The organism is Streptomyces sp. AgN23, assembly GCF_001598115.1.
GTDB classification, from domain to species: Bacteria; Actinomycetota; Actinomycetes; order Streptomycetales; family Streptomycetaceae; genus Streptomyces; species Streptomyces antimycoticus.
On record NZ_CP007153.1, the window covers coordinates 5790716 to 5906058 of the forward strand.

102 protein-coding genes, 5 tRNA genes, 3 rRNA genes, 3 pseudogenes and 1 riboswitch (2 of these 114 running past the window's edge) are annotated in these 115343 nt (G+C 69.3%); of the genes and pseudogenes, 51 read left to right on the plus strand and 62 right to left on the minus strand.

Annotated features, from left to right (window positions below; all coding sequences use genetic code 11):
* Positions 1–2847: the 5' portion of an ATP-dependent RNA helicase HrpA gene (gene hrpA / locus AS97_RS24985; protein ID WP_210565691.1), read on the minus strand. The gene continues 1113 nt to the left of window position 1, outside the view; 2847 of the gene's 3960 nt are visible here — the first part of the coding sequence; its start codon is at positions 2845–2847; its stop codon lies off the left edge, out of view.
* A gap of 110 nt (positions 2848–2957) precedes the next feature.
* On the opposite strand from hrpA, the gene AS97_RS24990 reads away from it, so the two are divergent.
* Positions 2958–4157, plus strand: a complete 1200-nt coding sequence (locus AS97_RS24990) for an ABC transporter permease (RefSeq protein WP_210565692.1) — start codon at positions 2958–2960, stop codon at positions 4155–4157.
* A 224-nt stretch (positions 4158–4381) separates the two neighbouring features.
* On the opposite strand, the gene AS97_RS24995 is transcribed toward AS97_RS24990, so the two are convergent.
* Both AS97_RS24995 and AS97_RS25000 read right to left on the minus strand, forming a co-directional pair.
* Positions 4382–5473: a DUF1152 domain-containing protein gene (locus AS97_RS24995; protein ID WP_210565693.1), complete on the minus strand. Its 1092-nt coding sequence runs from the start codon at positions 5471–5473 to the stop codon at positions 4382–4384.
* 136 nt (positions 5474–5609) lie between these two features.
* The gene (locus tag AS97_RS25000; RefSeq protein ID WP_247204483.1) at positions 5610–6917 is read right to left on the minus strand and encodes an MFS transporter; all 1308 of its coding nucleotides are present in this window, start codon (positions 6915–6917) and stop codon (positions 5610–5612) included.
* 342 nt (positions 6918–7259) lie between these two features.
* Here AS97_RS25000 and AS97_RS25005 point away from each other — a divergent pair, with 342 nt between their 5' ends.
* Complete coding sequence (locus tag AS97_RS25005; RefSeq protein ID WP_059147595.1) at positions 7260–7652, plus strand: hypothetical protein; 393 nt, start codon at positions 7260–7262, stop codon at positions 7650–7652.
* Positions 7653–7756: 104 nt separating this feature from the next.
* Here AS97_RS25005 and AS97_RS25010 read toward each other — a convergent pair.
* Positions 7757–7817 (minus strand) — tRNA-Phe (locus tag AS97_RS25010).
* Positions 7818–8321: 504 nt separating this feature from the next.
* The gene (locus AS97_RS25015; protein WP_210565695.1) at positions 8322–9041 is read right to left on the minus strand and encodes a TIGR02391 family protein; all 720 of its coding nucleotides are present in this window, start codon (positions 9039–9041) and stop codon (positions 8322–8324) included.
* A 202-nt stretch (positions 9042–9243) separates the two neighbouring features.
* Here AS97_RS25015 and AS97_RS25020 point away from each other — a divergent pair.
* Together AS97_RS25020 and AS97_RS25025 are read left to right on the plus strand one after the other, a co-directional pair.
* A pseudogene (locus AS97_RS25020) lies at positions 9244–9342 on the plus strand (IS5/IS1182 family transposase); the annotation flags it as partial.
* Between the two features lie 386 nt (positions 9343–9728).
* The gene (locus tag AS97_RS25025) at positions 9729–10850 is read left to right on the plus strand and encodes a hypothetical protein (RefSeq protein WP_210565696.1); all 1122 of its coding nucleotides are present in this window, start codon (positions 9729–9731) and stop codon (positions 10848–10850) included.
* 920 nt (positions 10851–11770) lie between these two features.
* Here the strand turns inward: AS97_RS25025 and AS97_RS25030 are convergent.
* From AS97_RS25030 to AS97_RS25040, 3 genes are read right to left on the minus strand one after another with little or no spacing between them, the layout of a single operon-like run.
* On the minus strand, positions 11771–12184 hold the full coding sequence (locus AS97_RS25030; protein ID WP_210565698.1) for a hypothetical protein: 414 nt from the start codon (positions 12182–12184) through the stop codon (positions 11771–11773).
* Positions 12178–12606 carry an ATP-binding protein gene (locus tag AS97_RS25035; RefSeq protein ID WP_210565700.1) on the minus strand — a complete coding sequence of 143 codons (429 nt, stop codon included), beginning with the start codon at positions 12604–12606 and terminating at the stop codon, positions 12178–12180. The genes AS97_RS25030 and AS97_RS25035 overlap by 7 nt, the downstream gene beginning before the upstream one ends.
* Positions 12607–12651: 45 nt before the next feature.
* Positions 12652–13059, minus strand: a complete 408-nt coding sequence (locus AS97_RS25040) for an NUDIX domain-containing protein (protein WP_210567278.1) — start codon at positions 13057–13059, stop codon at positions 12652–12654.
* A 111-nt stretch (positions 13060–13170) separates the two neighbouring features.
* Between AS97_RS25040 and AS97_RS25045 the strand changes: the two genes are divergently transcribed.
* The 11 genes from AS97_RS25045 to AS97_RS25095 all read left to right on the plus strand — a co-directional run bounded on the left by AS97_RS25045 (position 13171) and on the right by AS97_RS25095 (position 20536).
* A complete protein-coding gene (locus AS97_RS25045; protein WP_210565701.1) occupies positions 13171–13956 on the plus strand; it encodes a GntR family transcriptional regulator in 786 nt (261 codons plus the stop codon).
* Between the two features lie 184 nt (positions 13957–14140).
* Positions 14141–14491, plus strand: coding sequence for a hypothetical protein (locus AS97_RS25050; RefSeq protein ID WP_069872659.1), 351 nt, complete (start codon positions 14141–14143; stop codon positions 14489–14491).
* Between the two features lie 5 nt (positions 14492–14496).
* The gene (locus AS97_RS25055; protein WP_210565702.1) at positions 14497–15873 is read left to right on the plus strand and encodes an FtsK/SpoIIIE domain-containing protein; all 1377 of its coding nucleotides are present in this window, start codon (positions 14497–14499) and stop codon (positions 15871–15873) included.
* Positions 15874–15954: 81 nt separating this feature from the next.
* Positions 15955–16164: a hypothetical protein gene (locus AS97_RS25060; RefSeq protein WP_210565704.1), complete on the plus strand. Its 210-nt coding sequence runs from the start codon at positions 15955–15957 to the stop codon at positions 16162–16164.
* Positions 16165–16188: 24 nt separating this feature from the next.
* Positions 16189–16962: a DUF2637 domain-containing protein gene (locus tag AS97_RS25065; RefSeq protein ID WP_210565705.1), complete on the plus strand. Its 774-nt coding sequence runs from the start codon at positions 16189–16191 to the stop codon at positions 16960–16962.
* Between the two features lie 11 nt (positions 16963–16973).
* Complete coding sequence (locus AS97_RS25070; protein WP_100806672.1) at positions 16974–17159, plus strand: mobile element transfer protein; 186 nt, start codon at positions 16974–16976, stop codon at positions 17157–17159.
* Between the two features lie 13 nt (positions 17160–17172).
* Entirely contained in the window at positions 17173–17367 is a 195-nt protein-coding gene (locus AS97_RS25075) for a hypothetical protein (RefSeq protein ID WP_020869652.1), read from the plus strand.
* A 24-nt stretch (positions 17368–17391) separates the two neighbouring features.
* Positions 17392–17688, plus strand: coding sequence for a hypothetical protein (locus AS97_RS25080; protein WP_210565707.1), 297 nt, complete (start codon positions 17392–17394; stop codon positions 17686–17688).
* Positions 17689–17854: 166 nt separating this feature from the next.
* Positions 17855–19150 carry a replication initiator gene (locus AS97_RS25085; protein WP_210565708.1) on the plus strand — a complete coding sequence of 432 codons (1296 nt, stop codon included), beginning with the start codon at positions 17855–17857 and terminating at the stop codon, positions 19148–19150.
* Positions 19143–19322, plus strand: a complete 180-nt coding sequence (locus AS97_RS25090) for a helix-turn-helix domain-containing protein (protein WP_210565710.1) — start codon at positions 19143–19145, stop codon at positions 19320–19322. The genes AS97_RS25085 and AS97_RS25090 overlap by 8 nt, the downstream gene beginning before the upstream one ends.
* A complete protein-coding gene (locus tag AS97_RS25095) occupies positions 19322–20536 on the plus strand; it encodes a site-specific integrase (RefSeq protein ID WP_210565711.1) in 1215 nt (404 codons plus the stop codon). The genes AS97_RS25090 and AS97_RS25095 overlap by 1 nt, the downstream gene beginning before the upstream one ends.
* Positions 20537–20642: 106 nt before the next feature.
* Here the strand turns inward: AS97_RS25095 and AS97_RS25100 are convergent.
* The 5 genes from AS97_RS25100 to AS97_RS25120 all read right to left on the minus strand — a co-directional run bounded on the left by AS97_RS25100 (position 20643) and on the right by AS97_RS25120 (position 23755).
* Positions 20643–20716: transfer RNA gene (locus AS97_RS25100), tRNA-Phe, on the minus strand.
* A gap of 4 nt (positions 20717–20720) precedes the next feature.
* Positions 20721–20795 (minus strand) — tRNA-Asp (locus AS97_RS25105).
* A 202-nt stretch (positions 20796–20997) separates the two neighbouring features.
* Positions 20998–21819: a DUF1684 domain-containing protein gene (locus AS97_RS25110; protein ID WP_210565712.1), complete on the minus strand. Its 822-nt coding sequence runs from the start codon at positions 21817–21819 to the stop codon at positions 20998–21000.
* 174 nt (positions 21820–21993) lie between these two features.
* Positions 21994–22069, minus strand: a tRNA-Glu gene (locus tag AS97_RS25115).
* Positions 22070–22150: 81 nt separating this feature from the next.
* The gene (locus tag AS97_RS25120; protein WP_059147597.1) at positions 22151–23755 is read right to left on the minus strand and encodes a metallophosphoesterase; all 1605 of its coding nucleotides are present in this window, start codon (positions 23753–23755) and stop codon (positions 22151–22153) included.
* 177 nt (positions 23756–23932) lie between these two features.
* Between AS97_RS25120 and AS97_RS25125 the strand changes: the two genes are divergently transcribed.
* From AS97_RS25125 to AS97_RS25145, 5 genes are all read left to right on the plus strand, one after another.
* The gene (locus AS97_RS25125; protein ID WP_059147598.1) at positions 23933–24283 is read left to right on the plus strand and encodes a metallopeptidase family protein; all 351 of its coding nucleotides are present in this window, start codon (positions 23933–23935) and stop codon (positions 24281–24283) included.
* A gap of 232 nt (positions 24284–24515) precedes the next feature.
* The gene (locus tag AS97_RS25130) at positions 24516–25094 is read left to right on the plus strand and encodes a hypothetical protein (protein ID WP_059147599.1); all 579 of its coding nucleotides are present in this window, start codon (positions 24516–24518) and stop codon (positions 25092–25094) included.
* Between the two features lie 276 nt (positions 25095–25370).
* Positions 25371–27659 (plus strand): DEAD/DEAH box helicase, encoded by a 2289-nt coding sequence (locus tag AS97_RS25135; RefSeq protein WP_210565713.1) that lies wholly within the window; start codon positions 25371–25373, stop codon positions 27657–27659.
* Positions 27660–27767: 108 nt separating this feature from the next.
* Positions 27768–27840: transfer RNA gene (locus AS97_RS25140), tRNA-Lys, on the plus strand.
* Positions 27841–28061: 221 nt separating this feature from the next.
* The gene (locus AS97_RS25145; RefSeq protein WP_210565714.1) at positions 28062–29156 is read left to right on the plus strand and encodes a right-handed parallel beta-helix repeat-containing protein; all 1095 of its coding nucleotides are present in this window, start codon (positions 28062–28064) and stop codon (positions 29154–29156) included.
* 103 nt (positions 29157–29259) lie between these two features.
* Here the strand turns inward: AS97_RS25145 and AS97_RS25150 are convergent, their stop codons facing one another.
* The 3 genes from AS97_RS25150 to AS97_RS25160 all read right to left on the minus strand — a co-directional run bounded on the left by AS97_RS25150 (position 29260) and on the right by AS97_RS25160 (position 31106).
* Positions 29260–29769 carry a hypothetical protein gene (locus AS97_RS25150; protein ID WP_210565715.1) on the minus strand — a complete coding sequence of 170 codons (510 nt, stop codon included), beginning with the start codon at positions 29767–29769 and terminating at the stop codon, positions 29260–29262.
* A 261-nt stretch (positions 29770–30030) separates the two neighbouring features.
* Positions 30031–30576 carry a hypothetical protein gene (locus AS97_RS25155; protein ID WP_125760270.1) on the minus strand — a complete coding sequence of 182 codons (546 nt, stop codon included), beginning with the start codon at positions 30574–30576 and terminating at the stop codon, positions 30031–30033.
* A gap of 167 nt (positions 30577–30743) precedes the next feature.
* Positions 30744–31106, minus strand: coding sequence for a hypothetical protein (locus tag AS97_RS25160; RefSeq protein WP_125760269.1), 363 nt, complete (start codon positions 31104–31106; stop codon positions 30744–30746).
* A gap of 532 nt (positions 31107–31638) precedes the next feature.
* On the opposite strand from AS97_RS25160, the gene AS97_RS25165 reads away from it, so the two are divergent.
* The 4 genes from AS97_RS25165 (at position 31639) to AS97_RS25180 (ending at position 37030) form a co-directional block, all read left to right on the plus strand.
* Entirely contained in the window at positions 31639–32409 is a 771-nt protein-coding gene (locus AS97_RS25165) for a DUF6227 family protein (protein WP_210565716.1), read from the plus strand.
* 721 nt (positions 32410–33130) lie between these two features.
* On the plus strand, positions 33131–34282 hold the full coding sequence (locus AS97_RS25170; RefSeq protein ID WP_247204827.1) for a PP2C family protein-serine/threonine phosphatase: 1152 nt from the start codon (positions 33131–33133) through the stop codon (positions 34280–34282).
* 247 nt (positions 34283–34529) lie between these two features.
* Positions 34530–34699, plus strand: a riboswitch (cyclic di-AMP (ydaO/yuaA leader).
* An 11-nt stretch (positions 34700–34710) separates the two neighbouring features.
* Positions 34711–35904: a M23 family metallopeptidase gene (locus tag AS97_RS25175; RefSeq protein WP_210565718.1), complete on the plus strand. Its 1194-nt coding sequence runs from the start codon at positions 34711–34713 to the stop codon at positions 35902–35904.
* Between the two features lie 181 nt (positions 35905–36085).
* On the plus strand, positions 36086–37030 hold the full coding sequence (locus AS97_RS25180) for an aldo/keto reductase (RefSeq protein ID WP_210565719.1): 945 nt from the start codon (positions 36086–36088) through the stop codon (positions 37028–37030).
* Positions 37031–37113: 83 nt separating this feature from the next.
* Here AS97_RS25180 and AS97_RS25185 read toward each other — a convergent pair whose 3' ends face one another.
* The 4 genes from AS97_RS25185 to AS97_RS25200 all read right to left on the minus strand — a co-directional run bounded on the left by AS97_RS25185 (position 37114) and on the right by AS97_RS25200 (position 38590).
* Positions 37114–37413 carry a hypothetical protein gene (locus AS97_RS25185; protein ID WP_210565720.1) on the minus strand — a complete coding sequence of 100 codons (300 nt, stop codon included), beginning with the start codon at positions 37411–37413 and terminating at the stop codon, positions 37114–37116.
* Between the two features lie 75 nt (positions 37414–37488).
* On the minus strand, positions 37489–37821 hold the full coding sequence (locus AS97_RS25190; protein ID WP_247204484.1) for a hypothetical protein: 333 nt from the start codon (positions 37819–37821) through the stop codon (positions 37489–37491).
* A 77-nt stretch (positions 37822–37898) separates the two neighbouring features.
* Positions 37899–38099, minus strand: a complete 201-nt coding sequence (locus tag AS97_RS25195) for a DUF397 domain-containing protein (protein ID WP_210565721.1) — start codon at positions 38097–38099, stop codon at positions 37899–37901.
* A complete protein-coding gene (locus tag AS97_RS25200; RefSeq protein WP_282615689.1) occupies positions 38099–38590 on the minus strand; it encodes a DUF5753 domain-containing protein in 492 nt (163 codons plus the stop codon). The genes AS97_RS25195 and AS97_RS25200 overlap by 1 nt, the downstream gene beginning before the upstream one ends.
* Before the next feature lie 188 nt (positions 38591–38778).
* On the opposite strand from AS97_RS25200, the gene AS97_RS25205 reads away from it, so the two are divergent.
* Complete coding sequence (locus tag AS97_RS25205; RefSeq protein WP_349017601.1) at positions 38779–39225, plus strand: ATP-binding protein; 447 nt, start codon at positions 38779–38781, stop codon at positions 39223–39225.
* A gap of 1 nt (position 39226) precedes the next feature.
* On the opposite strand, the gene AS97_RS25210 is transcribed toward AS97_RS25205, so the two are convergent.
* The 9 genes from AS97_RS25210 to AS97_RS25250 form a co-directional block, all read right to left on the minus strand.
* Complete coding sequence (locus AS97_RS25210) at positions 39227–42367, minus strand: DEAD/DEAH box helicase (RefSeq protein ID WP_210565722.1); 3141 nt, start codon at positions 42365–42367, stop codon at positions 39227–39229.
* A 115-nt stretch (positions 42368–42482) separates the two neighbouring features.
* Entirely contained in the window at positions 42483–43232 is a 750-nt protein-coding gene (locus AS97_RS25215; protein WP_236670235.1) for a restriction endonuclease, read from the minus strand.
* A gap of 260 nt (positions 43233–43492) precedes the next feature.
* Positions 43493–44695: an Ig-like domain-containing protein gene (locus AS97_RS25220; RefSeq protein WP_059147612.1), complete on the minus strand. Its 1203-nt coding sequence runs from the start codon at positions 44693–44695 to the stop codon at positions 43493–43495.
* 50 nt (positions 44696–44745) lie between these two features.
* Entirely contained in the window at positions 44746–45588 is an 843-nt protein-coding gene (locus AS97_RS25225; RefSeq protein WP_210565723.1) for a hypothetical protein, read from the minus strand.
* Complete coding sequence (locus AS97_RS25230; RefSeq protein ID WP_210565724.1) at positions 45581–46180, minus strand: SigE family RNA polymerase sigma factor; 600 nt, start codon at positions 46178–46180, stop codon at positions 45581–45583. The genes AS97_RS25225 and AS97_RS25230 overlap by 8 nt, the downstream gene beginning before the upstream one ends.
* A gap of 65 nt (positions 46181–46245) precedes the next feature.
* Complete coding sequence (locus AS97_RS25235; protein ID WP_210567280.1) at positions 46246–47757, minus strand: PrsW family intramembrane metalloprotease; 1512 nt, start codon at positions 47755–47757, stop codon at positions 46246–46248.
* A 404-nt stretch (positions 47758–48161) separates the two neighbouring features.
* Positions 48162–48902, minus strand: a complete 741-nt coding sequence (gene trmB / locus AS97_RS25240; protein WP_244321412.1) for a tRNA (guanosine(46)-N7)-methyltransferase TrmB — start codon at positions 48900–48902, stop codon at positions 48162–48164.
* A gap of 429 nt (positions 48903–49331) precedes the next feature.
* Positions 49332–50546: an L-2-hydroxyglutarate oxidase gene (gene lhgO, locus AS97_RS25245; protein ID WP_125759844.1), complete on the minus strand. Its 1215-nt coding sequence runs from the start codon at positions 50544–50546 to the stop codon at positions 49332–49334.
* A 273-nt stretch (positions 50547–50819) separates the two neighbouring features.
* Positions 50820–52283, minus strand: coding sequence for a hypothetical protein (locus tag AS97_RS25250; protein ID WP_059147617.1), 1464 nt, complete (start codon positions 52281–52283; stop codon positions 50820–50822).
* 947 nt (positions 52284–53230) lie between these two features.
* Here AS97_RS25250 and AS97_RS25255 point away from each other — a divergent pair.
* Positions 53231–55318 carry an asparagine synthase-related protein gene (locus AS97_RS25255; RefSeq protein WP_086708695.1) on the plus strand — a complete coding sequence of 696 codons (2088 nt, stop codon included), beginning with the start codon at positions 53231–53233 and terminating at the stop codon, positions 55316–55318.
* A 254-nt stretch (positions 55319–55572) separates the two neighbouring features.
* Entirely contained in the window at positions 55573–59658 is a 4086-nt protein-coding gene (locus AS97_RS25260; protein ID WP_210567281.1) for a BTAD domain-containing putative transcriptional regulator, read from the plus strand.
* A 270-nt stretch (positions 59659–59928) separates the two neighbouring features.
* Here AS97_RS25260 and AS97_RS25265 read toward each other — a convergent pair whose 3' ends face one another.
* On the minus strand, positions 59929–60654 hold the full coding sequence (locus AS97_RS25265) for a TetR/AcrR family transcriptional regulator (protein WP_059147619.1): 726 nt from the start codon (positions 60652–60654) through the stop codon (positions 59929–59931).
* Between the two features lie 321 nt (positions 60655–60975).
* Here AS97_RS25265 and AS97_RS25270 point away from each other — a divergent pair, with 321 nt between their 5' ends.
* Both AS97_RS25270 and AS97_RS25275 read left to right on the plus strand, forming a co-directional pair.
* The gene (locus AS97_RS25270) at positions 60976–62331 is read left to right on the plus strand and encodes an NAD(P)/FAD-dependent oxidoreductase (protein ID WP_086710799.1); all 1356 of its coding nucleotides are present in this window, start codon (positions 60976–60978) and stop codon (positions 62329–62331) included.
* Positions 62332–62566: 235 nt separating this feature from the next.
* Positions 62567–64507 carry an ATP-binding SpoIIE family protein phosphatase gene (locus AS97_RS25275; RefSeq protein WP_210565725.1) on the plus strand — a complete coding sequence of 647 codons (1941 nt, stop codon included), beginning with the start codon at positions 62567–62569 and terminating at the stop codon, positions 64505–64507.
* Between the two features lie 130 nt (positions 64508–64637).
* Here AS97_RS25275 and AS97_RS25280 read toward each other — a convergent pair whose 3' ends face one another.
* Positions 64638–65951 carry an MFS transporter gene (locus tag AS97_RS25280; RefSeq protein WP_086710798.1) on the minus strand — a complete coding sequence of 438 codons (1314 nt, stop codon included), beginning with the start codon at positions 65949–65951 and terminating at the stop codon, positions 64638–64640.
* Between the two features lie 160 nt (positions 65952–66111).
* Here AS97_RS25280 and AS97_RS25285 point away from each other — a divergent pair, with 160 nt between their 5' ends.
* The 4 genes from AS97_RS25285 (at position 66112) to rrf (ending at position 72354) form a co-directional block, all read left to right on the plus strand.
* Positions 66112–66663, plus strand: coding sequence for a MarR family transcriptional regulator (locus tag AS97_RS25285; protein ID WP_059147626.1), 552 nt, complete (start codon positions 66112–66114; stop codon positions 66661–66663).
* 540 nt (positions 66664–67203) lie between these two features.
* Positions 67204–68730, plus strand: a 16S ribosomal RNA gene (locus AS97_RS25290).
* Between the two features lie 290 nt (positions 68731–69020).
* Positions 69021–72141: ribosomal RNA gene (locus AS97_RS25295) — 23S ribosomal RNA — on the plus strand.
* Between the two features lie 96 nt (positions 72142–72237).
* Positions 72238–72354: ribosomal RNA gene (gene rrf, locus AS97_RS25300) — 5S ribosomal RNA — on the plus strand.
* The 16S, 23S and 5S rRNA genes sit together here, the layout of an rRNA operon.
* A 218-nt stretch (positions 72355–72572) precedes the next feature.
* On the opposite strand, the gene AS97_RS25305 is transcribed toward rrf, so the two are convergent.
* The 7 genes from AS97_RS25305 to AS97_RS25335 form a co-directional block, all read right to left on the minus strand.
* Positions 72573–74435: a type IV secretory system conjugative DNA transfer family protein gene (locus AS97_RS25305; protein WP_086711062.1), complete on the minus strand. Its 1863-nt coding sequence runs from the start codon at positions 74433–74435 to the stop codon at positions 72573–72575.
* Between the two features lies 1 nt (position 74436).
* Complete coding sequence (locus AS97_RS25310) at positions 74437–75843, minus strand: ATP-binding protein (protein ID WP_059145899.1); 1407 nt, start codon at positions 75841–75843, stop codon at positions 74437–74439.
* A gap of 37 nt (positions 75844–75880) precedes the next feature.
* The gene (locus AS97_RS25315) at positions 75881–77437 is read right to left on the minus strand and encodes an SCO6880 family protein (RefSeq protein ID WP_059145969.1); all 1557 of its coding nucleotides are present in this window, start codon (positions 77435–77437) and stop codon (positions 75881–75883) included.
* Between the two features lie 2 nt (positions 77438–77439).
* Entirely contained in the window at positions 77440–78753 is a 1314-nt protein-coding gene (locus AS97_RS25320; RefSeq protein ID WP_059145900.1) for a hypothetical protein, read from the minus strand.
* Complete coding sequence (locus AS97_RS25325; protein WP_210565726.1) at positions 78743–79633, minus strand: hypothetical protein; 891 nt, start codon at positions 79631–79633, stop codon at positions 78743–78745. Before AS97_RS25325 ends, AS97_RS25320 begins: the two co-directional genes overlap by 11 nt.
* Before the next feature lie 319 nt (positions 79634–79952).
* Complete coding sequence (locus AS97_RS25330; RefSeq protein ID WP_009716148.1) at positions 79953–80261, minus strand: hypothetical protein; 309 nt, start codon at positions 80259–80261, stop codon at positions 79953–79955.
* Positions 80262–80602: 341 nt separating this feature from the next.
* Positions 80603–80851, minus strand: coding sequence for a DUF397 domain-containing protein (locus AS97_RS25335; RefSeq protein WP_059145902.1), 249 nt, complete (start codon positions 80849–80851; stop codon positions 80603–80605).
* Positions 80852–81076: 225 nt separating this feature from the next.
* Here AS97_RS25335 and AS97_RS25340 point away from each other — a divergent pair, with 225 nt between their 5' ends.
* Both AS97_RS25340 and AS97_RS25345 read left to right on the plus strand, forming a co-directional pair.
* Entirely contained in the window at positions 81077–82084 is a 1008-nt protein-coding gene (locus tag AS97_RS25340; RefSeq protein WP_059145903.1) for a bifunctional lytic transglycosylase/C40 family peptidase, read from the plus strand.
* A gap of 235 nt (positions 82085–82319) precedes the next feature.
* Entirely contained in the window at positions 82320–83033 is a 714-nt protein-coding gene (locus AS97_RS25345) for a phosphatase PAP2 family protein (protein ID WP_059145904.1), read from the plus strand.
* Between the two features lie 131 nt (positions 83034–83164).
* Here the strand turns inward: AS97_RS25345 and AS97_RS25350 are convergent, their stop codons facing one another.
* A complete protein-coding gene (locus tag AS97_RS25350; protein WP_210565727.1) occupies positions 83165–84781 on the minus strand; it encodes an FAD-binding oxidoreductase in 1617 nt (538 codons plus the stop codon).
* A gap of 144 nt (positions 84782–84925) precedes the next feature.
* Positions 84926–85129: a hypothetical protein gene (locus AS97_RS25355; RefSeq protein ID WP_079059532.1), complete on the minus strand. Its 204-nt coding sequence runs from the start codon at positions 85127–85129 to the stop codon at positions 84926–84928.
* A 96-nt stretch (positions 85130–85225) separates the two neighbouring features.
* On the opposite strand from AS97_RS25355, the gene AS97_RS25360 reads away from it, so the two are divergent.
* Together AS97_RS25360 and AS97_RS25365 are read left to right on the plus strand one after the other, a co-directional pair.
* Positions 85226–86140, plus strand: a complete 915-nt coding sequence (locus tag AS97_RS25360; RefSeq protein WP_210565728.1) for a hypothetical protein — start codon at positions 85226–85228, stop codon at positions 86138–86140.
* 256 nt (positions 86141–86396) lie between these two features.
* Positions 86397–86615: a hypothetical protein gene (locus AS97_RS25365; RefSeq protein ID WP_247204828.1), complete on the plus strand. Its 219-nt coding sequence runs from the start codon at positions 86397–86399 to the stop codon at positions 86613–86615.
* Positions 86616–86766: 151 nt separating this feature from the next.
* Here AS97_RS25365 and AS97_RS25370 read toward each other — a convergent pair whose 3' ends face one another.
* Positions 86767–87171 carry a metal-sensitive transcriptional regulator gene (locus AS97_RS25370; protein ID WP_059145907.1) on the minus strand — a complete coding sequence of 135 codons (405 nt, stop codon included), beginning with the start codon at positions 87169–87171 and terminating at the stop codon, positions 86767–86769.
* A 191-nt stretch (positions 87172–87362) separates the two neighbouring features.
* Here AS97_RS25370 and AS97_RS25375 point away from each other — a divergent pair, with 191 nt between their 5' ends.
* The gene (locus tag AS97_RS25375; protein WP_059145908.1) at positions 87363–87983 is read left to right on the plus strand and encodes a DUF47 family protein; all 621 of its coding nucleotides are present in this window, start codon (positions 87363–87365) and stop codon (positions 87981–87983) included.
* A gap of 8 nt (positions 87984–87991) precedes the next feature.
* A complete protein-coding gene (locus tag AS97_RS25380) occupies positions 87992–88990 on the plus strand; it encodes an inorganic phosphate transporter (RefSeq protein ID WP_059145909.1) in 999 nt (332 codons plus the stop codon).
* 220 nt (positions 88991–89210) lie between these two features.
* Here the strand turns inward: AS97_RS25380 and pstB are convergent, their stop codons facing one another.
* The 4 genes from pstB to pstS all read right to left on the minus strand — a co-directional run bounded on the left by pstB (position 89211) and on the right by pstS (position 93417).
* Entirely contained in the window at positions 89211–89987 is a 777-nt protein-coding gene (pstB, locus tag AS97_RS25385; RefSeq protein ID WP_059145910.1) for a phosphate ABC transporter ATP-binding protein PstB, read from the minus strand.
* Positions 89988–90013: 26 nt separating this feature from the next.
* Entirely contained in the window at positions 90014–91075 is a 1062-nt protein-coding gene (gene pstA / locus AS97_RS25390) for a phosphate ABC transporter permease PstA (protein WP_059145911.1), read from the minus strand.
* Between the two features lie 115 nt (positions 91076–91190).
* A complete protein-coding gene (pstC, locus tag AS97_RS25395; RefSeq protein ID WP_059145912.1) occupies positions 91191–92180 on the minus strand; it encodes a phosphate ABC transporter permease subunit PstC in 990 nt (329 codons plus the stop codon).
* 115 nt (positions 92181–92295) lie between these two features.
* Positions 92296–93417, minus strand: coding sequence for a phosphate ABC transporter substrate-binding protein PstS (gene pstS / locus AS97_RS25400; RefSeq protein WP_059145913.1), 1122 nt, complete (start codon positions 93415–93417; stop codon positions 92296–92298).
* A gap of 472 nt (positions 93418–93889) precedes the next feature.
* Here pstS and AS97_RS25405 point away from each other — a divergent pair, with 472 nt between their 5' ends.
* Positions 93890–94963 carry a C40 family peptidase gene (locus AS97_RS25405; protein ID WP_210565729.1) on the plus strand — a complete coding sequence of 358 codons (1074 nt, stop codon included), beginning with the start codon at positions 93890–93892 and terminating at the stop codon, positions 94961–94963.
* A gap of 48 nt (positions 94964–95011) precedes the next feature.
* Here the strand turns inward: AS97_RS25405 and AS97_RS25410 are convergent, their stop codons facing one another.
* Positions 95012–95533: an O-acetyl-ADP-ribose deacetylase gene (locus AS97_RS25410; RefSeq protein WP_210565730.1), complete on the minus strand. Its 522-nt coding sequence runs from the start codon at positions 95531–95533 to the stop codon at positions 95012–95014.
* Positions 95534–95765: 232 nt separating this feature from the next.
* Between AS97_RS25410 and AS97_RS25415 the strand changes: the two genes are divergently transcribed.
* Positions 95766–96992: a fused response regulator/phosphatase gene (locus AS97_RS25415; protein WP_059145916.1), complete on the plus strand. Its 1227-nt coding sequence runs from the start codon at positions 95766–95768 to the stop codon at positions 96990–96992.
* A gap of 123 nt (positions 96993–97115) precedes the next feature.
* On the opposite strand, the gene AS97_RS25420 is transcribed toward AS97_RS25415, so the two are convergent.
* From AS97_RS25420 to AS97_RS25430, 3 genes are all read right to left on the minus strand, one after another.
* Positions 97116–97433: a DUF2516 family protein gene (locus tag AS97_RS25420; RefSeq protein ID WP_078505653.1), complete on the minus strand. Its 318-nt coding sequence runs from the start codon at positions 97431–97433 to the stop codon at positions 97116–97118.
* 138 nt (positions 97434–97571) lie between these two features.
* Positions 97572–98276, minus strand: a complete 705-nt coding sequence (locus AS97_RS25425; RefSeq protein ID WP_210565731.1) for a hypothetical protein — start codon at positions 98274–98276, stop codon at positions 97572–97574.
* A gap of 18 nt (positions 98277–98294) precedes the next feature.
* A complete protein-coding gene (locus AS97_RS25430) occupies positions 98295–98717 on the minus strand; it encodes a helix-turn-helix transcriptional regulator (RefSeq protein WP_059145918.1) in 423 nt (140 codons plus the stop codon).
* A 213-nt stretch (positions 98718–98930) separates the two neighbouring features.
* Between AS97_RS25430 and AS97_RS25435 the strand changes: the two genes are divergently transcribed.
* The 4 genes from AS97_RS25435 (at position 98931) to AS97_RS25450 (ending at position 102224) form a co-directional block, all read left to right on the plus strand.
* Positions 98931–99287, plus strand: a complete 357-nt coding sequence (locus AS97_RS25435) for a YciI family protein (RefSeq protein ID WP_210565732.1) — start codon at positions 98931–98933, stop codon at positions 99285–99287.
* 116 nt (positions 99288–99403) lie between these two features.
* Positions 99404–100624: an RNA polymerase sigma factor gene (locus tag AS97_RS25440; RefSeq protein ID WP_059145970.1), complete on the plus strand. Its 1221-nt coding sequence runs from the start codon at positions 99404–99406 to the stop codon at positions 100622–100624.
* A gap of 42 nt (positions 100625–100666) precedes the next feature.
* Positions 100667–101548, plus strand: a complete 882-nt coding sequence (locus AS97_RS25445) for an aldo/keto reductase (RefSeq protein WP_059145920.1) — start codon at positions 100667–100669, stop codon at positions 101546–101548.
* A 142-nt stretch (positions 101549–101690) separates the two neighbouring features.
* Complete coding sequence (locus AS97_RS25450) at positions 101691–102224, plus strand: GNAT family N-acetyltransferase (RefSeq protein WP_125757065.1); 534 nt, start codon at positions 101691–101693, stop codon at positions 102222–102224.
* On the opposite strand, the gene AS97_RS25455 is transcribed toward AS97_RS25450, so the two are convergent.
* Both AS97_RS25455 and AS97_RS25460 read right to left on the minus strand, forming a co-directional pair.
* Complete coding sequence (locus AS97_RS25455) at positions 102221–103057, minus strand: NAD(P)H-dependent oxidoreductase (RefSeq protein ID WP_201724713.1); 837 nt, start codon at positions 103055–103057, stop codon at positions 102221–102223. The two genes, AS97_RS25450 and AS97_RS25455, sit on opposite strands and share 4 nt — an antisense overlap.
* 103 nt (positions 103058–103160) lie before the next feature.
* Entirely contained in the window at positions 103161–103379 is a 219-nt protein-coding gene (locus AS97_RS25460) for a TetR/AcrR family transcriptional regulator C-terminal domain-containing protein (protein WP_247204486.1), read from the minus strand.
* Positions 103380–103382: 3 nt separating this feature from the next.
* Here AS97_RS25460 and AS97_RS47620 point away from each other — a divergent pair.
* From AS97_RS47620 to AS97_RS25470, 3 genes and pseudogenes are all read left to right on the plus strand, one after another.
* A pseudogene (locus AS97_RS47620) lies at positions 103383–103463 on the plus strand (ATP-binding cassette domain-containing protein); the annotation flags it as partial.
* 8 nt (positions 103464–103471) lie between these two features.
* Entirely contained in the window at positions 103472–103618 is a 147-nt protein-coding gene (locus AS97_RS25465) for a hypothetical protein (RefSeq protein ID WP_210565733.1), read from the plus strand.
* Positions 103611–104349: pseudogene (locus AS97_RS25470) on the plus strand (ABC transporter permease). The gene AS97_RS25465 and the pseudogene AS97_RS25470 overlap by 8 nt, the downstream one beginning before the upstream one ends.
* A 59-nt stretch (positions 104350–104408) precedes the next feature.
* Here the strand turns inward: AS97_RS25470 and AS97_RS25475 are convergent.
* The gene (locus AS97_RS25475; protein WP_059145924.1) at positions 104409–105035 is read right to left on the minus strand and encodes an NAD(P)H-dependent oxidoreductase; all 627 of its coding nucleotides are present in this window, start codon (positions 105033–105035) and stop codon (positions 104409–104411) included.
* 52 nt (positions 105036–105087) lie between these two features.
* On the opposite strand from AS97_RS25475, the gene soxR reads away from it, so the two are divergent.
* Entirely contained in the window at positions 105088–105549 is a 462-nt protein-coding gene (gene soxR, locus AS97_RS25480; RefSeq protein WP_059145925.1) for a redox-sensitive transcriptional activator SoxR, read from the plus strand.
* Between the two features lie 133 nt (positions 105550–105682).
* On the opposite strand, the gene AS97_RS25485 is transcribed toward soxR, so the two are convergent.
* Together AS97_RS25485 and AS97_RS25490 are read right to left on the minus strand one after the other, a co-directional pair.
* Positions 105683–106930 (minus strand): GNAT family N-acetyltransferase, encoded by a 1248-nt coding sequence (locus tag AS97_RS25485; RefSeq protein WP_059145926.1) that lies wholly within the window; start codon positions 106928–106930, stop codon positions 105683–105685.
* Positions 106931–107152: 222 nt separating this feature from the next.
* The gene (locus tag AS97_RS25490; protein WP_210565734.1) at positions 107153–107791 is read right to left on the minus strand and encodes an ABC transporter substrate-binding protein; all 639 of its coding nucleotides are present in this window, start codon (positions 107789–107791) and stop codon (positions 107153–107155) included.
* Between the two features lie 146 nt (positions 107792–107937).
* Here AS97_RS25490 and dtd point away from each other — a divergent pair, with 146 nt between their 5' ends.
* Complete coding sequence (gene dtd / locus AS97_RS25495) at positions 107938–108363, plus strand: D-aminoacyl-tRNA deacylase (protein ID WP_210565735.1); 426 nt, start codon at positions 107938–107940, stop codon at positions 108361–108363.
* A gap of 57 nt (positions 108364–108420) precedes the next feature.
* On the opposite strand, the gene AS97_RS25500 is transcribed toward dtd, so the two are convergent.
* The 3 genes from AS97_RS25500 to AS97_RS25510 form a co-directional block, all read right to left on the minus strand.
* Positions 108421–109386 carry a glycine cleavage T C-terminal barrel domain-containing protein gene (locus AS97_RS25500; protein ID WP_059145928.1) on the minus strand — a complete coding sequence of 322 codons (966 nt, stop codon included), beginning with the start codon at positions 109384–109386 and terminating at the stop codon, positions 108421–108423.
* Positions 109387–109395: 9 nt separating this feature from the next.
* Positions 109396–109872, minus strand: a complete 477-nt coding sequence (locus AS97_RS25505; protein WP_059145971.1) for a transcriptional repressor — start codon at positions 109870–109872, stop codon at positions 109396–109398.
* A gap of 150 nt (positions 109873–110022) precedes the next feature.
* A complete protein-coding gene (locus AS97_RS25510; protein WP_059145929.1) occupies positions 110023–110586 on the minus strand; it encodes an FABP family protein in 564 nt (187 codons plus the stop codon).
* A 272-nt stretch (positions 110587–110858) separates the two neighbouring features.
* Here AS97_RS25510 and AS97_RS25515 point away from each other — a divergent pair, with 272 nt between their 5' ends.
* A complete protein-coding gene (locus AS97_RS25515; RefSeq protein WP_014053928.1) occupies positions 110859–111224 on the plus strand; it encodes a DsrE family protein in 366 nt (121 codons plus the stop codon).
* A gap of 135 nt (positions 111225–111359) precedes the next feature.
* Here the strand turns inward: AS97_RS25515 and AS97_RS25520 are convergent, their stop codons facing one another.
* The 5 genes from AS97_RS25520 to AS97_RS25540 all read right to left on the minus strand — a co-directional run.
* Positions 111360–111617, minus strand: a complete 258-nt coding sequence (locus AS97_RS25520; RefSeq protein WP_014053929.1) for a DUF3099 domain-containing protein — start codon at positions 111615–111617, stop codon at positions 111360–111362.
* A 147-nt stretch (positions 111618–111764) separates the two neighbouring features.
* Positions 111765–112052, minus strand: coding sequence for a DUF1416 domain-containing protein (locus AS97_RS25525; RefSeq protein WP_028814639.1), 288 nt, complete (start codon positions 112050–112052; stop codon positions 111765–111767).
* A 44-nt stretch (positions 112053–112096) separates the two neighbouring features.
* Positions 112097–112936: a sulfurtransferase gene (locus AS97_RS25530; RefSeq protein WP_059145930.1), complete on the minus strand. Its 840-nt coding sequence runs from the start codon at positions 112934–112936 to the stop codon at positions 112097–112099.
* Between the two features lie 445 nt (positions 112937–113381).
* Entirely contained in the window at positions 113382–114068 is a 687-nt protein-coding gene (locus tag AS97_RS25535) for a DUF2993 domain-containing protein (RefSeq protein ID WP_059145931.1), read from the minus strand.
* Between the two features lie 83 nt (positions 114069–114151).
* On the minus strand, positions 114152–115343 hold the 3' portion of the coding sequence (locus AS97_RS25540; protein WP_210565736.1) for a hypothetical protein. The gene runs 251 nt beyond the window's last position; the window shows 1192 of its 1443 coding nt (coding positions 252–1443); its start codon lies off the right edge, out of view; it ends in the stop codon at positions 114152–114154.

Consider the following 115343-nt stretch of genomic DNA (forward strand, 5'->3'; position numbering starts at 1 on the left):
CTCCTGGAGGGGGACAGCGCTTTCCAGGAAGCGCTTGGCATAGTTCGGCGCCGGGACGTAGTGACGGCGCACCGGTTTGGGCAGCGAGCGGATCAGCTCGGTGACCAGATCCTCCCGCAGCCCCGGAATCTGCCAGTCGAAACCGTCCGCGGTGACCTGGTTGAGCACCTGCAGCGGGACGTGGACGGTCACACCGTCCGCGTCCGCCCCCGGCTCGAATTGATAGGTCACCCTGAACTTGAGCTTCCCCTGGCGCCAGGAGTCCGGATAGGCGTCCTTGGTGATGTCCTGCGCGCGCTCGTTGATGAGCATCGACTTCTCGAAGTTGAGAAGCTCCGGCGCGGCCCCTCCTTCCCGACACTTGTGCTTCCACCAGGAGTCGAAATGGGCGCCGGAGACCACATGCTCGGGGATCCGCTGGTCGTAGAAGTCGAAGAGCGTCTCGTCGTCCACGAGGATGTCGCGGCGCCGGGCCCGGTGCTCCAGCTCCTCGACCTCGCCCAGCAACTTGCGGTTGTCGTGGAAGAACTGGTGGTGGGTGCGCCAGTCGCCCTCCACCAGGGCGTTACGGATGAACAGATCGCGGCTGGTCTCCGGGTCGATCCGGCCGTAGTTGACCTTCCGCTGGGCGACGATCGGCACCCCGTAGAGCGTGACCCGCTCATACGCCATCACCGCGGCCTGCTTCTGCTCCCAGTGCGGCTCGCTGTAGGTGCGTTTGACCAGGTGCTGGGCGAGCGGCTCGATCCACTCCGGCTCGATCTTCGCGTTGACCCGCGCCCACAGCCGGGACGTCTCCACCAGCTCCGCCGACATCACCCAGCGCGGCGGCTTCTTGAACAGCGCCGAGCCGGGGAACACCGCGAACTTGGCGCCGCGCGCGCCCAGATACTCGTTCTTGGCGCCGTCCTTCCCGCCCTCCCCCCCTGCGTTCTTCAGACCCACATGGGACAGCAGCCCCGCCAGCAACGACGTATGGACGTGATCGGGCGCCGCGTCCTGCTCGGACATATGGATGTCCATGGTCTTGGCGACCGTGCGCAGCTGGCTGTAGATGTCCTGCCATTCGCGTATGCGCAGGTAGTTGAGGAACTCATTGCGGCACATCCGGCGGAAGGCGGAGGAGGACAGCTCCTTCTGCCGCTCCCGGATGTACTTCCACAGATTGAGGAAGGCCAGGAAGTCGCTGGACTCGTCCTTGAACCTGGCATGGTGCTGATCCGCCTGCTGCTGCTTGTCCGAGGGGCGCTCGCGCGGGTCCTGGATGGACAGCGCAGCCGCGATCACCATGACCTCGCGGACACAGCCGTTGCGATCCGCCTCCAGCACCATCCGGGCCAGCCGCGGGTCCACCGGCAGCTGGGCCAGCTTCCGGCCGACCTGGGTGAGCCGCTTGCGCGGGTCCTTCTGCTTGCTGTCCAGGGCGTGCAGCTCCTCCAGGAGCTGGACGCCGTCCTTGACGTTGCGGCGGTCCGGCGGGTCGATGAAGGGGAACTTCTCGATATCGCCGAGGCCGGCGGCGGTCATCTGGAGGATGACGGAGGCCAGATTGGTCCGGAGGATCTCGGCGTCGGTGAACTCAGGGCGGGTGAGGAAGTCGTCCTCGGAGTACAGCCGGATGCAGATGCCGTCGCTGGTCCGGCCGCAGCGGCCCTTGCGCTGATTGGCGCTGGCCTGGGAGATCGGCTCGATGGGCAGCCGCTGGACCTTGGTGCGATGGCTGTAGCGGGAGATCCGGGCAGCGCCCGGGTCGATCACATAGCGGATACCGGGGACGGTCAGCGAGGTCTCGGCGACGTTGGTCGCCAGCACGATCCGGCGGCCGGTGTGTCTCTGGAAGACCCGGTGCTGCTCGGCGTGCGACAGCCGGGCGTACAGCGGAAGGACCTCGGTGACCGGGAGCTTCTTCTTGTTCAGCGCGTCGGCGGTGTCGCGGATCTCCCGCTCACCGGAGAGGAAGACCAGGATGTCGCCGGGCCCCTCGGCCTGGAGCTCGTCGACCGCGTCGCAGATCGCGGTGATCTGGTCGCGGTCGCTGTCCTCGCCGCCCTCCTCGAGCAGCGGGCGGTAGCGCACCTCGACCGGATACGTACGCCCGCTGACCTCGACGATCGGCGCGTCGCCGAAATGGCGGGAAAAGCGCTCCGGGTCGATGGTGGCGGAGGTGATCACGACCTTGAGGTCGGGACGGCGGGGCAGTAGCTGGGCCAGATAGCCCAGCAGGAAGTCGATGTTGAGGCTGCGCTCATGGGCCTCGTCGATGATGATCGTGTCGTACTGGCGCAGCTCGCGGTCGGTCTGGATCTCGGCGAGCAGGATGCCGTCGGTCATCAGCTTGACGTGAGTGTCCTGGCCCACCTGATCGGTGAAGCGGACCTTCCAGCCGACGGACTCGCCCAGCGGCGACCGCAGCTCCTCGGCGATGCGCTCGGCCACGGTGCGGGCGGCGATACGGCGCGGCTGCGTATGGCCGATAAGTCCCTTGACGCCGCGCCCCAGCTCCAAACAGATCTTCGGAATCTGGGTGGTCTTCCCGGAGCCGGTCTCACCTGCGACGATCACCACCTGGTGATCCCGGACGGCCTCGAGGATCGCGTCCTTCTTCTGGCTGACCGGCAGCTCTTCCGGATAGGTGATGGCCGGCACGGCGGCGCGGCGGTCCGCGACCCGCAGCTCGGCACGCGTGATCTCCTCGGTGATCTCACCGAGCACGGCCGCTCGGGCCTCGGGTTTACGGATCCGGCGCGCACCGTCGAGTCGGCGTCCCAGCCGCTGCTGGTCGCGCAGCATCAGCTCGGGCAGCCGCTCCAGAAGGGCGGGCAGGGCGGGGGCAGGCGTGGTGGACATACGGATCCCAGGATCTCACCTCGGCAAAACGACTGGCGAACCATTTCCGCCGGGTGTTGTCCGGGCCACGTCGTGCGGTATGCCGGGATTGTCCGTTCTAGCGTGGGCGTATGGCGGACGACGAAAGCGGCGAAGGCGCGGGCGGGGGCGACGCGAGCGAGGGCAGGGGCGGGGGCAAAAGCGACGCGAACGAGGGCAAGGGCGGGGGCAAGGGCGACGCGAGCGAGGGCAGGGGCGCGCCCGACGCGGGGAGGGGCAGGGGCGGGGCGGACGCGGCCAAGGGCGGGGCGGACCGGCTCTCCTCATGGGCCCGTTTCAAGCACACCCCCTTCTTCCCCGCGACCGTCATCGTGCTGCTCATCTCCGCGGGCGCGGGGCTCTTCGCGGGCTCGTACACCTTCGCCTTCGCCAATCCCACCCCCCGGAACATCCCCACCGCCATCGTGACCACCGATGACGGCTCCGCCGTGCGGAACCAGTTCCTCACCGGGATGGAGAAGGCCCTGAACGCGTCCCTCAAGCTGCACCCCTACCCCAGCTATGCGAAGGCCCGCTGGTCCCTGGAGGAGCAGCGGGTCTTCGCGATCCTGCGGGCGCGCGGCCGTGGCGTCGAGCTGGATGTCGCGGGCGCGGCGGGGGCGACCGTGGCCCAAGTGCTCAGCCAGGCCGGTGGCAAGGTGGGCCGGGCCTCCGGGGTGCCCGTCACGGTCAGGGATCTGAAGCCGCTGCAGCCCGGCGATCCGCGCGGACTCGCGGTCTTCTACATCTCCCTGGCCGCCACGATCATCGGCTTCCTCGGCGCCATCCAGCTCAGCGTGAACGCCGCCGGGCTCAACCCGGCCGAGCGGATCGGCTTCAACGTCGCGTACGCCATGCTCGGCGCCTTCTCGATCGCGGCGATCGTCGACTGGGGGCTGGAGGCGCTCCGGCTCCCCTTCGCGGAGTCGTGGGCGATCCTGGCGTTGACGATGATCACCTCGGGTCTGGTGTTCTCCATGTTCAACGTCCTCTTCGGGCGCTGGGCGCTCCTGCCCACCTGGGGCGTGATGGTGATCCTCGGCAACCCGTCCTCCGGCGGCGCCGTCTCCTGGCCCTTGCTCCCCTCGCTCCTGGGCGCCATCGGCCGCTGGCTCCCGCCGGGTGCCTCGGTCAACGCCCAGCACACCGCGATCTACTTCCCTCACCACCAGCACCCCTTCCCCTTCCTGGTGCTGGGGGGCTGGTCTGTGGTGTCCGCCGTGGTCTTCTGGACCTGGCGCCACCGCCACCCGGGCGGGCGGCCGCCGAGGGCGACGCCGACGCGGTGCTGAGAGGGGTGGTGCGGGGGGTGGCGCGGGCGGGGGCGGTGCGGTGCGGGCACACAAAAAAGTCCCTCCCCCGCAGATCAGGGGAGGGACTTCGTCAAAGAGCGCCGAGCAGGCCTTGCACCTACATCCCTCGTTTGGAGACGAGTATCTTTCCTTAGACGACCGACGCATCAACTCCCGCCCCGTTGGGGCGGCGTTGCGAGATCAACTATAGCCCATCCGGGCGATCACAGCCGCCACAGCGGGGCGTCGTACCGCTCCGGCTGAGTCCCGATCAGCAGGGCCCGCAGATCCGCGCGTTGGACACCGCTCAGGCCGAGGGCCTCGGTCAGGCGGCGGAAGGTGGTGTGGCTGACCCCGCGGGCGCGGGCCTCCTCCGCGAAGCGGGCGACCCCGGCCAGTACGGCCCTGGGCCGGAACGGGCCCTCGGGCGCCGCCCCGAACCGCGCGGCCTTCTCCCGCTCGTAGTCGATCTCCGAGCATCCGCAGATGTCCCGGCAGTGCCGCTCGGCCTCGGCGAGACCGGTCGTATCGGCGATGGCCCCGGCGAGCCCATTGCGGCGGAACGCGGCGTCGAGATCCGCCTGATGGACCACGGCCCCGTCGTCCGTCAGGGGAATGGTGAGCCCCGCGTCCCGCACCTCGCACAGCCCGCGCACCCTCCGCGCCGTGGCCGTGAGCATGCCGGTGGCCTCCGACGGATGCCACTCCATGACGGGGCCGATGGGCGCGACGTCCTCGGCGGTGAGCGTATGGACCACCGGCCCCAGCCGTTCGCGCAGCACCTCCACCGGGATCTCCCCGTCCAGCCCCGGCCCGGCGACCAGCAGCCGGATCTCCGCGGCCACCCGCGCGCACGCGGCAAGCGACAGCGCGTCCCCGAGCGGGCTGCGCAGCGTTGGCTCATCGCCTCGCGCGAGGATGTCGCCGCCCACGTCCAGCAGGTCGATCGAGGCCGGGGCCAGGTGCTCGATCAGCTCTTCCAACTGCCGGACCATGCCCTCCACCCCGTGGTGGGGGTCGAGCAGCGCGAAGGTGTGCGGCAGCTCGGCGGCGAGCCGGGGCAGCGTGGACCCGGCCGGCGCCACCGGCCGCGCGTCCTTGGGCACGGCGTACACGCTCGGCGTAAGGGCCCGCAGACCGGTGAAGTCGGCCGCTCCCCGGGGCCCGGGGACGGGATCGACGAGCAGCCGGTCCCAGGCGTAGGTCAGGACCACCGCCCGGTCGTCGGCCGTCCCGGGCCCGTACAGAGCCCGGTCGATCACCGCGGCGGCAACGGCGTCACCGCCACCTCCCCCCGCCACGATCAGCCGTGTCATCAGCCCAGCGTACGGCCGGAACGGCCGATACCGTCGTACTTCGGGCGCGCCCCGCCCAGCCGTCGCCCCGCCCAACCGTCACCCCGCCCCGGCCGCGCTGGCCTCACCGGCGGCGGGCGGGGCAGGGCGAGGCCGGTCAGGAATGAATCGGCGAGGAATCGGACGGCTTGGGTTTCGCTTCCGCCTCGGCCTCCTGCCGGGCTTTGCCGTCGTCCCCGAGGACGTTCGGGTTGGTCTCGGGGGCGGCCGCCACGGCGAAGACGGTGACCAGGCCCATGCCGATGAGGAACAGCGCGATCGGCCAGGACGCGCCCGACCAGGCGAGCAGCGCCGTGGCGACGATGGGGGAGAACCCGCCGACGATCATCGACGCGAGCTCATGCCCCAGGGCGAGCCCGCTGTAGGCCACCCGGCTGGCGAAGAGTTCGGTGAAGAACGCCGGCTGGGTGCCGATCATCGCCCCGTGGCCGAGCACGACCGCCACGAAGATCGCGACGAAGATCAGCACCGGATCGCGCGAGTCGAACAGCGCGAAGAACGGATACGCCCAGACGATCACCGCGATAGCGCCCCCGATATACACCGGTCGGCGTCCGACGCGGTCGGAGAGCGCCCCGAACATGGGCATCGCGAACGACTCGAACAGCATCCCCACCACGAGCGCGGCCAGCACCACGCCCTTGCCCACCCCGATCTCGGACGCGTAGGAGAGGCTGAAGGTGAGGAAGAGGTAACTCGCACCGGTTTCGGCGACCCGCGCGCCGAAGGCGATCAGGATGGACCTGGGGTGGGTGCGGATGACGTCGAGAAGCGGCGGGGTGGACTTCTTCGGCTCCGAGTCCTTCTCCTGGAACGCCGGTGTCTCCATGATCCGGAGCCGGATCAGCAGTCCGACGGCGGTGAGCAGGATGCCGACCACGAACGGAATGCGCCATCCCCAGGCGAGGAAGGACTCCTTGGTGGTCACCTCCTGGGCCAGCGCGTAGGCGGCGGCGGACAGGACGAACCCGAGCCCCACGCCGGTCTGGCTCCAGGCCGAGTAGAAGCCGCGGCGGTGGCTCGGCGCGTGCTCGCTGACGATCAGCACCCCGCCGCCCCACTCGCCGCCGACCGCGATGCCCTGCACGACCCGCAGCGTCACCAGCAGCACCGGCGCCCAGACCCCGACGGTGGCGTAGGTGGGCAGCAGGCCGATCAGACAGGTCGCGACGCCCATGATCACCAGGGTGGTCACCAGCATCGACTTTCGGCCGATCCGGTCCCCGAAGTGCCCGAAGATGACACCGCCCAACGGCCGGGCGAGGAACCCCACCGCGTTGGTACCGAAGGCGGCGATCGTCCCCACCAGCGGATTGAAGGTCGGGAAGAACAGGGTGTTGAACACGAGCGCGGCGGCCGTGCCGTAGAGGAAGAAGTCGTACCACTCCAATGCGCTACCGAACAAACTTGCGATCGCAGCCTTGCGTACTTCGCTCGGGGGGCCCTTCACGTCTGCCATATCGGCTCTCCAATGGCCGCTTCGGATGGGATCAAGACCTGCGGCTCGGTTGTGTTCGGGGATTGTTCGCCGCTGGTTCTCGTGGCGGGAATGGCGACGTTCCGCTCACCGGGACGCGGGCGGGAACCGGCGACCCGCCGCCCTTCAGACGTGCTGCGGCCGTACGCTCCTCACGCTTCCCTCGTTCGTGCGATTTTCGTACTTATCGGTCTTGCGTTCCGCCGTGCCTGGTCACGCTCTTCACGGTGTCGGTCCCGTCCAGGGGCCCCCGACGGAAGGTAGACACACATGCGTGGAAGGCTCGTCATCGCTGCCGCCGCCCTGACCATGGCTCTGACGCCGGGCGCGGCGTGGGCAGCACAGGACGGCGACGACCAGACGACCGGTTCCCACCGCCCCGAGGCGTCAGTCTCCCGTGAAGATCCCCGGACCGACGAGGGGGTGCCCGGATACGAGCTGGTCACCCTGCCCAACAAGAACGTCCCGAACTTCCAGCGGCGCACGGTGTACTGCCCCGAGGGCAAGAAGGCCATCGGCGGCGGCGCCGAGGCCCGCGGCAACGACGCCATCCTCGTCGGCAGCTTCCCCACCGACGACGGCAGGGGCTGGATCGGCCTGGGCCGCCAGACCACCACCGACAACGTGGGCATCAGCGTCTTCGTCATCTGCGCCTACGTCTGATCGACACACGACGCGGCGGGGCCACGGCGACGCAGCGGCCACCGCAACGAAGAAGCCCCCTGCCGGACGGACCGGGAGGGGGCTTTGCCCTGGTAGGGCTGCGGTGGCTGGGGCCGGGGTCGAACCGGCGACCTTCCGCTTTTCAGGCGGGGTGCGGTGGCCGCCAGGGCCCGTCTCGCCTGGCTCGGCGGTCCGCTGACGTCCGCTGCTGGCGTCGGCGTACGCGGCCGTTGGCGTCACGGCTGGCGTCAGACGATCTCTTCGTCCCGAACTACGGGATGGGCGGTCAGTGAGGTCTGCTGCGCTGGTCGGGCAGTCGGCTGGGATTGGTGGTGGTCGGCTGCTGTCGCGATGGTTGCTGTACTTCGCTGCTGTACAGCCGACACGTGCGCACGCGTTCCAAGTCTGCTGGCGGGGTGATGGGGCTTGTGCGGATCTGTTCATCTGAGGTCATGAGTGGCTGGTGACCGAATCGGGGACGGCTCCAGGTCTCGTCTGAACGGCCGTGAACGGGGCTGAATGAGACGGAAACTGCGACGGCGAGGGTCCCAATGGCGGTAATTCGGTGCTGTACCGAAAACAGGCGCCTCGTCCCTGTTGAACCTGGTCGAGGGTCCGAGCGTGGAATCACCGGTCGTTCAGTACCTCCGAGAACTCTTTTTGGTGGCTTTAGGAAAATTTAACGGATGAATTGTCAATCCAGCGGGCCAGAATGCTGAAAGCAGCAAGGTGCTCTAGCGCCTCATGTTCGGGTATATCGCCAAGCATGACTTCATGGCTATTAGGGTTCCGGATTCCCGCGTAGCATCCCTCGGCAAAGGACCGTGCCCCTCTCTGAATACTGCGAAAGGTGTCACTTCCATCATCAGCAGCCAACCGGAGGCGCGGCTGGCCAGGTTTGGGGCCATCAGTAGAGAACGCCGAGTTGAATAGTGCTGTCTCCGATACATCCCGACGGCCTAGCTTATTCTGCGCCTCTGCATTTACTTGCTTCGCTGCCGCGGTAACAGCCTCTCGGAAATGTCCACTCTGCCAGAGTGATCTTGCTCCATCCCAAACCCAAGGATGGAGTGATCCAGCGCTAAGGCGGGGGGAATTGTCGCCCAGCTTCTCCTTGGTGTCTTCCTCCTTGAGGATGCGGGTGCGAATCTGAATAGCCATCTCTCGGTCCGGTTCCCAGCGGCGATCGAGATGAATGCTTCGTTTGCTTTGCCATCTCGGGTCAACGTGACTGAAGATTTTCTCGACGATGTAGTAAAGCTCTAGGATCTCATCCTTGCGCCGCCTTTCTCGAATCCCAAATAACCTGTCCACTCCTCGAAGGGTTGTGAGTTCAATGAATCGGTCGAGCTGACAGATAGCCCACTCGGCGTCTGCAATCCTGGTCATACCTCCATACTGACCTATTGTTGCTGGCAGTGTCAGGGAGTTTCTACTTCGTATGAACCTGTAGGTGGCGGTTCGCGGTCGGTCTGGGGCTGGAGCTTGCAAGCGGATCGGGCAGCTCTTGGCGTACCCGCTAACGAGCCCTTGCAGAATGATCTTCATGTGGCACGGTGGAGGGCCGGTGACCTCGTTCCTCGGGGTGAGGATGGCTCGGCCGAAGCCGTGGGAGATCAGTGACGAGCTGTGAGCGGTGATCGAACCGCTCCTGCCCAGGCACGAACGCCGCTACCGGCATCCGGGCTGGTAGCGGATCGACGACCGCAAGGCGCTGCAAGGGAGCCTGGGGGTTCTTTGTGGAGCGGGTGACGGGAATCGAACTCGCGCTCTGAGCTTGGGAATCACGGGTTGCTTGCGGCCGATCGTTGCGCTGACCTGCGTGAATGGCGCTGGATGCGATCTTGGATTTGGGCTCCTGGTAGCCCGCGTTGACTATGGTTTGCCGCTCGTTCTGGCACGCATCTGGCACGGCCGTCTAACGGTGATCAACGCCTTGCAAGTTCGATCACAGGCCAGGCCGGCCTCAGGTTGGGCTGGGCCTATTTGGCAGTAGTCAAAGCCCGACGCCCTGTGGTCGGTCTCACCTTCGAGTATCCTTTTCCCGCATCAAGGGGAGAGCGTAGAGGGGGATAAATGGCCTGGAATGAGACACCTGCGAAAGATGACCCGAATCTTTCCTTGCAAGCCTATTACGTAAGGCCAAACGTACTACAGAGCATGCTCAAGCCGGTAAGTCGAGCCATTTTCCAAAACATTTGGAATGCAGTCGGCGCCATGGATAGTGGGGGGCTTCGGAAAGCGGATTTTGTAGGCGATGTGGTTGCCGACCTGATTCGCGGACTCGGGCTTGTGGAAATCTCGGAGTCGTCTCTCGGTCCGGGCGACTGGTTTGTTCATTCCGGAGTTACTAGATATCATCCTCGGGATGCCCACTCTGGCAGAGCAGAGATCAAACTCGCTAGTGGGAAAACGGTCGTGGGTGTGGTGCGGCATGACTGCCGGATTACTAATTCTGCTTCCGTTAATATGTCAGGAGACGACGACGTCTCATTTGTTGTAGGGCGACTGCTGACGAGTGAAAAATTCGACCTAGTGGTCGCTGGGTACCGCGATCCGTTTGCGTTCTTCTCGCGGGGGCTTGACGTTCCTAGGATCTTTGACGTGACTCAAGGCGGAGACCTGTCGCAGATGGTTTACAACAAACCATGGGCGTCACGCTTCAAGATGCGTCTCGACATGCCTGACGCAGAAGCGCTTGCTGAAGTCATCGGTGACGTCATGGAGAGCTTCGCAGCTGCGGTGGGTAGGCAGGGAGCCTGGAAGCTCCTCTATGGGCGGGATGGTCGCCCCTTGCATGAGTCGCATCATCAAGGCATGTTCAGGCTTTTCTCGCAGCTTCCATTCGGGGCGCTCGGTATACATGTTGAGCCGAATGCGGACCACGGATCCGGGCCTACTGATTTTACGCTCAGATTGAACGATTCGGTAAATATCATCGAATTCAAGAAAGATGACAAGAAGGAAGAAATAAGGCACGGGCTAGCGGTTCAACTTCCAAATTACATGGAGTCGGCTGGAGCGGGCCGGGGTACTTATGTGGTCATGTGTCATAGTCGAGAAAAGGAAGACGTCTATAGGTTGCTGGCGGAAGTAATAGACTCCGATCCGACTCTGCCAGATATTGACTGCTGTGTAATCGATTGTCGACCCAAAACGTCGGCCTCCAAGGCGAGATCGCGGTACCCGCGCGAATGAGGTGACGGATTGCAGCTGTCGGTGGAGCGGGTTTGGTCGGTGGCCTGCCCGGTTTGGGGTCGGGCATGGTCAGGGGCCGTGCGCTGGTTGCCAGAGGGGGTCTGCTCTGCACGGGCACTTGTCTGTAGTCAAGTAGTGGGTCGCTGTCAAAATCCATCCCTGAATTTGGCGGCTCGATCTGATATCATCTTGTGGTCGCCAGTTGAGACTAGGGGCAGGGGCTTGGGGTTCGATTCCTCTTGCGTCCTTCCTCGTACTCGTTTCGGCCGCTTTGGCAATCAGGTTCATTATTCCTGTCCTAGGAAACACCACGTCAGGGAACCAGGCAGCCTCCGCCGGGCGGAAGGAGAGCGTTATGGGCAAAATTCGAAAGTCAATTAAGGTCGTCTTGAAGGTGGCCGTGGCGGTCGTAGAAGGCTCCGCAGCTGGGCTGCTGCTTCCTGCCTGAGCTGGCGAACCGCATGGCCCCGGACCTTACTGAGTCCGGGGCCATGCGGCATTTGCACTCCTGCACCAGCCCACCACTCTCCCCAGCTCCCATCCCGTCTGCCGTCGACCCACACACCGTGGAGCGGGCGCGGCCCCTGGCGTCCAGGTGGAGCGCGCCACTGTACGAACGACCTGGACGCCAGGGGCCGCGTCTGCTCGGCTCTGCCTGGGTCGACGGCAGACGGGATGGGAGCTCCCCGCGCACGCCACCGTTGGCCCGCACTCGCGAACGGAGCCCCGTCCATCCCGGAGCCTGAGCGCCCCCGCCGGAGGCATCAATCTCTAAGGTCAAGCGGCTGATTGCTGTGTGCGCGGCACGGGCGGCGGCCGGGGTGGAGCGGGGCGGAGACAGGAGCGCAGGCCCGGCCGGGGGCCGGGCCGCGCGCGGGGAGCGGAGCGAGCCGCCTTGAACCTGTAGAGAAGGTTGTAACTCAGTAGCCGTTGGCCTGGTGTCGGGCGATCTTGTGTGTGGTGGGGCAGGTGAACTGTTCGGCGCATGCCGGAAGGCGTCGGGACTCGCGGTGGGCGAGGGGTAGGAAGATGACCGGCCGGAGGATCCATTCGATGTGGGTGTCGTGCTGGGTGAGGGCGAAAGTGGCTGCTTGCCCGTTGGCCAGGGCGTCTTCGGCCTCTTTGTGGCCGTAGGTGACCCAGTCCCATGCCTGGTGGGCTGCTTCCCGGTCGAGTGCTGAGGCGATGGTTCGCACGGTGACGCGGATCCATCGGGTGGCCTCGCTCGGGCTGTTGGTTTCGATGGAGGCGAGCAGGACGGAGCGGGGTCCTGTGGCTGGTGAGCGCGTCCAGCATTCGCACCAGTAGCCGGGTCGTAGCAGGGGCCTCAGCATGTCGTGGCTCCTGCCTGCTCGGGTGCTACGAGCTGGGCGGTGACGGTGCGGCCGTGCTGGCTGCCGGTGATGTCCAGGCGGCGGGCGAGTGCCATGACGATGGTTAATCCGCGGCCGTGGGTGTCGTCTGCGTCGGCCTCCGCGTGGCGGGGTTCTTCGGGGTGGCCTCCCTCGTCGGTCACGGAGATCGCGACGGTGCGGGGTGAGAGGGACAGCGTGAGCTGGAAGGTGCCGTAGGGGGTGCCGCTTGCGGTGTGGGTGAGGGCGTTGCTGCCGAGTTCGCTGACGATCAGCTCGGCGTCGTGCGCGCAGGGGTGGCCGTTGAGGATGTCGCGGGTCCAGCGGCGGGCGCGGGTGACTTCTTCTCGGGATCCTGGGCACATTAGGCCCCAAACTCGCGGAGCACTCATATACTCGTCCATACAAGTTCCTTCGTGCTGGTAGGGGCTATGGGTCGTGGGTGCGTGCTAGATGAGTCGTACGCCGTCGTGGGCGCGGATGGCCGGCGGGCTGGTGTTGTCGAGTGCGTCCAGGACGCGGATCGCGTATGCCTCGTCGGCGAGCCCCGTGACCTCGTCGCGGGTGGCCCAGCGCAGGGCGCGGGTCTCCGCTCCGGTGGTCGGGGTGCCGTCGAGCGCTTCGCAGCGGAAGACCAGGGAGACGATCAGGCCGGTCATGTTCTTGTAGACGCCGGTGAGGGTCGCGGGAAGCGCGATCTTGATGCCGGTCTCTTCGAGGACTTCCCGTTGCAGGGCGTCGGGGATGGTTTCCTCGCGTTCGAGCACGCCGCCGGGCGGTTCCCACTTACCGTTATCGCGTCGCTTGATCAGCAGCGCACGGCCAGCGTCGTCGACGATGACTCCGGCGACGCTCACGGAGTGCGGGCGCTCAGTGCTCACGTTCCTCGGCCCTCCCGGCTGGCTAGGCTCTCCACCGTAGCAATCCGGGTCAGCCGCTCGTCTAGATACCTAAAGGAGTACGTGTACATGCCTTCCCTGACTTCCGTCCTGGGTGTATTGGACCCGACGAGCGACCGGGCGGTGTTCCGGCAGATCGCTGACGCGCTGCGGGAAGCGATCGACAAGGGGCGTTTCCGGGAGGGCGACAAGCTGCCTTCCGAGACGGAGCTGGTCGATCACTTCGGTGTCTCGCGGATGACCGTCCGCAACGCTCTGTCGCTGCTCCAGCAAGAGGGGCTGGCCGTGTCCGAGCATGGCAAGGGCGTCTTCGTGCGGCCCCGGCCGCCTGTGCGGCGGCTGGCCTCGGACCGGTTCGCGCGGCGGCATCGGGATCAGGGGAAGGCTGCCTTCACGGTGGAGGCGGAGGCGGCGGGGAGTCGTCCGGAGGTGGACAACCTGGAGGTGAAGGAGGAGCGGCCGTCTCCGGATATCTCTGCTCGGCTGGGTTCGCCTCGTAAGGTGCTGGCTCGGCGGCGGCGGTATCTGCTGGATGGGCGGCCGGTGGAGTTCGCCACCTCGTATCTGCCGCTGGACCTGGCCCGGAACACTCCGATCGCGCAGCCGAACCCGGGTCCTGGTGGGATCTATGCCCGGCTGGAGGAGATGGGGCACCGCCTGGACCACTTCGATGAGGAGATCCGGGCCCGGATGCCCTCTCCCGCCGAGGTGCGCACGCTCCAGCTCGCCTCCGGGGTGCCGGTGATCCATCTCGTCCGGACTGCCTACGACTCTGAGGGGCGGGTGGTGGAGGTGTGCGACACCGTGATGGCCGCCGACGCGTACGTCCTCGCCTACCAGCTGCCTGCCAACTGACGCATGGCCGGGGCGTGGTGGCCCCGGGCTGCTTCTTCTGACTCGTACACACAAAAACACATACTCGTATAGACGAGTGGGCAAGCTGTGTGGCATGGTGGTTCCCGTTCCCGCTCGTTCGGGTTCGAAGACCGCAACTCATCTACACAACTAGGTGCGTTGTTCGTGAGAGAAGGAGAAGTCGTTGCGTTCCATCCGAGTTGAGACCTCCGGTGCCACTGTCCTGCTGACTGAGGCGCCGGAGCCGAAGGTGAAGGACCGGCAGACCGGCGAGATCGCCAAGGACGCGCAGAGCGGCGAGACGCTGATGCGGCTCGGCGTCGTCTACATCGACGGCGGGGAGTCCTCGCTGCTTCAGGTCACCGTGCCGGAGAGCGGGGTGACGGAGGGGCTGGCGCTCGGTTCGCCGGTCACGCTGATCGGGCTGATCGCCCGGCCGTGGGAGACCGTGTTCAACGGGCAGCAGCGTCACGGCATCGCTTTCCGGGCCGAGGCCATCGCCCCGGCCGCCATATCGGTGGGTGCGGGGGCCTGAACCTGATGGCTGACGTGATGACGCTGATGGAGGTGGGTGGTCCAGTCGCCGCTACGGTCGGCGGGGCCGCCTACCTTTGGGCCCGGCACCCGGCCGCCTACTGGTCCACGATCGGGATGCCTATCTCGACGGCCCGGCTGCTGGGGTCGTACGGGTCCGTGATGGACGCGTGCGGGCTGACCGTTCCGCCGTCGCGGCTGCGGGCCTGGGCGGTGCAGGCGCTCACGCATCGGGAGGTTCGGCCCGTTCCTCCGCGTCGGGGGCTCATCCGTCCGACGTCGACCGGGCTGCGGGTCCGGCTGCGGCTGGCACCGGGGCAGGAACCTGCCGACGTGGCCGCCTCTGCCGAACGGCTGCGGCATGCCTGGGGCGTTCACGGCGCGTACGTGGAGGAGATCAAGCCGGGTGTGGTCGAGCTGCGGCTGATCGGCTTCGACGTGCTGCGGAAGGTGCGGATGCCTCGCAAGACCGGTGGCGGCTTTCTCAAGGTGCCGGTGGCGCTGCGGGAGGACGCGACGCCGTTCGTCCGGGACTACCGGGCCATCCCGCATCAGCTCACCCTGGGTGCCACGCTGTCGGGGAAGTCGATGTTCCTGCGGCACCTCATCGCCGGGCTTGCTCGGCAACCGGTCGCGCTGGTGGGGATCGACTGCAAGCGGGGTGTCGAGCTGGCGCCGTTCGCTCCACGGCTCTCAGCCTTGGCTACTGATCCTGTGCAGGCGGCGGAGCTGTTGCCTGTGCTGGTTGGGCTGATGGAGGACCGGTACGACCTGATCAAGGCTCGGCAGGGCATCGCGCCCAGCACTCCGGACGAGGAGATCACTTCTGACATCTGGGGGCTGCCGGAGGAGGAGCGGCCGGTGCCGGTGGTGCTGGTTGTGGACGAGGTGGCCGAGCTGTTCCTGGTCGCCACGCGGAAGGATGAGGAACGGCGGGATGAGATGGTCACCCAGCTCATCCGGCTCGCCCAACTCGGCCGCGCGGCAGGCATCTACCTCGAGGTGTGCGGGCAGCGCTTCGGCGCCGAGTTGGGCAAGGGGGCGACGATGCTGCGGGCGCAGTTGACCGGGCGGGTCTGCCACCGCGTGAACGATGAAGCCTCCGCCAAAATGGCGCTCGGCGACATCGCCCCCGAAGCGGTCGGCGCGGCCTGCGCCATCGCCCCCGAATGGCCCGGTCTCGCGGTCGCGGGTGATACGTCCGGCGGCTGGTCACGCATCCGTCCGCCCCATCTTTCACTCGCTGACGCTGCGGCCGTCTGCCGCGACCATGCCCATCTCGTCCCGGACATGCCCGCGCTGGAGCCGTTCCGGCCGGACGCGCCGGCCGTTCCGGTGAGCGCTCCGCCGTCCCTGCTCAAGCCGCTTCCGGCTGCCGAGTAACCCACCCCGTCTGACGGCTGGTGCGACCGCATCGTGCCGTGTCCCTACCCCCGCCATGCCTGAAAGCGAAAGGGAGCCCCTGTGTCCCGTCCCACCATCTCCGAGGTCTCCGCGCTCCTGGCCGACCTGGCCGACTTCCGCACACGCGGGGTCGGAAGCAACGCCGAGCTGATGAACCGCAAAGCGGACCTCTTGGAGCGCATCGCCGCTGCCCAGCCCGATGACGCCCAGGCCGCTGAGGTCGCCGCCGCTGCTCGCGCCCATGCCGATGAACTCACCGCAGACGGCTGACTGGACCGGAAGGAGTTGCCACCCATGCGCGCTTACCTGGCGCGGGTTGACGCGGTGTTGGTGCAAGCGGTCATCGCTGCCGCGCTGTCTTTCGCCCACCTGCATGACCTGGCCTCGGCGGCCGGGCAGGACGGGTGGAAGGCGTGGGCATACCCGGTCTCCGTCGACCTGCTGCTCGTCGCGGCCTGGAAGCGGCTCCGGTCGGGGGCGCCCAAGGCGGCGGGCTGGTGCTGGTTCGTCGTGGCTTTGGCCGCGTCGCTCGGGGCGAACGTCGCCACCGCCGGGCTGCTCGACCTGGCCGACGTACCGGACTGGCTGCGCATCCTCGTCGCCGGATGGCCCGCTGTCGCCTTCCTCGGCGGCACGCTCCTCGCCCACACGAGTGCTCCGCTCAGCAACAGAGACGGCAGCACGACACCGCAGGAACGCGACCGGCGACCGCCCGCCATAAGGCGGACCCCCCACACGAGGCGGCAGGCTGGCGCGGTCGCCGATCCACTCGAAACCCGCACCACTCAGCCAGGTACCCAGCCGAGTGCACGAAGCGAAGCCAACGATAGCCGCAGTGGCGAAGTTCCTGCCACGCAACCCGCTGTCGATGAACAAGCTGACCCCATAGACGACTTGGCCGTACCACCGTCGGCAACGGTCAAGTTGCCACCCGCCCTTGTCGCCCACGCGCGCAAGCTCGCCGACGATCACCACGCCCGTACCGGCTCGCCCATCGACCCCGAGACCCTGCGCGCCCGCCTCGGCGTCCCGGCGCCGTTGGCCGACGCCATCGCCTCCCGTCTCTGAAGGAGTCCACGATGCTCCGCCGCTTCCGCAACGTCGCCCGTATCGGGCCGGTCCGCGTCGGCACCGCCAACGACCAGCGGGGTCGGGTGAAGCACACCGCCGTGTGCACCGCTCCCCGGTGTGACTTCTCCGCCGACTACGACACCCGCGCCGCCGCCGAGCTGGCCGCCCGTACACACCGCTGCCCCATCCGCTGAAAGGAGATCGCCAGTGACCGTCAGCCTGCCCTTGGTTCTCGTCCTGGGCGCCGTCGCCTGGATCGCGATCAAGTTCATGGGCGTCCGCCTGTGGGTCGCCGTCGTGATCGCGCTGTTCGGCTTCTGGCTCGCCCACACCGGGCTTGCGCCCTCCGTGGAGTCCGGTACGCGCTCCGGCGTCGACTCCGTCAACGAGCAACACGACTAGACGAGTAGCTGAGAGGAGATCGCAGTGTTCCGACCGAAGTACCCCGAAGCCCCCAAGCCGTCGATCGTCCACGTGCCCACCGCCGTCCCGGCGGCCCAGCACGGTCACGCGACGGCCTGCTCCTGCCAGCACACCACCGCGCCCGCTCCGGCTCGCCCGGCCGGGGTCTTGAGCGGTCTCAACGCCGGAACGGTCGGCGCCGTGGTCACGGTCGGCATCGTCCTGACCGCGCTCCTGGCCGCTGTCGCTGTCACGGCCGTCTCCGTCGCCGTGGCCGCCGTGGTCATGCGCTCGCTGCTGGCCAGCCAGCGCCGCCGCTGATCCCGCTCGAACACGACTGCCGGGGCGGCCTCGATACCGCCAAGCATCCGCCGCCCCGGCAGCCCAACCCCTCCCCGACCCAAGAGCCGAAAGAGGAGACCCCATCATCACCCGCACCACCCCGCCACCGCTGCCCCAACTCCGCACCCTGGCAGCACTGGGCACCATGCCCGCACTGCTCCGCCAGCTCTCCGGCCTTGGCGGCTGCACCAACCCCATCCGCCTCGACGGCCACCGCACCGAACACCACCTCGACCGCGACACCGGCGAGATCGGCCGCATCCTTCATCACCTGGACTCCACCGAACTGCCCGCCGGGCATCTCCTGGTCCGCTGCAACAACCGCCGCGTCACCCGTTGTGCGGCCTGTGCCGAGACCTACCGCCGTGACACCTTCCACCTGATCACCGCCGGACTGCGCGGCGGGAAGGGCACTCCGGAAGACGTGGCCACGCACCCGCGCGTCTTCGCCACCTTCACCGCGCCCAGCTTCGGCCCCGTCCACAACCGGCCTACCGGTCCGGCTGGCACGGTCCGCCGCTGCCGGTGCGGCATCCGCCACGACCAGGAGGACGACGCCCTTGGTACCCCGCTCAACCCGGACAGGTACGACTACGAATCCGCGGTGCTCTGGAACGCTCACGCGGGCCTGCTGTGGCGGCGCTTCTCGATCTACCTGCGGCGGGAAGTCGCCAGGCGGGCCGGGCTCACTCAGCGGGCCTTCCGCGAGCACGCCCGGTTGTCCTTTGCCAAGGTCGCCGAGTACCAGAAGCGCGGCGCCGTCCACTTCCATGCCGTGATCCGCATCGACGGCCCCGATGGCGGCGACACCCCGCCTCCGGCCTGGGCCACGGTCGAGCTGCTGGCCGACGCTATCGAGGCGGCTACACCCAAGGCACAGGTTGCCGGGCCGGTCATCGACGGCCGGGCGTACACCTTTGTCTTCGGTGACGAACTCGACGTACGGCCCATCCGGGGCGCCGACTTCAGCGGCGGCCAGGAGCTGACCGACCGGGCCGTGGCCGCGTACATCGCCAAGTACGCGACCAAGGGTGCCGAGACCGCGACGGGGGCCCTGGACCGGCCGATACGGCTCATCGCCGAAGTCGCCCAGCTCGACATCAGCGAGCACGCCCGCCGTCTCGTCCGCACCGCTTGGGCCCTCGGCGCCCGCAAAGACCTGGAACACCTCCGGCTCCGCGCCTGGGCTCACATGCTCGGCTTCCGGGGCCACTTCTCCACCAAATCCCGCCGCTACTCCACCACCTTCGGTGCCCTCCGTGACGCCCGCGCCGCCTGGCGTCGTGCTCAGGCTGCGGCCGCCGACTCCAGCCCGGCCGAGACCACGCTGGTCCTCGCCCACTGGGCCTACGCCGGAACCGGCCTCACCCCCGCCGAGGAATGGCTGGCGGCCACGATCACCCCCGCCCCCGGAACGGAAGGAGAGCCAACCCATGACTGACGAACTGCTCACCGTGCCGGAGGTGATGGCCCGGCTCAAGATCGGTCGTTCCACGGTCTACGACCTGATCCGGTCCCGGCGCCTGCCCTCCATCACCATCGGCCGCGCCCGCCGCGTCCCGGCCGCCGCACTCCGCGACTTCATCGACCACCAGATTGCCGAGGCCGCCTGATGCCATCCCAGCGCAAGCGCAACCCCAACGGGGCCGGAACGATCATCAAGCGCAAGGACGGCCGCTACGAGGGCCGGGCGTACGTGATCACGGCGTCCGGCATGCGCAAGCGCAAGTCCGTGTACGGCGAGACGTGGGATGAGGTGCACCGCAAGCTGATCGATCTCCAGTCCCAAGATCAGAAGGGAGTGCCCCTGCCCGACACCGATTCGACTATCGGTGACTACCTGGCCTACTGGCTGGCTGAAGAAGTCGCGCCAAACCGGCGACCCAAGACGTACCAGGGCTACGAAAGTGTCGTGCGCGTCCACCTGGTCCCCGGTCTGGGTGGCAGGAAGCTCCGTGACCTGCGTGCCCAAGAGGTCCGGGTCTGGCTCAACCGGGTGCGCGAAGAGTGCCAGTGCTGCAAGCACGGCTGGGACAAGGAACGGGCGAAGCCGCAGTGCTGCGCCGCTCGGCGCTGCTGTGAGCGCAAGCTGTCGGCCCGCATGGTCCAGTCGATCCACGCCGTGCTGCGGAACGCCCTGGAGCACGCCGTCCGCGAGGAGCTGATCATGCGGAACGTCGCCAAGCTCGTGAAGACCCCGGCGCCCTCCTACCGGATCGGCAAGGGGCTCTCACCGGCTCAGGCCAAGCTGGTGCTCAAGGAACTCCGGGATCATCGCCTGCACGCCCTCTACGTCCTGGCGCTGCTCCTCGGCATGCGGCGCGGTGAGCTGCTGGGCCTGCGCTGGTCGGCGGTGGACCTGGAGCGGGGCACCCTCACCGTGCTGACCAACCTCCAGCGCGTCGGGGGAGAGCTGCGGCTTGTCCTCCCCAAGACGCGGTCCTCCGAGCGCACCATCCCTCTCCCGCCCCTCGCTGTCTCCGCGCTCCGCGCCCACCAGGAGCGTCAGGCGCAGGAGCGGGCGGCGGCCGGCATGGCCTGGCAGGAGAACGGGCTGGTCTTCCCATCCCGGATCGGGACGCCGTACGAGCCGGACAACCTGCGCCGGAGCTGGGACCCGGTGCGGAAGCGGCTCGGCCTGGATCTGCGCTTTCATGATCTCCGCCACACCTGCATCACGCTGCTGCTGGATCTTGGCGTCCCCGTGCACGTCGTCCAGCAGATCGCCGGGCACAGCGATCACGGGGTGACCATGCAGGTCTACGCCCATGCCTCGCTCGATGAGCAGCGGAAGGCGCTCGGCCGCCTGGAGGGCCGGCTGGCGTAGATCCGGTGATCCGGCGCCGTTGGCGTCAGCCGTAGGTGTCACAGGCAACGAAGAAGCCCCCTGCCGGACGGACCGGGAGGGGGCTTTGCCCTAGTGAGGGCTGCGGTGGCTGGGGCCGGGGTCGAACCGGCGACCTTCCGCTTTTCAGGCGGACGCTCGTACCAACTGAGCTACCCAGCCGCAGCGGTCCTGACGGGATTTGAACCCGCGGCCTCCACCTTGACAGGGTGGCGAGCACTCCAAACTGCTCCACAGGACCTTGCGTGTACGAGCACGAGTCTCGCACATGTGGGATGCGGTCCCAACGGGATTTCCCGCTGTGGATTCGCACTCCTTGCGATGTCGAACCGGGGCCTTGGTTGTTCTCCGCCGCGTCGTTGTCGCTGGATCAGCGTATCAGACCTCTGACCGTGTCCTGACCGCTCGCCGAGGGGGCAGGACACGGTCGGCGCCGGCCCGGGTCAGGGGCGACCGCCGCGCTCCAGGGGGATGCGCTCGCCCGCCTCGATCGCGACCGGCAGCCGGTTCTCGGCGGGCGGCAGGGGGCAGGTCGCGAGGTCGGTGTAGGCGCAGGGGAGGTTGGTGGCGCGGTTGAAGTCGAGGGTGACCCGGCCGGCGTCGTCGGGGGCGTCGATCTGGAGGGAGCGGTTCGCGGCGTAGGTGGTCACGCCCGAGGTCGCGTCGGTGAGGAGCACCATCAGGCTGCCGGGCCGCTTGCCGTTGAAGGCGGTGAGCCGGAGCGTCTCGCCGGCCAGCTCGAACTCGACCTGGCCGGGCGCGTCGTAGACGTGCTCCAGCCCCTCCACCGCGGCGCCCACGGTGATCGCGCGGGGCTCGTCGAAGGGGAGGTAACGGCCGCCGCGGACCCAGCGGGGGTCGGGGGCGTAGGCGGGGGTGCCGGTGAAGGCGGTGCGGAGGGGGTTGCCGGGGTGGCGGGGGCGGACGATGTCGTGGCCGCCGCGCTTGGCGATCTCGATCACCGCGTCGCCGTACCCCGCGTACAGGCTGTCCCGCTCGGCGATCGTCCCGAAGACGTACCGCCCGTGCACCGCCGTGCCGTCGAGCGTCAGTTCCTCGCCGTCGGCCAGCTCGACGACCACGCCCTCCGGGCCGCTGGACCAGGCCCCGGGGGCGTCCTCGAAGCGGGCCGGCTCCGGGCTCAGCCAGTGCAGGCCGGTGATCGCGAGAAAGCCGTGGGGGTCGGCGAGTGCCTGCTCATGGGCGCGGTGCCAGCGCTCCCACTCCTCGGCGAAGGTGGTCCGGTCGACGTCCTGGACGGTCATCTGCGCTCCCTCGCATGCGTGGGTCTGCGGCGGGTCCGTTGCGTACAACCCGGTGGGGGAGGAAGTCATTCCGGGGGTTCGGGGAGTGCGGCGGATTGTGGGGTTCCGGAGCGCGTGTGCGCATAAAAAAAGTCACCGGCAGGTACGTTCTGACCTGCGGTGACCAAAAGAAGGTGGTGCCCCCAACGGGATTCGAACCCGTGCTACCGCCTTGAAAGGGCGGCGTCCTGGGCCACTAGACGATGAGGGCCGATGGCCCACCTGGGCGCCTTGCGGCGCTTTCGGGGACGCGAGAAGCATATGGGATGCCGGTGAGGTTCGCCAAAACGGTTTACGGAGTGGTGGGCGCCGGCGTCGCCCCCGGGCGGTTCTCGGCGGGCAGATGACGGCTGATCTCGGCCTTCGCCAGACCCAGACCGCCCAGATCGATCTCGTCCCACGCCTGGAGCCGCCGCGTGTCCCGGTCCAGATAGAGGACCGAAGCCTGCACCGTGTCCGGTGTGCCGTCGTCCACCGCGCGCAGCCCGCTGCCGCCCGTCGACCCCTCCGTCATCAGCCGGGTGCCGCCGGGGAGCACCTCCGTACGGCGGTGATGGACATGGCCGGTGAGGGCGAGCGGCACCGTGCCGTCGGTCTCCCGGGCGGCGATCGGGTTGTGGGCGAGGGCGATGTCGACCGGCGCGCCGGTGGCCTTGCGGTCCCGGATCGCCTCGGCCAGCCGCCGCCCGGCGCTGTGCTCGGCCGCGTCACCGGCGGCCGCGCTGGAACGGTCGGGGGTGAACTGCGGATCGCCGATGCCCGTGATCCGCAGCCCGGCGACATTGATCACCTGGCCGTTGTCCACCACATGCGCTCCCTTGCGCTGGGCGAGGTAGCGCTGGGTCGACGGCGAGTCGTGGTTGCCGCGCACCCAGACATAGGGGGCGCCGAGGTCGGAGACGGGGTCCAGGAAGCCGTTCTCGGCGGCGGTGCCGTGGTCCATCGTGTCGCCGGTGTCGATGATCACGCTGACCTTGTACTGCCGCACCAGCGATTGCACGATGTGCCACGCGGCCGGATTGAGATGGACGTCCGAGATGTGCAGCACCCGCATGGTGGTCGGATCGGGCTGATACGCGGGGAGCGTCGAGGTCGCCTCGTAGAGTTGGGTGACATTGGTCACCAGCCGGGCCAACTCCCGCTGATACACGTCGAAATCGCTCACGATGCTGCGCGCGTTGCCGACCACCGAGGGGGCGCTGGAGAGCAGCCCGGAGTAGCGCGGCTCCAGGACGGAATTCGGGTTCCAGGTCGCGTATACGGCGCCCCCGGAGGCGGTCAGCAGCGTGAGCGCGAGCCCCCCGGCGGCCAGCGCCCGGCGCGGGCGGCGGTAGACCGCCAGGCCCAGCGCGGTGGCGCCGAAGACGACGGCGACGCAGGAGCGGACCGCGAGGCCGAGGGTGCCGCGGGTGACATCGCTCGCGACCTCGTCCTGCAGCCCGGAGAGCCGCTCGGGGTGGTCGACGAGGGCCTGGGACCGTATGGGGTCGAGCCGGTCCACATCCACGTCCAGGCGGAGCGGGGCGTGGTGGCTGGTCAGCTCGAGCGCGCCGAGCGGGGCCACGTTGATCTTGGTGCCGCCGGTGAGGGACGGCCGCAGCGCCATCCGGGTGTCCATGGGGCCCACGGAGATATGGACGCTGCCGACCACCAGCAGTCCGATCCAGGCGCCGAGGACGGTCACGGCGGCCAGCCCGGCGGCGCGGACGAGGGGGCGCGGGCGCAGGGTGGGGTCGAGTGCCGAGGGGTCGAACGCCGCGGCATCGGGGGAGGCGGCGGGAGAGGGGGAGCGGGAGGAGGTCTGCGAGGGGCGGCGGAAGCGGCGAATGGGGGAGACGGCCGCGGTACGTGCGCGCTGGGCGGTGGCACGGAGCAGCCGGAGCGGTTCGCGGGCCATTGCTGCCGTATGCCCGGCCGCACGGGGGCGTATGCCTGGACGGCGCGGGAGCGGGTCTTGTGATGGCGCACTGGGTACCGGGCGCTGGCGGCGCGCCAGGCGCCTGTCCCGCGTCCGGCGCGGATGCCTTGGCGCGGACCGCTCCTTTTCCGGGCCCGGCTGCCTGACAATGGCCTCGTGCTGGAGATGACGCGCGAGGAGTTCGAGGAACTGGTCGCCGAGGCGCTGGACCGGATTCCGCCGGAGCTGACACGGCTCATGGACAACGTCGCCGTGTTCGTGGAGGACGAGCCGCCGGCGGAGGATCCCGAGCTGCTCGGGCTCTACGAGGGGACGCCGCTCACCGACCGGGGTGAGTGGTACGCGGGCGTCCTGCCGGACCGGATCACGGTCTACCGGGGTCCGACGCTGCGGATGAGCGAGACGCGGGAGGACGTCGTCCAGGAGACCGAGGTGACCGTGGTCCATGAGATCGCGCACCACTTCGGGATCGACGACGCCCGGCTGCACGCGCTCGGCTACGGCTGATCCTTGACGTCGGCTGATCCTCGTCCTCGGCCGATCCCTGACCTCTGCCGATCGCGGCTTCTGCCGACCCCGGCCCGCTGCCGATATCGGCCTCCGGCCGCCCTCCGTCTACGACCGACGCCGGACGCGCGGTCTACGCGATGGGCCGGGTCCGCGCCGTACGCGTGTCCTGGGCGGGTCGGGGCCAGTTGGGCAGGGCGTCACATCCCTGCCGTCTGGAGGTGTCCCGCGCATGCCTGGATTCCCCGTGCCCGGATCCCCCGCTCCTCGCACCGCCCGTTCCCCCCGGACGTCCCGGCCCTCCCGGCGCGCGCTCCGCCCCGCGGCGCGCGGGGCGGCGCTCGCGGCACTCGTGGCCGTCACGATGACGCTGGGCGGCTGCATGAGCATCGCCGACGACCCCGAGCGGCCGGACAAACACCGCGGCTCCCACCAGAAGGGCGAGGCGGCGGACACGGGCGGCGCCGGGGTGCGGTCGGACGGCAGGGGCCGTGCGTACGAGGACTCCGGCCGGGACAAGAAGGACGGGAAGGGGAAGAAGGGCGAGAAGCGGAAGGACGGCGAGGACCGGTCGGCCTCGGCCTCCGCGACCGACCCCGCGACCGAGCCCTCGGCCCCGCCCGGTAAGCACGGGGCCCCGCACCATGGACCGGACCCCTCCGCCCCACCGCAGCCGGGCGGCGCCACCCCCTCCGACGCGCCGCCCGCGCCCCGGCCGACGAGCCCGCCGCCGAGTGCGCCGGACCCGAAGCCGACCGACGCCGAGCCCCCGACCGCGCCCGCCTCCCCGTCGGCCCAGCCGGCGGGCTGAACCGCGCCGGACGCCGCGGGCCGGCTCCGCGACGACCCAGACCCGGAAGACCCCCACGCCTGGCACCGCTGTCCACCACCGACGGAGCTGATTTGCTCTTGAGGGGTGAAGGTGCGTATGGTGGTAGATCGTTTGATCCCATTTGCCCGGCGCCTCGTAAAAGTGCGCCGTGAGGCGCGTTCCTTGCCATCCCGTGGCTGACCGCATAGAGGCGGTCGTTTGCGACAACACGGAGTTTGGGCGCGTGCCGAGACTCCGGAAGGTTTCGCATTTCGCATGTCCGTTTCCACTGATCACGCCGTCATGCCCGCTGTCGATGAGCCGAACGAGCTGACCGCTCCGGCCGAGCCGTTCGAGCAGGAGCAGCGCGACGAGCAGGCTGAGCAAGCCGCCACGGAAGCCCCCGAGACCCCTAAGGCGCCCGACATCACTTTCGCCGACCTCGGCCTCCCCGAACAGATCGTCCGCAAGCTGGCGCAGAACGGCGTGACCACGCCCTTCCCGATCCAGGCGGCGACCATCCCCGACGCCATGGCCGGGAAGGACATCCTCGGCCGCGGCCGTACCGGCTCCGGCAAGACCCTCTCGTTCGGTCTTCCGCTGCTGACCACGCTGTCCGGCGGACACACCGAGAAGAAGCGGCCCCGGGGCCTTATCCTGACCCCGACCCGCGAGCTGGCGATGCAGGTGAGTGACGCGCTGCAGCCTTACGGCGATGTCCTCGGCCTCAAGCTCAAGGTCGTCTGCGGCGGCACCTCGATGGGCAATCAGATCTACGCGCTGGAGCGCGGTGTCGACATCCTCGTCGCCACCCCGGGCCGACTGCGCGACATCATCGACCGCGGCGCCGCGACCCTCGACAAGGTCCAGGTCGCCGTCCTCGACGAGGCCGACCAGATGGCCGACATGGGCTTCCTGCCCGAGGTCACCGAGATCCTGGACCTGGTGCCGCAGGGCGGCCAGCGGCTGCTGTTCTCCGCGACGCTGGAGAACGAGATCGACAGCCTGGTCAAGCGCTACCTGGTCGACCCGGTCACCCACGAGGTCGACTCGGCACAGGGCGCGGTCACCACGATGACCCACCACGTGCTCGTGGTGAAGCCGAAGGACAAGGCGCCGGTCACCGCCGCCATCGCGGCGCGCAAGGGCCGCACCATCATCTTCGTCCGGACCCAGCTGGGCTGCGACCGCGTCGCCGAGCAGCTGTGCGACGCGGGCGTGCGCGCCGACGCGCTGCACGGCGGCATGACACAGGGCGCCCGTACCCGCACGCTGGCCGACTTCAAGGGCGGGTACGTCAACGTGCTCGTCGCCACCGACGTCGCCGCGCGCGGTATCCACGTCGACGGCATCGACCTGGTGCTGAACGTGGACCCGGCCGGCGACCACAAGGACTATCTGCACCGCTCCGGCCGTACGGCCCGGGCGGGCCAGAGCGGCACCGTGGTCTCGCTGGCCCTGCCGCACCAGCGCCGCCAGATCTTCCGGCTGATGGAGGACGCGGGCGTCGACGCCTCCCGTCACATCGTCGGCGGCGGCGGTGCGTTCGACGAGGACGTGGCCCAGATCACCGGCGCGCGTTCGCTCACCGAGGTGCAGGCGGAGGCGGCCTCGAACGCGGCCAAGCAGGCCGAGCGCGAGGTGCAGGACCTCAGCCGGGAGCTGGAGCGGGTGCAGCGGCGCGCGGTCGAGCTCCGCGAGGAGGCCGACCGGCTGTCCGCGCGGGCGGCGCGGGAGCGCGGCGAGACCGTGGCACCGGCGCAGCCCGCGGCCGAGGCCGGGGCGGAGACGGTGGCCGCGGCCGCTGTGACGCTGCCGGCGCAGCGTACGGCGGAGCCCGCGACCGTGCCCGCGGTGAAGTCCGCGGACGCCGCCGAGGGCGCGGGTGACGACGAGGCGCCGCGCCGCTCCTCGTACGACCGCCGGGACAACGACCGGGGTGGCCGTTCCTTCGACCGCCGGGACAACGACCGCGACCGTGGCTTCAACCGGGACCGGCGTGACGACCGTGGCGGGGACCGCCCGTTCAACCGCGACCGTCGGGACAACGACCGTGGCGGTCGCTCCTTCGACCGCCGGGACAACAACGACCGCGACCGTGGCGGCTTCAACCGCGACCGCCGCGATGACCGTCGTGACGACCGGCGTGACGACCGCGGCGGCTTCAACCGCGACCGTCGGGACAACGACCGTGGCGGCCGTTCCTTCGACCGCCGGGACAACAACGACCGCGACCGTGGCGGCTTCAACCGCGACCGCCGCGACGACCGTGGCAACTTCGGACGGCGGGACGACCGTGGCGGCCGTCCGTACGAGCGTCGTGACGACCGCGGCGGCTTCAGCCGCGACCGCCGGGAGAACGACCGTGGCGGCCGTTCCTTCGAGCGCCGCGACCACAACCACCGCGGCGGGGACCGTCCGTTCAACCGCGACCGTCGCGACGACCGTCCGGCTCGCCGTGACGACCACCGGGGCGGCTCCACCGGCGGCCGTTCGTACGAGCGCTCCGGGGGCTCGTCCTTCGACCGGCGCGCCGACAAGCCGCGCTGGAAGCGCAACGGCTGATCGGGCCGTCGAGAGGGCCGTGCAACACCGCGCTGTTGCACGGCCCTTCGCTCCCGGAGGGTATTGGCTCGGGTGTTGGCCCCCGGCCGAGCTATGCTGCGGGGGTGCGGGTCATTAGCTCAATTGGCAGAGCAGTGGACTTTTAATCCATTGGTTCAGGGTTCGAGCCCCTGATGACCCACCGCTGAAACCGCAGGCGCCATTGGTGACCTGCGGTTTCATCGTTCCTGAGGGTCCCGCCGCACGGTCTGCGGCGACCCGGAGGGGGGTTCCCACCCCCCGTCGTACAGAAGATCGAGTCTCACTCGACCAGCGCTTGAGCGGATGCCGAGCGGTACTCGACCGCAGAGTCTGAACCTGCTGCGTCTGGCCCGCTGCTCGGAAACGCTAAGGAGACTCCTCGTGCGACTCGCGACAACGATCCGGGGTTTGATCCCCGTCATGGCGCTGGCGGTATCCGTATGGGCGGTCTCCGCTCCGGCGTCCGCCGAAGGAAAGGGAAGCGGCGGAAAGGAGGGTGAGAAGGCGGCCCCGGTGCCCTGCGGGGACGTGGCGGCGCTGATCATCGCGGTGAGCGAGGCCAACAGCTCGCCCTCGGGAGGGTCCGTCGTCCTGGCGCCGGGGTGTGTGTACACGCTGGGCTCCGCGGCGTTCACCGGTCCCCATGGAGCCGATGGCCTTCCTCTCATCACTCGTGACGTGTCCATCACCGGCACCCAATCCACCATCAGACGCAGCGCGTCCGCAGGTGACTTCCGGCTCGCGGAGATCGCGCCCGGTGGAAGCCTTACGGTCAACGGCGTGACCTTCTCGGGCGGCCGGGCGACCTCGGGGGCGGGCACCGACGGCGGTGGCATCTTCGACGCGGGCTCACTGAGGCTGATCAACGCCACGGTCACGGGCAACACCGCGAGCAACGTCGGCGGTGGCGTCGAGGTCGCCTCGGGCGGTTCGGCGCTGCTTTCGGCCACGGATGTGACGCACAATTCCGCGGGGGACGGCGGCGGTATCCATATCAATACGTCGGCCACCCTCAGCGTCTCGGGCGGCAACATTTCCGACAACACCGCGTCCAGCTCGGGCGGCGGCGTCAGTAACTTCGGAACGACGCTGCTGGGCGCCGTCACGGTCGCGCGGAACAGAACCACCAACTTCGAGGGCGGCGGTATCGCCACCGCGGTCGGCGATCTCACGATCAACGGCGGCCGGGTCGCCGAGAACACCGCCGGCAGTTTCGGCGGCGGTATCGCCAATATGGGCAGCGCACTGCGTGTGCAGGCCACCACCGTGTCCGGGAGTACCGCCACGCTGAACGGCGGTGGGCTGTTCCAGCACGCGGGCACGACACAAATGATCGGCGACACGGTCACCGGTAATACGGCCAATGGCGGTCAGGGCGGCGGCATCTTCACCGACGGCGGCACGGTCTCGCTCGCCGCGACCACGGTCATCGGGAACAACCCGAACCAGTGTGTACCGGCTCTCACGGGATGCTGAAATCACACCGCTGAACGCCGTCACTGAATTCGGCTGAACGCCGCGGCGCCCCCGGAAGTCGCTTCTTCCCGGGGCGCCGCGTGCTCGATCGCGAGATCGGCCGTCAGTGCTTGCAGTCCTTCTTCTTCGCCTTCACCTTGGCCTTGTGGTGCTTCTTGGCCTTGTGCGGTTCGGCCTTGGCCTTGTGCACCTTCTTGGCCTTGTGCTGCTCCTTGGCCTTGTGCTTCTTCGGCGCCTCCTTGTGCACGACCACGACCTGGTCCGGCTCGTCGAGGGCGATGTTCGCGCAGTTGGAGCCGATGTTGGTGTCGCCCGTCGGGGCGGCGAAGCCGATGACCAGGGTGGTGCCGGTGGCGGTGTCGCAGTCGTTGGACTGGAGGACCGCACCGTCGCGGTTGGCGAAGTTGATGCAGTCCGAGCCGATGTCGAGGTCGTCGGTGGGAGCGGAAACGCCGTTGTTGGTGGTGGGGCCGGTGGCCGTGTCACAGTGGTTTCGCTGAGCACTGCTGGACTGCGGGAAGAGCCCATGAGCACTCGCGCTACCGGCGCCGCCGACCACCATTGTGCCCGCGGCCGCCGCGGCCATGAGAGCTGCCTTCTTGCCGATCTGCATTGTTCTGGTGCCTCCATATCGGGTCTTCTCCGCGAATATTCCGCAGACACCTCTTGAACGAGGTTTCCGCAATCCGGGATCCGGGACCATGCGAAGCATCACCCATCCGCCACAGTAAAGATATATTCAGCCGGTGCGGAAGCTGGTGGACTTCTCTTCGCAAAAAATGAACGCGACCCCGGGGGAATTTCCCCAAGGCCGCGTTCATCTCGAGCGGCTTTTTCCGGAAGCTCGGTGGCGAACTCCGGTGAGCTCGGTGTTTCAGGAGCGCTGACGGTTTCCCAGGCCACCGCTCTTCGTGCCGTTCGAGCTGGTGCCCTGACTTCCGTTCTGCGGGTCGGAGCCGGCGACATTGGCACAGTTGGTCTCGGCGGTGACGTCGGAGCCGGGGCCGATGGTGATCGGACCCAGCACGGAGGTGGTGCGACAGTCATTGGTCTGCTTCGTCACACCACCCGACTTGCTGACGTTGACGCAGTTGGTCCCGTTCTTGATTTCGGATCCGGGAGCCAGCGCGACGGTGATCGGGCCGACGACGGAGTGGGTACGGCAGCGGTTCTTCTGCTCCGACACTCCCGACTCGGCGGTGTTGACGCAGTCGGTCTGATTGCTGAGCTCGGTCGAGCCGGCGGCCACGGTGATGGTGCCGACGACGGAACTGGTGGTGCAGCGATTGCTCTGCGTCCCGCCGTTGGCGCCTGCCGCGCGGCTGGGACCGGAATCGGCGGCGTCGGCTCCGCCCGCACCGCCGATGAGCAGCGCACCCACGGCGGCCATAAGAAGGGCCGACCTTTTGCGCATGTGCATAAAGAGCCTCCAATCGGGCTTTCGGCGCGGTGTGCTCGGCACCGTCACCGAAAACCTTTTTCATGGCAGCGGCCCTGGAAGAGAAGCTTCCAGGGCCGCGATTCCCAACGGGGGGGGATGCCTCATGGTGTTACCGCGGGCGGGAACACCATGAAAGGGTCAGCGACTCAGCGACGGTGACCGCTGTCGTCGTCGTCGACGGCGATGTTCGCGCACTTGGAGCCGATGTTGGTGTCGCCCGTCGGGGCGGCGAAGCCGATGTTCAGGGTGGTGCCGGTGCGGGTGTCGCAGTCGTTGGCCTGGATGACCGAACCATCGCTGTTGGTGAAGTTGACGCAGTCCGAGCCGACGTTGAGGTCGCCGGTGGGAGCGAAAATGGCGTGGTTGACGGTGAGGCCGGTGGCCGTGTCGCACTTGTTGAGCTGCGCGACGAAGTCGTCGTTGTTGTTGGCCAGGGCACCACCCGCGCCACCGATGACCATAGCGCCGGCGGCCGCGGTCAGAAGAACTGCCTTCTTGCCGATGTTCACTTAAATCCTCCGTCTGGGTTGCTCCGCGAATTCACGGACGCATGACACAACGAAGCTCATCAGTTAAGGCTTCGGGCCGCCAGTCAGCTTCACCCGTCCGGCATAATATGGCTCTTCCGGTGCGTGTTATCCGAGAATCCAGCTAAGGGGGACCAATGTGAGCTCCATTTGGCCCAGCGGAATCTGAATCTCCTTTATGAGGAGGGGAGGAGGGCGGCTGCCGGGCCGTTGCGGGGTGGTGACGGGGCGGTGGAGCACCGATGGCCGCGTGGCGGCCGGAAGACGGCCGGAAGACGACCGGGGGCGGCCCCACGCCGAGCGGTCGGGTCGCCCTGCCCCGGCCCCCGCCCTTGTTCGACCGGCCGGACGAGTGATACATCCTGGCCCTACGGCGCAGGAGTGAGTGAGGCACAGTCACACCGACGGCTTCGCGGAACCGCGGCGCGGTGCGTGTTCACACCGCTACGCTAAGTGCGCGAGGTGGTCGCCCGGGGGGCGCGGCGAATCAACGCCGGGAGGCGGGAGGAGAGACATGGGGCACTCACGAGCGGACGGAACCCCGGCCGAGCTGATGGACGGGCTGCTGGCCTGTGCGCAGAACGGCTTCGAGATCGGCGAGGCGGTGCTGGCACAGGCGCGGAGCGCCCTGATGCACCAGTCTGAGCTGCGGTCCTGCCGGCAGTGCAATGAGCGGTGCGGCCGGCTTGGCTACAGCACCTACCGGCATGTCTTCCTGCTCCCCGACGGCAGCAGCCTGTTGCTGTGGGAACTGGAGCACAACACCGGCGAGGACGGTCGCCCGCTGTACGAGCTCTACGCGGACGAGGGCGCCCTGACGCTGGCCGAGCGCCGCGTCCATGATCGCCTCGGCGGCGCCCGTTGGGAGGAGCTCGACGGGTTACCCCTGTGGCTGCCGGACCAGCTGCTGCACACGGCCGAGCCCCTGGAGAGCTCCCGTGCGTATGTGGCCGACAATTCGGCCGACCACGCCCGTCGTGTCCTGCGCCGCGCGGAGAACGCCGACCGCCCGGGCGAGGAGACCGAGCGGCTGCTGACGACCGCGTTCGCCCATGACATCGCACTGGCGCCCAAGCCCCGGCGCCGCTCCGGCGGCCCCGACGCGACCTGGTGCCGGTTCTATGAGCACGCCTTCCTGCTCGCCGGAGGGGACGAGGTCGTGCTGTGGGAGCTGGAGCACAACCTCACCCGGGACGGCCGGCTGGTGTGCGAGGTCTACCTCGACGAGGTCTCGGCGGAGCTCGCGGCGGACCGTCACGCCCGCGCGCTGGGCGTCGACCTCTGACGGCGCATCGGTGCTTCTGACACATCCGCAGGCTCTGGCGAATCCGTAACCTTTGCTGATCCGTAGGCTCTGGTGTGCCCGAGGCGGCGGACGCCTCGTAGCCGCTGACGCTCTCGTAGCCCCTGACGGGGCGGCAGGGCACCCGCCGCGTAACCTCTGACGCCCGTAACGCCTGCGCGGCTCTGACGGGCCCACAGCCTCTGACAGGCCCACAGCCTCTGACGCGCCGCAGGGCGCCCGCCGCGTGCCCGCTGAGTGCCCGTGTGCGGCCTCCACGTGCCCGCAGTGCCCCCTCCCCGTGCCCGCCGCCTGCCCGCAGCGCACGCGCGGGAGATGGGCCCGCTCACGGCGCCCGTCCGGCACCCGCTTGGCCGACACCGATTCGCCTGGCCGCCCGTCAGCCGGAAGCCTGGTGACGAAGGTGGAGAAGGCGACGAGGGTGGCGACGGCGACGCTGTGACGACGGCGACGCCGAGACGCGGCGGGACGCGGACCAGGGAAGCGAGAGAAGCCGGTGCGGGTGCGAGGGAGCAGGGCTCGTACGGGCGCCCGTACCAAGTGGCGTACGGCCTGGCCCCGGCTGAGCCGCCCGCGCACCCACCGCCGCCGCACCCGCCTGCACACGCTCATCGACACCGGCGCTGCGGCCGGTGCTGCCTCCGCCGACGCATTCACCGGCCCCACCGCGGGGCCCGGCCCGGCCGAGGACGCTCACCAGGGGCTGCTGGGCCGGGTGGCCCGTTGGGTTCCCGCCATCCTCATCCTCGGCGGCGTCAGCTTCGACCTGGCCACCCCGTCCGGCTACACCGCCTCGCCCTTCTTCGCCGCCGCCCCTCTGGTCGCCGCGGCGCTCTTCCCGCTGCGGCAGACCGTCATCATGGCCGTCATCGCCGTCCTCACGACCTGTCTGCTGGCGGAGTTTCACGGTGTGACGGACCCGACCCAGGCGGCCACCGAGATCGTCACGGTCACCACCGTGACCGTGCTGGCGGTGGCGATCAACCGTGTCGTACGCCGCAGCTACCACCGGCTCGCCTCGGCGCGCGGCATCGCGGAGGCTGCTCAGCGCGCCGTCCTGCCCGCGCCGCCCGCCCGTCTCGCCGGGCTGGAGATCGCCGCGCGCTACGTCCCGGCGGAGAAGTACGCGGCGATCGGCGGTGACCTGTACGCGGTCCAGGACACCCCGCACGGCGTACGGCTGACCGTCGGCGACGTACGCGGCAAGGGGCTGGGGGCCGTGGAGGTCGTGGCGATCCTGCTGGGCTGCTTCCGGGAGGCGGCGGAGCAGGAGACGACCCTGGAGGCGCTCGTGGGTCGCCTGGAGCGGGCGCTGCAGCGTGAGGGCGCCCGGCGGGCCGACCTGGAGGTGTTCGAGGGGTTCACGACGGCGGTGGTGGCCGAGATTCCGCGTGGCGACTCCACTCTGCGACTGCTCAACCGCGGCCATCCGGCGCCGCTGCTCATGACGGAGGACGGAGCGGTGCGCGCCCTGGAGCCGGAGGCGGCGGCGCTGCCGATGGGGATGGGGGAGTTGGCCGGGTGGCCGGACCGGGTGATGGAGCTGGGGTTCGCGGAGGGGGAGACGCTGCTGCTGTTCACGGACGGGGTGACGGAGGCCCGGGACCGCAATGGCGAGTTCTACGACCCGGCGAAGCAGCTGCGCGGCCGCCGCTTCGCCGATCCGCAGGAGCTGCTGGACGCGTTGGTGGCCGATGTCGAGCGCCATACGGACGGCGGGACGTCGGACGACATGGCGCTGCTGGCGGTCCGCCGGACCCCGGCCCGCGGGAACGGACGGGGGAACGGGCGCGACGACGGTGATGCGCACCGCACCGGCCGTACGAGGGACAGCGACGCTCCCCACCGTCCTTAGCCGACCGGGTCCATACCGTGCGTAGTCGGCCGAGCCCCCTCCGCATAACAATTGCTGCACGATCGACCCGCACGCGTTTTTGCAAACCTTTGGCCAGTGCGCCGACTCGCCCTCATATGCCCCTTCTTGAGGGTTAAGTTCATGCCAAAGGTGCGCGGATTCCTCAGAACAGCTTGGAATCACATCGCGCTCTCTATTAACGTTCGATAACGCAGCGCGGTCGTCACAACCGTCGCAAGGGCGGCACCGTGCGCCGTCGCCGAATCCCGTACGCACACTGGCAGTACCGCACCACCAGCAGCACCAAGGGAACCGGGGAACCAACACCTTGGGGTGAATCGGGTCGAACCTGACCCGTAGGAGACCTTCCTGCTCCGAACCCGTCAGCTAACCCGGTAGGCGAGAAGGAAGGAAAGGAGTGCGCCTCCGTGGCGTCCAACAGGTCTGCCCTGGACGAGGCCCCGTATCGCACACGGGGAGGCGGTTTGGGGACCGCCACCGCCTACGGCCCCGGCTTTGACGCCGGCGTCGGGATGAGTTCCGGGGACGGCTACTTCGCCCCCGACGATCGGTACCCGGATGCGGATGGGGACGCGTTCGAGGGCCCGGGTGCCGGATTCGAGACCGAGCCCTGGGAGGAGTGGAACCCCACCGAGGAGTCCATCGCTCCGGTACGCGGCCGGCACCGCGTGGCCAAGCAGCGCGGCGGGACCATGGCGCGCAGCGGCGCCGTCCTCGGGGTCGGCGTGATCGCGGCGGTCGGTGCGGGCGGCATGGCCAGCGCCAAGGACCGTCCCAAGCCGCCCATTTCTATGCCGGACCTCGGTCATGTCGCCGATGAGGTCAAGGCCAGCCTGCCCGCCGCCAAGGACCTGCCCGGCATCGGCTCCTGGATGTCGGACGACAGCAGCAGCGACCCGCAGACGGCTGCCGCCCCGCTCTCCCAGGCCGGTCTGACCAGCGAGGACGAGCAGCGCGGCACCACCGACGCGGGCGAGGCGCTCCGCGCCCGCATCCTCCAGCAGGCCGAGAACCAGCAGAACGCGGCGGACGAGGACAGCCGCACCGCCGCGGCGAAGGCCGCCGCGGAGAAGGCATCCGACCAGGCCGCGGAGGTGGCCGCCCAGCGGAAGGCCAAGGTCGAGGCCGAGAAGAAGGCCGCCGAGCAGCGGGCGAAGGAGGCGGCCGAGAAGAAGGCCGCGGCCGAGCGCCAGGCCAGGCTCGCCGCCGCGTACACCCTCCCCGTCGGCTCGTACACCCTGACCGCGAGCTTCGGCCAGGCGGGCGACATATGGTCGGCCGACCACACCGGCCAGGACTTCGCCGCCCCGACCGGCACCCCGGCCAAGGCGGTGCACGGCGGCACCATCACCCAGGCCGGCTGGGCCGGTTCGTACGGCTACCGCATCGTGCTGACCCTCAGCGACGGCACCGAGGTCTGGTACTGCCACCTGTCCTCGATGGTCGTCACCTCGGGCAAGGTGACGGCGGGCGACGTCATCGGCCGGGTCGGCGCCACCGGCAATGTGACCGGCCCGCACCTCCACATCGAGGTCCGGCCGGGCGGCGGCTCGCCGATCGACCCGATGCCCTGGCTGCGCCAGCACGGGATGAACCCCTGATACAACCCCTGATACTCCGGCGGCTCTGGCGCTCTCTCCCCCCTTGACGCCAGGGCCGCCGGTTTACGTCCCGACGGGGCTTTACGTCCCGACGGGGCCGCCCCTCAGGAACGCACGCGGGAACAACAGGCCGGAACAACAGGCCGGAACAACCCGGCCCAGCCAACCGTTGTAAAGACGTATGGCTGACCACACACAGAAGATCGGTAATCTGTCCGTTTTCCCGCTCTCCCTCGGCGGGAACGTCTTCGGCTGGACCGCGAACGAGGCCGAGTCCTTCCGGGTGCTCGACGCCTACGTGGCGGCGGGCGGCAACTTCATCGACACCGCCGATGTCTACTCCGTCTGGGTACCGGGCAACGAGGGCGGCGAGTCCGAGACCATCCTCGGCAACTGGTTCGCCTCCCGCGGCAACCGCTCCGACGTCGTCCTCGCCACCAAGGTGGGCGCCGGCTCCCCGGAGCCGCGCGGGCTGACCTCGTCCGCCATCAAAGCGGGCGTCGAGGAGTCCCTCCAGCGGCTGCAGACCGACTACATCGACCTCTACTACACGCATTACGACGACCCGTCGGTGCCGGTGGAGGAGATCATCACCACCCTGGACGAGCTGGTCAGGGAGGGCAAGGTCCGCGAGATCGCCGCGTCCAACGTCGGCGCGGACCGCCTGGAGGCCCAACTGGCCTTCTCCACTCGCGAGCGCCTGGCCCGCTACGTCGCCCTCCAGCCGCACTACAACCTGGTCTCGCGCGACACCTTCGAGGGCGAGCTGGCCGACGTCGCCGCCCGCCACCACCTGGCGACCATCCCGTACTACTCCCTGGCGTCCGGCTTCCTGACCGGCAAGTACCGCCCGGGCACGGCGGTCGACAGCCCCCGCTCCTCGGGCGCGGCCCAGCACCTGGAGACCGAGCGCGGCCAGAAGGTCCTCGCCGCCCTGGACGACGTCGCCGCCAACCACCGCACCGAGCCCGCCACGGTCGCCCTGGCCTGGCTCCTCGCCCAGCCCACAGTCGTGGCCCCCCTGGCCAGCGCCAGCTCCGTCGACCAGCTCCCCGCTCTGCTGGCGTCGGTCGACCTCGAGCTGACGAAGCCGGAGCTGGACCTCCTGACCTCGGCGTCGGACTGAGCGCCGGCCGACCAGACAGGAACCCCACGAGGGCGGGCACCCCGAAGAACCAGACCAGCCCGCCCTCGTACGCTTACGAACCCTTACCGCCGATCGGCAAGAGCCCAGGACGCGAGGGCAACGCCACCGGCGACGGCGAAGACGGACGGCCAGGCCCCGATCTTCTTCGCCAGCGGATGCGACCCGGCGAATGCGGCGACATACGCCCCACCGAGCGCGGCCGCCGTCCCGTTCCCCGCCTTCTCCCGCCACCCCCGAGCGGCCACGACCCCGGCAGCGGCCAACGCGACCCCACCCAAGGGCCGCTTCTTGGTCCACCGAGCCACCGAATACCCCCCGACCAACCCACCCGCAGCCACAACCCCCGCCGGCACTCCAGCCATCCCCATACCTCCCACTCCAAGGATCTCCTGGCCTTTGACCCTACGCAGCAGACACGGAGAACCGTCGTCGGCCCGTCAGTCTCCCTCCACGAGCCCCGCGTTCGCGGCCCGCGTCCAGAGACGGTCGTGCCATTCATTGGCATCCGGCTCGGGCTTGACGGTGAGGACGGGGTTCGGGCCCGTCTCGATGAGGTGCAGCAGAGTCCAGGCGACGCCATGGCAATCGTCCGGACCGAAGCAATCGGCCAGAGCCCCGGCCTCCTGGGCCGTGACCGGCCCGGAGATCGCATCCAGCTGCTCGACGCGCCTGTCGATCTCTTCTCCACTCGCCCCCTCATCGGGAAGCGGCCCATCGGCAACGAATACCCGCACCTCGGCTCTCATCACCGAATGATCGTCCGCAGCCACGGTCCCCAGCAAGGCGTCTGGGCAGGGCGGCCATGTCGACGCACGGACGGAACGGTCAAGACCCACGAAGACGGACCTCAGCCCAACAGCCCGTCCTGCACGGCCCCCACGAAGTCCACCCACGCCCGGTGCGAGACCCCGACCACGGGCCCGCCCGGATCCTTGGAGTCCCGCACGGCGGTCTCCCCGCACTTCAGCTCGGCCATCTCTATGCAGTTGCCTCCGCTGCCATTGCTGTAGCTGCTCTTCCGCCATTGGAGAGGCGATATATCAGTCATCAGTACAGTCCTTGTGCCGCTCGTCTGATCAGGTCACTCGACCGCTGAGGACTCAAGGACAGAGCACGTAGATTGTCAAACGCCTTGGCGTAGAGAGCGATCTCTTCCGGACGCTCCAGATACACCGCGTCTGTCAGGCCGTCGCGGTACACCATGTCGGGGTCCTCCTGGTCCGGAAAACCTAGGATGGTGAATGCCCCGACGGCGGGGTAAGTTCCAGCATCGAACGGCAGCACCTGGATCGTGATGTTCTTCAACTCAGCCATTTTCAACAAGTGTTCGAATTGACTGAGCATGATCTTGGCGTTGCCGATGGTGTGCTGCAGCACGCTCTCATTAAGGATCGCCCACAGGTCGAGAGAGCTGGCGCTCGTCAGGAGAACCTGCCGCTCCATCCGTACGTTGATCATGCGAAGGGCCATTGCGTGATCGCGATGAGTGATTGCGTGGCGTCGCCCAGCGGAAAAGGCTGAGTCGTGGTCATCGAACACTGCATGTCGAGGAAGGCATGGGACCTTCCCTTCCTTGCGGAGCCCGGCGAAGTCGCGGCCCTGCCGGATCGTGCGTACACACTTGACACTATGGGGACTGCCTCACCTGGTTGAGGTGGCACAGATCATGCGTCAGCGAACTCGTCGCCAACGTCATTACCCACGTCGGCACCGGTACTCCGACGACCTTGGTGGTCGCCATGAAGGGCACTCATGTACGCATTGAGGTCCACGACCCCGACGGCAAGACGTTGCCGACGTTGGTCAGCGCAACAAGTGCATCCGAGTCGGGTCGAGGCTTGGCATTGGTCACGGCGATGGCAGACCGTTGGGGGGTGATCCCGACCGAGAAGGGCAAGATCACCTGGTGCGAGATCGCCACTGAGCTCGTGCGGAACGACACTCATGTAGACAGCCCTCAAGTGCATCGCGCAGAGGCCCTGCTCACCCTTTACGGTCCGTCGGTACCTCTGTCGAGCTCTCCGACTCGACTAGGGCCGGCAAGCTGGGAAGAGGCGGCGATCACATTGATTGCCGACTTGCTCCACTGGTTTCGCGCCCATGGGCAGGACCCAGATACAGCCTTGGTTCGGGCCCAAACGCACTTCGAGGCAGATCTGCACGCAGCCGATTGACCTACCCCGCTGCAATGGCCGAGTAGGTCCAGACATCGGCGGGCAGCTCATGCTGGAGTCGCCAGACAATGCCCATGGGCTTGCTGCCCTTGTGGGATTCGTATTCGGCAGGGCCGATCAGCATCCAGGGCTGGGGCCCTCCTATGTCCGTCTTCTTGTAGCGCCGCACGAAGAGCAGCACGTGGGATCCCCGTTTCGTGTGGTGCTGGTAGCGCTGCCCCGTGGGAGAGGAATCAGATGTTTGGTTCTGCGATTCCCAGTGGAAGCGGTCTGGGCCCATAGCGAAGTCCTTGTACCGGGTCTGCGGCGAGAAGTCCTTATCGTCCTTCTCGAGCGTGATGAGCAGCGCATCCGTCTGGATGCCTTCGCACCACTTCACGCCCTCGCGGAAATTCCCCGGCACGAAGCCGCCTACCTCTGCCTGCCCGAGGGCGGGCAGGATCTCCTCCCGACTGTACGAGGAGTGGATGGCCAGTGGTACGCCACTGTGCTCGCCCAAGAGCGGGATGGGGTAGTGGTCGGTGTGCTCCAGGTTGTACGTCAGCACCTGGCGCAGTTCACTCCGAAAGGCGCTCTGCTGGCGCAACGACTGGAAGCCATCGACATAGTTGCTGAACCCACCGCCTAGAGGCCACAAGGAGAAGAAGAGCATCCGTGCGTACGCCTGCCCTGATGCGTCGAGCGAGTCGTACCCGGGGGCGTCATCGTCCAGCATCCGACGGTAGGCATTCACTCGCTGTGGGTCACTGACATGGAGAAATGCGGAGACGCGCTTGAGGAGGGCGGCCTCCCCTTCGGGCGGCTCGCCGGTGAGGAGATTGGCTCGCCTCAGCAGACCCGTCCATGAGTTGTTGGCCCGATAGAGCTCTTTGAGCTCGCGGCGGCTCTCTTGAAGGTAGGCGTCGAGTCGCGGCTCGGCGTATGCCGCCACCTCCTGCGCCAACTGCCTCACGTTGACGTTGATCTGGCTCCTGATGTTATCCAGGATCCGCTCCTTGGACTTGCGGTCCAGGATGATCTGGCAGCCAGAAGGGAGCTGAGGAAAATCCCGCTGCATGTGCTCGGTCAGCCGATGACGGGTGAAGTTCGTCAGCGCACGGAACTGCTCTTCGAATCGGAACTCCTTACGGTGCTGGCCGATGAAGTCGAGCACGGTGAGGACCGGCTTGTCCGGCGTACGCCGAAGCCCTCGGCCAAGCTGCTGGAGGAAGACCGTGGCGCTGGAGGTGGGGCGGAGCAAGAGAAGGGTGTCCACATCCGGAACGTCCAGCCCCTCGTTGAATAGGTCGACGGAAAAGAGAATCTGTACCGTGCCGTCACGGAGATCTCTCAGGGCCTGGGCGCGTTCGGCAGCAGGAGTGGAACCGTCGAGGGCCTTGGCATTGACACCCGCTCGACGGAAGAAGTCAGCCATGAAGTGGGCGTGTGCCACGGTGACGCAGAAGCCGAGCGCTTTCATGGTCCCCGGGTCGGTGACCTTCTCCTGGACGGCCTTGACGATGAGCCGAGCTCGAGCATGGTTGCCGGTGTAGAGCTGGCTGAGCTCACTGGCGACGTAGGAGCCTTGTTTCCAGGTGATCCCTTCGAGATCGGTGTTGTCCGCGATACCGAAGTAGTGGAACGGACTGAGGAGATCGTTCTCCAGCGCTTCCCATAGCCGCATCTCGGCCGCGAAACGGCCATCGAAGAATTCTTCCTGGACGTTCCTGCCATCCATCCGCTCAGGTGTGGCGGTCAGGCCAAGAAGCTCAAGAGGCTTGAAGTGGTCGATGATGCGCCGATAAGTTGGGGAAACGCCATGGTGGAATTCATCGATGACCACCACATCGAAGTGGTCGGGAGCGAGCTCTTCGAGGGCCCGGGCGTTGAGGGATTGAACGCTGGCGAAGACATGCGTCCAGCCCGTTGGTACCTCTCCTCCGACGAGCAGCTCGCCGAAGTTCGCATCGTCGAGCACTTCCTGGTAGGTGCGCAGCGATTGCTTGAGGATCTCCTGCCGATGGGCCACGAAGAGGAGGCTGAGGGCCCGCCCTTGATGGGCGTGCTTCAGCGCCTTGTAGTCGAGTGCTGCCATAACCGTCTTGCCGGTACCGGTCGCTGCGACGAGCAAGTTCCGGTGTCGGCTGTGGATGTCACGCTCGACGCGGAGTCGTTCTAGCATGTCTTGCTGATGGGGGTACGGGCGTACTTCAAGACCGGACAGGCTGATGGCGTGGGTATCGCTCTTCTGCTTACCGCTGGCCAGCGTTAGGGCCTCGTCCAACCGGGAGGCATCGCGCTCGGGATCGTAGGTCTCAAAGGCGGGCTCGGCCCAGTACGAGTCGAATGTCGCCTCGAACTTCCGCAACACCGGTGGCGTCGCTACGGATGACAGCCGCACGTTCCACTCCAAGCCATCGAGAAGCGCCGTCTTGGAGAGGTTGGAACTGCCCACATAGGCGGTGTCATAGCCGCTGTGACGTCGAAACAGCCATGCCTTTGCATGGAGGCGCGTGGACCGTGACTCATAGTTGACCTTGACCTCGGCGTTGAACTCCGTCACGAGGCGGTCCAGCGCGCGTCGCTCCGTAGCGCCGATGTAGGTGGTCGTGATGACGCGGATCGGCACTCCACGATCGCGGGCCGCCTTGAGCGACTCTTCCAGTACGCGCAGACCATGCCACTTCACAAACGCGCAGAGCAGATCGACACGGTCGGCCGTCGCCAGCTCAGCCCTCAACTCGAACCCAAGGTTCGGGTCCTCGGGTGCGTTGGTGATGAGCGCCGTCTCGGACAGCGGCGTGGCTGGTCGAATGCTGTACACGCCCGGCGCTTCCTGCTCGGCAATGGCCGTCAGCTGACGGGGCCCGTCCGCGACGAGGTCCACCCATTGCTTGGCCCCGTCGAGGGTGCTGATCGACTCGAGGATGTGATTCGCCGCAACGACCTGCTCTTCGGTTGTGAGCGAGATGAAGATCTGGCGGACGGTCTCGCCGATGTGACGGGCGAGCACATGAGGCGAGGAGTGCTCGCCCACCTTCGCCCGGATCGTCTTCCACCCACGGGCATCCAGGGCATTGAGCTGCTCCTCAATCCGAGAGGTGATCAGCTGCTCATACAGCCCAGGCACCGGCCCCGTCTGGTCCGCAAGCTGATCGGCCATGGGCAGCTCTCCTCGATGTCGGCTGGGTGGTGTTGCTGTTGTACCAATCGCCTCTGACACCGGACCTGGACTGGATGGGGCGCAGGAGCGTAGGGGTGTTGGGCGAGTAGCCCGATTACCCGACCTCGAACGCTGGGCCGTTGGGCCAGATCACCCTTGCCCCCGACACGTTGCACAGGTCGATCAGGTCCTGTCGTGGGCGCGCGGGCAGCAGTACGGCCAGGGCCGGTGTGGGCGTGATGTAGCGGCGGTAGTCATAGAGCTGCCCTATGGCCATACGGACCGCTTCACGAGCCACGCTGCCCTTGGCCTCGATCAAGATGTGGTCGGTGGTGTCGAAGAGATCGGTGTAGAGGGCTCTGACCTCCCCGGCCGGGATGATCTTCTTGCGCGTGACGGTGTGGCCACGTTCTAGCAAGTAGTCGTGATACGCGGTGACCAACGGTGCCTCGCGCCGCTCCGCCTCGCGCTCCTGTGTCTTCGAGCTGACGAGCATGCGTTCCGTCTGGTGCTTTTCGATCTCGACGTCCTCAACGACGTCATCGCTGCACGGGGTGAAGGCGAGGTCCTCACCGAGCTGCTCCACGGCACCGATCGACTTGAGGCGGAACATGATCACGCTGCGGGTCTCGCCAGCCTTGTCCGGCGCATCCCGGTAGTACCAGGGGGTATCCGTGGCGAGAGTGAACTCCCCCATGTAAGCCACGACTCCCCGGGCCACTGAGTCGAACAGATGCAAGGCGCGCCCGTCCTGCACGTGTTGGAGGATGGCCAAGTTACCCCGGGTCATCCTCTGATCGCCCGTCTGACCTTCTCCGGTGTAGTGGTAACAGCCGTCGGCTCCCCAGCCGTCGAAGTAGCCCACCTGATGGCCTCGACCAGGGTTGGAGAACAAGAGCACGTTAGGGCTCTTGCGCGAGTGCGCGATTCCTCCCTGCCGACTGCCACCGTAGAGGTCTTGTATCGCCGTACGCTTGCGCTGCTCGCCAGGCGCTATGTCCAACGTGGGTCCCCGAAGATCCAAGAATCATGGTCGACCCAGAGGTTAGCCCTATAAGCGTATTAATGCGGGGAGGGCCGCCCCCACGGCATGCCGGGGCGGCCCTCACAGCACGAGGGGCAGACTCAGCGCAGGGCGCTGAGCTTTTGCCAGGACGGGTAGGGGAGGTTCCAGTCGCCGAAGCCGTTGCCCGTGGAGACCGTGGCGCGGGTGGAGCCGGTGATCTCGACGATGTCGCCTCGGGTGGCGCGGTCGTAGAACCACTTGCCGTCGGCGAGGGACATGCCGACGCAGCCGTGGCTCTGGTTGGACTGGCCGAAGTAGCCGAGGCCCTCGTTCCAGGGGGCGGCGTGGGCGTAGGTGCCCGAGGTGGTGAGGTGGACGGCCCAGGGGACGTCTTTGTTGTAGGGGTCGGCTATGCCCACGGACTCGCTGGTCATATTGACCATGGGGGCCTTGTCGAGGACGACCAGGGTGCCGTTCCAGGTGGGGTAGGACGGCTGGCCGGCGGATATGGGGATGGTCTTCTGCTTCTGGCCGTCCTCGTAGACGGTCATCGTGTGCTTCTTGATGTCGACCTTGGAGATCCGGGGCGTGCCGATGGTGAAGGTCGTCGAGACATCGCGGCGGAGGTAGCGGGAGTCGCCGGTGTTCACGCCGCTGAGGTGGGCTCGGAGGGTGACCTTGGTGTCCTTGTGCCAGTAGGTCTTGGGGCGCCAGTCGACGCGCTCGATGCCGGTGAGGGGGTCCTTGGTCCAGCCCCAGGAGCCTTCGGTCTTGGGGCTGGTGGAGACGGAGAGCGTGCGTTCCACCGCTGCCTTGTTCTGCACCGGGTGGTCGAAGGCCAGGGAGACCGGCTGGCCTATGCCGACGGTGGAGCCCTTGGACGGGGTGACCGTGACGCCGTTGGTCTGCTGGGCGGCGCGGGTGCGGAAGGTGGAGTGCTGGACGGCGGACTTGCCTGCGGCGTTGGTGGCCGTGGCCTCGACGGTGTAGGTCGTACCCGGGGTCATGGTGCGGGTGGAGCGCCAGCTGCTCTTGGAGTGGGAGAGGGCGCCGGTCACCGTGGCGGCCTGGGAACCGGCGCCGTCGGGGACGACGCGGACCGTGGTGAGGGTGCCATGGGAGGCGGTCACCTTGACCGTGGCGTCGGGGGCTATCGCCGCCGTGTCACTGCTTGGGGTGATCGTGATCCGGGTGGGCTTGGCGTCCGCCGGGTCCACCGACGCGGTTTTCGACGCCGACTGGCAGCCGGCGAGCAGGGCGACGGCGATGGCGGGCACCGTGAGGGTGCTGAGGGTGCGCAGGGAACGGACGGAGAGCAGCACAGAGGACCTCTTGCGGGAGTCGTGAGGGGCGATGGGAGGGGAGGAGCGGGTCAGCAACGCCTCTTCGCCTCCTCGGGGTTGTTCCGGTACGGGCCGGGGGAGGCGGTGGCGGTGGGATCGAGGCGCCAGAGCGCGACCGATACGCAGTAGGCGGAGGGACCGTCGATGTAGGCGCTGGGTGGGGTGCCGATGCCCTCGGCCTGCAGCACCGCGACCCGAGTGCCCGAGCGCATCAGGACGACCTGGGCGTCATGCGGTGCGCGGGGCGAGTGCCAGCCGTAGGTCATGGTGGTCGGCTGGCCGACCGCGGTCTCGCTCGACGACGGTGCGTCCATCGTCTTGGGGCGGGCACAGTGGTCCTTCAGCGTCTCCTCGAGGGAGGTGAAGACCTTCGCGGCCTCGCCGTCGCTCGCATAGGCGTTGATGGTGTGGCGCGCCTGCTCCGCCGTGCGGCCCTGGTAGTCGCGGGTGCGCTGGGCGAGGGGGCGCGGGCCGTCGAGGCGGCAGCTGGGGGAGAGGTCGAGCAGCGGTGCCCGGCCATCGTCGGCGGAGCCGATGGTGTCGTCGACCGTCTTCCAGCGCATCATCGCGTCGAACGGCAGAGCCGAGGGCCGAAGGAGGGCGCCCGTGGGGATCTGCGCCCCGGGGACACGGTCCGTTTGCGGGGCGGGTGGGGCCGCCGGGAGCGTACGGGAGGAGTCGTCGCCCGGCAGCAGCCGCCAGGAGCCCGCGGTCACGGCGGCCACCGCGAGGACGGCCGCGGCGGTGATCGCCGTGCGCTGCCGGGCGCGGCGCCGACGGCCCCGCGCCCGCACGGCTTCCGGGCCCGCCAGACGTATGGAGGGCTCGACGCCTCGGGCGATATCGCGCAGACGCTCGTCCAGATCAGCCATGGGAGGGCACCCCCTTCGGGTGGCACGTGGGCGGATGGGGCGCCGGCGCCTTGGCGCCAGCGTCAGCGTTGGCGAAGGTGTCGGTGTCGGTGTCGGTGTCGGTGTCGGCGAGATGGGAGCCGAGTGCCTTGCGGGCACGGCTGAGCCGGGTGCGCACGGCGCCGGAGGAGACGCCCGTCTCCCGGGCCACCTGCTCAATGGGCAGATCGAGAAGGTGGTGCAGGACCACGGCCGTACGCTGCTCGGGCTTCAGTCCGCGCAGGGCATGGATCAGCGCTACCCGGTCCGGGGCGAGATCGGGCAGATCGGGGGGCGGGCCATGGCGGAAGTGGGCCCGCATGCGGTTACGGGCGCGGCGCCAGGAGCTGACGGCGAGGCGCAGGGCGACGGTGCGGACCCAGGGGGTGGGATCGCCCTCGGCGGTCAGCCGGTCCCAGCGCTGCCACGCCCGGGCATACGCCTCCTGCACCGCGTCCTCGGCCTCGGCGAGATCGCCCGTCGCCGCATAGACCGCAGCCACGAGCCGCTTCGCCGTAGCCGTATAGAACTGGTCGAAATCGGATGGTGTTGATGAAGCTGATGGTTCTGACATGAATCCCCCGCGCCCCCACGTGCTCCCCGCTTCTATGTAGGAACACGTCCGAAAGGGGCGGGAGGTTACAGACGACTTTCGGGTCCGCCGGGTCCGTAGGGGACGGGGGAGGTGTGGGGCGTCGCCGAGTTCGCGGGCGGCTGTGGGGTGCGCGGCTGCTGCGGGCCCTGCGGCGGAGGGGCGCCCCACGGCGCGTAGGTCGGCTGGGCCCCGTATTGCGGCTGCGCCGCGTAGCCGTACCCGTAACCGGACCCGGGCCCGCCGTAGCCGTAGCTCTGACCGGTTCCGTAGTCATACGCGTACCCGCCGCCGTACGGCCCGGCGGGCCAGAACGGTGCGGGCATCGTGCCCGGGGCCGGCCGGGGTGCCTGGCGGGGCCGGGGGAGCGGCACGGACAGCGCCGCGTGGGCCAGGGCGGGCTGGGCGGTCTCCCGCCGCTCCCACAGACGGTCCAGCAGTTCCCTCTCGCGGGTGGTGAAGTCCGGGCCGGCCGTGCCGCGGTACGCGCGGCGGCGGAGGAAGGCGAGTGAGGTCGCGAAGGCGGTGTACTCGCCGACCGTACGGGCCGCCGCCGCGCCATGGGTGCGGCGGGCGAGGTCGCGGGCGATGCCGCGGGCGCGCATCGAGGACAGGGCGAGGGGCTCGGGCGGGGTGAACCAGCCGGCGGCCTGGTAGGCGGCGAGCTGCTCTCGTATGGTGCGCAGTTCCTTGGTGCGGGACCAGAGCGTCAGCCAGGTCAGCAGCCCGAACATGGGGACCATGAACAGGGCGTAGACGATGAGGAAGCCGTAGCCGCCGAGGGTCGCCGAACCGTTCCACACGCCGTGCAGGACCATCGCGGTCAGCAGCATCACGATCGGTATGAGGACGCGGCGGACGCGCTGGTGCCGTGCCGCCGCGGCGGCTATGCCGAAACCCACCCCCGTCATCGCGGTGAAGAGGGGGTGCGCGAAGGGGGACATCACGGCGCGGATGAAGAAGGTCGCGGCCGTGGTCGACCGGATGCCGGAGTAGCCGAGCGTCTGGTCGCTGACGAAGGCCGAGCCGAGATAGAGGATGTTCTCGGTGAAGGCGAAACCGGTGGCGGTGATTCCGGCGACGACGACCCCGTCGACCAGCCCGTTGAAGTCGCGGCGGCGGAAGAGGAAGAGCAGCAGGACGGCGGCCGCCTTGGCGCTCTCCTCCACGAACGGCGCGATGAAGGTGGCGCCCCAGGTGTCGGCGTCGGCCTGGCCGATGGGGGACGAGGAGTCCACGGTGGTCATGAGCCACTCGGTGGCGAAGCCGTTGGCGATCAGCGCGACCAGTGTCGCGGCGCACGCTCCCCAGGCGAAGGCGAACACAAGGTTTCGCCAGGGCTTGGGGTCGACGCGGTCCAGCCACCGGAAGACCGCGATGATCAGAGGCACGGGGAGCACGGCGAGGCCGAGCCCCACCAGGAAGCCCTTGGTGCCTGTCTGTTCGCGCACCAGCGCCAGGATGATCAGGCCGGAGAGCGAGAGCAGACCGGCGAGCGCGGTGGCCCGCAGCGCCTTGTTGTGCCAGACGCGGGCGAGACGGCCTCCCGGCCCCCACAGGCCCTGGCGGGGCGCATGCGGCCAGCCCGTCGGTGCGGCGCCGGTGCCGAACCACGGGTGCTGGTCACCGTAAGGAGCGCCGTAGGGAGTGCCGTGCGGTGCTGCGCCGTGCGGTGCTGCGTCCTGCGGTGTGCCGCCGTGCGGTGTGCTGTGCGCCGCCTCGTACGGCCCGGCCTGCGGTGCCGCGTTCTGGCCGCCGCCCTGGGGTGCCTCGTACGGCGCTCCGTGCGGAGCCTCGTGCGGTGCGCCACGCGGAGCCTCCGGCAGCGCTCCGTACGGAGCCTCGCGCGGCGGCGTGACCGGTGGTTCGGGCGGCTCTTGCGGGGGCGGGGACTGATGCACTCAACCGACCCTAACGAACGGGGGAAGGGGACTCAGGGCTTATGCCCATCCCCTTGGGGTCGTTATGTGTCGTTGCGGCGGAAGATCAGGTCATGGACGAGGTGTCCCTTGTCCAGCCCCTGGCTCTCGAACTTGGTGAGCGGCCGGAAGTCCGGGCGCGGGGCATAGCCGCCGTCGGGCTGGGAGTTGTCGAACGCGGGGCTCGCGGAGAGGACCTCCAGCATCTGCTCCGCGTACGGCACCCAGTCGGTCGCGCAGTGCAGCAGCGCACCGGGCTTCATCCGGGTGGCGGCGAGCTCGATGAACTCGGGCTGGATGAGGCGGCGCTTGTGGTGCCGCTTCTTGGGCCAGGGGTCGGGGAAGAAGACCCGCAGCCCGGAGAGCGATGCGGGGGCCAGCATCTCGCGGAGCAGGATGATCGCGTCGCCGTTCGCGACCCGGATGGTGTCCAGGCCGTTCCGCTCCGCGAGCGCGAGCAGATTGCCCTGGCCGGGAGTGTGGACGTCGGCGGCGAGGATGCCCGTGCCGGGGTCGGCGGCGGCCATCTGCGCCGTGGCCTCACCCATGCCGAAGCCGATCTCCAGGACGACGGGAAGGCCGGGGCGCGGGCCTGCCTCTGTGGCGAACAACTCACCGAGGTCGATACGGCTCAGCCCGTCGATGTCCAGGCCCCACTGTGGCCACAGGCGGCGCAGCGCCTCGCCTTGGCCCGGGGTCACCCGGCCGCGGCGGGGGCGGAAGGAGCGGATGCGGCGCTCGTGGTGCGAGCCGGCCGGATCGGCCACGGGACCGCCGGGGAACATCGGCTCGCTGCGGTCACGGGGGGCGGGCAGGGCACGCTCCACGTGGGAATCGGGGGCGGTGGGGTTCTCGGACACAGTGCTTCGATTCTACGGGCGGAGCCGGGGAGGGCGGCGGGGCCGGTGCGGCAGGGTGGGGCGCCGGGGCACCGGGGGCTGGTCCGGCGGTCACCGCCCAGCGGGTCGGGGCAGCGGGACGGGCAGCCGGGTCCATGGACAGCCGGATCGATGGACAGCCGGATCGATGGGCAGCCGGGCCCTGGACGGTCAGGTCGTGCGGCCTCGGTGAGGGTGGCCTGAGGGGCTCGGCCCGTGCCTCTCGGCGGGGACTGGACCCGTGCCTCTTGGCGCGAGCTCGGCCCGTACCTCACGCCGAGGCTCGCCCGTATCCCGGCGGCGGGGCCCGCTCGTGCCCCGCCCCCAGCCGCCCCCTCACCCCGCCCGAAGGCTCTCCAGCACTCGGCGGGCGACCTCCCGGCCGATCGGCAGTGAGGCCGTGGCCGCGGGCGACGGGGCGTTGAGCACATGGACGATCCGGGGCGACTGAGAGATCAGGAAGTCGTCCACCAGCGTGCCGTCCGGCAGCACCGCCTGGGCGCGCACGCCCGCCGGGGCCGCTATCAGGTCGTCGGCCGTCACATCGGGCAGCAGACGGCGCACGGCGTCGGTGAAGGCGCGCTTGGACAGGGAGCGCCGCAGCTCACCCGCCCCGTACCGCCAGTGGCGGCGGGCGATCCGCCAGGAGCCCGGATACGCCAGCGTGCCGGCCAGCTCCTGCGGGCGCACCGTATGCCAGGCGTATCCCTCGCGGGCGAGGGCCGGCACCGCGTTGGGCCCGATGTGGACGCCGCCGTCGATGCCGCGGGTCAGATGGACGCCGAGGAACGGGAACGCCGGGTCGGGCACCGGGTACACCAGACCGTTCACCAGCGAGGCGCGGGAAGGCACCAGCTCGTAGTACTCACCGCGGAAGGGCACGATCCGCATGCCCGGGTCGTCGCCCGCCAGCCGGGCGACGCGGTCGCAGTGCAGCCCCGCGCAGTTGACCAGGGCCCGCGCGCGCAGCACCGTGCCGTCCCCCGTGCGCACCGCTACCGCGGAGGGGCGGCGGCCGATGGTGCGCACCTGCGCCCCGTACCGCACCGAGGCGCCCGCGTCCTGGGCGAGCCGGGCCAGCCGGGCCGCCACCGCGCCGAAGTCGCAGACGCCCGTCGTGCCGACGTGGATCGCGGCGAGGCCGCGCACCCATGGTTCGTACTCCGCGATCTGGGCGGGGCCCAGCTCGCGCACCGGAATGCCGTTCTCCCTGCCGCGCTGGACGAGGCCGTGGAGCCTCGGCAGCTCGGAGCGCTCCGTGGCGACGATGAGCTTGCCGGTGACCTCGTGCGGAATGCCGTATTCGGCGCAGAACTTCACCATCTCCGCGGCGCCGCGCACCGCGAACCGCGCCTTGAGCGACCCCGGGCGGTAGTAGATGCCGCTGTGGATCACGCCGCTGTTGCGCCCGGTCTGGTGGCGGGCCGGGCCCGCCTCCTTCTCGAGCACGGTCACGCGGGTGCCGGGCGCGGCGCGGGTGATCGCATACGCCGTCGACATGCCGACGATCCCGCCCCCGATCACCAGCACGTCGCAGTCCAACGCCGTCACGCCATGTCACCTCCCCACGCGCCACACCGTCCAGTCGCCCGACCGTCGATCCCTATCATGACCTGCACCACTGACAACGGCCCGAAACCCATGCCATGACTAGGGTCCGGGCTAGGTCCACCGGTCATATGGATCGATTCATATCGAGTCGCGCATTCCGGGTGACGCATATCCGAATCGCGCATTCCGGGCAGCTCTCGCCTCACCGCTCATCCCCGGCAGACCACGCCTTTCATCCTGGGCCGCCACGTCTCCTCCCACGCCGAGGGCCGCTCACGCCGGGGCCACCAGCAGCGGCCGGGCCTGCTCGCGCAGCTCGGCGACGCGCGGCTCGTCGCGGTACGCCTCCAGGCGGCGCATCAGGTCCCGCACATACTCCGTCGTGCGCGCGGACGAGATCCGGTTGGCCACCTCCACGGCACGGGCGCCCGCCGCACAGGCCGCGTCCAGATTGCCGGACTCCAGTTCGGCGACGGCGGACACCACGAGCCGCAGCCCGTGCGACCGTACGAACTCCTCCGTCGGCCTGGCCAGCGCCTGCTCGGTGAAGCGCCGCACCTGGCGCGGCAGCCGGAGATCGCGATAGCACTCGGCGGCGTCGGCCGCGAACCGCTCATGGCTGTAGAAGTCGAGCCAGGACGGATCGGGGTCGCCCGCCCGCGAGCGCTCCAGCCAGCCCTCGGAGGACTTCAGGGCCGCCCCGCAGGCGGGTCCGTCCCCGGACTTGGCCTGGGCGCGCGCCTCCACGAGCCGGAAGAAACTCATGGTGCGGGCGGTGGCCAGGCCGCGGTTGCGCTCCAGGGCGGCCTGGGCCAGGTCCACGCCCTCGTCGGCGAAGCCCCGGTAGGTGGCCTGCAGGCTCATCGACGCCAGCACATAGCCGCCCAGGGGGACGTCGGCCGCGGCGCGGGCGAGGCGCAGCGCTTGGATGTAGTAGCGCTGTGCGGCCTCCTGTTGGCCGGTGTCGAAGGCCATCCACCCGGCGAGCCGGGTCAGTTCGGCAGTGGCGCCGAAGAGGGAGCGGCCTACCTCGTCGCTGTACGAGCCGAGCAACAGGGGCGCCGCGTCCACCCGGAGGCACTCGGGAACCATGGAGGAACGCCAGTCGCCGCCGCCGTACTTGGAGTCCCAGCGGCGGGCGTCCTCGGCGGCCTCGCGCAGCTTGGTGACGTCACTGTGGCCGACGCGCTGCAGCGGTAAGGCGTCCGGCGCCGCCCCGCCCGTGGTGCTCGCGGCGGTGGTCTCGTCCTCGGCGTCCTTGGGTTCGCGGGCCACCGAGCTGTCGGCGGGAGATATGAGCCAGCGTGAGGCCGGGGTGGCGTACGCGCTTACTGAGAAAGATCCGGCCAGGCTCTGCCAGATGCCGACCCCGCCGCGCCGACCCGCGAGATCCAGCCGGTAGAGCTCGGTCGCGGAGCGGACGGCCTGGCCGATGTCGCGCGGGAAGGCGAGACCGACCTCGGGGGCCGGATCGGCATCGGCCAGACCGATTTCGTGCAGGGGGACGGGGCGGCCGAGTTTGCTGCCGATCGCAGCCGCAATGAGGTGTGGCGCGGCCCCCTGGGGGACCATGCCCTTGGACACCCAGCGCGCGACGGACGTCTTGTCGTAGCGAAGTGTCAGGCCACGCTGGGCGCCGAGGTCGTTGACTCTGCGCGCGAGCCCGGCATTGCTGATCCCAGCGAGGGCGAGAACGGTGCCGAGCTTTTCGTTCGGCCCGCGTGGCTCCCTGGACATGCGCACCCCTCGACAGCACCGACGGCCGCCCCGGCATGAGCGCGGGACATTCGTAAACCCAGCGTAGTTCGCCGCATCCCGACCGTTAAGAGGTGGTGTCCCGGATGGCGAGATTCTTGTACGAACGGGCGTGCGGGGCGTGACGTGTGCTCCCGGTGTGTGTGGCTGTGCGCCCGTGTGTGCGCTCTGTCTCAGTCGCGGCGGGGACGTTTCGATGGATCCTGCGTGGGTCGGCCCGCTGTACTGGATCCAGTGGGCTGGGGGACGCCGCCGCCTCATTCCCCGCGGGTGGCGGAACGGTCCGGGAGGCGAATGCCGCCTCCCGGACTGTCGTGTCGGGAGGCGCGAGAGGCGGAAGTCGAGTACTTGCAGGGCGTCCGCAAGACCATCGAGAGCGCCACGGCAACTTGGCTGAATATCGCCCATCACGGCCGGGCTCCCGCGTCGGGCCGGGGAGGGGGAGGCCCGACGCGGGAAGCCCTCTTCCGCTCGGATCGCGCACGGATTCCGCCCAGGGCGGTGCGCCTCGTATCACATGCCGCGGATGCCCCGGTGTGCGGCGGACGCCGCGGCGCGGACGGTAAGTCCCTCAGATGGTCCGTGGGTTGGCGCATTTTCCGCGCGCCCCTTCGTGCGCCCCTTGTGCGCCGCTCCGCATATGCGTCGATGCCCTTGCGCTCTTGCGCGCCCCAGTCGTGGCAGCATGGGCCGCGGCGGAACGGTGGGTCGCTACCGGCTGTGGTTCCCTCGTGGGCTCCTTAATGGATGCCTTCCTGGGAGGATCACCTACTGGGATCAACTCTGCGATTTCTGCGGTCATCTGTGGTCACGGGACATCCAGGAGATCCATGTTGTTGTCCGGTTCGATGCCGAAACCGTCAACATGCTGTGCATGATGGCACCTACTTCTTGGTTGCCCTGGATGCCCACAGCCTGTGGAGGCGGCGATGCGGTGGTTGGTGGGGTGGAGCAGTACCGCATCCGGCCCGGTCCCCCCGGAGGGCCGTGCGATCCAGCCGGTCGGCGCTCAACTCCTGTGGTCCGACCCCGATCCGCTGTGGGCGGTCGGCGACTGGCGGCCCGATGAGGTACGCGTCGTCCAGACCGATCCCTTCACCCGCCTCGCCGTCTTCGGCTGCTGCGGCGCCACCGACGAGGAGCTGCGGGTGGGGCTGTTCGCCGCACGCGGCGGTGCCCTGCGCCATCTGACCGCCTGGTCCGGCAGCTACACCGCCGTCGCCCAGGTCGGCCGCCGCATCACCATCGTCGGCGACCTCGCGGGCGCCCGGCCCGTCTTCCACACCGACTGGGCCGGCGGCACCGCCTACGCCACGGCCGCGCTTCCGCTCGCCGACCTCATCGAGGCACAACTCGACGTCGGCCACCTCGGCGCGCTGCTCGCCTGCCCCGACTCCCCGGAGGCCATGGGCGACGGCACGCCCTATATGGGTGTCAGACGCGTGCCCCCGGGCCATGCGCTGATCCTGCGCGACGGCGCCCGCGACGTCACCGGCTACGAGCCCACCGCGTCCCTCGCCGTCGCCGCGCCCCCACTCGACCAGGGCACGGCCGTGGACGCGGTCCAGGACGCCCTTGTGGAGGCCGTACGGGCCCGGCTCACGGCCCCGCGCCACGCCCCCGAGACCGACGACCTCGATCCCGGTCCGGTGCCCGGCATGGGGCCCGCCGAGCGGCGGGCCGCCCGCGGGGCTCCGGCCCCCGGCATCGGCGCCGATCTGTCCGGCGGCAGTGCCTCCGCCACCCTCGCCCTGCTCGCCGCCGGGCTCCCCGGAATGCCCGGCACCCTCTTCGGGCACGGCACCGAGGCGGGCGAGCGGCTCCTTGCCGTCACCTTCAACGACCTCGCCACGGCGGGTGGCGCCCGCACCCGCGAGGCCGAACTCGAACGGGCCGGCGCCATCGCCGCCAATCCGCGGCTGCACCATGTGGTCGTCACCGCGGGCGAGGAGGCCCTGCCGTACGCGGGCCTCGACACCGGCGCCCTTACCGATGAGCCCGGCCCCTCCCTCGTCATCGCCGAACGCCACCGGCGCCGGCTCGCCGCGGGCAGCGCCGACCACTTCATCGGGCACGGCGCCCGCCAGGTGCTCGACGCCCACCCCGCGCGCCTCGCCGACCTGCTGCTCGACCGGCGCAGACGCCATCTGCTGCGCCCCGCCACCGCGCTCGCGAAGGCCGACGGCCCCTCCGCACAGTCCTTCTTCGTGCCCTTCACGGTCTACCGGGCCGCACGACGGCTGGCCCGCACCTCCTACCGCGACGGCGTCCAGGACGCCGCGGTACGCCTGCTGGAGCGCCGCTTCGCCGACGACCAGGCCGTACGCGACCCCGGCGCCGTATCCGCCTCCCTCGCCGCCCTGACGTGGTGCCGCCCGGGGCCCGCCGCCCGCTGGCTCACCGGGGAGACGCTCGCCGAGGTGTCCGTCCGGCTGGAGGAGGCGGCCATGCGCCCCGTGCTGATGCGCCGCCCCGGGGAGCGCCGCGCCGACGCAGCCCTCGCCCGTTACGCCGCGGACCACCGCGTCTTCGAGCAGGCCGCCGAGATCCGCAGCCAGCGCCTGCACGCGCCCTTCCTCGACAACCAGGTCGTACGGGCCTGCCGCGCGCTCCCCGAAGCGCTTCGGGTGCAACCGGGGGCGCGAGCCGCGGTGCTGCGGACGGTGCTCGCCGGAGCGGGCATCCGGGAGCTTCCTCCCGGTTGGGGAGCCACCTCCCACGCCGCCCACACCGCCGCCGTACGGACCGGCATGCGCACCTGGACGGGCGAGTTGATGACCCTCTTCGACGCGCCGCTGCTGGCGGACGCGGGCCTGATCGAGGCCCGTGTCGTCCGTAAGGCCCTGCGCGCCGCCGCACAAGGGGAGCGGCTGCCCCTGGACGGCCTGGCCGAACTCGTCTCCACCGAAGTCTGGCTGCGGCGCCTGCTGGCCCGCCGGGGCACCTGCTGGACGGGTACGGCGGCGCCACGGCAGCGGGCCGTGGCGGGCGGAGTGGTGCCGCGCCCGAGCCTGTGACGGCTTCCGCACCGAGGCGACACGAGGCCGCCTGGTGACACCTCGCCCGGCCCCGGGTGCCCCGCGGGGCATGGCACCTGGCGCTCAGAGAGCCGGGGCCCGCCGCGGACCCGCCGCGCACGAAGCCGGCGTCCTTACGGCGGACGGCGGCGGACGAGTCCTCACGGCGGACGAGCCCTCACGGCGGACGGGACGAAGGGGCCGCGCCGCACGATCTGCCCAGCGGCAACCGGCAACCTAGGAGAATGGCGCCTGTGCGGTATCTGATCCTCGGCACCACCGAAGCGCGCGACGACCACGGCGACCCGCTCCCCCTCGGCGGCCCCCGGATCCGCGCGCTGCTCGCCGCGCTCGCCGTACGGGCCGCTCGCTCCGCCCCGGTCTCCGTCGACGTCCTGATCGACGCGGTGTGGGCCGACGACCCTCCGCATGACGCGCCCGCCGCGCTCCAGGCGCTCGTCGGCCGACTGCGCCGGACCATCGGCCGGGACGCCGTCGTCTCTTCACCCGGCGGCTACCGTCTCGCGACCACCACCCCCCAGGACGACGTCGACCTGCTCCGCTTCGAGCGGCTGACGAACGAGGGCATCCGCGCCCTGGACGCCGACGACCCCGGGACGGCCGCCGCCACCCTCCGTAAGGCGCTCGCCCTGTGGCGCGGCCCGGCCCTTGCCGACCTGCCGGACCGGGACGCGCCCGCCGCCCGCCCCGAGGCGCTCCGGCTGACCGCGCTGCACCGCCGGATCGACGCCGATCTCGCGCTCGACCGCCCTACGGACGTCATACCGGAGCTGCGCCAGCTCGTCGCGGACCATCCGCTCGACGAAACGTTCCACGCCCAGCTGATCCGCGCGCTGCGGGCGGCCGGCCACTCCGCCGACGCCCTCGCCGCGTACGAGAACGTCCGCCGGATCCTCGCCGACCGCCTCGGCACCGACCCGGGAGCGGAGCTGAAGGAGCTCCACAGACGGCTGCTGGTGACGAACGCCGAGCCGGCCCCAGGGGATCCGGACGCCGCGCGCGGCGGCGCGCCCACCGCGCAGGCCGTGGCGTCGGAGGCCGACGGCCATGGGGGGAGTGGTGGGGGCAGGGCCCGGGCCGACAGCGGGGCTGGGTGGGCGTTCGACGGCCGGGGCGACAGCGCGCCCAGGTGGATGACCGAGGGCCGGGACGACGGCCCGTCCACGGGCGCGTTCGACGGCCCGGCCAGGAACGCGTTCGACGGCCCGGCTGGGAGCGGAGAAACCGGCGGCGCGGCCCGAAGCCGGGGCGCCGACGGCAGGGAGGCGGGCTCGGGCACCGCCGTGCCGCCTCTGCCGTACAGCAACCTCAGGGCCCGCCTCAACAGCTTCGTCGGCCGGCAGAACGAGATCGGCGACATCCTCCGGGACCTGGACGGCGCCCGCCTGGTCACCCTCACCGGCCCCGGCGGCTCCGGCAAGACCCGGCTCTCCGAGGAGGCCGCGGCGACCGTGACGGCCGGCTATCCGGACGGCGTCTGGGTGGCTGAACTCGCCCCGCTCGACCACCCCTCCGCCGTCCCCGGCGCCGTCCTGAGCGCGGTCGGCCGCCGCGCGACCATGCTGCTCGCCTCCGGGCTCGAAAGCCGCACCACGGGCCCGGACGGCGGAGACCCGACCAGTCGGCTCGTCGAGTACTGCGCCGACCGCCGGCTGCTGCTCCTGCTCGACAACTGCGAGCACGTCATCGACACCGCGGCCCGGCTCACCGAGACCCTGCTCGCGCACTGCCCCGGTGTGACCGTGCTCGCCACCAGCAGGGAGCCGCTGGGGGTGCCCGGCGAGACCATCAGACCGGTGGAACCGCTCGCGCCCGCCCCCGCCCACCAGCTGTTCGCCGAGCGCGCCGCCACCGTAAGGCCCGGCTTCGACCCGGCGGCGGACCCGGAGACGGCTGCAGCGGTTGCGGAGATCTGCCGCCGCCTGGACGGTCTGCCGCTGGCGATCGAGCTGGCCGCGGCACGGCTGCGGCTGCTGACCCCACGCCAGATCGCGGACCGGCTGGACGATCGCTTCCGCCTGCTGACCAGCGGCAGCAGAACCGCGCTGCCCCGCCAGCAGACCCTGCGGGCCGTCGTCGAGTGGTCCTGGGACCTCCTCGACGGGCGCGAGCGCACCGTGCTGCGCCGTGCGTCGGTCTTCGCGGGCGGGTGGACCCTGTCCGCGGCCGAGGCGGTGTGCGCGGACGCCCCGCCCGGTGAGAACGTCCTTACGGTCGACACGGACGAGGATCGCGTCTTCGGCGATGGCGTCTTCGAGGATGGCGTCGACACCCGTGGCGCCCTTACGGACGCGACGGCAAGCACGCCGGAGCCGGGGGACACAGTCGCGTACGACGAGACGCGCTCCCCTATGCGCTCTCATCCGCGCCCCCACGCCAGGATCGCGCCCGCCGAGGTGCTGGAACTGCTCGGGGCGCTGGTCGACAAGTCGCTTCTGATCGTCGACCATCCGTCGCACGGTGCGGCGGCGGAGTCCTCCGGGCCGCTCGGCGGGGAGCCCCGCTACCGGATGCTGGAGACGATCCACGAGTACGTCGGCAAGCGCGCCACCGAGGACCGGGCGGCCCGTGCCGACCACAAGGCCGCCGTGGCCCGTCACACCGCCCACTTCAGGGACTTCATCCGCGCCGCCGAACCCCGCCTGCGCTCCGCCGAACAACTGCCCTGGCTCCACCTGGTCGAGACCGACCTCGACAACATCCGGGCCGCGTTGCACCGCTCCCTGACCATCGCGGACGAGGACACCGTCTTCGCGCTCATCCGCGCCTTGGCCTGGTTCTGGTGGCTGCGCAACTACCGGGACGAGGGCGCCGCCTGGGTCGGCCGTGCCCTGGCTCTCCAGGCCCGCGCCCACGGCACGGACGCCGAGGCGGACCGGGTACCGGGCGGCGCCCATCCCCTTGACCAGTTCCCGTACATCCCGGACCGGATTCCGGACGGCGAGGACGGTGTCGACGAGGAAGCCACCCGGTACTGGCAGCGTATGGACCTGCGGCTGATGCTCTTCGTCCTGCTCGCGGAGCAGGGCACCGGCCCGGATCTGAGTGACCCCAGGATCCGGGACGTCGCCATACGCATGCGCGCCGCCTACGCGGGCCACCCAGGGCCCCGTAGCGCGTCCTTCCCTGGTCTGCTGTGGCCGTTCACGGCCTTCGTCATCGAGGGCTTCATCGGCGGGATGCTGCCGCTCATGGACCAGACCGTGGCCGTCTGCCGCACGCACGGCGACGACTGGGCGCTCGGCATCACGCTGATGTACCGCACCCACCTCGCCATCGACATGCCGGGCGGCATCGAGACCGTGGACGACGACCTGGCCGAGCTGCGCGAGCTGACCGCCCGCGTCGGCGATCGCTGGCTGCTCGCCCAGGTGGAGGGCGCGCGCGGCGAGATCGCCACCCACCACGGCCGGTTCGCGGAGGCGAAGGCCGCCTACGAGAAGGCACTACGGCTCGCGCAGGAGCTCGGCGCCCACACCGAGGTGCCGTTCCTCTACACCCGCCTCGCCGATCTCGCCCTCCACGAGCGGGACATGGAGGCCACGCTGACGTTGGTGGCGCGCTCCGAGGAGGCGGCGGAGCGCTGCGGTACCCAGGACGTGAGGGCCTTCAACCAGATCGTGCGCAGCGAGGCCGAGCTGTTGCGTGGTGATCTGGGGCGGGCCAGGACGTATTGCGACGCCGCTTGGGATCGAGCGGGGCGTGGCACGCCGCCGCCGCAATTCTGGGTCGTGGCCGGCGGCCTGGACGGCCGTATCACCGGCCTGGAGGGCGATCTGGTCGGCGGACTGCGCAAGCTGCGGAACACTCTGCGCGAGGGCTTCGAGGCGAGCTGCATGGAGCTGCTGCTGGCCCATCAGGCGGAGTCGGCGGCGGAGCTCCTGACGCGATGCGGACAGGAGCGGCTCGCCGTGCGGCTGCTGGGCGCCGCCGACGGCTGGCGCGGTCGGCTGCCGCGCTCACCCCTGGTGGCCGGGGACATCGGTGCGACCGTGGCCCGCGCGAGCGAGGCGCTGGGCCAGGACGCGGTGGACAAGCTGCGCGCCGAGAACACGGCCCTGACCCCCGAGCAGGCCATCTGCCTGCTCGACGAGGTGCTGACCTCTCTCGACGCCACGGACGCCACGGACGCCGCGGATGCCGCGGACGCCACCGACGTCGCGGACGCGTTCGAAACGACCGCGGCCCAGGCAGACGTCCAGGCTGAGGCCGTCGAGCGGGCCGGCGCCGACGACCAGGCCAAGCCCAACACCCAAGCCAACCCCGATATTCAGGCCGAGACCGCCGACCGGGGAGCCGCACCGCCGCCCGCCCGCTGACGCGGACCCACGCGCGCGGATGCGCGACGCCCCGGCCCACAGTCGCGTGTCGTCACTCGTACCGAGGAGGCGCAACGCACCCCGACCGCCACCCCCGACCGCCCCGGCGCACGAAACCCGCGCACCTGCGGACCCCGCCCACCGGGCCGACGCATCGCCGACCCCTCGCGGGCGGCCCCGCAGCAAGCACCCACGCCCGGCACGGCTCGCTCATCGGACGTCGCCGATGTCACCCTGCCGGGCGTGGACATCGCTCCAGGGCCGACGGCATCACCCCACGGGGCGCGACCGCAGCCCGTCCAGCAGGATGTCCAGCAGCCGGGCCGACGCCGCCGCCTGCTGCGCCGCGTCCGGCAGCGAGGGCGCTGCCGTGGCGATCACCAGCAGTACGTCGGCGACCGCCACATCCGGGCGCAGCTCGCCCGCTGCCCGTGCCCGCTCCACCAGTTGCCCGACGACCTCCAGCAGCGCCGCGGCGCCCGCGTCGTCCGGCTCGTCCTCAGGTGCGGTCGGCCGCTCGACCAGCCGGAGCTCCGGCTGGCCTGGTGCGGCTAACGCCGCCTGCCGCTGCTGCGGCAGCCGGATCTCGGCCTCCACATCGACCCCGACCCGCAGCACCTGCGGCGGCAGCAGCCGGCCCGCGCCGGACGCCACCGAGGTGCGCAGGAACCGGGCCAGCGCGGACCACGGCTCGTTCTCCTGACCCAGCGCCGCTCGCGCCTGATCGGTCAGCCTTGCCGTCTCCTCCTCGGCTATGCGGCGCACCAGCACGTCCTTGCTGGGAAAGCGCCGATAGACGGTGCCCACCCCGACCCGCGCCCGGCGCGCCACGTCTTCCATCGGAGCCCCGTATCCCAGCTCACCGAAGACTTCGCGCGCTGCACGCAGGACGTGCTCCAGATTGCGCTGCGCATCCACGCGCAACGGTGTGTTCCGTCCGCCGTTTCCGTCTGACGATGCGACGGCTGCGGACCATGACGAACCCTGAAGGTGCATAAGTGATCCCCCGGTAATGACGTCTCCCCCCGGAGACTCCCCGCCCAGACTGTCGAGGCAGTCACAACCCCGACGAAGTACGAACATAGTTGAGCCCAGGTCAAGAAAGAAGAGGGTAGCTCGGGACAGAACGTCCCCCGATCAGAGCAGACCACCGCCTTTTTCTGACTCGCCCCCCGACCGTCACCGACCATCGAGGGGCTGACCTGCGGACATTTCGTACGTGTAACCGATTCCGCGCCGCGGGGCGAGTCAAGCCATCCGGTCACACAATTCGTCGGGGCTGTGGACAAACCGCGGTCGCGCGTGCCTCATGGGAGGGTGAAGGAACCCGCGCGCATTCTCGTTGTCGGTGGTGGCTACGTCGGGATGTACGCCGCGCTGCGCCTCCAGCGAAAGCTGAAGCGAGAGCTGAGGCAAGGCGGCGTGCAGGTCATCGTGGTCGACCCAGAGCCGTATATGACCTATCAGCCTTTCCTGCCCGAGGCGGCGGCCGGATCGATCTCACCGCGCCATGTCGTCGTGCCGTTGCGGCGGGTCCTGCCCGACTGCACGGTCGTCATCGGCGAGGCCACCGCGATCCACCACGGCAAACGCACCGCGACCGTGAGAACCCTCGCCACGGAGGAAGAGCGCACCGGCACCGTCGACATCCACTACGACGAGCTGGTGCTGGCCCCGGGATCCGTGTCCCGCGCCCTCCCGGTCCCCGGCCTCGCCGAGTTCGGCATCGGCTTCAAGACCGTCGAGGAGGCCATCGGGCTGCGCAACCATGTCCTCGGGCAGCTGGACATCGCCTCCTCGACCCGGGACCCCGAGGTCCGTGACGCGGCGCTGACCTTCGTCTTCGTCGGCGGCGGTTACGCGGGCGTCGAGGCGCTGGGCGAGCTGGAGGACATGGCCCGGTACGCCGTCCGCTACTACCACAACATCGCCCCCGAGGATCTGAAGTGGATCCTCGTCGAGGCCACCGACCGGATCCTCCCGGAGGTCGGTGAGGAGATGGGCAAGTACGCCGTCCGGGAGCTGCGCGGCCGCAATATCGACGTCCGGCTGGAGACCCGCCTGGACTCCTGCGCAGACCGGATCGCCGCACTGAGTGACGGATCGCGCTTCCCCACCCGCACGCTCGTGTGGACCGCGGGCGTCAAACCGCACCCGATCCTCGCCTCCACCGATCTGCCGCTGAACGAGCGCGGCCGGCTCACATGCACCGCGGCGCTCCAGGTGGAGGGCGTGGAGCATGCCTGGTCGGCCGGGGACGCCGCGTCGGTCCCCGATCTGACGGCCGATCGGCCCGGTGCGGAGTGCGCCCCCAACGCACAGCACGCCGTCCGCCAGTCCAAGGTCCTCGCGGAGAACGTGGCCGCCTCGCTCGCCGGCCGGCCGCTGACCGACTACGCGCACAAGTACGCGGGCTCCGTGGCCTCCCTGGGGCTCCACAGAGGCGTCGCCCATGTCTACGGACGCAAGTTGAAGGGCTATCCTGCGTGGTTCATGCACCGTGCCTACCACCTCAGCCGGGTGCCGACGTTCAACCGTAAGGCGCGCGTGCTGGCCGAGTGGATCCTGTCGGGGCTGTTCAAACGCGAGATCGTCTCGCTGGGCTCGCTGGAGAACCCGCGCGCCGAGTTCAAGCTCGCCGCGGACACCGGTCGCCATCCCGAGTCCAGTTGAGCCGATCGGGGCGGAGCCGGGAACTCCCCTCCCACGATCGGCGTCTCACGGATGTCAGTCCGGTCGGCCACACTGGTCGTGTGACCATGGGTGGGCTCGTATCTGCAAAGAGTGACAATCGCGAGGATTCGGAAGTTTGCTGCATTCCCCTGGGGGCCGTCCCCCGTACCCGCACCCATCTCCCCGATCCCGCGCCGGCGCGCAGCTCAGCCACCACCCCACGAGGTAATCCGCAGTGAACTTCACGCGCTGGAGCGCCCGGCTCCCCCGAACCCAGCGACGCAACGCCGCCCGGGCAGACCGCGGTGCGCGGCGGCCGAAGCCCGCGGCCACCGCGGGCGGCGGCTCCGTCCCGGCGGCCCGGGGCGAGCGCGCCGACCCCTCGGGGCGCGGCGAGCCGCCCGCTGCCGGCCCCTTTGACGCCGCACCGCCCGACGCCGTCCCGACCCTCGACGGGCTGTCCGTCCATGACCTCCTCGGCCAGGTGCCGGCGCTGGTCGCGGTGGTCTACGGCCCCGAGCACCGCATCGCCTACCTCAACGACACTTATGTCGAGCTTTTCGGCTCCCGGGCCCCCGGCACGCCCGCCCGCCATGGCCTGCCCGAGCTGACGGAGCTGGGGCTGCTGCCGCTCATGGACCAGGTCCTGCGCAGCGGCAAGCCCCGTACGGTCAAGTCCCGGCAGGTGCCCCCCGGCGGCCCGGCGACCACGCCCGGACCGCGACAGGAGGGATCGGCCCCCGGCCCCGGCCGATCGCGCCACGGCTACTACACCTTCACCTGCTCCCCGATCGAGATGGCCGCGCCCAGGGTCGTCACCCTCGCGCAACGGGCGGACGAGCGGGCGAGGGAGGGGGCCGTGGACGGATCTCCGGTGGACGGATCGATCCGGGAAGCCGCGCTCCGTAAGGGCGCCATGCCGGAAGCGGCCGCCACTGAGGCCGTCGCTACAGCTACCGCCACCGGCACGGTCACCGAGCCCGTCCGCGGCGTGCTCGTCTTCGGCGCCGACGTCACCGACCAGGTCGAATCGGCGGAGCGGCTGCGCGCCGGCGAGCGCCTCCAGCGCGAGGCCGCCGTCACCCTCCAGCGCAGCCTCCTTCCCCAGGAGCTGGAGCAGCCCGACGATCTGCGGGTCGCCGCCACCTATCAGCCCGGCGGCACGGACGCGGCGGTGGGCGGCGACTGGTACGACGTCATCACCCTGGGCGCCGGCCGCACCGCCCTCGTCATCGGCGACGTCATGGGCCGCGGCGTGCGGGCCGCCGCCGTCATGGGCCAGCTGCGCACCGCCGTCCGCGCCTACGCCCGGCTCGACCTCCCGCCGCACGAGGTCCTGCAGCTCCTCGACGGCCTGGCCGCCGAGATCGACCCCCACCAGATCGCCACCTGCGTCTACGCCGTCCACGACCCCAACGAGAACCGCCTCGTCTACGCCTCCGCTGGCCATCTGCCGATCCTGGTCCGCGACCCGGACGGCACCGTGCGCCGCGCCTCCGAACCCACCGGACCTCCGCTCGGCACCGGCGGCTGGCTCCACACCACCGGCTCGGTCGCGCTCGGCCCCGGGGCCAGCGCGGTCCTCTACACCGACGGCCTGGTGGAGCGGCGAGACAAGGACATCTACGACGGTGTGGCCGCGCTCGAGCGCGTCTTCGCGGGCGCGACCGGCTCGCCCCAGGTGATGTGCGACCGCCTCATCAGGGCCCTGGGCATCACCGCGGAGCACGACGACGATGTGGCGGTGCTGGTCCTCCAGCACCCCGCCCGTACGGGGCATGACGCCGAGCTCTTCCACAACGCCGCGCTGGAACTCCTCGGCGGGGTGGAGGCCGCACCGCGCGCCCGGGCCTTCGCCTCCGGGGTCCTCGCCAGCTGGCGTTTCCCCATGGAGCTGCGCGATCTGGGCGTGCTCGCCGCCAGCGAGCTCGTCGCCAACTCCCTCCAGCACGGCACACCGCCCATGCGGCTGAGGCTGCGCCGCACCGACCGCCGCCTGATCATCGAGGTGACGGACGGCGATGAGCATCTGCCGCGCCGCCGCCGGGCCGAACCGGTGGACGAGGCCGGACGCGGCATCTCGATCGTCGCGACCATCGCCTCCTCGTGGGGCTCACGCCGCACACCGGGCGGCGGCAAAGCGGTGTGGTGCGAATTCGCCCTGCCGGCGGGCTAGCTCCACCGAGGTCCCGGCAGCACTGGCCCGACGAGGACGAGGCCGACCCCGAACAAGAACATCGCCCTGGCACGGCGGAGCCGACTGGCTCCTTCGCCGCACCAGGGCGATGGCGGAATCGCCGGGCGGCCTAGGCCGCGGTGGTCACCTCGTCCGAGGCGGCCGCCCGCGGCGCGGGCACCGCGGCACCGGCGACCGCCCGCAGCGGATTGTCCTGCTCGGCGGTGAGCCACTTGCCGAGCCTCAGCGCGAGCGCGGTGATGCCGAGCGAGCAGACGATCAGCGTCACGATGTACGTCCCGTACAGCCCGGCACCGGCCATCAGCCCGCCGACCGCCGGGCCCACCGCCAGGGCAAGCTGCTTGACCAGCGCAAACGCCGAGTTGTACTGACCGAGTGCCGACGACGGCGCCAGATCGGCGACCAGCGGCGCGACGGTCGGCGACAGCATCGCCTCACCGATCCCGAACAGCGCGTACGCCGAGACGATCGCGGTGATGCCGACGACCTGGCTCCCGGGCACCAGCCCCGCGGACCCGGCGACGCACCACGCCACCGTCCAGACCAGCCCGACCAGGGCGATCACCCGGCTGCGCCGCCGCCGCTCGACCAGCTTGAGCACGACGAACTGCGCCAGCACGATCGCCGCCGTATTCGCGGCCAGGGCGACGCCCAGCATCGACGGCGATATCCGGGCGACATCCACCGCGAACGCCGACAGCCCGGACTCGAACTGGCCGTAGCAGGCGAAGAACATCACGAAGCCCAGCACACACAGCTGCACCATGGCCCGGTCGGCGAGCAGCGAACGCCAGCCGCCGCCGGCGCCACCGAGGCGCGCATCGGCGGTCGGCACCGGATCGTCGAACACCGGTGTCTTCGCCAGCCTTACGGTCGCGACCGCGGCGCCGAGCACCAGGAACATCACCGCGTCGATCGCGAAGAGCCGCACAAAGCTCGAGGCTGCGGAGGTGTCCACCAGCAGCCCGCCGAGCAGCCCGCCGACGCCGAGGCCCAGATTGCCCAGGAAGAACTGGGTGGCGAAGGCCCGCGACCGGGTGACGGGCGTCGAGCACCAGACGATCAGCGTGGCCAGCGCCGGCTGTATGGCCGCGATGCCCGCGCCCAGCACTCCGGCCGCGGCGATGACCAGCGGCTCGCTCGCCGCCAGCCCGAGCCCCATCGATCCGATAGCGGCAGCGACCGCGCCCGCGACGGCAACGGACAGCGGCCCCCGTCGGTCGATCACCCGACCGATGAAGGGCAGCACGGCAAGCGCGGCCACGGCGAACGTCGCGAGCACCACGCCCGCAGTGCTCGAACCGAGATCCCGCACCTGCGCCACATAGACGAAGAGGAACGGGACCGTGAAGCCGTTGCCGAACGCGCTCAGCGCGTTGCCCAGCTGGATACGGCGCAGCGCTGCGCCCATCGCGGTGGTCACACTCACCTACCTAGGTCGAGAAGGGTCAAGGAAGAGCGGGCCTGACCTGCGGTCCAGCCCGGAGGATCGACGTCTGAAGACTTCGAACCTAAACTTCAATACTTAAGAGTACAGCTCGAAGGACTTCAGCGCCAATGACTTTCGTGTCATGCTGTTCACCATGGCGGAGACCCCCGACGCGGACGACCTGCTGAGCCTCGAGGAGCAGATCGCGGCCTATCAGCGCGAGTTCCAGGACCTGGACCCCCAGGTGGAGCAGGTCGTCAGCGCGCTCAGTCGGCTCACCCGGCGCATGCATGTCGCATACGGCCGCCAGTCGGCCAGGCTGGGGATCAGTAACTCCGAGTGGGAGGTCCTCAAGGCGCTCGTCCTTTCGGGGGCTCCCTACCGCCTGGGCCCCGGAGACCTGGCCAAGCGGCTGGGCCTCACCCCCGCCGCCATGACCCACCGCATCGACCGCATGGTCAACGAGGGGCTGGTCACCCGTGAGCGTGATGCCGACAACCGGGTCCGCGTCATCGTCGAGCTGACCCCCGAGGGCCGGGAGAAGTGGCTGGAGGCCATGCGCCAGGCCACGGTCTTCGAGGCGGACCTTCTCCAGGACCTCTCCAGCGAGGAGCGCGGAGCCCTCGGTGCGATGCTCACCCGCGTGCTGCGCCGGGTGGAGGAAGCCCAGCCCGATGCTGAAGGGCGCCTGAACAACCTCGACTGAGGCATTCGGCCCAGGCCGTGTTGACACGGGTCCGGGCGATCCGTAATGTACTCCGAGCTGCCACGGAGCCGTAACGGTTCCCAGGGCGGCACTTGAGCCGCACCGGCGGCAAACCACTTCTGCACGGCCCCTCATTGGGATGGATTTCGGCATGCCGGAATTCGGATCGGGAAGCTCGATTATGAGCATCCGGGGGAATCCGCTAAAGTAGTGATCACGCCGGAAGGCGCGAAAGACCCCGCTCCAACAGGGGGCCGGAAACGGAATTCGGACCGGAAACGGAACGGAAAACGGATCTGGTAAGGTTGGAAACACCGAAGGGAAGCGCCCGGAGAAACCGGTGAAACGGTTACGAAGGAAGCGTCCGTTCCTTGAGAACTCAACAGCGTGCCAAAAGTCAACGCCAGATATGTTGATACCCCGTCCATCTCGGACGAGGTTCCTTTGGAAAAATACACAGCGAGGACGCTGTGAGCGGACTGGATTATTCCTCCGGTCTGCTCCGCTCTCGTGATGTGTTGCCGGGATATCCCGGAAGCATTCACGGAGAGTTTGATCCTGGCTCAGGACGAACGCTGGCGGCGTGCTTAACACATGCAAGTCGAACGATGAACCGGTTTCGGCCGGGGATTAGTGGCGAACGGGTGAGTAACACGTGGGCAATCTGCCCTGCACTCTGGGACAAGCCCTGGAAACGGGGTCTAATACCGGATATGACACGCTCCCGCATGGGATGCGTGTGGAAAGCTCCGGCGGTGCAGGATGAGCCCGCGGCCTATCAGCTTGTTGGTGGGGTGATGGCCTACCAAGGCGACGACGGGTAGCCGGCCTGAGAGGGCGACCGGCCACACTGGGACTGAGACACGGCCCAGACTCCTACGGGAGGCAGCAGTGGGGAATATTGCACAATGGGCGAAAGCCTGATGCAGCGACGCCGCGTGAGGGATGACGGCCTTCGGGTTGTAAACCTCTTTCAGCAGGGAAGAAGCGAGAGTGACGGTACCTGCAGAAGAAGCGCCGGCTAACTACGTGCCAGCAGCCGCGGTAATACGTAGGGCGCAAGCGTTGTCCGGAATTATTGGGCGTAAAGAGCTCGTAGGCGGCTTGTCGCGTCGGATGTGAAAGCCCGGGGCTTAACCCCGGGTCTGCATTCGATACGGGCAGGCTAGAGTTCGGTAGGGGAGATCGGAATTCCTGGTGTAGCGGTGAAATGCGCAGATATCAGGAGGAACACCGGTGGCGAAGGCGGATCTCTGGGCCGATACTGACGCTGAGGAGCGAAAGCGTGGGGAGCGAACAGGATTAGATACCCTGGTAGTCCACGCCGTAAACGTTGGGAACTAGGTGTGGGCGACATTCCACGTCGTCCGCGCCGCAGCTAACGCATTAAGTTCCCCGCCTGGGGAGTACGGCCGCAAGGCTAAAACTCAAAGGAATTGACGGGGGCCCGCACAAGCGGCGGAGCATGTGGCTTAATTCGACGCAACGCGAAGAACCTTACCAAGGCTTGACATACACCGGAAACCTCTGGAGACAGGGGCCCCCTTGTGGTCGGTGTACAGGTGGTGCATGGCTGTCGTCAGCTCGTGTCGTGAGATGTTGGGTTAAGTCCCGCAACGAGCGCAACCCTTGTTCTGTGTTGCCAGCATGCCTTTCGGGGTGATGGGGACTCACAGGAGACTGCCGGGGTCAACTCGGAGGAAGGTGGGGACGACGTCAAGTCATCATGCCCCTTATGTCTTGGGCTGCACACGTGCTACAATGGCCGGTACAATGAGCTGCGAAGCCGTGAGGTGGAGCGAATCTCAAAAAGCCGGTCTCAGTTCGGATTGGGGTCTGCAACTCGACCCCATGAAGTCGGAGTCGCTAGTAATCGCAGATCAGCATTGCTGCGGTGAATACGTTCCCGGGCCTTGTACACACCGCCCGTCACGTCACGAAAGTCGGTAACACCCGAAGCCGGTGGCCCAACCCTTGTGGGGGGAGCCGTCGAAGGTGGGACTGGCGATTGGGACGAAGTCGTAACAAGGTAGCCGTACCGGAAGGTGCGGCTGGATCACCTCCTTTCTAAGGAGCGCATAGCCGACTGCGAGCGCATGTCTCGCACGGTTTGCTCATGGGTGGAACGTTGACTATTCGGCACGGCCATCTGGTCCGCTGTCTCTAGTACTGCCTCTTCGGGGCGTGGAACGGGACTGTTGGATTCGAGGGTCGGGCCGGGCACGCTGTTGGGTGTCTGAGGGTACGGGCTGGAAAGTTGCCTGTTCCTTCGGCCGGTCCCGGTGAACCATGCGGAAGTGTGGGTGACGGGGTACGGGTCGTTGTTTGAGAACTGCACAGTGGACGCGAGCATCTGTGGCCAAGTTTTTAAGGGCGCACGGTGGATGCCTTGGCACCAGGAACCGATGAAGGACGTGGGAGGCCGCGATAGGCCCCGGGGAGCTGTCAACCGAGCTTTGATCCGGGGGTGTCCGAATGGGGAAACCCGGCAGTCGTCATGGGCTGTCACCCATACCTGAACACATAGGGTATGTGGAGGGAACGCGGGGAAGTGAAACATCTCAGTACCCGCAGGAAGAGAAAACAACCGTGATTCCGGGAGTAGTGGCGAGCGAAACTGGATGAGGCTAAACCGTATGTGTGTGATACCCGGCAGGGGTTGCGCGTACGGGGTTGTGGGAGTGCTCTTGATCGGTCTGCCGGCCGGTCGGTGAGTCAGAAATTGTTGATGTAGGCGAAGGGCATGCGAAAGGCCCGGCGTAGAGGGTAAGACCCCCGTAGCTGAAATGTCGGCAACTTGCTTGAGTATTTCCCAAGTAGCACGGGGCCCGAGAAATCCCGTGTGAATCTGGCGGGACCACCCGCTAAGCCTAAATATTCCCTGGTGACCGATAGCGGATAGTACCGTGAGGGAATGGTGAAAAGTACCGCGGGAGCGGAGTGAAATAGTACCTGAAACCGTGTGCCTACAAGCCGTGGGAGCGTCGGACATCAGCTTGCTGGTGTCTCGTGACTGCGTGCCTTTTGAAGAATGAGCCTGCGAGTTTGCGGTGTGTTGCGAGGTTAACCCGTGTGGGGAAGCCGTAGCGAAAGCGAGTCCGAATAGGGCGGTTTAGTAGCGCGCTCAAGACCCGAAGCGGAGTGATCTAGCCATGGGCAGGTTGAAGCGGAGGTAAGACTTCGTGGAGGACCGAACCCACCAGGGTTGAAAACCTGGGGGATGACCTGTGGTTAGGGGTGAAAGGCCAATCAAACTCCGTGATAGCTGGTTCTCCCCGAAATGCATTTAGGTGCAGCGTCGTGTGTTTCTTGCCGGAGGTAGAGCACTGGATAGGCGATGGGCCCTACCGGGTTACTGACCTTAGCCAAACTCCGAATGCCGGTAAGTGAGAGCGCGGCAGTGAGACTGTGGGGGATAAGCTCCATGGTCGAGAGGGAAACAGCCCAGAGCATCGACTAAGGCCCCTAAGCGTACGCTAAGTGGGAAAGGATGTGGAGTCGCAGAGACAACCAGGAGGTTGGCTTAGAAGCAGCCATCCTTGAAAGAGTGCGTAATAGCTCACTGGTCAAGTGATTCCGCGCCGACAATGTAGCGGGGCTCAAGCGTACCGCCGAAGTCGTGTCATTGCAGCATGTGGTCTAACGATCGCTGTGATGGGTAGGGGAGCGTCGTGTGCCGGGTGAAGCAGCCGTGTAAGCGAGTTGTGGATGGTTCACGAGTGAGAATGCAGGCATGAGTAGCGATACACACGTGGGAAACGTGTGCGCCGATTGACTAAGGGTTCCTGGGTCAAGCTGATCTGCCCAGGGTAAGTCGGGACCTAAGGCGAGGCCGACAGGCGTAGTCGATGGACAACCGGTTGATATTCCGGTACCCGCTTTGAAGCGCCAACGTCGAACCAGGCGATGCTAAGTCCGTGAAGCCGCCCTGATCTCTTCGGAGTTGAGGGGAGTGGTGGAGCCGACGGTCCAGACCTGTAGTAGGTGAGTGATGGGGTGACGCAGGAAGGTAGTCCAGCCCGGGCGGTGGTTGTCCCGGGGTAAGGGTGTAGCCCGAGGAGTAGGTAAATCCGTTCCTTGTTGTGGGTGAGACCTGATGCCGAGCCGATTGTGGTGAAGTGGATGATCCTATGCTGTCGAGAAAAGCCTCTAGCGAGTTTCATGGCGGCCCGTACCCTAAACCGACTCAGGTGGTCAGGTAGAGAATACCGAGGCGTTCGGGTGAACTATGGTTAAGGAACTCGGCAAAATGCCCCCGTAACTTCGGGAGAAGGGGGGCCATTGTTGGTGATCCGATTTACTCGGTGAGCTGGTGGTGGCCGCAGAGACCAGCGAGAAGCGACTGTTTACTAAAAACACAGGTCCGTGCGAAGCCGTAAGGCGATGTATACGGACTGACGCCTGCCCGGTGCTGGAACGTTAAGGGGACCGGTTAGTCACATTTCGGTGTGGCGAAGCTGAGAACTTAAGCGCCAGTAAACGGCGGTGGTAACTATAACCATCCTAAGGTAGCGAAATTCCTTGTCGGGTAAGTTCCGACCTGCACGAATGGCGTAACGACTTCTCGACTGTCTCAACCATAGGCCCGGTGAAATTGCACTACGAGTAAAGATGCTCGTTTCGCGCAGCAGGACGGAAAGACCCCGGGACCTTTACTATAGCTTGATATTGATGTTCGGTTCGGCTTGTGTAGGATAGGTGGGAGACTGTGAAGCATTAACGCCAGTTAGTGTGGAGTCATTGTTGAAATACCACTCTGGTCGTGCTGGATGTCTAACCTGGGTCCGTGATCCGGATCAGGGACAGTGTCTGGTGGGTAGTTTAACTGGGGCGGTTGCCTCCTAAAGGGTAACGGAGGCGCCCAAAGGTTCCCTCAGCCTGGTTGGCAATCAGGTGTTGAGTGTAAGTGCACAAGGGAGCTTGACTGTGAGACCGACGGGTCGAGCAGGGACGAAAGTCGGGACTAGTGATCCGGCGGTGGCTTGTGGAAGCGCCGTCGCTCAACGGATAAAAGGTACCCCGGGGATAACAGGCTGATCTTCCCCAAGAGTCCATATCGACGGGATGGTTTGGCACCTCGATGTCGGCTCGTCGCATCCTGGGGCTGGAGTCGGTCCCAAGGGTTGGGCTGTTCGCCCATTAAAGCGGTACGCGAGCTGGGTTTAGAACGTCGTGAGACAGTTCGGTCCCTATCCGCTGTGCGCGTAGGAGTCTTGAGAAGGGCTGTCCCTAGTACGAGAGGACCGGGACGGACGAACCTCTGGTGTGCCAGTTGTTCTGCCAAGGGCATGGCTGGTTGGCTACGTTCGGGAGGGATAACCGCTGAAAGCATCTAAGCGGGAAGCCTGCTTCGAGATGAGGACTCCCACCCACTTGATGGGTTAAGGCTCCCAGTAGACGACTGGGTTGATAGGCCAGATATGGAAGCCGGGTAACTGGTGGAGTTGACTGGTACTAATAGGCCGAGGGCTTGTCCTCAGGTGCTCGCGTCCACTGTGTTGGTTCTGAAGCAATGAACCGTATTGAACCCCCCTTGTTGTTTGGGGTGTGGTTCCGGTGTCTGTTTCATAGTGTTTCGGTGGTCATAGCGTTAGGGAAACGCCCGGTTACATTTCGAACCCGGAAGCTAAGCCTTTCAGCGCCGATGGTACTGCAGGGGGGACCCTGTGGGAGAGTAGGACACCGCCGAACAATCTTTAGCCTCGGTTCCGAGTAAATGTACTCGGGACCGAGGCTTTTTTGCGTTCGCCTCGTTATTCGCCGCGATATCCGTCCCGGGCTGGGTACGAAAGAGACGCCCCGGTAAGCACCACCGGACGATGTGGCTTCCCTGGCGTCGCGACCACGTCCGGGGGCGGCTCTGTGACAGGGAGCCTCACCGGGACGCCCTGCCCAGCCAGCCTGACTGCCTACTGGCCGACCAAGGAGCGGTGGGGCCAGCGGGCTCGTGCTTGTTCCTGGGAGCGCATCAGGGCCAGTGTGGGCAGGCCCTGGGCCGCGCCCTGGGTGAGGAGATCGGGGAGCGCCGGGAGCGGGGCTACGGCGGCGACATCGTCCAGGACGAGGGTCAGTGGTGGGTCGAGCCGACCGGAGGATGACCGTTCGGCCATGCGCCGGCCGTGCTCGACCACGTCTGAGGCGAGTGCGGTCAACAGGGGCATCGCACCCGGATGGGTTCGGGGGTCCTCGATGGACTCACCCATCAGATACAGCGTTCCCCCTTCGGCGACGAATGACTCCAGCGCGAGCGTGTCGGCACGTCCCGGATTGCAGGCGTCCCGGATGTGGATCGAGGAGAGCGCGCCGAGGGCACGGGCGGTCAGCTCCTGGGCCATATCGCGGCGTTCGCGGTGTGCGGTGAGCGTGGCCTCCAGCTCGCCGGCCGCGCCGCCCGCCGCCTTGGGATGCGTACGAAGGATCTTGACGGGCTCGTGGGCCGAGCTGCCCTGCGCCCAGCGGTGCACATGGCGGAACGGCCGGCCGTCCACCGCAGCGGCGTGCAGCCAGCAGCGGAGCATCGTCTCGGCGGCTTCCGCCATGGGTCGGTCCATGGCGTGCATGGGCCGTACGGGGGCGAGGAGAGCGGTGGCGCGGGCGGCCGCGATGTCGCGGGAGCCGCAGTCCGACGCCGGATTCCAGCGCAGCCGGGCGGGGGTGTCGAGCAGATGGGACGGGTCGAAGACGTGAGTGGGGCCGAGTTTGGCGCGGGCGTCCTTGGTCGTGGACCAGAGTTCGGGATCGCTGGTGACGACGAGGACGGGGCCGACGGCCTCCAGGACGGTGTGGGCCGCGGACTCGCCGCGCTGGGCACCGAAGAGGACGCGGGACTGGGCCAATTCGCCGTCGGGAAGGCCGGCCGCCGTCAGCGGGTCGGTGCGGGGGGTGGGGAGCGGCTGTGCGGACGCCGGGTCGGGCTCGAGCGGGGCGTACCGGCCCTCTTGGGCGAGCGGTGTGGTCGCGCCCTCCGCGGGGGCGTCCTGCGCGCGGGCTCTCTGCTCGGCGATATGGGGATGCGGCTGGTGGCCCGTCCCGGTGGCCGCTTCAGCGGCCATGGCCTTGGCCTCGTGGGGGTGACCGCCGACAGGTGCGACGAGGCCGTTGCCGGGAACCGCCTCGGCCGAAGTCGGTGCGGGGGGCCCGACGGGGTGGCCTGGAGCGTCGCTCTCCGGCCGGGAGGCCGGGGAGCCCTCAGGGGGTCTGGCCGGGCCGGAGGCGGCTCTTCCAGGACTCGGTGCGGGCGGGGACGGCGCCTGGGCGCCAGGGGTCGGCTCCGGCCTCGTACCGCTGCCGGTCCCGAAGTCCTCTTCGGCGGCCCTCGCGCCCGTAAGGCGGAGTCGTTTCGCCTCCGCCGCCTTCTCGCGGGCGTCCGCGTGGTCGGCGCGGCGCTGGATGCGGACCGTCCGGTAACGGGCCAGCGTGCCGATCACGAAGATCGTCAGCACGATCAGCACCATCAGCTCACTGATGAAGACGCCCCAGAACAGTCCGTACCCCGACAACTGGTCCTTCGGGGTGCTGGGCCATGCCGCCGCCACGTTCTGGGGCTCCTGCACCAGATGGCGCAGCGCCATCGGCGTTCGCATGAAGGTCAGGTTGTCCGGCCAGGCGCCGCGGGCGAAGAGCCCGGCCAGACCGGTTGCCGACCACATCAGGCCGAGCGTGCCCAGCAGGAGGCCGATGGCGCCGATCAGCAGGCCGTCCGGAATGCCGCCTTGCGCGGACGGAGGTCTTCCGTGCTCCGCGGGCCCGCCGTGGTTCTGTCCCGCTGCCATCTCACGCCACCGTGGATCCGTACGACGGCCCGCCGTAGGTTTCCGCCTCGACCGCCGCGGCGGCTCGCTCTTCGGCCTCCGCCTCGGCCGCCATCTGGATGGCCAGCCCGTCCTCCGTCATCGCCCGGTCGGTGTAGACCAGGGGCCGCTCGGCCTCGGTGATCAGGTGTTTGACGACCTGTACGTTGCCGTTGACATCCCAGACGGCGATACCGGGGGACAGCGTCGGGATGATCTCGACGGCCCAGCGGGGCAGGCCCAGGACGCGGCCGGTGGCCCGTGCCTCGTCCGCCTTCTGGGCGTAGATCGTCCGTGTGGAGGCCATCTTGAGGATGGCCGCGGCTTCCCGGGCCGCCGCGCCGTCGACCACGTCGGAGAGATGGTGGACGACGGCGACGAACGACAGGCCGAGCCGTCGCCCGAACTTCAGCAGCCGCTGGAAGAGCTGGGCGACGAAGGGGGAGTTGATGATGTGCCACGCCTCTTCGACCAGGAAGATGCGCTTCTTACGGTCGGGACGGATCCAGGTGTGCTCCAGCCAGACACCCACGATGGCCATGAGGATCGGCATCGCGATCGAGTTGCGATCGATATGGGACAGGTCGAAGACGATCAGGGGTGAATCCAGATCGATTCCGGCCGTGGTGGGGCCGTCGAACATACCGCGCAGATCGCCGTCGACCAGCCGGTCCAGCACCAGGGCGACATCGAGACCCCAGGCCCGCACGTCGTCTATATCCACGTTCATCGCCGCCGCGGAATCCGCCTCGGGGTGGCGCAGCTGCTCCACGATGTCGGTCAGCACCGGCTGGCGGTCGACGATGCTCTCGTTGACGTAGGCGTGCGCGACCTTCAGGGCGAACCCGGAGCGCTCGTCGAGCCCGTGCCCCATCGCGACCTCGATGATCGTGCGCAGCAGGGCGAGCTGACCAGTCGTGGTGATCGCCGGGTCCAGGGGGTTCAGGCGGATACCGCCGTCCAGGGCCGCCATGGGGTCGAGCCGGATGGGCGTTATTCCCAGCTCCTGGGCGATGAGGTTCCATTCGCCGACCCCGTCCTCGCCCTGGGCGTCCAGCACCACCACCTGGCGGTCGCGGAACCGCAGCTGACGCAGGACGTAGGTCTTCTCCAGGGCCGACTTTCCGTTTCCGGACTCGCCGAGCACCAGCCAGTGGGGGGCCGGCAGCTGCTGGCCGTAGAGCTGGAAGGGGTCGTAGATATAGCCCTTTCCGGAGTAGACCTCGCGGCCGATGATCACGCCGGAGTCGCCGAGGCCGGGGGCCGCGGTGGGCAGATAGACGGCCTGCGCCTGGCCGGTGGAGGTGCGCACGGGCAGCCGTGTCGTCTCCACCTTTCCGAACAGAAAGCTGGTGAACGCATCGGTGACGGCGCTCATCGGATCGGCCACTGCGGAGCCCCTATCGTCCCTGTCGTCCCAGTCGTCTCTATCGGCGGATGCCGGTCGCGAACGGCAACGTGTTCACAAAGGCCCTGTGGTGCTCGCGGTCGCACCACTCCAGCTTGAGATAGCTCTTCCCCGCCGAGGCCCGGATGGTCCGCTTGTCGCGCGCGAGGGCCTCCGGGGACCGGGAGGACACGGTGATGTAGCCGACGAGGTTGACGCCCGCGGCGCCGCTGGCGAGATCCTCGCCGCGCTGGTCGAGCCGGCCGTGGGCGGCGATGTCGCGCGGGTCGACGGTACGGTTCATCTTCGCCGCGCGGCTGGCCTCGGCCTCGTCGTTGGTCTTCTCGGTGAGCATCCGCTCGATGGCGACCTCGGTGGGCTCGAGGTCCATACAGACGGCGACCGTACGGATGACATCGGGGGTGTGGACGAGCAGCGGGGCCAGGAAGTTGACCCCGACCGGCGTCATGGGCCACTCCTTCACCCAGGCGGTGGAGTGGCACCAGGGCTCGCGGGTGCTCGACTCCCGCGTCTTGGCCTGGAGGTAGGTGGGCTCCATGGCGTCCAGCTCGGCGGGCCAGGCGTTCCGCTTGGTCATCGCCTGGATGTGGTCGATGGGGTGGTCCGGGTCGTACATGGAGTGGATGAGCGACGCCAGCCGCCCCTGCCCCAGGGGCTGCCGCACCCGGATGTCGGCCTCGGCGAGCCGGGCACAGATGTCGGTGAGCTCACGGGCCATCACCACGGCGAGGCCCGCGTCCTTGTCGAGGCGGCGGCCGCCGCCGCTGTGGCGGGCGGCGCGCGCGATGGCCTGGGCCTCGGCGGCGAGGTCGCGGGTGTAGTGCATACAGGCGACGAGATAGGCGCGGTGCTGCTCGGAGGAGGTGGAGACCATGGACTGCAGCTGGTCGTAGGAGTCCTTGAGCCAGTGGGGGGCCTGATGGTCGCCGCGCCGCTCGACGTCCTTGGCGTGCGCGTCGGGGTCGGCGGGAAGGGTGCGGGCCAGGATCTGCAGGCGGGTCACGAAACCGTCGCCGTTGGCCACATGCTTGAGCAGGGTGCCGAACCGGTCGACGAGGGCTTCCTGGTCCTCGCTGTCGCGCAGCCCGACGCCGGGGCCCTCGATCTCGATGGCGGCGGTGACGGTGCGGCGGTCGGCGTGCAGGAGCACGGCGATCTCGTCGGGGCCGAAGGGGGCCGCCAGCCAGTTGATCCGGCCGATGCCGGGGGGCGGGCCGACCTCGATCTCCCGGCCGTCGAGGCGGGTGCCGGCCTCCGCGGCGCCGGAGCGGTAGGCGGTGGTGCCCTTACGGACGCTGCGCTTGTAGGAGCGGTTGATCTCGAACCACCGGTAGAACGTCCGCCCGTTGTACGGGACGTATACGGCGGCGAGGGCGAGGGTGGGGAAGCCGACCAGGGCGACGATGCGGAACATCAGCACCTGCACCAGCAGGCCGCACATCATTCCGATGAAGGCTCCCCCGATGATCAGCGCGATCTCGCCGGTCTCGCGGTTCTTGCCGACGATCGCGTTGGGGCGGGGGCGCCCGATCAGATATGTGCGACGGGGCGCGATGGGGTGCGACTGGGCGTCGATCGTCACCGCCGGTCACCTCCCGAGTTGTTGCCGGAGCTGCGGTTTGTGGCGGAGCCGCCACGGGAGCCTCCGGTGCGGCTGGCGGGCGCGCCGCCCCCGCCGCCCGAGGCTCCGCCTCCGCCGCTGGTGCGGGTGCTGTGGGCCGCCACCCCGCCGGAGACGGGGTTGGCGGGCCTGGCCTGCCCGGGGGCGGCACCGCCGCCGGTCTCGCCTCCGCCGCGGGCGCTGTGGGCGTTGATGCCCTGCTTCACCAGGGCGGCGGGGGACGTGATGACGGCGGCGGCCTGGCGGGACGCGGGGTCGGAGCTGGCGCTGCGGGCCTTGACGATCTCATCGCCGAAGCCGGGCACGAAGCGGTAGATCATCGCGCTGGCGAAGATGGCGAGGATGATGATGGACAGACCGGAGACGACCGCCGAGAAGGCGTCGGGTTTGTCACCGGAGGTGGAGAGCGCGCCGGCGAGGGCCAGCACGATCATGATCACCGGCTTCACGAGGATCACGGCGATCATGATTCCCGCCCAGCGGCGCACATGCCCCCACATGTTCTTGTCGACGAGGCCCGAGTAGACGGCGGTGCCGAGCAGCGCGCCCACGTAGAGGAGGGCGGCGCGGATGACGAGCTCGAGGCAGAGGACGCCGGCGGCGAGGATCGTCACGAGCGAGACGACGATGAGCATGATCGGGCCGCCGCCGATGTCCTCGTCCCGCTTGAGCGCCTGGGCGAAGGAGCCGAAGAAGGCGTCGTTGTCCGCACCGGTGCCGGAGGCGATGGCTTCGGTGACGGCGTCGGTCGCGGTGACGACCGTATAGAGGATGAGGGGGGTGAAGGCGGAGGCCAGGACCGTCAGCCAGAGGAAGCCTATGGCTTCGGAGAGCGCCTCGCCGAGGGGGACGCCGCGGATGGCGCGCTTGGCGACGGCGAGGAGCCAGAGGATGAGGGTGAGGACGGTGGAGGCGGCGAAGACGACGGCGTACTGGCGGAGGAAGGCCTCGTTGGTGAAGTCGACGGTGGCCGTCTCCTTGACCAGCTTGGAGAGCTTGCCGACGAGCCAGGAGGCGGCGTCGGCGCAGCCGCGGGCCAGGGAGGCGGCGGGGTCCAGGGGGTTGGCGGGGTCGGGGGGGCCGCTGGAGCCGCCGGAATCCTTACCGCAGGGCGCGGGGCCGATGATGTCGCCGCAGTGACCGTCGTCCGACGGGGTCGGGGTGGGGCTCGGCGCCGCCGCGGCGCGGCCGGCCAGGAGGATGGCGGCCGTCTGCACGGAGGCGAGGGCTCCGGCGAGGGTGAGAGCGCGTCGGCGGGGACTAGCGGGCATAGGTGAACCCTCCGTACTGCTCGACTGCCTTGGCGATCTCATCGGCGGTGGACGCGGTGCGGTCGCTGTTGACCGGTGCCGGACCGGCCTTCTGCGAGTAGCTCTCGGCCTTCCAGTCGTTGTTCACCCACCGCAGCTTGAGCGTCAGGGTGAACCAGTCGTTGGTGACCGGGTTCTTCGATCCCTCTCCGGCCGTGCCGAACACGCCGGTGCACCAGACCGCGACCGTCGCGCTGGTGTCCGAGATGGTGCCGACCTTCGTACCCACAGGGGCGGTACGCGAGACGTAGGTCATGCCGTCGGGCGCCTTGCCGTTCGCGTCCAGGCCGATTCTCTCCAGGGATGCCTTGGAGTACGCCTTGTCGAGCCTGGTCCGGAGCCGGTCGGCGGCGGCGCTGGTGAAGATCTGGGGGACGATCTCATGGCGCCGGTCGCTGTTGTACATATCGGCGGACCCCAACGCCACCGCGTAGTTCGCCGCCGCGCTCTGGGCCCCCTGTTCCGACTTGGCGAAGCCCGAGGCGATGCCCGTGGTGCCGTTCTTGCCGTCGACCGGGCGCTCGCCCGTGGGGGCGGTGGGGTGGGCTTCGGTGCCGGTGCCGCCGGTGTCGTCGCTGCTGGAGTCGCTGTCCTTGCCGCCGCCGCGGTTGACGAAGGCGATGGCCGCGAGGAGGAGGACGACGACGCTGACCACGGTGATCAGGTTGCGGCTGGGCTTGCCGGCGCGGCCGGGGGCTCGGCGGGGCGGGCCGTAGGGGGCGCCGTCGCCTTCGGGTAGACGGGTGCGCGTCAGGTGATCTCCAGGGGCCGCGCCGCGGCCGCGGCGCGCCTCATGGCCCTCGTAGTCACCGCCGTATCCGTCGTCGCCGCCGAGACTCATCCTGCGTACGCCCCTTCACCCGTGCCGAGCCTGCCGAGCCTGCTGATCCCGCCGAGCCTGCCGGTCGTGCCGACCGCGTCATCCATGGTCCCTCTTCCGTCACCCGCATACGACGGTAACGGTGAGGACTGACGCTCGGGCGCGCTGGTGTGAGTGGACATCAAGCTGACACGTCCTCAGCGTGGTGAGCGGGAGCGGGCATCAGGGAGCAGCCTCGGGTACGGGGTGGGGGGCCGGTAGGGGGAATCGGGAGCGGGGCTTGCGGCCAGGGGTGTGCGCCCCGCGCAGGGGAGCGGCTCGGGGGCGGGCGGGGGCGCGGCTAGATGGCCATGCCATACACGATCGTGAAGAGGGTGCCCAGTGATCCGATGATGAACACACCGGTGAGGCCGGCGACGATCAGCCCCTTGCCCTGTTCCGCGCTGAAGGTGTCCCGCAGGGCCGTCGCGCCGATCCGCTGCTTGGCCGCGCCCCAGATGGCGATGCCGAAGCACAGCAGCAGTGCGACCGCCATCACGACCTCGATCATGACGCGGGCCTCGCTGCCCAGACTGCCGAACGGGCCCCAGTCTGGGGCGATTCCACCGATGATGGTGTTGATGTCGCCCTTTTCGGCCGCTAGGAACATGATGAACTCACCGCCCCTTATGGGTTGTTGTGTCCCCCGCCGGCATGGCGTGGGTCAGCCTCTATCTTCGCTGATGAATCCGCTTCCGCATGTCGACTTGGCGGCATTTCTTGGCGGATCTCGTGCGTGTTGTGGGACACGGCCGTCCGGCGGACGTGTGAGGCGTGTCAACGGAGTGTCGAATGGTCACTCTGTGTATCACGCGGGTGAGCGTCGGGCAACGATCGGTGAGGACCGACGGTGGGGGCCGGAGGCAAGGGCCGACGTCGAGGACCGTCGGGGGTCTGGGCGAGGGACGTCAGCGAGAGTTGGAGGGGCATCGGCGAACGGCCGTCAGCCGTTCACTTCCCCGTGGGCTCGTCGGCCTCCGCGAGGTCGGCGAAGTCGTCGAACTCGCCCGCCTTGACGCCCTTGATGAACGCCTCCCACTTGGTCCGGGTCGTGACGACCACGGTCTCCGGGTCGTTGCTCTCGCGCATCAGGATCTGGTCGTCGGGGCCCACGGCCACCTCGAGGTAGGCGTGGCCCTCCTCGCTGTCGTCGGGTGCGGCCCGCTGCCAGTCGAGCTCGCGCCAGTCGCGCCGTGTCATCTGCGGTCCCCAGGGTCGTGGTGCTCGGACGGCTGGACTCTACGCGTTGCGCGGCCCCGCGGGAGGCGGCCGAGGCTGAGCGGTGAGGCGCGCGGGGCGGGTGGGCGGCGCACAAGGGGGCGCGCGTCGGCTGCCCACCGTATGGTTTCGGCTGGGGAGCGGCTGATTTTCGCCGTGCGGACGTAAACGCGTTCGCATCGCGGGTGGATGGGGGAGGATGGCCGGGTGCGTAAGGTCTGGCTGGGTGTCAGTGTCGGTATCGGAGTCTCCTTTTCCTTCGTCGCGCTGCTCGTCGTCGGCACCTATATGGTCGCGGCGGACCTCATCGGCGGTGCGGGTGGTAAGGCTGTCGGGCTGGCGAAGGGCTCTGTTCCGTCCTCGTACGAGCCGCTGATCCAGCAGTATGGGAACTCCTGCCCCGCCATCAATCCCGCGCTCCTCGCCGCGCAGCTCTACCAGGAGAGCGGCTGGAACGCGAAGGCGCAGAGCCCGGCCAACGCCAAGGGGATAGCGCAGTTCATCCCGGCCACCTGGGCCTCGCACGGGGTCGACGGCAACAAGGACGGCGTCAGGGACATCTGGGACCCCCAGGACGCGATCCCGTCGGCGGCCGCCTATGACTGCTCGCTCGCCAAGTACGTCAAGGACGTGCCGGGCAATCAGACGCACAACATGCTGGCCTCGTACAACGCGGGCGCCTATGCCGTGATCAAGTACGGCGGGGTGCCGCCTTACCGCGAGACCCAGAACTACGTGAAGACCATCACCACCCTCGCCAAGAGCTTCGAGGCGCCGATCCAGAAGGTCCAGCCCTCCCAGCAGTCGGCCGGTGCGATCTACTTCGCGCAGAAGCAGCTCGGCAAGCCCTATCTGTGGGGCGGGAACGGCACGCCGGAGCAGGGCGGGCGGTTCGACTGCTCGGGGCTGACGAAGGCGGCGTACAAGACGGTCGGGATCGACCTGCCGCGTGTCGCCAACGACCAGTGGAACGCCGGACCCCACCCCAAGCGGAACGAGCTGCTCCCTGGGGATCTGGTCTTCTTCGCCTATGACCTCGACGACCCGAGATCGATCCACCACGTGGGGATGTACGTGGGCGGCGGTTACATGATCAACGCGCCCTATACCGGTGCGGTGATCCGTTTTGACAAGATCGACTCGCCGGACTACATCGGTGCTACACGGGTGACTCAAGATGGCGCGAAAGCGCTGCCGCGGGCGAACTCCGCGTAAGGATTTCCCCTGAGCTGCGACGATCGGTCACCCTTCGATAACGTCCCGGTGATCGTTGGGTGGAGTACGGAACCCCCGGCGAGAAGAGGGAGTTCCCTGGAGGTGGATCGGAGCGTGGATCAGCGTGGATCGACGGCGGACTCTCCGGCGCCGGTCGCGATGCTACGGATCGCAAGGCATTACGGGGGTCGGCAGCTGCACGTAGTGACAGGCAAGAGATAAGGGGCTACGGCACATGGCTGGACTCGCACTGGACGGGTCGAACCCCGATGTCAGCCTTCTCTACGACATCAACGGGCTGGCGAAGGACGCCCCCCACTGGTTCGACCGCGTCATGGAGTTCGTCGGCGAGTACGGGATCGTCATCGGGCTCGCCCTGGTGACCCTGGCCGCCTGGTGGAGCGTGCGGAAGCGGCCGCAGGAGGCGCCGTCGGCCGTCGCCGGGCTGATGTGGGCCCCGCTGGCCGCCGGGCTGGCGCTGTTCGCCAACATCCCGATCCGCGGCTTCGTCGAGCGGCCCAGGCCCTTCAGGGACCATCAGGGGCTCGACGTCCTGGTGGCGGGCAAGACCGACTTCTCGTTCGTCAGCGACCACGCGACGCTGACCATGGCGGTCGCCGTCGGCGTCTTCATGGCCCACCGCGCCTACGGGGTGGCCGCGATAGGGCTCGCGCTGCTGGAAGGGTTCTGCCGCGTCTATATGGGGGTCCACTACCCGACCGATGTGATCGGCGGGTTCGCCCTGGGGACGGCGGTCACGCTGCTGCTGGCGCCGCTCGCGATGATGCTGCTGACACCGCTGACCACGGCGCTCGCGAGTTCGCGCGTCGGCCGGCTGATACGGGCCGAGCCCGCGGCCGCCGACCAGGGCGCGGACGAGGCGTGTGCGGAACTCTCCGAGTCCCGCACAGCGGGTGGCGACCACGGGAACAAGGACCTGGCGGCTTAGCGGCCCCCTCGCGGATGCGCGCCTGGTGGCTTCCTCACGGATACGCCTGACGGCCTCCTTACGGACGCGACGAAGGCCCGGCGGCTGCCGGGCCTTCTGTCATCTGCGGCTCTCCCCGCCCGCGAACGCCCTCACAGCGCCTGCGGGAAGTCGAAGAGCCGGTCCGGGTCGTAACGCTTCTTCAGCCGCGTCAGCTTGTCGGCGGCCGAGCCGTAGTAGGCCGAGCGCCAGTCCTTCAGCGACGCGTCCGTGTAGTTCTGGTACGCCGCCCCGGAGGCGTAGCGCCGCATCGCCGTATGGGCCCCGTCCAGCCAGGCGTTGCCCGCGGTGCCGGAGCCGCTCGCCGCCCAGGACGCGGTGTACTGGGCGAGGAACCGCGAGCGGCGGTGGATGAAGGACGTGGTCGTGGGCGAGACCCGGTTGACCGCCCCGCCGAGCGCGGTCAGCGCGATGCTCACCGCGCCCCCGCCGCCGGTGCGCCGCCCGTAGCGTTCCATCTGGGCGAGCATCGCCCGTGCGCCCGCCTGGCTCAGTGAGCGGTCGTAGAAGTCCGAGCGCGCCGCGTAGGTCTCGCGATTCAGCACCCCGGAGGCGCTGTGGCCGGGCTTGTCGCCCGGCAGATGGCAGTTGGTCGTCGAGGTGTCGCCGCAGCCCGCGTACCTCCGCATGGCGTCGACGTAGCCGCGGCGGCGCAGGCTGACCTGTGTGGCCGGGCCGGGGCCGCCCGGTCCGTCGGCGAGCCGGTCCACCGCGTTCTGCAGCGCGCCGTAGGTGCCGAGCGAGAAGCAGCTGATGGAGACGGTGGGGGTACTCCCGGGGGCGGCCGACAGATGCAGCACCGACCAGATCTCGTCGGGCTGGTCCGGGCCCCACTTCTGCCAGGCGCTCAGCACCTTCGCGGCCTTAGACCATGGCCATGACATATAACACGTCACGCCGTCGGCCGCCTCATGCGTACGGAACCGCAGTTCGGTGACGACACCGAAGTTGCCGTTGCCCGCGCCGCGCAGCGCCCAGAACAGATCGGCCTCGCGGTTCTTGGAGATCTCGAGGGCCTTACCGTCCGCGGTGACGATCGTCGCACCCGTAAGGCTGTCGGCGGTCAGCCCGTACGCCCGGGAGACCACACCGTGGCCGCCGCCGAGGGTCAGCCCCGATATGCCGACGCTCGGGCAGGAACCGCCGGGGACGGTGACCCCACGGGTGCCGAGCGAGGTGTAGACGTCGATGAGCTTGGCGCCGCCGCCGATCCGGGCCTCGCCGGAGGTCGTACGGATCGACGAGAGCGCGGAGACGTCGATGACGAGCCGGCCGTCGCCGCTGGACCACCCGGCGTAGGAGTGACCGCCGTTGCGGATGGCGACGGGGGCGCCATGGCGGCGGGCGAAGTCCAGACAGGCGGAGATGTCCGAGGTGTTCTCTATATAGGCGACGGCGGCGGGCCGCAGATGGTCGAAGCGAGTGTTGTAGAGCCGGCTGGCGGAGGTGTAGTCGGAGTCGCCGGGGCGCACCAGGTCGCCCTGCAGGTCCTTGCCGAGCGCGCTCCAGTCGGCGGACTTCGGCTTGCCGTCGACGGCGCCGCGCCGGCCGCTCGCGGAGGCCGAATGGGCGTTGGGCGCCGAGGAGGAGGGGGAGTCGGCGGAGGTCCCGTCACCGCCGGCCTTTCCCGCGTCGTCGTCGCACGCGGTGGCCCATGTGGCGGTGGCCGTCAGCCCCGTGCCCGCTGCCAGCAGTGTCCGCCGGTTCATGGCGGTGTCCCCTCCCTGTCGACGCCGTTCTCAACCGTCGACCGGGCCACTGCCAAGCCGGCCCGATCCCTGGGTCAGAGGGAGGGACCGGGGGGTGTGGTTCCGCTCGTTGCCGAAGTGTTGTCGGGGGACGGACAAGTCCCGCTAATCGGACGAGTCCGATGAATCGCTTGTGTCGGACGGGGAGTGACGGGCCGTCGCATGAGCCGCCGCGTCGTCGCGGGCGATGCCTCTGGCGCGACGGGCCGGGCCGTACCAGCCGCAGGTGCAGCGGGCGGTGGAGAAGGAGCCCTTCTCCACGGTGGTGGTGCGGTCCTGGCCGGGGCCTATGTCGCCTGAGTCGAGCACATGACCACGCTACCGGGCCGTGACGAGCCACCGGTGCCGATCGTTAAACGAACAAGTATCAAGCGTGGACGAGCGTGGCCAGGGGGTCGGCGGTCGATGGAGTTCCAGCAGTGCGGGCTCGGCGTACGGAGACGGGTGAGAGCGGTCGCCGGTGTCGTGTCGGGTGGCCTGCTGGCCATGTCGCTGGCGACCGTCAGTGGCTGTTCCACCGAGACGGCGGCCGATGAACGCCCCGGCGGCACGGCGCGGGGGAGCGCGGTCACGGTGCTCCACCGGGCCGCGGACGTGCTGGTCAGATCGGGCAGCTCGCGGGTCCGCACCACCATGGAGACGGCGACGGGCGGCACCCGCGTGTCCATTCGCGGCAGCGGTGCGTACGACTTCGAGAAGCGGCGGGGTCGGCTGCGGCTGCTGCTGCCGAGGGACGCCATGGGGGCCGCCGAGCATGCGCCGATCACCGAACTCCTGGCCTCCGGAGCGCTTTTCATGCGCAATCGCGGGGCGGGCATTCCCCGCGATAAGTGGGTGCGGGTGGATACGACGGACATCCCCGATGGCAATCTCGTCACGGGTGGGGCCACGGATCCGCTGACCGCCGCCGAACTGCTGCGCGGGGTACGGAAGGCCAGCCTGGTCGGCGAGGAGGGGCTCGACGGGGATCTGGTGCGTCACTATCGCGGCATCACCGACATCGGCCGGGCGGCCCGGCTCGCGTCGGAGGGCGCGCGGGGCTCGCTGGTGGCCGCGGCGAGGGGGTTCGGCGAGAGCGCGGTGACCTTCGACGCGTATCTCGACGGGCTCGGCCGGCTGCGCGAGGTGCGGCACCGGTTCACGGTGACCAGCCGGACCGACGGCCAGGAGGCGACGGCGGGCCCGGACGCCACCCGGCGGCGCGGTGCGGTGGGGGTCGCCTCGACGACGGAGCTGTACGACTTCGGGGCGCCGGCCGTGGTTGAGCTCCCCAAGCCCACGGATATCTACACAGGAAAGGTCGGATCACCTCAGAAGTAGTCGGAGGGGCCCGCTTTGCCCTTCGAAATGGCCCATCCGTGCCATGCGCGGAGTGTGTACCGATCCCTACGCTGGGAAGCCGCTGCTCGAAAGTGCTCGCAGGTGCTCGCTGGAGGAGGTGAAACACGTGGTTGCGCGTCGCGGCTCGTCGGGCCCGGACCCCGTGGCCCTCGTCGAAATCGATCTCTATGGTGACTTGATGATCGCTGCGTCGAGCGCGGACGAGGACAGGCTCAGTACGGACCGTATCGACGAGGTGCTCCGGGTGCAGGCCGACCGATCAGATTCGGCCGAGGGGGCCAAGAGCGCCAAGGGTGCTCATGGCGCTCATGGTGCTCATGGTGCTCATGGCGCCAAGGGTGCCAACGGCGCCAAGCGGACCAAGGGCGCCAATAACGCTGACCGCACCGAGGGCGCAAGGGGTGCCGACGAATCGACGGGCGCCCCGGAGGCCGGGAGTCCGGACACCCCGTAGCCGAGTCGCCGTCTCGCCGGCGGGTGTCCAGCGGCCCCGTCCGGCGAGCGGCTCGTCCGGCGAGGCGGTAGCCATACCCACACCCGGCTTCGGGCATGTCCGCGCCCGAGACGGGGCGGGGCGGAACGGGGCGGGCCGTGCCGGGGCCGGCTCAGGTCCGCAGCAGCCGGGCGATGGCCGCCGTGGCCTCGGCCACCTTGGCGTCGACCTCACTCGTGCCCTCCGTCTCGCCCTGGGCGGCGCTCTCCACGGCCGCGCTGGCGACGCAGTGGCGCAGATGCTCCTCGAGCAGCTGGAGGGCGAAGGACTGGAGCGCCTTGGTGCCTGCTGAGACCTGGGTGAGTATGTCGATGCAGTAGACGTCTTCCTCGACCATCCGCTGCAGTCCCCTGATCTGGCCCTCGATCCGGCGCAACCGCTTGAGGTGTTGATCCTTTTGTTTGGCGTATCCATGGCCACCGTGGGGTACGGACTCCTGGGCGGAAGTATGCCCGGACGTCTGGCCCCGCTCGTCGCCGTCGGTGGGCGCGGTGGTGTCGGCTGCCGTGGTCGTCATGGCGTCCTCCCGTTGATTACGCAATGTCCGCATATACCCCCAGTGGGTATATGGTACCGGCTTTTCTGGTCGAACCGGGCCCCCGTGCTGAGCACTCTGCCCGATGGGCGACACTGGGACCGCCGGTTACCGTGGCCGGAAGATGCGCCTAGCATCGACGAGTCCCCATCCGCTGCATCCGAGGATCCCCAGTGCGCTTTCGTCTGACCCCCAGGGAGACGAGCTTTTACGACATGTTCGCCGCGTCCGCGGACAACATCGTGACCGGCTCCAAGCTCCTGATGGAACTGCTCGGGGCGGACTCCTCCGCTCGTGCCGAGATCTCGGAGCGGATGAGGGCCGCGGAGCACGCGGGGGACGACGCCACTCACGCGATCTTCCACCAGCTGAACTCCTCCTTCATCACACCGTTCGACCGTGAGGACATCTACCGCCTGGCCTCGTCCCTCGACGACATCATGGACTTCATGGAGGAGGCCGTCGACCTGGTCGTCCTCTACCAGGTCGACGAGCTGCCCAAGGGGGTCGAGCAGCAGATCGAGGTGTTGGCGCGGGCGGCCGAGCTGACCGCCGAGGCGATGCCGAATCTGCGCACCATGACCAACCTCACCGAGTACTGGATCGAGGTCAACCGCTTGGAGAACCAGGCCGACCAGATCCACCGCAAGCTCCTGGCCCACCTCTTCAACGGAAAGTACGACGCGATAGAGGTGCTCAAGCTCAAGCAGATCGTCGATGTGCTGGAGGAAGCGGCCGACGCCTTCGAGCACGTGGCCAACACGGTCGAGACCATCGCCGTCAAGGAGTCCTGAGCCCCGGCATGGACACCTTCGCGCTTGTCGTGACCATCGCGGTCGCGCTCTTCTTCACCTATACCAACGGCTTCCACGACTCGGCCAACGCCATCGCGACCTCGGTCTCCACCCGGGCGCTGACCCCCAGGGCGGCGCTCGCGATGGCCGCCGTGATGAACCTCGCGGGTGCCTTCCTCGGCAGTGGCGTCGCCAAGACCGTCAGTGAGGGTCTGATCGCCACCCCCACCGGCGACCAAGGCATGATGATCTTGTTCGCCGGGCTGATCGGCGCGATCACCTGGAACATGGTGACCTGGTACTACGGCCTGCCGTCCTCCTCCTCGCACGCGCTGTTCGGCGGGCTGGTCGGCGCGGCGCTGGCGGGTGCGAGCACGGTCCACTGGGACGGGGTGCTGGAGAAGGTCGTCATCCCGATGATCCTCTCTCCCATCGTCGGCCTGGTGCTGGGCTACTTCGTGATGGTGATCATCCTCTGGCTGTTCCGTGGCGCGAACCCGCACAAGGCCAAGCGCGGCTTCCGGATAGCGCAGACCGTCTCGGCGGCGGGCATGGCGCTCGGCCATGGCCTCCAGGACGCCCAGAAGACCATGGGTGTCGTGGTGATGGCCCTGGTCATCGGGGGTGTCGAGGACGAAGGCGACGCGATTCCGGTGTGGGTGAAGATCTCCTGCGCCGCGATGCTGTCGCTCGGCACCTACGCGGGCGGCTGGCGCATCATGCGCACGCTGGGACGGCGGATCATCGAGCTGGACCCGCCGCAGGGGTTCGCGGCGGAGACCACGGCGGCCGGAGTCATGTACACGGCGTCGTTCATGTTCCAGGCGCCCATCTCGACCACCCATGTCATCACCTCGGCGATCATGGGTGTGGGGGCGACCAAGCGGGTGAGCGCGGTCCGCTGGGGGGTCGCGAAGAACATCATCCTCGGCTGGTTCATCACCATGCCCGCCGCGGCCGGAGTCGCCGCGCTCAGCTACTGGATCGTCAACCTGGCCTTCGGCTGAGGCTGGCCGCCGCATGTATCAGGGCTGACCGCCCACGCGCTCCGGCCGACCGCCGTACGGCAGATACCCGACGCAGATACGCGAAGCAGATACGCGAAGCAGATACGCAAAAGCGGGCCCGCCCCCGGGAGCCAGGGGCGGGCCCGTCGTCTTGCGGTGGCACCGCCATGCAGCACCGCAGGACGTTCTGTCCTCGCCAGTAGTGCGGCGAGGAGCCTGATCAGCCGAAGCGGCCCGAGATGTAGTCCTCGGTCGCCTGCACCGACGGGTTGGAGAAGATCCGCTCGGTCTCGTCGATCTCGATGAGCTTGCCGGGCTGGCCGACGCCGGCCAGGTTGAAGAAGGCCGTACGGTCCGAGACGCGCGCCGCCTGCTGCATGTTGTGCGTCACGATGACGATCGTGAAGCGCTCCTTGAGCTCACCGATCAGGTCCTCGATGGCGAGCGTCGATATCGGGTCCAGCGCCGAGCAGGGCTCGTCCATCAGCAGCACATCGGGCTCGACCGCGATGGCGCGGGCGATGCACAGCCGCTGCTGCTGACCACCGGAGAGGCCGGCGCCCGGCTTGTTCAGCCGGTCCTTGACCTCGTTCCACAGGTTGGCGCCCTTGAGGGACTTCTCGACGACGTCCTCGAGCTCGCTCTTCCGGTACGAGCCGTTGAGCTTCAGCCCGGCGGCGACGTTCTCGAAGATGGACATCGTCGGGAACGGGTTGGGGCGCTGGAAGACCATGCCGACCGTACGGCGCACGGAGACCGGGTCCACGCCCGAGCCGTAGAGGTTCTCGTCGTCGAGCATCACCTTGCCCTCGACCCGGCCGCCGAGGGTGACCTCGTGCATCCGGTTGAGGGTGCGCAGGAAGGTCGACTTGCCACAGCCCGAGGGGCCGATGAAGGCGGTCACCGAGCGGGGTTCGACCGTCATCGAGATGTCCTCGATGGCTTTGTGGGTGCCGTAGTAGGCCGTCAGCCCGCTGACGTCGATGCGCTTGGCCATGTGAATCACTTCTCTTCTTCTTGGCCTCAGCGGCCGGACTTCGGGGCCTTCCAGCGGGCGATGCCGCGGGCCACCAGGTTCAGGATCATGACGAAGGCGATGAGCACGAGCGCCGCGGCCCAGGCCCGGTTGAAGGAGGCATCGTTGCCGAGCTGCCACTGCTCGTAGATGTAGTACGGCAGCGACGACTGGGCGCCTTCGAACGGGTTGTTGTTGATCCCCGCGGCACCGAAGACCAGCAGCACGATGGGGGCGGACTCGCCGGCGACACGGGCGACCGCGAGCATCACACCCGTGGTGATTCCGCCGATCGCGGTGGGCAGCACCACCTTGAGGATGGTGCGCCACTTGGGCACGCCGAGCGCGAGGGACGCCTCACGCAGCTCGTCCGGGACCAGCTTGAGCATTTCCTCGGTCGAGCGGACGACGATCGGCATCATCAGGATGGCCAGCGCCATGGCACCGGCGAAGCCCGAGTAGCTGAAGCCGAGAATGATGATCCAGAAGCTGAGGATGAACAGACCGGCGACGATCGAGGGGATACCCGTCATCACGTCGACGAAGAAGGTGACGGCCTTGGCGAGCCGGCCGCGGCCGTACTCCACCAGATAGATGGCGGTCAGCAGGCCGATCGGAACGGCGATGAGCGCGGCGAGACCGACCTGCTCCAGGGTGCCGATGATCGCGTGGTACGCGCCACCGCCGGGCAGGATCGTCTGCACACCCTCCATGGAGTGGCCCAGGAAGTAGCCGTCGAGCACCGTCCGGCCCCGGTCGATGGTCTCCCAGAGCAGGGAGAGCAGCGGGATGACGGCGAGCAGGAAGCAGACCCAGACCAGGCTGGTGGCCAGCCGGTCCCTGGCCTGCCGGCCCCCCTCGACCACGGCGCCGAGGACGTACGAGGCGATGATGAACACCAGGGCGGCGAACAGGCCCCACTGGAGCGGATTGCCCATTCCCAGGGCGGCGCCGATGCCCGCACCCACCGCCGCCGAGCCGACGACCAGGGCGTACGGGGTCCACCGCGGCAGACGGGCCTGCTTGAGGCTGGAGGCGCGGTGCTCGCCCTTGTCAACAACAGTGCTCATGCCGTGCCCCTCACATTCGCTCCGCTGCGCCAGCAGCTGACGTGACTGTCGCCCGCGCGGCGCAGAGGTGCGGCCTTCGTCTTCTTCTGCGGCCCGGTGGCCGCGCGTACGTCGCTCATGCCGCGGTCCCCGAGTACTCCTTGCGGCGGGCGATGATCATTCGCGCGGCGCCGTTCACCAGCAGGGTGATGACGAACAGCACGAGACCGGAGGCGATCAGCGCGTCGCGGCCGTCGTTACCGGCTTCCTTGAAGCGGCTGGCGATGTTCTGGGCGAAGGTGCCGCCGCCCGGGTCCAGCAGGCTGGTCTCGATCAGGAAGTTGGGGGACAGCACGGTGGCGACCGCCATGGTCTCGCCCAGCGCGCGGCCCAGGCCCAGCATCGAGGCGCTGATGATGCCGGAGCGGCCGAAGGGGAGGACCGACATCCGGATGACCTCCCAGCGGGTCGCGCCGAGCGCCAGCGCCGCCTCCTCGTGCATCTTCGGGACCTGCCGGAACACCTCGCGGCTCACGCTGGTGACGATCGGCAGGATCATGATCGCCAGCAGGATGCCGACGGTGAACAGGGAGCGCGCGGCGCCGCCCTGGTAGCTGAAGATCCCGGTCCAGCCCAGGTAGTCGTCGAACCAGGTGTACAGCCCGGTGAGATGCGGGACGAGGAAGAGCGCGCCCCACAGGCCGTAGACGATGCTGGGGACCGCGGCGAGCAGGTCGATGACGTAGGCGACCGGAGTGGCCAGCCGGCGCGGGGCGTAGTGCGAGATGAACAGCGCGATGCCCACCGCGATCGGGACCGCGATGACCATGGCGATGATCGAGCTGACGACCGTGCCGTAGGCGAGGACGGCGATGCCGAACCGCATCGGCGAGGAGCCGGTGTTCCACTCGAAGTACGTGAGGAAGTTGGCCTCGTCCTTGGAGATCGCGATGGCGGCGCGGTAGGTGAGGAAGGCCGCGATGGCCGCCATGATCACCAGCAGGGCGATACCGGAACCCCGGGAGAGGCCGAGGAAGATCTTGTCACCGACGCGGCCGGTGGAGCGGGTCTTGACCTTGGGTGGAGACGCGGCGGCTGATGATGTGGGTTCTATATCCGTTTTCATGAGTTCTCCGGTCTGCGGAGCCTGATGCGGATGAGGCTCCTGGTGCGGCGGTGCACCGGACAGTGCGGCTGACTCCGCCGCGGCGATTGCCGCGGCGGAGTCAGCCGCACTCGGGTCAGGAGAGGCTCTTGACGCTCTCGCGGACCTTGTTGGCGATCTCGGTCGGGAGCGGGGCGTAGCCGAGCTCCTTGAGGGAGGTCTGGCCGTCCTCGCTGGCGACATAGGTCAGGAAGGACTTGGTCGCGGCGAGGGTGCTTGCCTTGTTGCCCTTGTCACAGGCGATCTCGTAGGTGACCAGGGTGATCGGGTAAGCGCCGTCCGCCTTGGTGTCGTACGCCAGGTCGAGGGCCAGGTCGCTGCCGGTGCCCTTGATCTTGGCCTCGGAGATGGCCTTGGAGGCGTTCTCGACGGTGGCCTGGACCGGGGCGGAGGCGCCGGTGTCCAGGTCGACGGTCTTGATGCTGTTCGCGGTCGCGTAGGACAGCTCGAAGTACGAGATCGCGCCCGAGACCTGCTTGACCTGCGAGGAGACACCGGAGGAGCCGTCGGCCGACTGGCCGCCCTCGCCCTCCCACGCCTTGCCCGGCTCGTGCGGCCACGCCTTCGGGGCGGCGGCCTTGAGGTACTTGGTGAAGTTGTCCGTGGTGCCCGACTCGTCGGAGCGGTGGAACGCCTGGATCTTGAGGCTCGGGAGCTTCGCGTCCTTGTTCAGCGCCTTGATCGCGGGGTCGTCCCACTTCTTGATCTCGGAGTTGAAGATCTTGCCGAGGACATCGGCGTTCAGCGTCAGCTTGTCGACGCCGGGCACGTTGAAGCCGACGGCGATCGGGCCGCCGACCATCGGCAGGTCAATGGCCTTGCCGCCCTTGCAGATCTTCTCGGAGGACTTGACCTCCTCGGGCTTCAGCGCCGAGTCGGAGCCCGCGAAGGCGGTCTTGCCCTGCAGGAACTCCTGGATGCCCGCGCCCGAGCCGGTGGCCTTGTAGTTGAGCTTGGTGTCCTTGCAAGCGGCGCCGTAGGTCTTGATCCACAGGTCCATGGCGTTCTTCTGCGCGGACGAGCCCGAGGCCAGCAGCTGCCCCTTGCCGTCGCACTTGATGTTGGAGGCGGCCTTGGAGCCGCCGCCGCCCGAGTCGCTGTTGTCGTCGGAACCGCACGCCGTGAGGACAAGGACGCCGGAGACAGCAAGGGCACCGGCGGTGATGGCGCGAAGCCGGTTCTTGCGCTGAAGCTTCACTTTCAGGAGTTCCTTCCAGGAGCCGCCGGTTGGGGGACGGCGCGCGAGATTGGGTGGAGCGCACTTCGTGCGGCGTGGGCCGGAGCCGTACTCGGCTCACGCTCAGTAGGGCCGAAAGTAGGCAGATCAGGTGAAGCGGCCTGAGGGGGCGAGTTAACGGATGGTGAACCTCGGCCGTCAGTGTGGTGGCCATGTCACGGCCAGGTCACGGCCTGATCCCGAGCCCGACGACGTCCTTGCGGAGGTTGCGCCAGGTCCGTCCGACACCTGTGCGACACCCGTCCGGTGAACCGGTTCGGGGTGGCTGCTGGAGTAACCGCCGCGTGTCTCTGTCGAATTGCGGTACGGCATGTCACTATCCGTCCCTACGTGCCGGTACGTCAGGTCTGGCGCGCGAGAGGGGCAGGAGCGCGCACGGCCGGAACGGAACGAGAGGAGACCGCGGGTGAGGCGGGACGGGAGAGGGAGGGGTATGAGCGTCGCCGCGGCCACCGCGCTGGTCTGCGCGCTGGGACTGTCGGCCGTGCCGGAGACGGCGTACGCCGCACCCGGCGAGCCGGGGCCGGCTCCGGGGCCGGGCGACGGGTCCGGTGGCGGCGCGAACGGGGGCCAGAGCCTGGAGGAGGTCCATCAGGAGGTCGACGGGCTCTACCGCAAGGCGGAGTCCGCCACGGACGCGTACAACCTGGCGCGGGAGAGACAGGCCCGTCAGGAGAAGGCCATCCTGAAGATCGCCCGAGCCGTGGTGAAGGCCCAGAAGGAGATGGCCGGGCTGCGCAAGCGGGCCGGGGCGATGGCCCGGGCGCAGTACCGGGGCGGCGGGATGCCGGCGGAGGCGCGGTTGTTCCTCAACGGCGATCCGGGCGACTTCCTCGACGGTGTCACGCTCGCCCGCAAGGGTGAACAGGCCACCCACGGACTGATCGGCCGTCTGGAGCGCACCCAGGTGGCGCTCGACCGCTACGCCGACTCGGCCTCCCAGGAGTGGGAGCGGCTGGACCGGAGCCGGGCGAAGAAGGCGGCGGCGAAGAAGGAGATCCTGCGCAAGCTGGCCCGGGCGCAGCGGCTGGAGTCCCGGCTGGCGAAGGACGAACGGGAGCGGCTGCGCCAGTTGGAGGAGGACAAGGCCCGTGGCGCGCAGGCGAAGTGGCTGGACACCGGGATACTGCGGGAGCTCGGCAGCGACGCCACCGCGATGGGCGGGCGCGCGGTCGACTTCGCGAGGGCCCAGCTCGGCAAGAACTATGTGTGGGGCGCGGTGGGCCCGGACACCTACGACTGCTCGGGGCTGACCCAGCGGGCGTGGGCGACGGCCGGCCGGGCGATCCCGCGGACCTCGCAGGAGCAGTGGAGGCTGCTGCCCAAGGTGAGCGCGAAGGACATGCGCCCGGGTGATCTGATCATCTACTTCAGGGACGCGAGCCATGTGGGGATGTATGTGGGCGGCGGCGCGATGATCCACGCCCCCCGCCCCGGCCGCCAGGTCACGTTCGCGGGCGCGGGCTCGATGCCGATCCTGGGCGTGGTCCGGCCGGACGCGCGGTAGTACGGCGGGTCCTGGCGCCCCGGGGCTGCGAGGGCCCGCCCGGCCGCCTCAGGCCGGCGGGAGCCCGTTCAGGGCCGTCTCGAAGGCGTCGTACGCGCGCTGGTCGAAGAGGACGAAGCGGGCCTCGGTGACCGCGGTGTCCGCATCGCGGACGGTGGTGAGCGCGATCCGGGCCGCGTCGTCCAGGGGCCAGCGGTAGACGCCGGTGGAGACGGCCGGGAAGGCGACCGTACGGGCGCCCAGCTCATCGGCGACCCGCAGTGCCTCGCGGTAGCAGGGGAGCGTGGCCGAGCGGTCCTCGGCCGTGGAGAAGACCGGGCCGACCGTGTGGATCACCCAGCGGGCGGGCAGTCGGCCGGCTGTGGTGGCGACCGCCTGCCCGGCCGGAAGGACCTTGCCGTAGCGGGACGCACGCACATCGCGGCATTCATCCAGAATGCCGGGTCCGCCCTTTCGGTGGATGGCTCCATCGACGCCACCCCCTCCCAACAGGGAGGAGTTGGCCGCGTTCACGACCGCGTCCACGCTCTGCTCGGTGATATCCCCCAACGCCAGCGTGATGTTCGTCATCCCGGGATTGTCTCCTGGGCCACCAAGTGCCGCATGACGTGCGGCATATGACAAAAGTCGGTGCCAGGAGGTCATTCCATGAAACGGCCGCCTAGCGCTAAGGTCGCCTGGCAATATCCGGTACCCGCGCTCTGGGGCCGCTGAAACCGACCAGTCGGTGTGCGTACCGGAATCCCACTGCGCTCCACCGGTCGGCGGTGCGCGCCCTCGGGGGGAGGGAAGGAATCGAGTGATGTCCGTACCCGTGCCGAGGCAACGGGAGGCACCGGCCCCGGAGGCCGGTCCCGCCGCCCTGCCCGACAACGGGCTCACCCTGCTGGTGATCGAGGACGATCCGTCCGGTGCCTTCAACGTTCCCGAGATGCTGGATACCGAGGGTAACCGAGTCCGCATCCGTACGGCGCGCAACCTCACCGAGGCCAGCCGGCTGCTCACCGACGGGGTGCAGTGCATCCTCCTCGCCCTCCCGGGCCCGGACCATGACGGCGCGGACTCGCTGGCCGCGCTGCGCGAGGTGCTGCGGCTCGCGCCCCTGCACGCCGTCCTCGTCCTGACCGCGGAGGACGACGCCGAGCGCGCCGCCGAGGCGGTACGGGTGGGCGCCCAGGACTTCCTCTTCCGCGGCGAGCTGGACGGCCGGATCCTCAGCCGAGCCATCCGCTACGCCGTCGAGCGCAAACGCGCCGACCTCGCCCAGCGCCAGCTCACCGAGTCGCGGCTGCGCGCCCAGGAGAACGCCCGGCTGGAGCGCGGACTGCTGCCCACCCCGCTGCTGGACGGCTCGGGGCTGCGCTTCGCCGCCCGCTACCGGCCCGGCCGCAGCCGCGCCCTGCTCGGCGGCGACTTCTACGACACCGTCCGTACCCCGGACGGCACGGTCCACGCGATGATCGGCGACGTCTGCGGCCACGGCCCGGACGAGGCCGCCCTCGGGGTGGAGCTGCGGATCGCCTGGCGCGCCCTGACCTTCGCCGGGCTCTGCGGCGATCAGCTGCTCGGCACCCTTCAGCAGGTGCTGGAGAACGAACGCGCCGACGATGAGATCTTCGCCACACTCTGCACGGTCGACATCGCACCGGACGGCCGCCGGGCCGGGGTCTGCCTGGCCGGGCACCCCTCACCGCTGGCGATCCGCCCGAGCGTGGCGCCCCGGCTGCTGCCCACCGACGAGAACGGCCCGGCGCTCGGCCTGCTGCCGAACGCCCGCTGGCCGCGCCGCGAGGTCGAGCTCGGCGGGGCATGGAGCCTGATGATGTACACCGACGGGCTGATCGAGGGCCGCGTCGGAACTGGGGTGCAGCGGCTCGGCCAGGAGGGGATGGTCGAGATCGTCGCCCGCCAGGTCGCGGAGGGACGGCGCGGCGAGGAGCTGCTGGACGCGACCGTCACCGAGGTGCGCTCGCTGAACGGCGGGGAGCTGACCGACGATCTGGCGGTGCTGCTGCTGGACCGCGGCTGATCGGCCGCGGCCCGTTCCGCTGTCTGTTGCCTGGCGCCCGGCGACTGTTGCCTGGCACCCGGTGTCTGTCGCCTGGCGCCCGCTGTCTGTCGTCGCGCCCGCTGTCGGACGCTCGGTGCCGTCCTAGCGGCCGTTGAAGGGTCCGTAAGGACCGTCGGAGCTGGAGCCGCGGCCGCGCGGCCAGCGGCGGCCACCGCCGGAGACCTGCCGCAGCGCGGGCCGGACGTCGACGATGTACACGATCGTCGCGATCAGCCCGATGATCGGCAGGAAGTCCAGGATTCCCATGAAGAAGTTCACCGCGGCGGCGAGACCGAGGATGATCAGCCAGAACGCCTTGGTCTGCTTGTCCGCCGCCCGGTACGCGTCATCCCGGCGGATCGCCGAGTCGACGAAGGCGAAGAGGCTGAAGAGGAGCAGGGCCCAGGAGACCCAGTACATCAGCTTGCCGAAGCCTTCAACCAGCACGCCATCCACCGCCTAGAAGATATGTATGGGACGCGTCTCTGCGGGCCACCGTACCCGCCCACCGGGCCGGGCACGCAGGGCGTACCCGGCCCGGTCGTGGACGTGCGCTCGTCAGCCGGCCGACTTCGGCTCCGGCCGCTTGGCGGGGGTGGCGGGCTTGTTGCCGCGCGCCGGGGCCTTCTTGGCCTGGGCGGACGAAGAGGCCGCGGACGTCTGCGTGCCCGAGTGACCGGAGTGGCCGGAGTTGCTCGACGGGGCCGGGGTGGCCGGGGTGGCCGGCTTGGCCGCCGACTTCGGGGCCTCCTTGGACGAGTCCATGGCGACCGACTGCGACGGGGCCTTCGAACGGGCCGCGGCGTTGCCGTCGCGCCCCTCGTGGGGCTCGATCGCACCGGCGATGTCGACGACCTCGTCGGCCGCCTCACCTCGCCAGGTCCGCACGACGTCCTGGCCGTGCTCGGCCACCTCGTCGTACCGCTCCCGCGCCTTCACGGCGAGCTCGGCGGCCCGGCCCACACTCTGCAGGGCGAGGTCCTGCGCCGTGTCGCGCAGCCGCTTGATGTCGGTGTCGATCGTGCCCAGCATCTCGTTGAGCTTGCCCTGGGCCTCCTTGGCCTGCTGGGAGACCCGCTCCTGCACGACCTTGGGGTCGGTGTTGCGCACCGCGTTCAGGCGCTCCGGGGCCTCGGCGACGATCTTCTCGACGAGCGACGGCACCTCCTTGAGCTTCTGGGCGGCCAGATCGGCGGTGCCCGCCATGAAGTACAGCGGGGTCGGGTCGGTCAGGGTCTTGCGTACGTCGTCGGTGATGGCCATGGTGATGGTCCTCCCGGATCAGTTCGAGGGTGTGGCGACGTCGGCGCCGGTGCCGAAGGTGTCGGAGGGGTCGGAGATGTCGTCCGAGGCGGTCTGGAGCCCGTTTTCCTTGCGGAAGGACTCATAGATCTGAAGCAGTACCTGCTTCTGCCGCTCGTTGATCGAGGGATCGGCGAGTATCACGCTGCGCACCTCGGTCTCTTCGCGGTCCCGCTCGTCGAGGATCCCCGCCTGTACGTACAGGGTCTCGGCGGATATCCGCAGCGCCTTCGCCAGCTGCTGCAGGATCTCGGCGCTCGGCTTGCGCAGCCCGCGCTCGATCTGGCTGAGGTACGGATTGGACACCCCGGCCGCATCGGCCAGCTGCCGCAGCGACAGCTGCGCACTGCGCCGCTGCTCGCGCAGGAACCCGCCGAGGTTGCCGACGTTGAGTGATGCCATGCCTCGATGCTGCAACAGGTGTGCTAACTATTGCAAGCATTTGCTTGCAATAGTGGCGCGTGTCATGACGGGGCCGGGGCGGTGCGGCCTCGGCGAAAAAAATCTCATGGGGTCTGTCGATCCGGGCAGTGCCCGTTCGACGCAGGGGTGAGAGGCGGGGAAGCCCCCGGCCTCCGTAAGGAATCTCGCTCGTCCACCGAATGAGGAGTCACCATGCCGCGCTATCTGTCGATGATCCGCGTCGATGAGCGGAACGCCCCCACCGAGGGCCCCAGCCCCGAGCTCATGGAGCGGATGGGCGCGCTGATCGAGGAGATGACCAAGGCCGGGGTCATGCTGGACACGGCCGGGCTCGCCCCGACCTCCGAGGGCACCCGGGTCACCTGGTCCGGCGGGAAGATCAACTGCACCGACGGCCCCTTCACCGAGAGCAAGGAGGTCATCGGCGGCTACTCCATCGTCCAGGCCAAGGACAAGGCCGAGGCCGTGGAGTGGGCCAAGCGGTTCCTGCGGACCCATGAGGAGTTCTGGACCATCACCGTCGAGGTCCGCGAGATCGTCGGGGGCTGAGCCGGCAGTGCTTGCTCTGTCCCCTTACGGCTGCTCTGATAGGGGCCGTGACGGGAGCAAGCCCGGCCGATAAGGCGAGAGCGGCTGAAACAGCCGAAACGGCTGAAACCACCGCCATCGCCGAGACGGTCGAAACGGTCTTCAGGATCGAGTCCGCACGGATCATCGCAGGCGTCGCCCGCATCGTGCGGGACGTCGGGCTGGCCGAGGAACTCGCACAGGACGCCCTGGTCACCGCGCTGGAGCGGTGGCCGGAGTCGGGTGTGCCGGATAATCCGGGCGCCTGGCTCATGGCCACCGCCAAGCACCGTGCGATCGATCTCGTCCGCCGTAAGGAGACCTACGCACGCAAGCTGGCGGAGGTCGGGCGGGCCCTGGAGGACGTCTCACCGCCCGATCCGGCGGATCTCGCCCGCACCGCCGAGGACATCGATGACGATCTGCTGCGGCTGATCTTCACCGCCTGCCATCCCGTGCTGTCGACCCAGGCCCGGGTCGCGCTCACCCTGCGGCTGCTGGGCGGGCTGACGACGGAGGAGATCGCCCGCGCGTTCCTGGTCCCGGAGCCCACGGTCGCCCAGCGCATCGTCCGGGCCAAACGGACGCTCGCCCAGGCCGACGTCCCCTTCGAGGTGCCCTACGGCGACGACCGGACCGCCCGGCTCTCCTCGGTCCTGGAGGTCATCTACCTGATCTTCAACGAGGGCTACTCCGCGACCACGGGCGACGATCTGGTGCGCCCGGCCCTGTGCGAGGACGCGCTGCGGCTGGCGCGGGTCCTGGCCGGGCTGCTGCCCCAGGAGCCCGAAGTCCACGGGCTGGCCGCGCTGCTGGAGTTCCAGTCCTCCCGTATCGCGGCGCGCACCGGCCCCGGCGGCGAGCCGGTGCTGCTCGCCGACCAGAACCGCACCAAGTGGAACCGCCTGCTCATCCGCCGGGGCGCCGAGGCCCTGCAGCGCGCGGGCCACGGCCCGTACTCCCTCCAGGCCGCCATCGCCGCCTGCCACGCACGGGCGATCCGTTACGAGGACACCGACTGGACGGCCATCGCCGCCCTCTACGGCCGGCTGATGGCGCTGGCCCCGTCCCCGGTGGTGGAGCTCAACCGGGCGGTCGCCGTCGCGATGGCGGAGGGGCCCGCGGCGGGTCTGAAGCTGGTCGAGGCGCTGGCGGAGGAGCCGGCGCTCAAGGACTACCACCTGCTGCCGAGCGTCCGCGGGGATCTGCTGGAGCGCCTGGGCCGGCATGAGGAGGCCCGGGCGGAGTTCGCCCGGGCGGCGGACCTGACCCGTAACGCCCGTGAGCGGGCGCTGCTGCTGAAGCGGTCGGCGGGCTGATCCGAACTTGTGGCCGGGGCGAAAAGGTGCGCATGCTGCCCCATGAACTCATCCCCCGCGGCTTTCTCCTCTTCGTCCTTGTTTTCCCACCTCTCGTCACCGGCCGATCGGCTCGGCTTCGGCGCGATGCAGCTGCCGGGGCGGTGGGCCGGTCCCGCCGTCGCGCGTGCGACGGCTGTGGCGGTCGCACGGCGGGCCGTGGAGCTGGGGGCCCGTCATATCGACACCGCCGCCTTCTACTTCTCCGCCACCGAGCGGGCCAACGACATCCTGCGCGAGGCCCTGCATCCGTACCCCGCGGATGTCACCATCGCCACCAAGGTCGGGCCGCTGCGCACCGCGACCGGCGAGATGTACGCGGAGGCGCGGCCGGAGCAGCTGCGGGGTCTGGTCGAGGAGAACCTGCGGCAGCTCGGCGTCGACGCGCTCGACCTGGTCTACCTGCGGGTGGGACGGCTCAAGGCGGTGGGCGGGGTGCCGCTCGGGGAGCGGTTCGCCGCGCTGGCCGCGCTGCGGGAGGAAGGGCTGGTGCGGTGGCTCGGGGTGAGCAATGTGAGCGCCGAGCAGCTGGCCGAGGCCCGCGCGATAGCGCCCGTGGCGGCGGTGCAGAACCGGTTCGGGGTGCTCGATCAGGCCGACGGGGCGCTGGTGGACGAGTGCGCCGGGGCCGGGATCGCCTATATGCCGTTCTTCGCGCTGGGCGGCGGCCATACCGCCCTGGAGAGCGGGAACCTGCGGACGGTCGCGGAGCGGCACGGCGCGACCGCGCATCAGATCGCCCTCGCCTGGGGGCTCGCCCGCTCGCCCGCGATCATCCAGATCCCCGGCACCAGCTCGCCGGCCCACCTGGAGGAGAACATGGCGGCGGCGCGGATCACCCTCGGCGAGGACGACCTGGCGCTGCTGGAGCCGGTGGCGGACTGAGGCCGGGCCGGGCCGATTGACGCCGGGCCTGGCGGACTGAGTTCGGGCAGGGTCCGGATCTGGGCGCGGCGCCGTTGTCGTACCCCCGTGGTCGAATGAACGGAACGCGGGCGCAGGGTGGGCTGACGGCGGGAGGCGGCGGATGTCCGGTGGGGCGAGCGGGGTGCGGGTGCGGCTCGAGCCGTGGGAGGACAGCGCGTCCTGCCGGGAGCTGCTGCGTGGCGTCAACAGCCCGGAGATGACGAGCCACCTGGGCGGACCGGAGAGCGAGGAGCAGATCCTGGTCCGCCACCGCCGGTATGCGGAGCTGACGGGGCCGGGTGCCGGGCGGATGTACCGGATCGTGCTGCTGCCGGGGGAGGAGACGGTCGGCAGCATCGGGTACTGGGAGCGGGAGTGGCGGGGTGAGTCGGTGTACGAGACCGGTTGGGCCGTGCTGCCACCGTTCCAGGGGCGGGGGATCGCCGCCGTGGCCGCGGGGGAGGTCGCCGGGGCGGCCGCGGCACAGCGGACCCATCGGTATCTGCACGCCTATCCGTCCGTCGGCCACCCCGCGTCGAACGGAGTGTGCCGCAAGGCCGGGTTCACCCTGGTCGGCGAGTGCGAGGTCGAGTACCCGCTGGGGACGATGACCCGGTGCAACGACTGGCGGCTGGAGCTGCGCTCGCCCTCCTAGCTGTTCAAGGCGCCCCGAGAGCCTTGGTCCTCGTCGCTCAAGGTGCCCTGGGCGCGGGGGCCCTGGGGCCGTGCGCAGTGCACGGAGAGACCGGTCCGGCCCGGCAGCACATCGGGCCGGAGCACCAGGCGCTCGTCGTAGTCCCCGCCGTTCTGGCGGCGGAACGGGATCGGCTCCTCCGTCGGCAGGCCGGCCAGTCGCTTCCGCAGCGCGGCGGCATGGGCCTCGTACACCTCGGCCGGTACCCGGTCCGCGCCGTAGACCACATGCGGCGGCAGCACGGACATGCCGCTGTACCAGAGCGTGCCGTGGTGCAGCGGGAAGAGCAGATCGCCGATGGCGCCGTTGATGCCGCGCGGTCCCATGGTGTCCTCGGGCGCCCCCGCGGTCAGGACCACCATGGCGCGCTTACCGGCCAGCTTGCCGTCCCCGTAGCGCAGGGTGCGTCCGTCCGGCCCCTTGATCCCGTAGGCGAAGCCCTTGACGAAGACGCGGTCGAACCAGCCCTTGAGGATGGCGGGCATGCCGTACCACCAGAGCGGAAACTGCACGATCAGCGCGTCGGCCCAGGCGATCTTCTCCTGTTCGGCACGGATGTCCTCGCTCAGCGTCCCCGCGTCATAGGCGCGCTGCGAGGCGGCTCCGACGATGAGGCGTTCGCTCGCGTCGTGGCGGAAGTCGGCGCCGTCGACTACGGGGTTCCAGCGCATCGCGTAGAGATCGGACAGCCGGTGGTCATGGCCCTCCTCCCGCAGGGCGCGCAGACCCTCGTCGCGCAACGCCACGCTGAGGGACCGCTGTTCGGGGTGGGCGAAAATCCACAGCACGTTCATGACCACCATGCTGCGAAACGGGCCTCGGGCCGACGAGTGGCCGGATGGCCAGGATGTGCAAATATCTGGCCAGAGCCGACCGACGGTCAGCGGCGTCAGACGGTCAGCTCCGCGCGCTGACCAGCGCCTCCACACCGTCGAGAATCCGCTCCAGGCCGAAGACGAACTCGTCGTCAGGGCCGCCCGGGGTGTCCAGCTCCCCCGCCCGCAGCGCCGCCGTCACCGCCGGGAAGCGCTCGGCGTCGGTCAGCTTCCCCAGCGGCCTGGCCCAGGCCGCCATGGAGGTTTCGAGGCTGTCGCCGACGAAGCCGCTGACCAGCATCAGCTCAGGGGCGTCGATCTGTCGGTCGCGCCGGGCAGCGTCTTCGCGCTGCTCGGCCCCAATGGGGCGGGCAAGACCACGACCGCATCACCGTGCATAGCGCCACGCTCGACGACGTCTTCATGGCCCTGACCGGCCACGCCGCGGAGGGCGAGAGCCGTACCGCCGAGGGCGAGAGCCATGAAGGTGAGGGCGAGAGCCGCGACGCCACGGGCGAGAAGGAGACGGCCGGTGTCTGACGCGATCGTTCTGACCGGCCGCACGATCCGGCTGACCAGGCGCAACCTGGACGCGGTGCTCACCGCCATGCTGCCGCCGATCATGCTGATGCTGGTCTTCGTCTACTTCTTCGGCGGCGCCCTCCACACCGGCACCGAGTACGTCACCTATGTCCTCCCCGGGGTGATGCTGCTGTGCGCGGGCTTCGGCTCGGCCAATACGGCGGTCACCGTCACCCATGACAGGACCGGCGGCATCGTCGACCGCTTCCGGTCGCTGGACATCGGCGGCACCCCGATCCTGGCGGGCCATGTGGCCGCGAGCGTGCTGCGCAACACGGTCGCGACCGCGCTCGTCTTCGGGGTGGCCTTCCTCATCGGCTTCCGGCCGGACGTCGGTCCGCTCGACTGGCTGGCCGTGGCCGGGATCCTGCTGATGTTCATCCTCGCGATCTCCTGGCTGTCGGCCTGCTTCGGCCTGATCGCCAGGTCACCGGAGGCGGCGGGCGGGTTCACCTTCCTGATGATGTTCCTGCCGTATCCCAGCAGCGCGTTCGTGCCGATCGACACCATGCCGGGCTGGCTGCACGGATTCGCGGAGCACCAGCCGGCCGGTCATCGAGGCGCTGCGGGGGCTGCTGCTGGACCGGTCGGCCGGCGACAGCGCGTGGCAGGCCCTGGTGTGGTGCGGCGGAATCCTGGCGGTGGCGGCCGGGCTGTCGGGGGTGCTCTTCCGCCGCCGCACCGCCTGAGCCACGCTTCCGGCGGCGCAGGTCGACGGGGGGTGACGGGGCCGGCGCCGCCGGGGGCATCAGGTGCCGTACGGGTGGGTGGTGCGGGCCGTGCGCAGAGCCCGCGCCCACCAGGCGAGCTGATTGAGCATCGCCCCAGCGGCGGTGTCCGGACCCTCGGAGTCCTTCAGCCGGCCGTCCTCCTCGAAGAGCCCGTGCGCGTTGTGGAAGCTGACCGTGTCCCGGACGGTCACGGCGTGGACCTCGGCGAAGACCGGCCGCAGATGCTCGACCGCCCGCAGGCCACCGGAGATGCCGCCGTAGGAGACGAAGCCGATCGGCTTGGCCTGCCACTGGGTGAAGTGCCAGTCGATCGCGTTCTTCAGGGAGGCGGGGTAGCTGTGGTTGTACTCGGGGGTGACCACGGCGAACGCGTCGGCCGCGTCCAGCCGGGGCGTCACGGCCTCCAGGGCCGCGAGGTCATCGGGGCCGGGGCGGTGGGTGAGGTCCATGGGCAGCGGGGTCTCGGCAAGGTCGACGACATCGACGGTCATATCGGAGCGGAGCGTCGCATGACCGGCGAACCATTCGGCGACCCTCGGCCCGAAGCGGCCCTCGCGGGTGCTGCCGACGATGACGGCGAGCCGGATGGGGGAGTCGGTGTCGGTAGGGGCTGCGGCCGTGGAGACGGCGGTGTCAGGAGCCATGGGAAGAGCCTCGGACTTAAACAAAGGTTGAAGTCAAGCTACCCTCGGCTCTATGACGCAATTGACCTGGAAAACCCATGAGCTCACGGTCGGCGAGCTCTCGCAGCGGAGCGGAGTCCCCGCCTCCGCGCTGCGCTTCTATGAGCGCGAGGGGCTGATCCACAGCCGCCGCACCTCCGGCAATCAGCGCCGCTACACCCGCGATACGCTCCGCCGGGTCGCCTTCGTCCGCTCCTCGCAGCGCGTCGGCATCCCACTGGGGAGAATCCGGGAGGTGCTCGGGCTCTTCCCCGAGGACCATGTCCTCACCAAGGAGGACTGGGCCCGGATCTCGGAGTGCTGGCACGCGGACATCACCGAGCGCATCGAACAGCTGGAGAACCTCCGCGACCACCTTACCGACTGCATCGGCTGCGGCTGTCTGTCGATCGACAAGTGCGCGCTGGCCAACCCGTACGACCGGCTCGGTGAGCAGGGCGCGGGCGCGCGCCGACTGCTCAAGTCCTGCTGCTGAGCCTCGGCCGTTCAGCGTCGGCCGTTCAGCGTCGGCCGTTCAGCGTCGGCCGTCCAGTGTCGGCCGCCGAGTGCCGACCGCCCGGTGCCGATCGGGTGGGCGCCCGCCACAGTGCCCGGACACCCCCGCCACCTCAGAAGCTGTCGGGGCACCAGGGGCGTCGCGGTGTTCGCAGCAGCCGGTCCGCCAGTGCCGCCGCGCCCGGGCGCTCCTCGGCGATCCGGCCCAGCGAGGCGAGCCGGGCCGCCGACTCGTCGCCCAGCCACAGGGTGCCCAACTCGCCGATGTCCATGGTCAGGTCGGCCGGGCGGCCCGTGGTCGCACACGCCGCGCCGTCGGGGCCCGCCTCCAGGACATAGCGGCCACCGGCCAGCCCGGCGGCGTCGTGCAGCTCGAGCACCAGCGAGCCCTCGACCGGGTACGTACGCCTCTCCAGGAGCTGGGGCACATCCAGCGGGCGTAGCCACAGCCAATCGGCGTGCATGCTGACCTGGGCGGCGCGGGGGTCGCCGAGCAGCAGCGGAAGCAAATCGTCCGGGGCACGCCGGCCGGTGTTGACCCGGGTCACCCAGTCGACCGAGAGCAGGAAGTGCCACAGCGCCCGCTCGGCGGCCGGGGTGACTCCCATCAGCTCGAGCACGGTGGCGGTGTTGTGCGGCCGCTTGTTGCCCTCCCAGCGGTCGTCCGCCGTATAGGCGAGCAGCCCGTCCACCGAGCCGTCGGGGGAGCGGTAGAGGACATAGAACGGCTCGGTCCAGGGGCGGTTGGGGAATCGTCGCCGGCCGGTGCTGATCCGCCACCAGCTGTCCGGGCGGTCGATGACGCCGTGCTGCTGGGCGCGGAGCCGCTCATGCAGTGCGGGGCCCAGCTTCCGGACCTCGTCGGCGTCGGCGAAGTCGACCCGGCCGCCGTCCACCGGAGCCGAGTGGCGCGGGTCGAGCCCGGCGCGGGGAACGTCCACCTGCCATTCGGTGATCCAGGCGGCGGGGCCGAAGCCGTACCGCCCATAGATCGGGTACTCGGCCGCGATCAGGGTGGCCGCCGCGTCGCCCCGCTCCTTGGCGGCGCGCAGATCGTGCTCCATCATCCGGCTGAGCAGCCCCCGGCGGCGGTGGGTGGGTGACACCGCGACATTGCTGATCGCGTCGGCGGGGACGTCCGCACCGCCGACCGCCGTCAGCCGCTGCGCGAAGCTGCGGAAGGTGGCGACGCAGCGGTCCCCGTCGAAGACCCCCTGCGTACGGGACAGGTCTATCTGCTCCCGCCGCAGCTCCACCTCTTCCTTCGGCGCCTCCGGCGGACGCAGAAAGCCGGTGTTGAGCGCGATGGTCCAGCTGGTCAGATCGGAATCGGAGAGCGGGGTGCGGAGTTCGACGGCCATGCCCACACGCTAGGCGTGAGCCGCCACCGGCCGCACGCCGATTTCCCCAGCCTGTGGACCAGGTCCTTTCATCACACCGCACCCTGTGGACGGCTCGGCGAGCCCCCCAACGGACGGCTCGGCGAGCCCCCCAACGGACCGCTCGGCGAGCCCCCGATGGACGGCTGGGCCAGCCTCCGATGGGAGCCCCCGATGGACGCTGGGCAAGCACCCCGCGGGCGCCTACGCCAGCAGGTCGTCCACCTGCGCCTCTCCCTCGCGGTACCGGCGGGCGATCTCCGCACTGCAGCCGTCCGCCGTCCGCTGCAGCTCCTGCCGCCGCCGCGACACCTGCTGCTCATGGCCGACGAGGCGGGCCATCGCGCCGCGCAGTTCCTCGTCCGTACGGGCCCGCAGATCGGAGAGGCCCACTTCGGCCAGCATCTCCTCGGCCAGCCGCTCGTATTCGGCGCCCTGCGGCGTCCCGAGCGTGACATGGCGGGCCGAGGAGCGGTGCCGTGAGGGGAGGTCCGCGAGGATCTCCGGCAGCCGGTCCACCAGCGCGGCGGACGGCTGTGCCGCGGCCGCCGCGGGCGCCGGGTCACGGCGATGGCCCAGCTCGGCGCGGAGGATGTCGATCCGGCCCTGCAGCAGTCTGCGCAGATAGCTCAGATCCGCCTCCTCGCCCTGTGCCGCGCGGCGCAGCGCCCGCAGCTCCGGAAGCCGCAGTGCGTGCAGTCCGCTCGCCGCCGCGGACGTGGGAGCCATGGTCGGCGCCGTCACGGCGGCCGAGTCGGCCAGCCGTCCGCCGCGCTGGCTCGGCGGCCGTGGCGGCAGCAGGCCCTCGGTGGCCATGGGCTGGCCGGTGCCCGGTGTGGTCATTGGTGTCCGTCCCCTCCAGCGATGCGTCATTCCCGCAGTTCCTGCCCGCTTGCACCGCCTGCACGCATCGTGCCACCAGTGATGCTCCCTGCGCAGCGGCTCTCCACCCGATCGGCCCCGGATGGACGCACGGCATGATGGTCGGTATGCGTGCTGTGGTACAGAGAGTGGACGGGGCAAACGTCGTCGTGGACGGCGAGACGGTCGGCGAGATCGTCGGTCAGGGGCTGTGCGTGCTGATCGGGGTGACGCATGACGACACTCCGGAGAAGGCGGCCCAGCTCGCCCGCAAGCTGTGGTCCGTAAGGACCCTCCAGGGCGAGAAGTCCTGCTCGGACACGGCCGCCCCGCTGCTGGTCATCAGCCAGTTCACGCTCTACGGCGACGCCCGTAAGGGGCGCCGTCCCACCTGGAACGCGGCGGCGCCCGGCGGGGTCGCCGAACCGCTGGTCGACGAGGTGGTGGCCCAGCTGCGGAAGCTGGGCGCGCACGTGGAAACGGGCCGGTTCGGAGCGGACATGAAGGTCTCGCTCACGAACGACGGCCCGTTCACGGTGTTGATCGAGGTCTAGCGCGACCCCCCTCGAGGTCTAGCGCGCCCCTCGAGGTCTGGCGCGACCTCACCGGGCTCACGGCTCCACGACCGTTTCCTGTGCGGCGGCCGTGGAGTCGGCGATCAGCTCCGCGTCCACCGGCACATTGCGCTTGACCAGCGCGAGCGCGATCGGCCCCAGCTCGTGGTGGCGGGCCGAGGAGGTGATGAACCCCAGTTGGCGGCCCTCCTCGCCCTCCGACGCCAGCCGTATGGGTGCGCCGTGGGAGGGCAGCGTCACCTCGCTGCCGTCGAGGTGGAGGAAGACCAGCCGGCGCGGTGGCTTCCCCAGGTTCTGCACCCGGGCGACGGTCTCCTGGCCGCGGTAGCAGCCCTTCTGCAGATGGACGGCGGAGCCGATCCATCCCAGCTCATGGGGGATGGTGCGGTGGTCGGTCTCCAGGCCGACCCGCGGCCGGTGGGCCTCGACCCGCAGCGCCTCGTACGCCAGCACTCCGATCGCCGGCCCGCTCGCCTCGGCGAAGTCGGTCAGCCGCGCACGCGGCAGGAAGAGATCCCGGCCGTGCGGGGTCTCGCGGACGACGGTGTCCTCGGGGGCCTCGGTGATGCTGCCCGCCGGGAGGTGGACGACCGCGTAGTCGTCGGTGCGGTCCGCGATGTCGACCCGGTAGAAGAACTTCATGCTCTCCAGGTAGGCGATCAGATCGCGCTGGCTGTCTGGCTCTACATGGGCCCAGGTCGTTTCGCCGTCGTCGACGAGATAGAGCGCGTGTTCGATATGGCCGTGGGCGGAGAGGATCAGGGCTTCGGTGGCCTGGCCCGGCGGGAGTTCGCTGACGTGCTGGGTGATCAGCAGATGCAGCCAGCTCAGCCGGTCGGCACCGGTGACCGTGACCACTCCGCGGTGCGAGAGGTCCACGAAGCCGGTGCCGTCGGCGAGCGCGCGCTGCTCGCGGAACAGGTCGCCATAGTGGGCGGCGACGCCTTCGTCGGGGCCCTCGCCGGGGACGGCGCCGGGCAGCGACAGCAAAGGGCTCTTCATGAACTCAGCCTACGACCTGCGGGCTCGGCCCTCACCGGAGCCGTTTTGGCCGTCGTCTCCACCGCGCTGCCGGGCCGAGCACGCGGCACACCGGCCGAAGATCGCGAAGTGCTTCAGATCGGTCTCGAAGCCGAAGTCCGCGCGGAGCTGCCGGGTGAAGGAGTCGGCCACGGAGACATCGGCCTCGATCACATCCGTGCAGTCGCGGCACACCATATGGATGTGATGGTGCCGGTCGGCCAGGTGGTACGTGGGGGCGCCGTGGCCGAGATGGGCGTGGCTGACCAGGCCCAGCTCCTCCAGCAGCTCCAGCGTGCGGTAGACCGTGGAGATGTTGACGCCACTCGCGGTGCGGCGCACCTCGGTGAGGATCTCGTCCGGAGTGGCGTGCTCCAGATGATCGACGGCTTCGAGTACGAGCTGGCGCTGCGGGGTCAGCCGGTAGCCGCGCTCCCGCAGATCGCTCTTCCAGTCGGTGGTCGCCACGGTGCAAGTGTAGGCGGGCACGCGATTACCGGCCGGACGCACAGGTGCAGAACCGGCCGCGGCAGGGAAGAGCCGGGCTCGGCGGCAGCTGGAACGGCCCGCTCAAGAGCCCGAGAGCACAAGAGCCCGAGAGCCCAAGCACTCAGGTGCTCAGCGGAAGAAGGCGATCCCGTCGTCCGGCAGGTCCTTGAGGTCCTTGGCCCACTCCCGGGGGTCGACGACCTTCTTCAGATGCGCGGACATGTACGGGCGCAGCTCGACCTCGGGGGTGGCCTTCTCGCCGACCCACATCAGATCGCTGTTGACGTAGCCGTACAGCCGCTTGCCGCCCGCGTACGGGGCCGCGTGCGCGGTGCGCGCCACCGCGTCCGTCGCCAGGTCGATCTGCGGCTTGCCCTCCGCGAGCTCGCCGTACCAGACCTCGACGATGCCCTGGTCCCGGATCATCACGACCTCGACCTTGCGGTCCTTGTCGATCCGCCAGTAGCCGGACTCGGTCTCCAGGGGGCGCACCTTCTTGCCCTCGGAGTCCAGCACCCAGGTGTGCGAGACGTATTCGATGAAGTCGCGGCCGTCGTGCGTGAAGGTCGCCTCCTGGCCGAAGTTGCACTTCTCGGCCCCGGGGAAGTCCGATACGCCCGCGCCTTCCCAGTTGCCCAGGAGGAAGGCGAGCGGCACGAGGTCCGGGTGGAGGTCGGAGGGAATCTGGATCATGAATTCAGGCGATCTGTCGAGAGTCGAGCCGTGACGGCCGGGCGGGAGGGGTTCAGCGCTGGCCCTGGTACAGCTTCTTCCAGGTCAGCGCGGCGAAGCCGAGCGTGGCCACGGCGACCAGGATCATCAGGGTGGTGAAGACTGCCTCAAGCACGAGCGCGCTCCTCGGAACAGATGACGGACGGCACCGAGTCTAGTCGGCGCCGGGGCGGCCGGTGGAGACAGGTCGCCGTGCCGCGCCCGGCCCACCGTGCCGACCCTAAGGTTGGCGTATGGCGAAGAAGCTGGTGATCAAGGTGACGGCGGGTGCGGACGCTCCCGAGCGCTGCTCCCAGGCGTTCACGGTGGCGGCGGTGGCCGCGGCGAGCGGGGTCGAGGTCTCGCTCTGGCTGACCGGGGAGTCGACGTGGTTCGCGCTGCCGGGCCGGGCGGCGGAGTTCGAGCTGCCGCATGCGGCGCCGCTGCCGGATCTGATCGACGGCATCCTTACGGGCGGCGGCACGATCACGGTGTGCACCCAGTGCGCGGCGCGCCGGGAGATCGAGGAGAAGGATCTGATCGAGGGGGCCCGGATCGCGGGTGCTCAGGTCTTCGTGAGCGAGATCATGCCGGACGGCGTGCAGGCGCTCGTGTACTAGGGCGGCCCTCAAGGCCCCGGCTACCAGGGTGGTCCTGGGCACCGCGGGCCACCAGGGCGGTCCTCTACGCCCCGGCCGGGGCCCGGTCAGTGGCCCCTGCCGGGCCCCGATCGGCCGGGTCGGTTGTGCTGGTGGTCAATGCCGGTGGTTGTGCTCGTCCAGCTCCCGCCACCACCGGTCGGATTCCTCGTCCCCCGACTCATCCCACCACCGGTCGTCCGGGCCCCGGCGATTGGCCACTATGGCGGCCAGCGGCGGGATCACCATGGCGACGATGCACATCGCGACCGCGGCGGGTACGGACCACAGGCGCACAAAGGCCCACGCCGAGATGAAGAGCGTCAGACACGCGCCCATCAGGAAAAAATATGCGTGGCGGCGTCGCGCGTACATATGTCCAGCGTACGTCCGAGGCCGCCGCGCCGACAGACGAAGGACACCGGCACCGACGGGCGAGACAGACGGAGGGCCGCACCCCGCCGAGGCGTCCAACCCCGGGGTGCGGCCCTCCGGCCGTGTGTCACGACGCGCCGTCACGCGTCAGACGGCGATGGCGACCTCCGCCAGCCCGCCCTTCTGGGCGACGACAGTGCGGTCCGCGGTGCCGCCGGGAACCAGGGCACGCAGCGTCCAGGTGCCCTCCGCGGCGTAGAAACGGAACTGTCCGGTCGCGGAGGTGGGGACCTCGGCGGTGAACTCGCCGGTGCTGTCCAGCAGCCGGACGTAGCCGGTGACGGGCTCACCGTCGCGGGTCACCGAACCCTGGATGGTGGTCTCACCGGGCTTGATCGTCGAGGCGTCGGGGCCGCCGGCCTTGGCTCCACACATGGATGTCTGTCCTTACGTTCGGGGGCGCGTTCGGGGGAGAGGGGTCAGCTGCCGGCGCCGAGCTCGACCGGCACGCCGACCAGCGAGCCGTACTCGGTCCAGGAGCCGTCGTAGTTCTTGACGTTGGTCTGGCCCAGGAGCTCGTGCAGGACGAACCAGGTGTGAGCGGAGCGCTCACCGATGCGGCAGTAGGCGATGGTGTCCTTCGCCAGGTCGACGCCCGCGCCCTCGTAGATCTCCTTGAGCTCGTCGTCGCTCTTGAAGGTGCCGTCGTCGTTGGCCGACTTCGACCAGGGGATGTTGCGGGCGCTCGGCACGTGGCCGGGACGCTGCGACTGCTCCTGCGGGAGGTGGGCCGGGGCGAGCAGCTTGCCGGAGAACTCGTCGGGGGAGCGCACGTCGACGAGGTTCAGCGAGCCGATGGCGTCCACGACCTCGTCGCGGAAGGCGCGGATGGAGGCGTCCTGCGGCTTGGCCTTGTACTCGGTCGCCGCGCGGGTCGGCACCTCGGCGACCAGGTCGCGGGAGTCGAGCTCCCACTTCTTGCGGCCGCCGTCGAGCAGCTTGACGTCCTGGTGGCCGTAGAGCTTGAAGTACCAGTAGGCGTACGCCGCGAACCAGTTGTTGTTGCCGCCGTACAGGACGACCGTGTCGTCGTTGGCGATGCCCTTCTCCGACAGGAGCTTCTCGAAGCCGGCCTGGTCGACGAAGTCACGGCGCACCGGGTCCTGGAGGTCCTGCTTCCAGTCGATCCGGACGGCGTTCTTGATGTGGTTCTTGTCGTAGGCCGACGTGTCCTCGTCCACCTCGACGATGACCGTCTTGGGGTCGTCGATCCGGGCCTGGACCCACTCGGCGTCCACCAGGACGTCACTGCGGCTCATGTTCTCTCCTCCGGGGCAGTTGCGGCGGTACGGGCACGCTCGCGACGCGGCGCCGCGCGGGGCGTGCGGCGAGCGTACGAGCGAAAGTGCGGGAAGGCCCGGCTGACGGGCCGAAGAGGGGGCCGGTCCGAGGCGTGCCGGACCGCGTCCCGTTCAGACGGTGCGACAGAGCATGGCGGCGACACGGCACAGGTCGACTGCCCGCCGCTTCGTGAGATCCGCCTGTCGCTTCATGCGTCCGATCGTAGGGACGGACAGGCGGACATGTCACCGGCGTGTCGAATGATGAGACGATATCGTCCGGAAGGTGAGATGAGAGAGGGGTGCACGCCCCGGAGGCGGGGCCGTCCGGGCAGGCGAAGGCCACGGGCGGTCATGGATGCGGACGAGATCGTCTCAGTGAATGGACCAGGGGCATGATCGGACGCCCCTGGTGTTGATCGCGTCAGCCCGTCAGTTGGACGTTATTACCCGTGACCGAGACGTCTATGCCGTCCTTGGTGGTCTCCACCTTGTCGAGCCGCATACCGGTGGGCAGTCCCTCGATCTTCCGCTCGATGTCGGCCTTCTCGCGGACCTTGTCCTCCCACTGGGGGATGCTGCCGCCCGGGATGGACTCGGCGTGCAGCCGGATGGTGGTCCCGTTCACGATGGTGACCCGGGAGTGGGCGGTGAGGGTGAGGCCCAGCAGGCTGCCGGTGATCTTGACCTTGTTGGACCCCGACGGGTCGTAGCCGACGGTCACCCCCGGACCGGCGGCCTGTGAGAGGTCCGCGTAGCTGATGTGGGCCGAGCCGGTGGCGCGGTCGGCGCTGGCCGAGGAGAAGCTGCCCGAGATGCGGACGTTGTGCAGCTTCGCGTCGAGCTCGGTGACCCGGACGCTGCGGCCGTCCCCCGTGGCCGTGGTCAGCCCGTCCACACCGACGTCGACCTCGTCCAGCTCCTTGCCCGCGACCTGGGTGAGGAAGGGGAAGCCCTTGATCGAGACATTGGGCGTGGTGGTCAGGCCCTGTGAACTCTTGATCTTGTCTGCGGCCTTCGACTCCGCGATGTACACCGCGATGCGGTCGGCGGCCACGAAGAGGCCGCCGAGTATCACGACGACGATCAAGGTGATACGTAGTGCGCGCATGTGCGTGGGTCCCCCAGGCTCTTGCTCAGGCCCTCGCCTGAGGCTGCGAGCCTATCCGGAGCGGCCGAACGGGAGCCGGGGAGTCAGCCCAGTGCGCGGCCGATCACATAGACCACGGGGGCGGCGGCCGCGAGCGGCAGCGCCACGCCGGCCGTCATATGGACGAAGCGCGAGGGGTAGTCGTAGCTGGCGACCCGGTGGCCGATCAGCGCGCACGCCCCGGCCGCGAACCCGAGCAGGGCGGCGGTGGAGGTGCCCGTTCCGGTGAGCTGCCCGGCCCCGACCCCGGAGCCCGTGGCGGCCGCCAGCGCGACCACGACGGCGGCGGCGGTCGGCAGCGGCAGCGCCCGGACGAGCACGGCCACGGCGACGGCGGCCGCTCCCACCACGACGGCGTCCGAGGACTCGGCGACGGCGGCCAGATGGCCGGCCGCGAGCACGGTAAGGGCCGTGGACGCCACAGCGGCCGTGAGCCCGTACAGCCGCTCGTCCGCGGAGGCGTGGCTGCGGAGCTGGAGGATCACCACGAGCAGCAGCCAGACGCCGATGGTGCCGATGAGGACCGTCGGGGCGTGTGCGGGCTCGGTGGCGAGCAGGCCGACGCTGGCGGCCAGACCGCCCGCGTAGGCGAGCGCGATGCCCTGCCGGGCGGGCCACATGCCGTTCAGCCGGAACCAGCCGGCCGCGGTGACCGCCTGCAGCACCGCCACCACGACGGCGACCGCCGGGCGGCCCAGCGGCGCGGTGGCCGCGAGCAGGCCGGCGAGCACGGCGGTCAGGGCGGCGGGGACGAACCCCGGGGGGAGGATCTGCGGACGGCCCTCGGCGCGGGCCTTCTCGGCGGCGGTGAGCGGCCGGTCCGGCTGCGAGGCGGGCGGCTCGGCGGTCGCGGTTGCGGCTGCCGTCGTGGCGGGGGGCGCGGTCTGTGGCTGCTGGGGCTGGGCGTGCTGGGCCCGCGCGTGCTGGGCCTGCGCCTGCGTCTGGGCCTGCGTCTGGGCCTGCGTCGCGGGCCGGGGCTGTCCCGGGTGCTGGGCGGCCGGCTGGTACGGGTGCCGCTGATCCCAGCCCGGGGCGTACTGGCCCTGGTTGCCCTGCTGCGGGTGCTGGCCCTGGTGCGCCTGGTTGCCCTGGTGCCCCTGCTGGGCGGCGTAAGGATCCGCGTACGGCTGCTGCTGGTACTGCTGCTGCTGCTGCGGGTGCTGGTACTGCTGCGGCTGGGCCTGGGGGTACTCCTGCTGCTGCGGCTGGGCCCGGGCGTACCCCTGCTGCTGCGGA

Coding starts and splice junctions, on each gene's coding strand:
- AS97_RS24990 (WP_210565692.1), top strand. CDS start 2,958: ATGGCGGACGACGAAAGCGGCGAAGGCGCGGGCGGGGGCGACGCGAGC.
- AS97_RS24995 (WP_210565693.1), bottom strand. CDS start 5,473: ATGACACGGCTGATCGTGGCGGGGGGAGGTGGCGGTGACGCCGTTGCC.
- AS97_RS25005 (WP_059147595.1), top strand. CDS start 7,260: ATGCGTGGAAGGCTCGTCATCGCTGCCGCCGCCCTGACCATGGCTCTG.
- AS97_RS25015 (WP_210565695.1), bottom strand. CDS start 9,041: ATGACCAGGATTGCAGACGCCGAGTGGGCTATCTGTCAGCTCGACCGA.
- AS97_RS25025 (WP_210565696.1), top strand. CDS start 9,729: ATGGCCTGGAATGAGACACCTGCGAAAGATGACCCGAATCTTTCCTTG.
- AS97_RS25030 (WP_210565698.1), bottom strand. CDS start 12,184: ATGCTGAGGCCCCTGCTACGACCCGGCTACTGGTGCGAATGCTGGACG.
- AS97_RS25035 (WP_210565700.1), bottom strand. CDS start 12,606: ATGGACGAGTATATGAGTGCTCCGCGAGTTTGGGGCCTAATGTGCCCA.
- AS97_RS25045 (WP_210565701.1), top strand. CDS start 13,171: ATGCCTTCCCTGACTTCCGTCCTGGGTGTATTGGACCCGACGAGCGAC.
- AS97_RS25055 (WP_210565702.1), top strand. CDS start 14,497: ATGGCTGACGTGATGACGCTGATGGAGGTGGGTGGTCCAGTCGCCGCT.
- AS97_RS25065 (WP_210565705.1), top strand. CDS start 16,189: ATGCGCGCTTACCTGGCGCGGGTTGACGCGGTGTTGGTGCAAGCGGTC.
- AS97_RS25070 (WP_100806672.1), top strand. CDS start 16,974: ATGCTCCGCCGCTTCCGCAACGTCGCCCGTATCGGGCCGGTCCGCGTC.
- AS97_RS25085 (WP_210565708.1), top strand. CDS start 17,855: ATGCCCGCACTGCTCCGCCAGCTCTCCGGCCTTGGCGGCTGCACCAAC.
- AS97_RS25090 (WP_210565710.1), top strand. CDS start 19,143: ATGACTGACGAACTGCTCACCGTGCCGGAGGTGATGGCCCGGCTCAAG.
- AS97_RS25095 (WP_210565711.1), top strand. CDS start 19,322: ATGCCATCCCAGCGCAAGCGCAACCCCAACGGGGCCGGAACGATCATC.
- AS97_RS25110 (WP_210565712.1), bottom strand. CDS start 21,819: ATGACCGTCCAGGACGTCGACCGGACCACCTTCGCCGAGGAGTGGGAG.
- AS97_RS25120 (WP_059147597.1), bottom strand. CDS start 23,755: ATGGCCCGCGAACCGCTCCGGCTGCTCCGTGCCACCGCCCAGCGCGCA.
- AS97_RS25130 (WP_059147599.1), top strand. CDS start 24,516: ATGCCTGGATTCCCCGTGCCCGGATCCCCCGCTCCTCGCACCGCCCGT.
- AS97_RS25135 (WP_210565713.1), top strand. CDS start 25,371: ATGTCCGTTTCCACTGATCACGCCGTCATGCCCGCTGTCGATGAGCCG.
- AS97_RS25150 (WP_210565715.1), bottom strand. CDS start 29,769: ATGCAGATCGGCAAGAAGGCAGCTCTCATGGCCGCGGCGGCCGCGGGC.
- AS97_RS25155 (WP_125760270.1), bottom strand. CDS start 30,576: ATGCACATGCGCAAAAGGTCGGCCCTTCTTATGGCCGCCGTGGGTGCG.
- AS97_RS25165 (WP_210565716.1), top strand. CDS start 31,639: ATGGGGCACTCACGAGCGGACGGAACCCCGGCCGAGCTGATGGACGGG.
- AS97_RS25180 (WP_210565719.1), top strand. CDS start 36,086: ATGGCTGACCACACACAGAAGATCGGTAATCTGTCCGTTTTCCCGCTC.
- AS97_RS25185 (WP_210565720.1), bottom strand. CDS start 37,413: ATGGCTGGAGTGCCGGCGGGGGTTGTGGCTGCGGGTGGGTTGGTCGGG.
- AS97_RS25195 (WP_210565721.1), bottom strand. CDS start 38,099: ATGACTGATATATCGCCTCTCCAATGGCGGAAGAGCAGCTACAGCAAT.
- AS97_RS25210 (WP_210565722.1), bottom strand. CDS start 42,367: ATGGCCGATCAGCTTGCGGACCAGACGGGGCCGGTGCCTGGGCTGTAT.
- AS97_RS25225 (WP_210565723.1), bottom strand. CDS start 45,588: ATGGCTGATCTGGACGAGCGTCTGCGCGATATCGCCCGAGGCGTCGAG.
- AS97_RS25230 (WP_210565724.1), bottom strand. CDS start 46,180: ATGTCAGAACCATCAGCTTCATCAACACCATCCGATTTCGACCAGTTC.
- trmB (WP_244321412.1), bottom strand. CDS start 48,902: ATGTTCCCCGGCGGTCCCGTGGCCGATCCGGCCGGCTCGCACCACGAG.
- AS97_RS25250 (WP_059147617.1), bottom strand. CDS start 52,283: ATGTCCAGGGAGCCACGCGGGCCGAACGAAAAGCTCGGCACCGTTCTC.
- AS97_RS25255 (WP_086708695.1), top strand. CDS start 53,231: ATGCGGTGGTTGGTGGGGTGGAGCAGTACCGCATCCGGCCCGGTCCCC.
- AS97_RS25265 (WP_059147619.1), bottom strand. CDS start 60,654: ATGCACCTTCAGGGTTCGTCATGGTCCGCAGCCGTCGCATCGTCAGAC.
- AS97_RS25285 (WP_059147626.1), top strand. CDS start 66,112: ATGGCGGAGACCCCCGACGCGGACGACCTGCTGAGCCTCGAGGAGCAG.
- AS97_RS25305 (WP_086711062.1), bottom strand. CDS start 74,435: ATGGCAGCGGGACAGAACCACGGCGGGCCCGCGGAGCACGGAAGACCT.
- AS97_RS25320 (WP_059145900.1), bottom strand. CDS start 78,753: ATGCCCGCTAGTCCCCGCCGACGCGCTCTCACCCTCGCCGGAGCCCTC.
- AS97_RS25325 (WP_210565726.1), bottom strand. CDS start 79,633: ATGAGTCTCGGCGGCGACGACGGATACGGCGGTGACTACGAGGGCCAT.
- AS97_RS25330 (WP_009716148.1), bottom strand. CDS start 80,261: ATGTTCCTAGCGGCCGAAAAGGGCGACATCAACACCATCATCGGTGGA.
- AS97_RS25335 (WP_059145902.1), bottom strand. CDS start 80,851: ATGACACGGCGCGACTGGCGCGAGCTCGACTGGCAGCGGGCCGCACCC.
- AS97_RS25345 (WP_059145904.1), top strand. CDS start 82,320: ATGGCTGGACTCGCACTGGACGGGTCGAACCCCGATGTCAGCCTTCTC.
- AS97_RS25350 (WP_210565727.1), bottom strand. CDS start 84,781: ATGAACCGGCGGACACTGCTGGCAGCGGGCACGGGGCTGACGGCCACC.
- AS97_RS25360 (WP_210565728.1), top strand. CDS start 85,226: ATGGAGTTCCAGCAGTGCGGGCTCGGCGTACGGAGACGGGTGAGAGCG.
- AS97_RS25370 (WP_059145907.1), bottom strand. CDS start 87,171: ATGACGACCACGGCAGCCGACACCACCGCGCCCACCGACGGCGACGAG.
- AS97_RS25380 (WP_059145909.1), top strand. CDS start 87,992: ATGGACACCTTCGCGCTTGTCGTGACCATCGCGGTCGCGCTCTTCTTC.
- pstB (WP_059145910.1), bottom strand. CDS start 89,987: ATGGCCAAGCGCATCGACGTCAGCGGGCTGACGGCCTACTACGGCACC.
- pstA (WP_059145911.1), bottom strand. CDS start 91,075: ATGAGCACTGTTGTTGACAAGGGCGAGCACCGCGCCTCCAGCCTCAAG.
- pstC (WP_059145912.1), bottom strand. CDS start 92,180: ATGAAAACGGATATAGAACCCACATCATCAGCCGCCGCGTCTCCACCC.
- AS97_RS25405 (WP_210565729.1), top strand. CDS start 93,890: ATGAGCGTCGCCGCGGCCACCGCGCTGGTCTGCGCGCTGGGACTGTCG.
- AS97_RS25410 (WP_210565730.1), bottom strand. CDS start 95,533: ATGACGAACATCACGCTGGCGTTGGGGGATATCACCGAGCAGAGCGTG.
- AS97_RS25415 (WP_059145916.1), top strand. CDS start 95,766: ATGTCCGTACCCGTGCCGAGGCAACGGGAGGCACCGGCCCCGGAGGCC.
- AS97_RS25420 (WP_078505653.1), bottom strand. CDS start 97,433: ATGTACTGGGTCTCCTGGGCCCTGCTCCTCTTCAGCCTCTTCGCCTTC.
- AS97_RS25425 (WP_210565731.1), bottom strand. CDS start 98,276: ATGGCCATCACCGACGACGTACGCAAGACCCTGACCGACCCGACCCCG.
- AS97_RS25430 (WP_059145918.1), bottom strand. CDS start 98,717: ATGGCATCACTCAACGTCGGCAACCTCGGCGGGTTCCTGCGCGAGCAG.
- AS97_RS25435 (WP_210565732.1), top strand. CDS start 98,931: ATGCCGCGCTATCTGTCGATGATCCGCGTCGATGAGCGGAACGCCCCC.
- AS97_RS25445 (WP_059145920.1), top strand. CDS start 100,667: ATGAACTCATCCCCCGCGGCTTTCTCCTCTTCGTCCTTGTTTTCCCAC.
- AS97_RS25450 (WP_125757065.1), top strand. CDS start 101,691: ATGTCCGGTGGGGCGAGCGGGGTGCGGGTGCGGCTCGAGCCGTGGGAG.
- AS97_RS25455 (WP_201724713.1), bottom strand. CDS start 103,057: ATGAACGTGCTGTGGATTTTCGCCCACCCCGAACAGCGGTCCCTCAGC.
- AS97_RS25460 (WP_247204486.1), bottom strand. CDS start 103,379: ATGCTGGTCAGCGGCTTCGTCGGCGACAGCCTCGAAACCTCCATGGCG.
- AS97_RS25475 (WP_059145924.1), bottom strand. CDS start 105,035: ATGGCTCCTGACACCGCCGTCTCCACGGCCGCAGCCCCTACCGACACC.
- soxR (WP_059145925.1), top strand. CDS start 105,088: ATGACGCAATTGACCTGGAAAACCCATGAGCTCACGGTCGGCGAGCTC.
- AS97_RS25485 (WP_059145926.1), bottom strand. CDS start 106,930: ATGGCCGTCGAACTCCGCACCCCGCTCTCCGATTCCGATCTGACCAGC.
- AS97_RS25490 (WP_210565734.1), bottom strand. CDS start 107,791: ATGACCACACCGGGCACCGGCCAGCCCATGGCCACCGAGGGCCTGCTG.
- dtd (WP_210565735.1), top strand. CDS start 107,938: ATGCGTGCTGTGGTACAGAGAGTGGACGGGGCAAACGTCGTCGTGGAC.
- AS97_RS25500 (WP_059145928.1), bottom strand. CDS start 109,386: ATGAAGAGCCCTTTGCTGTCGCTGCCCGGCGCCGTCCCCGGCGAGGGC.
- AS97_RS25510 (WP_059145929.1), bottom strand. CDS start 110,586: ATGATCCAGATTCCCTCCGACCTCCACCCGGACCTCGTGCCGCTCGCC.
- AS97_RS25515 (WP_014053928.1), top strand. CDS start 110,859: ATGGCGAAGAAGCTGGTGATCAAGGTGACGGCGGGTGCGGACGCTCCC.
- AS97_RS25520 (WP_014053929.1), bottom strand. CDS start 111,617: ATGTACGCGCGACGCCGCCACGCATATTTTTTCCTGATGGGCGCGTGT.
- AS97_RS25525 (WP_028814639.1), bottom strand. CDS start 112,052: ATGTGTGGAGCCAAGGCCGGCGGCCCCGACGCCTCGACGATCAAGCCC.
- AS97_RS25530 (WP_059145930.1), bottom strand. CDS start 112,936: ATGAGCCGCAGTGACGTCCTGGTGGACGCCGAGTGGGTCCAGGCCCGG.
- AS97_RS25535 (WP_059145931.1), bottom strand. CDS start 114,068: ATGCGCGCACTACGTATCACCTTGATCGTCGTCGTGATACTCGGCGGC.